Source organism: Acidiphilium cryptum JF-5 (assembly GCF_000016725.1).
GTDB lineage: Bacteria > Pseudomonadota > Alphaproteobacteria > Acetobacterales > Acetobacteraceae > Acidiphilium > Acidiphilium multivorum.
In genome coordinates this window covers 1,875,839-1,987,673 of sequence record NC_009484.1, presented here as the reverse complement: position 1 = coordinate 1,987,673, position 111,835 = coordinate 1,875,839, and the positions used below count along the sequence as shown (strand labels likewise).

The following is a 111,835-nucleotide window of genomic DNA, read 5'->3' as shown; positions in this document are numbered from 1 at the left end:
CTGACCACGATGATGACATCGGCGGCGGCGAGCGCGGCGCGGCGGCGGCGTCCGCTCGGGTCGTAATTGTCGTCGGTGGTGATTTCCTCGCCATGCACATAGGCCACACGGCGCAGCCCCGGCCAGAACCGCAGCACCCGCAGGATCCAGGCGCCGGACATCAATTCGCCGACGCAGACCGCACTGATCGGCCGCGTCGCCAGAATCGCGACGAGGCGGCCGAGCACCGCCAGCCGCAGGGCGAGGTCATAGGCGATGAAGCGCAGCCGGGCGATCGGGGGTTCATCGCCCGACTGGCGCAAAGGCGTGCGCAGCAGCATCAGCCGCGTCACGCGGAACGGGGCCTGCCGGTCATGCTCGCGCCAGCCGATCAGCGGCAGATCGTCGGCGTAATGGGTGCGGGGGGCGAGAACCTCGACCATGCCGTTCGCATGGCGGGCGAGTTCGCTGTAGACGAGCGCCGAGCCGCCGCGCACCGGCGGGAAATTGTTGGCGATCAGCAGGACGCGGCCACCGGCCATCACCGCGCCGCGGTCATCGGCTGCGGCCCGGCGGGGGCGAGCAGGCCGGGAATGGCATCGGTCCGGACGAACCGGCAACCCGTCCGGTCCGCGAGATCGGTCAGCATGGCCGACAGGTCGTCGTAGAAATGATGCAGGTCGCGCCGGCTCCGCACATAGGGGTTCCGGCCCGGCCAGATCGAGGAGCTATGGAAGCTGAGCGGGAAAATGCGCTGCTCCCGCGCGAGCAGGGCGTCGGTCAGACGCCGCGCCGCCCCCGCGCCATTGCCCTCGGGCGAGAGCGTCACGCGTTCGGCGCAGCCGAGGCGGGCCAGCGCCGCGCCAAGGATCTGCCGCCGGCGGCCCGGCTGGTTGATCCACCTGTAAGCCGCGCGGCCGAACGCCCGGCCCCAGCCGATGACCGACCGGCAGAGCGGCAATTCCAGGAGCTTCCGGTCATCGCCAAACCAGAACGGCTCGAAATCGATCGCGCTGTAATCGAGCCCGCCCTCGCCGGCCATCGAGGTTCTCGGCGCAAGGCTGGTATCGATCGAGACGCCGAGTTTGCTGATCAGCCGCGCGGTATGGGGGCCGAGGCCATAGCGGCCGGAGCGGAACACGGTTGGCGGCATCGCGAAACAGTCCACGAACTTCTCGTGGAGATTCTCCAGCTTCTGCGCCTCGATTTCAGAATCGAGATTGCTCGCGAACGACAGGTCCGAGCGCGGCTGCCCGGCGAAAGGGGGCGTGATCCAGGCGTGAAGCTGCAGGCCGAGGGCGCAATCGCCACGCTCCGCCATCCGCCGCAACTGGGTCACGATTTTCGGATTCTCGAGAACGGGGTAGGTCAGCAGCAGCGTGGGAACGGCGCCATAGGCGCGCAGGATGGGGCTCAGTTGATCGAGGTGATGCAGATAGGCCGTGTCAAACGGCGTACCCTCGACCGGCGTCAGCCAGTCGAAATCCTCTTCCGTGTCGATGATGACGGTGGCAACCGGCGTAGGCTCGCGCAGCCGCGCCGGAACCGGAGCAATAAATAGATCTGAAATCAATTCAGGCATGACAATTTAATCTTCTTATGGAATTATCTTTTTTTTAATGACACGTGGAACCTTCGATTTCAAGCGCAGCCCGTCGGGCTCCGATCACGATCCGGCCCTGACGGTGGTGGTTGAGGACGATCCGGACATCGCCGCCCTTGGCGAGGAATGGCAGGCGCTGGAGGCGCGGGCCGACGGCTCCTTCTTCACCTCATGGACCTGGATCGCCGCCCTGCTGGCCAATGGTCTCGTCCATCCGCTGGTGGTGCGCGTCGAGGCGGCCGGGCGGCTGGTGGCGATCGGGATTTTCCACCGGCGGGCGAGAGGGTTCTCGCGCTCGCTGAGCCTCACCTCGGTGGATGACCCGGAATACGATGCCCCCTATGTCGAGCATAACGGACCGCTGGTCGATCGCGACTATCCGGAGGCGTCAGGGATCTGGTGGCAGGCGATCGACCGGCTCGGCGCCAGCATCGTCTACCTGCCGGGGATCGCGCCGGAGGCGCTGCCTGGCCTGCGCCGGCTCGGCACGGTGCTGGTCGAGCGGCAGCAACCGGCCCCGCGCCGCAGCCTGGCGCCGGTGCGCGCCTGCGGCGGCGACGTCACGGCGCTGATGTCGCCCAACAGCCGAAGGCAGATCCGCCGCGCGATCCGCGCCTGCGAGCAGAGCGGTCCCCTGACGCTCGATCGGGCGACGACGCCGGACGACGCCCGTCTCGCCTTCGCCCGGATGGCGGAGTTGCATCGCGCGGGCTGGCGCCGACGCGGCCAAGCGGGGGCGATGTCACCATCGTTCTGCCGGTTTCATCTTGATGTTCTGGCCCGGGGTGTCGCGGCCGGTACGGCCGATCTGCTGACCGTCAGGGCAGGCGACCGGCTGATCGGCCATCTGTACAATTTCCGCTACGGCCGGACGGTCTCGGCCTATCAGAGCGGCTTCGCCTACGACACGGCTTTGCCGCACGAAAAGCCGGGACTGGTCTGCCATGCGCTGGCAATCCGGCATTATGCCGAACAAGGCCTGGAGATTTACGATTTCCTCGCCGGGGCGGCACGCTACAAGACCAGCTTCGCCGACCATGCGCGGGATCTGGTCTGGCTTCGGCTCGCGATCGGCCATGCGCCGCTGGCATTGATGATCCGGGCGCGGGCGAGGGTGGCGGCGTATCGGGATCGCCGGGATATTTGAAAGAAGATCCTGTCCGGAGAATTTCCACGTCACGCATTCTGATTCCCTAGAAAGCCAATAATCCATTGGAATCATTGAGTGCGTCGTTGTCGTCGCGCGCGCGCGGCATGAACGACCGCGGCGATGCCTTCGGCAGGCCGATGGCTTGGCCCGCTCTATGTCCCGGCTTCGCTCGACATCGCGAGGCCCAGCCGCCGCATCAGCCTGGGGTTTCCGGGCGAGACGACGTCGGCGAGCGTATAGCGGTCGAACACGCCAAGAAACGCGTCCCGCGCCTCATTCATCACGGCCTGAAGATCGCAGCACCCGCCGATCGCGCAGCGCCCGCCCTCCTGGCAGGGGACCAGCGCCAGGCCCGGTTCCATCGCCCGGATGACCTCGCCAAGCCCGATATTCGCAGCCGGCCGGGCAAGGCGCATCCCGCCATGCCGGCCGCGGATCGTCTCGACCAGGCCGGCCTGGCCAAGGGCATGCACGACCTTGGTCAGGTGATGATCCGAAATGTCGTACGAAGCGGCGATTTCGGCGATCGACGCCTGGCGTTCCGGCCGCAGGGCGAGGAAGATCAGCGTGCGCAGACCGTAATCGGTGAACATCGTGAGATGCATCTGTCCTCACTATCGCCACGGCCGGTCCGGATCAACGCAGCTGGACCTGCTCGGCGAGGATCTGCGCCTCCGGCACGCCATGCCAACGTGCCGTCGTCACCACCGCCTCGACCAGCTTCGGCGGACCGCAGACATAGATGTCCGGCGGCGTGGCGGCGTTGGAAAGCCATGAATCGAGGGCCTCGGCGGAGGTGCCCGTAAATCCGCTCCAGTCTCCCTCGGGATGCCAGATCGCGGTGGTGACGGTGAGGCAGGGCAGTTGCGCGGCCAATGCCGCAATCTCGTCGGTCGCGAACAGTTCGGCCTCGCGGTTGGCGCCGAAGATCAGGTGGGTTTCCTGCATGTCCTGGAATTCGGCGAGGTGCCGCAGCATCGAGAGCAGTGGTGCAAGGCCGCAGCCGCCGCCCACCAGGCAGCGCGGTCGGGGGCTGGTGTCGTCCAGCACGAAACGGCCGAGCGGGCCGCGCAGCGAGAGCGCATCGCCCGGCTTCGCCTCGGTTCCGAGCCAGGTCGAAAAGGCGCCACCCGGTACCAGCCGGATCAGGAATTCCACCCGCCCGTCCCAGTTCGGCAGGTTGGCCAGCGAATAGGCCCGGCGGATATCGGTGCCGGGGATCGCCACTTCCATGTACTGGCCGGGCACGAAATCCGCGGCCTGCCCGAGTTCGGCATCGGGGCGCAGGCGCAGGGCGAGCGAAACGGCGCTCGCGCCCGCCGGCGCGATCCGCTCGATCACCGCCTCGCGGGTCGGCGCGCGATGCCGCAGGATCGCCGACTCGGCATAAGGCAACGCAACCGTCATGTCGGAGGTCGGGCGGCACTGGCAGAGCAGCACGTCGCGGGTGATCGTCTCGCCAGGCTGCCCGCCGGCATCGTGGTCGCCGCTGGCGATTTCGGCGCGGCACAGGCCGCAGCTGCCTTCATGGCACATCGAGGGCAGGAACAGCCCGGCGGCCTCGGCGGCGGCGAGCACGGTTTCGCCCGGCGGGCAGGCGACGTCGAGACTCACGCCGTCGCGCGTGAGAAGGGTGATGTCGTTCATCGTTCGGTTCCTGGGGTCGATCCCTGGTTCGGATGCGGGGGCCGGGGCGGCGCGTGGCCGTCCCGGCTTGTGGTCGTCAGGCCGCCGCCTTCGGCGCGAGTGCGTCGGCAATGTCGGCCTCGGCCGAGGTGATCGGCCGCACCCCGAAGCGGTTCACCAGAATGTCGAGCAGCGCCGGCGTCAGGAAGCCCGGCAGCGTCGGCCCGAGGCGGACATTGCGCACCCCGAGGGCGAGCAGCGTGAGGAACACCGCCGCCGCCTTCTGCTCGAACCACGAGACCACGAGCGACAGCGGCAGGTCGTTCACCCCGCATTCGAAGGCGCCGGCCAGCGCCTGGGCGATCACCAGCGCGGAATAGGCGTCGTTGCACTGGCCGATATCGAGCATACGCGGCAACCCGCCGATCGTGCCGAATTCATGCGTGTTGAAGCGATACTTGCCGCAGCCGAGCGTCAGCACCACGGTGTCGTCCGGCGCCTGTTCGGCGAACTCGGTGTAGTAGTTGCGCCCGGGCGCGGCACCGTCGCAGCCGCCGATCAGGAAGAAATGGCGGATCGCGCCGGCCTTCACCGCGCCGATCACCTGCTCCGCCGCCCCCAGCACGGCCTCGCGCCCGAACCCGGTGGTGACCGTCCTTTCCGGCTCGGTGCGGGTAAAGCCCGGCAGCGCCTTCGCCGCCTGCACCACCGGCGAGAAATCGCCATCGGCGATATGCCGCAGCCCCGGCCAGCCCACCGGCCCGGCGGTGAAGATGCGGTTGCGGTAAAGCGGCTGCGGCTCGATCAGGCAGTTCGAGGTCATCACGATCGGGCCGGGGAAGGCGGCGAACTCGGTCTGCTGGTTCTGCCAGGCGGTGCCGTAATTGCCGGCGAGATGCGAATAGGCGTGCAGCTTCGGATAGCCGTGCGCCGGCAGCATCTCGCCATGGGTATAGACGTTGATGCCGGTATCCTTCGTCGCCTCCAGGATCGCGTGCAGGTCGCGCAGGTCATGGCCGGAGACCAGGATCGCCTTGCCCTCGACCGGCGTGATCCGCACCGGCGTCGGCGTCGGCGCGCCATAGGTGCCGGTATTCGCGGCGTCGAGCGCCTCCATCACGGTGAAATTGACGCGGCCCAGCGCCAGCGCCTCTTCCAGCATCAGTTCGAGATCGACCGGATCGCCGGCCAGCAGGTCGAGCACCCGCGCCACCCCGTCGGCGATCGCCTCGCGGGTCTCGCCCAGCACCTCGGCATGGTGCGCGTAGGCGGCAACGCCCTTGAGGCCATAGAGCAGCAGGGCGCGCATGCCGATCACGTCCTCGCCGACCGCCTCGGCGCCGGCGCGCACGCTGGCGACATTCGCCTGCGCCAGCAGGCCCACCAGCGAATCCGCGGGAATGAACGCGGCGGCGCCACCCAGCGCCTCCGGGGTCTGCCCCGCCTCGCTCGCCGCCTCCGCATAGGCGTCGCGGAGCCGGTCGCGCAGCCGCGCCGCCGTGGCAATCATTTCAACGAAGCGGGCCCGGTTGAAATTCACATTGGTGAGCGTGGTGAACAGCGCATAGAGAATGAAGCTGTCCGCCTCGGCGTCCCGGCGGCCGAGTGCCTGCAGCCGCGTCACATACTGGCCGATGCCCTTGAGCTGATGGATCAGCACGTCCTGCAGGTCCGCGGTCGCCTCGTCCTTGCCGCACACGCCTTTCGGCCCGCCGCAACCCGCTGCTCCCGTCTCGGAGCGCATCGTCTGTTCACACTGAAAGCAAAACATGAATCTGAAATCCCTTCGCTGGTGATCCTCCCGCGCGGGGCCGTCGGGCCGGCGTCAAAAGGCGTATCCGAAATGCCTGTTAAAAAACGTATCCGCCTTGATCTGGATCATGCGGCCGGAAAATCATGTCGCCCGCATCACGCGGGCGCAAAATTATGTCGTGCGCTTGCGGAACAGCCAGGCCGCGAGGCCGAGATTGACCGCGCCGATCGCCGCCATCGGCCAGAACTGGCCGGCGAGCGTGCCGAACCCCGCCCCTTGGAGAAACGCGCCGCGCACGATCACCAGCATGTAGCGCAGCGGGTTGACCAGCGTGATCCGCTCCACCCAGAGCGGCATGTTGGCGATCGGTGTCGCGAAGCCCGACAGGATCACCGAGGGCACCATGAACAGGAACGCGCCGAGCAGCGCCTGCTGCTGTGTGGCCGACACCGCCGAAATCGCGAGCCCCACCCCGGTCACGGCGGTGACGAACAGCAGCAGCCCGACATAGAGAGCCACGATGTTCCCGCGCAGCGGCACGTGGAACCAGAACACCGCCGCGAGAATGATCACCGTGGCCTCGACCATGCCGATCAGCAGCCCCGGCACGCTCTTGCCGATCAGGATGTCGAGCTGTGTCAGCGGCGTCACCAGCAGCTGGTCGAAGGTTCCCGCCTCGCGCTCGCGCGCCACCGAAAGCCCGATCACCACGAGGGTCACCACCTGGGTGAGCAGTGCGACGATGCCCGGCACCACGAACCATTGCGAGCGCAGCGCCGGATTGTAGCGCGCCCGCATCACGAGATGCGCCGGCGGCCCGCGCCCGCCCCGCGCCGCCCGCCAGTCATCGCCGAAGCGGGTGAGGATCGTGTTCGCATATCCCACGATGATCAGCGCGGTGTTGGAATTCCGCCCGTCCACGATCACCTGCACGGGCGCCGCCCGCCCGCTCAGCAGGTCGCGCGTGAAGTGCCGGCCGATCACCAGCACCATCTGCACCGCGCGGGAATCGATCAGCGCGTCGATCCGGTGGTCGCTGTGCAGCGTGTCCGCCAGTTCGAAGGTGGGCGCGCCGAGAAACCGCGCGACCAGTTCCCGCGAGGCCTGGCTGCCATCCTGGTTGTAGATCGCGACCGGCACGCGGTTGAGGTCGAAGGTCGCGGCATAGCCGAACACCATCAGCTGGATCAGCGGCGCGGCGAACAGCACCACGCGGCCCCTGCGGTCGCGCAGGATCGCCTGCAGCTCCTTGATGATGAGGGCGATGATGCGCGCCATCCCGCCTAGTCCAGCCGCTTGCGCGCCAGCGCCCGCGCCAGCCCGAGAAAGATCGCCGCGAGCACGACGAGCGCTGCCGCGTTCGGCAGGATGACGGCCCAGACATCGCCCGCCAGGAATACGGATTGCAAAATCGCAACGAAATATCGCGCTGCCACCACATGCGAGATCGCCTGGACGAAGCCGGGCGTGCTGTGCAGGTCGAACACGAAGCCCGAGAGGATGAAGGCCGGCAGGAAGGTGGTGATCAGCGCGATCTGCCCGGCGACGAACTGGTTGCGCGCCACCGTCGAGATCACCAGCCCCATGCCGAGCGTGGCCAGCATGAACAGCGCGGCGCAGGCGCTGAGCACCACGATCGAGCCGTGCAGGGGCACGCCGAAGAGAAACACCGCGATCGCGACCGAGCCGAGCATCCCGCCCATTCCGAGCACGAAATAGGGCACGAGCTTCGCGATCAGGATTTCGCGCAACGCCACCGGCGTCACCATCAGCGCCTCCATCGTCCCGCGTTCCCATTCGCGGGCGATGACGAGGGCCGTCAGCAGCGCGCCGGTCAGCGTCATGATCAGCGCGATCAGGCCGGGGATCAGATAATGCCGGCTGTTGACCGAGGGGTTGAACCGCACGCGCGGGCGGACATCGAGCGGCAGCGGATCGCGCACCCCCTGCCGCGCCGCCTCCGCCGCGACCCATCCGGCCCACACCTGCTGGACATAGCCCTCGACCAGCCGCGCGGTATTGGCATCGACGCCATCGATGATGACGCCGATCGGCGCGCCGGCCGACCCGCGCGCCTGCCGGCCGAAATCGGCCCGCAGCCAGACGATCCCGTCCACCTTCCGCGCCGCCATCGCCCGTTCGGCCGCCTGGCCGGTCAGGTAGCGGTGCGGTTCGAAATAGCGCGAGCGGTCGAACCCGGCGGCGAAGCTCGCGGCGAGCGCCCCCGGCTGCTCCACCACGATGCCGAGCGGCACCCGCCGCGCATCGAGCGTCACGCCATAGCCGAACAGCCAGAGCAGGATGGCCGGCAGCAGGAAGGCGATGGCGAGCGCGGACGGGTCGCGCAGGATCTGCAGCGCCTCCTTGCGCATCAGCCCCCGCACCCGCCGCAGCGCCGCGCCGTTCATGCCGCCTTCCCCTCGGCCGCGCCGATCACGGCGATGAACGCGTCCTCCATCGTCGGGTCGGGCCGGGCCGCGTCCGCCGCCGCGGCGCGGATCGAGGCCGGCGTGCCCTCGGCGAGAATGCGCCCCTGCGCCATGATCACCAGCCGGTCGCAATACTCGGCCTCTTCCATGAAATGGGTCGTGACCAGCACCGTCACCCCGGCCTCCGCCAGCGCGCTGATCCGCCGCCAGAAATCCCGCCGCGCCAGCGGGTCCACACCCGAGGTCGGCTCGTCGAGAAACAGGATGTCCGGCTCGTGCATCAGTGACGCGGCGAGGGCGAGGCGCTGCTTGTAGCCGAGCGGCAGGTCGCGCGCGGCGGCCCCGCGCATCGCCTCCAGCCCGAATTCCGCCAGCGCCCAGCCGATCCGCGCCGCCCGCCGCCCGCCGCGCAGCCCGTAGGCGCTGGCGAAGAAGGTCAGGTTCTGCGCCACGGTAAGGTCGCCATAGAGCGAGAATTTCTGCGCCATGTAGCCGATCCGCCCGCGCGCCGCCGCCGCCGCGCGCCGCAGATCGTAGCCGGCGACGTCGAGCCGCCCCTCGCTCGGCGGCAGCAGGCCGCACAACATGCGGAACGTGGTCGATTTTCCCGCCCCGTTCGCGCCGAGCAGGCCAAAGATCTCGCCGCGGCGCACCTCGAAACTCACGGCATCGACGGCGGTGAAATCGCCGAACCGCCGCGTCAGCCGCTCCACCGCGATGACGGTCTTCGCCGCCTCGGCCGCCGGCATCGGCGGGGCAGGGGAGGGGGCCGCAGGCGTTGCCGCCCCGCCGCGCAGGCGGAGCAGTTCGTCGACGAACCCGTCCTCGAAGCGCGGCGCCGCCGGCAGCGCCTCGATCCCCGGCGGTCCGCCCCAGGGCGCCGCATCGCTCACCACCCGCACGAAACGTCCCTCGATGACGGTGTCGATCACCCCCGGTGCTGTGGCGAGGGTCGCCTGCAGCCGCCGTCGTTCGCCCTCGGGTGCGGCGACGCGAAAGGTCCGTCCCGCCATCGGCGCGGTGAACTGCGCCGGCGGGCCGTGCGCCAGCAGCCGCCCCTCGTGCAGGAGCAACACAGCGCGGCAGCGCGCCGCCTCGTCGAGATAGGCGGTACTGAACAGCACCGTCACCCCCTCATGCGTGGTCAGCCGGTCGATGATCTCCCACAATTCCCGGCGCGACACCGGATCGACGCCGACGGTCGGCTCGTCGAGCAGCAGCAGCCGTGGCGGATGCACGAGCGTGCAGGCCAGGCCGAGCTTCTGCTTCATCCCGCCCGAAAGCCGCCCGGCCCGCCGCGCGGTGAAGGGGGCGAGGCCGGTCATCGTCATCAGCTCGGCATAGCGTGCGGGCCGTTCCGCCACGGCAACGCCCTGCAAATCGGCGTAGAGGTCGAGATTTTCGCGGACCGTCAGATCCTCGTAGAGCCCGAAGCGCTGCGGCATGTAGCCGATCCGCCCCTGCACCGCGAGCGGATCGCGCCGCACATCGATGCCGAGCACCTCGATCGCGCCGCGATCCGGGCGCAACAGCCCGGCGATCAGCCGCATCAGCGTGGTCTTGCCCGCGCCGTCGGCGCCGATCAGGCCGGTCACCCCGCCATGCGGCACCACGGCGCTGACCTCGTCCACCGCCGCAATCTCCCGCCCGCCGCCGCTGAACCGCCGGCAGACCCGGTCGAGGCGCAAGGCCGGCGTGTCACTGTCCGCCATCATGGTCCGGCGAGCAGCCGGTCGCCCCGGTTGCCGGCGCGGCCTTGTCGATCCGCACCGTCGCCGGCATGCCGAGCCGCAACTGCCCGCGCGGATCGCAGACATAGACCCGTATCCGGTAGACCAGCGCGGTGCGCAGTTCCGGGCTTTCGATGGTTCGCGGGGTGAATTCGGCGGTGGGCGAAATGTACCCGATCCAGCCGCGATACCGCGTGCCGGGAAAACTGTCGGTACTCACCGAGGCCGTCATGCCGGGCCGCAGCCGGCCGAGTTCCGCCTCCGGCACATAGGCGCGCACCCAGAGCGGGGAGGGGAGGGCGATGGTGAACACGGGTGTGGCCGGCGAGGCCATGTCGCCCGGCTCCAGGATCCGGTCCTCGATCACGCCGTCCGCCGGGGCATGCAGCTTCGTCTCGTCAAGGTTGCGCCGGGCGAGGGCGACGGCTGCGGCGGCTTCCCGCCATGCCGCGCGCGCGGCGGCGATGTCCTCGGCACGCGGCCCCTTCACCGCGAGAAGATAGGCCTGCCGCGCGGCCTGATACTGGTCCCGTGCCGCGCGGAAGGCGGCCCGCGCGTTGTCCCGGTCCTGAAGGCTCGCGGCGCTCTTCCGGCTCAGCGATTCAAGGCGGCGATACACCCTGCCATCGTTGTCGGCCTGCGCCTTCAGGGCGTCCATCGTGGCCTTCGCCTGGGCGATCTCCTCGGGGCGGGAGCCGGCCAGCATCCGCGCGAGCGTCGCCTTCCGGTTCGCCATGGCGGCCTCGGCCTGCGCGAGCGCCGCCGCATAGCTGGTGTCGTCCAGCGTGGCGAGCAGTTCGCCCCGCCGCACCCGCGCGCCTTCCTGGACCGCGATCCGCGTGATCCGCCCGCTCACCTCGAAGGCGGGCATCGTCTCGCGGATATCGACATTGCCGTAGAATGTCATCGCGTCGCTCTTCCGCCCGTCGCCGAGGCGGAGGAGCGCGCCACTGCCCGCGGCGGCAAGCAGCATCACCGCCACGAGAACGAGGCGGACCGGTCGGGACGGCAATTTCGGCAAGTCGCGGCTCCTCGCGATGTGCGATGCTTGTAACGCCGCGATACTGGACGCCGCCCCGCCCCGCCGCATTGATCGGGATCAACGCCGCCGGCCCCACGAACGGCGAAGGCGGATGCGACATCGCCGCATCCGCCTTCCGTTACCCTGCCCGGCCGAAGCCGGTGCGAAGGGTCAGGGCATCAGTTGCCCAGGAACGGGGTGAAGCCGGGGGAGGTCGTCACCGGCGTCTGCGTGCCGGCCGGCGAACCCACGGTCGCGCTGTTGCCGAACGTCACGGCGCTGTTGCTGTGCGCCGCTTCCGTGGCGATCGGCTGGCTCTGCAGCGGAATCTGCCCGGCCATCGCCGTGCCCGCCGTCATCACCGTGAAACCCGCAAGCGCCGCCATGATCTTGATCGTCTTCGTCATTGCACTTCTCCGTGTCGCGGAAGGCTCTTCGGCCGTTCCGTCGGTTTCCGCCGGCAGGGAGCAGCCGGCTTACGGAGATGCAGATGGGTCCTTGTGGCGGTTCGATGAACATGCCCTGTCTCAATATCATTCATGTGCAGAATGTATCGGTGCGGGGCTTGCGGCCGCTCAGGGAGCGATGAACCGTCCGCGCGCCGCGCCCAGCCGCTCGCCGATATGCCGGGCCACCTCGCTCACCCGCCTTGTCTTGTGCGTGTCGGGGTGGGCGATCAGCCAGTAGCTCCGGGTAAAGCGCAGGTCAGGCACGAGGCGGCGCAGCTCGGGAAACCCGATGGCCGCGTAATCGTGCAGGATGCCGATTCCATGCCCCGCCCGCACCGCCTCCATCTGGCCGACCACGCTGCCGCATTCGAAATGCCGCCGCATGATCCGCCCCAGCGTCGCCGCGTAGTCGAGCGCGCGGCTATAGGCGAGCTCCTCGACATGGGTGACGAACAGATGCCCGGCGAGATCCTCCTGCCGCCGGATCGGCCCGTGCCGGTCGAGATAGGACGCGGCGGCATAGACGCTCAACGTATAGTCGGTGAGCTTGCGCACCACGAGCCGCCCCTGTTTCGGCCGCTCCAGCGTGATGACGAGATCGGCCTCCCGCCGTGACAGCGAGAAGGTGCGCGGCAGCGGCACGAGCTGGATGGTCAGTTCTGGGTGCCGCGCCGCCAGCGCGCCGAGTTCGCGGGCAAGGAAATAGTTCCCGAGCCCATCCGGCGCGCCGACGCGCACCACCCCGGCCACCGCTTCCGCCGTGCCGGCCAGTGCCGTGCCGACGCGCAGGAAATCCGATTCCGCCCGCTCGGCGGCGAGCAGCAGCGCCTCGCCCGCCCCGGTCAGCGTGCAGCCGCCGGTATGCCGCTCGAACAGCTTCGCGCCCAGTTCCTCTTCCAGCGCCGAAAGCTGCCGCCCCACCGTCGCGTGGTTGAGCCGGAGCTGCCGCGCCGCGCCGAGAATCTGGCCGTGCCGCGCCACGGCGAGAAAAATCCGGATCCGGTCCCAGTTCATCGGGTCAGACGTTATTTCACGCACATCGATGCCGCAATCCTGCGCGTTGATACGCGGAATTCGAAGTGCCAAAGCCGGGTCTGCCATGCAACCAGGCGGAGGAAGTTTTTCCATGTCCACCGAGATCCAGCATTTCATCGACGGTCGTCTCGTCCCCGGCGGCAGCGGCCGCACGGCGCCGGTCTTCAATCCCGCGACCGGCGAGGTCTCCGGCCAGGTGCCGCTTGCCGCGGACAGCGAAGTGGCCGCCGCGGTCGAGGTCGCGCGCCGCGCCTTCCCCGCCTGGTCCGAAACCACGCCGCTGCGCCGCGCGCGCATCCTCAACCGCTTCCTGCACATCCTCGAGGAGCGGATCGACGATCTCGCCGCGGTGATCTCCGCCGAGCACGGCAAGGTGATCTCGGATGCGAAGGGCGAGGTGCAGCGCGGCATCGAGGTGGTCGAGTTCGCCACCGCCGCCCCGCTGCTGCTCAAGGGCGAGGTCACCGAGAATGTCGGCACCAGGATCGACAGCCACTCCGTCCGCCAGCCGCTCGGCGTCGTCGCCGGCATCACCCCGTTCAACTTCCCGGCGATGGTGCCGATGTGGATGTTCCCCGTCGCCCTCGCCTGCGGCAACTGCTTCATCCTCAAGCCCTCCGAGCGCGACCCCTCGGCCGCCCTGCTGCTCGCGCAATGGCTGAAGGACGCCGGCCTGCCGGATGGCGTGTTCAACGTCGTCCATGGCGACAAGACCGCGGTGGACGCGCTGCTCGCCCATCCCGACATTTCCGCCGTCAGCTTCGTCGGCTCGACGCCGATCGCCCGCTACATCTATGAAACCGCCGCCCGCCACGGCAAGCGCGCCCAGGCGCTGGGCGGCGCGAAAAACCACATGATCATCATGCCCGACGCCGACATGGACCAGGCGGTCGATGCGCTGATGGGTGCCGCCTATGGCTCCGCCGGCGAGCGCTGCATGGCGATCTCGGTCGCCGTCCCGGTCGGTGAGGCAACCGCCAACGCGCTGGTCGAGCGCCTCGCCCCCCGCGTGCGCGACCTGCGCATCGGCCCGGGCACCGACCCCGAGGCCGAGATGGGCCCGCTCGTCACCCGCCAGCATCTCGACAAGGTGCGCGGTTATATCGACGAGGGCATCGCCGCCGGCGCCGAGCTGGTCGTCGATGGCCGCGATTTCCGCCGCCAGGGCTACGAGAACGGCTTCTTCATCGGCGGCACGCTGTTCGACCGCGTCACCCCGGAGATGAAGATCTACCGCGAGGAAATCTTCGGCCCGGTGCTCTCGGTGGTCCGCGCCGGCAGCTTCGACGAGGCGGCGGGGATGATCAACGCCCACGAATTCGGCAACGGCACCTCGATCTTCACCCGCGACGGCGATTCGGCCCGCGAATTCGCCCATCGCATCCAGGTCGGCATGGTCGGCATCAACGTGCCCATTCCGGTGCCGATGGCGTTCCACTCCTTCGGCGGCTGGAAGGCCTCGCTGTTCGGCGACCACCACATGCACGGGCCGGAAGGCGTGCGCTTCTACACCAAGCTCAAGACGATCACGACCCGCTGGCCCACCGGCATCCGCGCCGGCGCCGAATTCGTGATGCCGACGATGAAGTAATGCAGGCTCCCGCCTGACGAAGTGGCGCCGCCCCCGGCGTGACGCAGAACGGCCCGGATCACCGATCCGGGCCGTTTTCATTGCGGCCATCCCGATCCTTGTCAGCCCCCGCTCAGGGCGCGGGCGCCGCGCCGAGTTCGTATTCGACCTCCGCCGTATAGGCCGGATGGTCGTCGCTCAGGTGCGAGCTGAACAGCGTCATGTGCCCCACCTCGATCGGCGGCGAGCGGTAGAGATTGTGGCTCTGGACGAATTCGGCGAAGCGCGGTCCCACCGGCAGATCCATCCGTGCCAGCGTCACGTGCGGCGCGTAGCGGCGGCGTTCCGGCGGCAGGCCGATCCGCCGCAGCGCGGTCTCGATCTTCGATTGCAGGTGCAGCAGCGCCGGATTGCGGTCCACCCCGATCCACAGCGAGGTCACCCGGCCGCCCTTCTCGAACCAGCCCGCCCCGGCCAGGGTAAGCGGAAACCCCGGCGCGCGGATCGCGGCGAGCGCGTGATCGATCTCCTCGGCCTGGAGCCGGCTGGCCTCGCCGATGAAGCGCAGCGTCACGTGCATGTTCTGCGCCGGCACCCAGCGCGCGCCTTGCAGGTTGAAGGCGAAGCCCGCCAGGGTCTGCCGGATCTCCCAAGGCAGATCGAGGGCGATGAAAAGGCGCATCGGTTTGCCCTCCTCTCGGCGCCCATCGTGGGCGGCGCCGTGCGGCGGGTCAAGATCAGGCGTGCGCCGCGGCGCGGACCTCCCGGTTCGCGTTCAGCCCGAGCATCAGTCCGATATTCTGCACCGCCGCGCCCGAGGCGCCCTTGCCCAGGTTGTCGAGCCTTGCCACCAGCACCGCCTGGCTTTCGGCCTCGTTTTCGAACACGAACAGCTCCATCAGGTCCGAACCTTCGGCCGCCGCCGCCTCCAGCCGCTGCTCGCAGGGCGTCTTGCGGACCACCACCTGCCCGCCGCCGTCATACCGGTCCATCAGCGCCGAGCCGATCTCGCGCGCGGTCGGCCGGCCGGGCAGGGTGTCGAGATGCAGCGGAATCGAGACCAGCATGCCCTGGCGGAAATGCCCGACCGAAGGGACGAAGATCGGCCGCCGCGCCAGCCCGGCATGGGCGACGATCTCCGGCAGGTGCTTGTGGTTGAGCGACAGCGCGTAGAGCTCGAAGGGCGGGCCACCGGCGCTCTCGTGATCGGCGATCATCGCCTTGCCGCCCCCCGAATATCCCGACACCGCGTTGATCGCGACCGGATGATCCTCCGGCAGCAATCCGGCATCGACCAGCGGCCGCAGCAGGGCGATGGCGCCGGTGGCGTAGCAGCCCGGATTGGCGACGCGCGGCGCCGCGGCGATGGCGGCCGCCTGTCCCGGCGCCAGTTCGGCGAACCCGTAGGTCCAGCCGGGCGCGGTCCGGTGCGCCGTGCTGGCGTCCAGCAGGCGCGGGGCGGCGCTGCCCATTCCCTCCACCATGGCGGCGGCCTCGCGCGCGGCCGCATCCGGCAGGCAGAGCACCACGAGGTCCACGGATTCCATCATCGCGCGGCGCGCGGAAGGGTCCTTGCGCATCGCCGGGTCGAGGCTGCGCAACGCCACGCCGGGCATCCGCCGCAGCCGCTCCACTATCTGCAGGCCGGTCGTTCCGGCCTCGCCGTCGATGAACACGCTCCTGGTCATGGCGCAAGCTCCTTGTCGCGTCATGCTGGCACCAAACGCGCCCCTGTGCTAGGCGGGCCATCAGTCAAATGGAGCCACCACCAATGTCCGAAACGCAGATCGCGCCGCTCACGCTCAACATCCAGTACACGAAGGACCTGTCCTTCGAGGTTCCCGGTGCGCCGGCGATCTATACGCTCCTCCGCCAGGCTCCGACCGTGAACATCAACCTCGACGTTCAGGTCCAGCGCCTGCAGGACGACGCCCATGTCTACGAGGTGACGCTGACCACCCGCGCGGAAGCGACCCATCCGGCCCCGGCCGAAAGCGGCAACGGCGCCGAGGGCGGCAAGGACCTCACCGTGTTCATCGCCGACCTGTCCTATGCCGGCGTGTTCACCCTGACCGGCATTCCGGACAACCAGATCGAGCCCGTGCTGCTCGTCGAATGCCCGCGCCTGCTGTTCCCCTTCGCCCGCAACATCCTCGCCGATGTCACCCGCGATGGCGGCTTCCCGCCGGTGATGCTCGGCCCGGTGGATTTCGTCGGCCTCTGGCAGGCCCGCCGCGCCCAGGACGACGGCGAGACGATCGCCAACGCCTGATCCGCAGCGGCGCCGCCGCGCGCGGCGCCGCCCGCTGACGCCTTTCCAGGAACGACCTGCCGATGCGCTACGTCTCCACCCGCGGTGCGGCCCCGTCCCGTGAATTCGACGATGTCCTGCTGGCCGGGCTGGCCGAGGATGGCGGGCTGTTCGTGCCCGAGACCTGGCCGGTCTTCTCGCCGGCGGAATGGCGCGCGCTGCGCGGCCTGCCCTATGCCGAGCTCGCCGCCCGCGTCATGGCCCCGTTCATGACCGGCGGCGCCATCGGCTTCGACGATCTGCAAGCCATCACCCGCGCGTCCTATCGCGGGTTCGACCATGCGGCGGTCGTCCCGCTGGTCCAGCTCGAACCCTCGCTCTTCGTGCTGGAACTGTTCCACGGCCCGACCCTCGCCTTCAAGGATCTCGCCCTCCAGGTCGCCGGCCGCCTGTTCGACCATGTCCTGTCCGCCCGCGACGAGCGGGTGACGATCGTGGGCGCCACCTCGGGCGATACCGGCTCCGCCGCGATCGAGGCCTGCCGCGACCGCCTGCGGGTCGACATCGCCATCCTCCACCCCGAAGGCCGCACCTCCGAGGTCCAGCGCCGGCAGATGACCACGGTCAAGGCCCGCAACGTCCTCAACATCGCCCTCTCCGGCACGTTCGACGACTGCCAGGACCTGGTGAAGGCGATGTTCGCCGATGCGCCCTTCCGCACCGAGCTGCGCCTGTCGGCGGTCAACTCGATCAACTGGGCGCGCATCGCCGGCCAGATCCCCTATTTCGCCGCCGCCGCCCTCGCCCTCGGCGCGCCGGACCGCCCGGTCGCCGTCGCGGTGCCGACCGGCAATTTCGGCAACATCCTCGCCGCCTGGGCGGCGCGGCAGATGGGCCTGCCGATCGAGCGCTTCATCGTCGGCAGCAACGCGAACGACATCCTCGCCCGCTTCCTCGCCGCCAACGACATGCGCACCGCCGGCGTGGTCGAAACCGTCTCCCCCTCGATGGACATCCAGGTCAGCTCGAATTTCGAGCGCCTCCTGTTCGAGGCGCTGGGCAGGGATGCGCCGGAGACCGCCCACACCATGGTCGATTTCCGCGCCAGCGGCACGATGAAGGTCTCCCGCGAGGTCTGGCAGTCGGTCCGGCGCGACTTCGCCGGCCTCGCCCTCGACGATGCGGCGACCCTTGCCGAAATCGCCCGCATCCGCGCCGAGTCAGGCTACATCGCCGACCCGCATACCGCGATCGGCATCGCCGCCGCCCGCGCCGCCGCCCCGGTCGGCGTGCCGGTCATCGCCGCGGCGACCGCGCATCCCGCCAAGTTCCCGGCGGCGATGCATCGCGCGATCGGCATTCGCCCGGGGCTGCCGCCGCGGCTCGACGACCTATATGACCGTCAGGAACATTTCGTACGCGCGGGCAACAGCCTCGGCGAGGTCGAGACCCTGGTCCGCCATTTCGCGCACAGGAACGATGCATGAGTGACACAGTGCAGGTGACGAAACTCGACTCCGGCCTGACCATCCTGACCGAACGGATGGACCGGGTGGAGACCGTCTCCTTCGGCGCCTATGCCGGCGTCGGCACCCGCCACGAGACGGCGGCGGAAAACGGCGTCTCGCATTTCCTCGAACACATGGCCTTCAAGGGCACCGAGCGCCGGAGTGCCGCCGCCATCGCCGAGGCGATCGAGGATGTCGGCGGCCACATCAACGCCTACACCTCGCGCGAGCAGACCGCCTATTACGTCAAGCTGCTGAAGGAGGATCTCTCCCTCGGCATCGACATCATCGGCGACATCCTCTGCCATTCCACCTTCGATCCGGCGGAATTCGAGCGCGAGCGCGGCGTCATCCTGCAAGAGATCGGCCAGGCGAACGACACGCCGGACGATATCGTGTTCGACCATTTCCAGCTCGCCGCCTATCCCGACCAGCCGATGGGCTGGCCCACCCTCGGCACCGAGGAGATCATCCGCGCCATCGGGCCGGACGCGCTGCGCCGCTACATGAAGGCGCATTACACGCCGGAGAACCTCGTCATCGCCGCTTCCGGCAATCTCGAACACGCCCGCGTGGTCGATCTCGTGGCGAAGCACTTCGCCGACCTGCCGGCCGCGACGCGCGCCGAGCCGCTGCCGGCCGATTATGCCGGCGGCGAATACCGCGAGCTGCGCGATCTCGACCAGGCGCATCTCGTCCTCGGCTTCCCCGCCGTCGGCTACGCCGATCCCGATTTCCACGCCGCGATGCTGCTCTCCACTTTGCTCGGCGGCGGCATGTCCTCGCGCCTGTTCCAGGAAATCCGCGAGAAGCGCGGCCTCGTCTACTCGATCTACAGCTTCGCCCTGCCGGCGCGCGATGCCGGGCTGTTCGGCATCTATGCCGGCACCGGCGAGGCCGAGGCGGCCGAACTCGTCCCCGTCACCCTCGGCGAGCTGGCCAAGGTTCGCCAGAGCGTCTCCGAGGCCGAACTCCGCCGCGCCCGCGCCCAGGTCAAGGCCGGGCTGCTGATGTCGCTGGAAAGCACCGGCAGCCGCTGCGAGCAGATCGCCCGCCAGTGGCAGATCTTCGGCCGCATCGTGCCGACCGCCGAAACCGTCGCGAAGATCGACGCCGTGACGGTGGACGACATCACCAACGTCGCCACCCGCATCTTCCGCGCCAAGCCCACCCTTGCCGCGATCGGCCCGGTCGGCCGCGTGCCGCAGATGCCGAAAATCATCGAGAGGCTGGCGGCGTGAACCGGCTCGACCTGCTCGACGCCCTGCTCGACGCCGCGAAGCGCGCCGGCGCGGAGTCCGCCGATGCGCTGATGGGCTCCGGCACCTCGCTCTCCGTCGGCCGCCGGCTCGGCAAGGTCGAGGAGATCGAGCGCTCCGAAAGCGACACGGTCGGCCTGCGCGTCTTCGTGGGAAGCCGCAGCGCCATCGTCTCCTCCGGCGCGATCGACCCCGCAGGCTTCGCCCGCCTCGCCGAACAGGCGGTGGCGATGGCCCGCGTCGTCCCCGAGGATCGCTTCTCCACCATCCCCGACGCGCCGACCCCGCCCGATTCCGCCCCGCTCGACATGGACGATCCGGCCGAGCCCGGCGTCGAGGCGCTGCTCGCCCGCGCTGCCGCCGCGGAAGAGGCGGCCCTCGCGGTCAAGGGCATCACCAATTCCGAGGGCGCCGGCGCCTCCTGGTCGCGCAGCCACATCGCGCTGGCCACCTCGCGCGGCTTCGCCGGCGCCTATTCCCGCTCCAGTCACGGCGTCTCCGTCTCGCCCATCGCCGGCGAAGGGGTGGGGATGCAGCGCGACTATGAATATTCCGCCGCCGTCCACGGCGCCGACCTCGCCGACCCCGCCGGCCTCGGCCGCGCCGCCGCCGAGCGCGCGGTCAGCCGGCTCGACCCGCGCCGCCCGGCCACCGCGAAACTCCCGGTGGTCTACCACCCCCGCGTCGCCGGCTCGCTGCTCGGCCATTTCGCCGGCGCCATCAACGGCGCCGCCATCGCCCGCGGCACCAGCTTCCTCAAGGATGCGATGGGTCAGGCGATCTTCGCGCCCGGCATCTCCATCATCGACGATCCGCTGCGCCGCCGCGGCCTGCGCTCGCGCAGCTTCGACGGCGAGGGCCAGACCGTCTCCCGCCGCGCCCTGATCGAGGATGGCCGGCTGACCACCTGGCTGCTCGATTCCCGCAGCGCCGCCCAGCTCGGCCTCGCCACCACCGGCCACGCCGCCCGCGGCACCTCCGGCCCGCCATCCCCGGCGCCGAGCAATCTCTACATGCAGCCCGGCGCGCTCTCGCCCGAGGCGCTGATCGCCGATATCGGCCTCGGCCTCTACGTCATCGAGCTGATCGGCATGGGCGTGAACGGCATCACCGGCGATTATTCGCGCGGCGCCGCCGGCTTCATGATCCGCGACGGCCAGCTCGCCGAGCCGGTCGCCGAGGTCACCGTCGCCGGCAATCTGCGCGAGATGTTCCTCCACCTCACCCCGGCGAACGACCTCGAATTCCGCCGCGGCACCGACGCGCCGACGCTGCGGATCGAGGGCATGACGATGGCCGGAGCCTGAGCCGAGGGCTCAGGACGGCCGGAGCCTGAGCCGGGAGGCCCAGAACGGCCGGAGCCTGAGCCGAGGGCTCAAGATGGCGGGCGGCTGAGCGAGCCTCAGCCCTCCGGCGTCAGCCCCTTCAGCACCGCGCTCATCGCCCCGGCCAGCTCCGTCGGCAGCAGGATCGTCGCCCCCCGGTCCTTGTTCATCTCGTAAACCAGGTTCATCTGCCGGATCTTCAGCGCCATCGGGTTGGCTTCATACACCTCCCCGGCATGGACGATCTGCTCGGCGATCGCCACTTCCGAACTCGCCAGCGTCACCCGCGCCTGCTTCTCCTTCTCCGCCTGCGCGTTGCGGCTCATCGCGTCGTTCAGCTCGGCCGGAATCCGCACGTCGCGGATCTCCACCGCGATCCCGCCGATCCCCCAATCCTGCGACTTCGCGGCGATCGCGGCGCGGATCTTCGCATCCATCGCCTCGCGATTGCCGAGAATCTCGCCCAACCCCATCCCGCTGATGATCTCGCGCAGCGAGGTCTGCGCCACCTGGCCGATCATCGCGCGATAATCGGTCAGCTCGGTCGCCACCCGCCGCACATCCTCCACCTTCCAGAACAGCACCGAATCCACCGCGACCGAAACGCCATCCAGCGTCAGCGTGTTCTCCGCGCTGATGATCGTGCTCTGCTTGCGGGTATCGACCAGCACATAGACCGTCTCGATGACAGGGATGATGAAGAACACGCCCGGCCCGCGAATGCCGGCGAAGCGGCCGAGCCGCAGCACCACGGCGCGCTCCCACTCGTTCGCCGTCCTGAGCGTCAGCCCGCAGACGATGCCGAGCAGCGCCACCACGGCGCCGGGAAAGGCGAGGCGCAGCGGCACGGCGATGAGAACGCCAAGGACGATCAGGATCACGGCGATGGTCGCGGCGGAACGGTTCATCCGGCGTCTCCCTGCGCCGCCCCGCCACCGCCCGGCGCGGTGGCCGTCACGCGGCCGAAACTGCTCCGCCGATCATGCGATGCGGGCGAGGGCGGCGTCCAGCCTCGCCATCTCCGCCTCGGCCGCTTCCAGCCGCTCGCGGTTCTCGGCGATCACCTCTTCCGGCGCGCGGCGGACGAAATCCTCGTTGCCGAGCTTGCCGCGCAGCTTGCCGGCCTCGGCCTCGGCCTTGGCCCGCGTCGTCGCCAGCCGCTTGCGCTCGGCGGCGAGGTCGATGATGCCGGCGAGCGGCAGCACCAGCGTCGCCTCGTCGAGAATCGCCTGCGCCGCGCCCTGCGGCATCTCGCCCTCCAGCGGGGCGAGGGTCGCCACCCGGGCGAGCCGGCCGATCTCCTCGCGCCAGCGTGCCGCCCGCGCCAGGGTTTCCGGCGCCGCGTCGCGGATCAGCAGGTCGATCCGCGTTGCCGCCGGCACGTTCATCTCGCTGCGCACGGCGCGGATTTCCGAAATCGCGCGGATCGCCCACGACACCTCGTCGCGCGCCGCGGCCGCCTCGCGCACCGCCTCCGGCGCCGGCCAGGCGGCGCGGATCAGCGAGCCCGGCGCGCCATAGCCGAACTCGTCCCACAGCGCCTCGGTGACGAACGGGATCACCGGATGCAGCAGCCGCAGCAGCAGGCCCAGCACATGCGCCGCCACCGCCCGCAGCTCGCGCGCGGCGTCGTCCTCGCCGGCCAGCCCCGGCTTCGCCAGCTCGAGGAACCAGTCGCAGAAATCGCCCCAGGTGAAGCGGTAGCAGGCCTGCGCATAATCGGCGAGGCGGAACCCCTCCAGCGCCTCGGTCGCCTCCAGCACGGCGCGGTTCGCCGCATCCAGAATCCAGCGCGAGAGCGGCAGCGCCGCCGTCTCCGGCCGGAACGCCGGGTCGGGCCGGCACTGGTTCATCTCGCAGAACCGTGCCGCGTTCCACAGCTTGGTGACGAAGCTGCGGTTCGCCTCCACCATGTTCGGCCCGAGCTTGATGTTCCGCCCGGCCCCGCTCTGCGCGATCACCGTATAGCGCAGCGCGTCCGCCCCGAACTGGTCGATCAGCGCCAGCGGATCGATCACGTTGCCCTTGGTCTTGCTCATCTTCTGGCCGCGCTCGTCGCGCACCAGCCCGTTGATCATGACGGTGCGGAACGGCACGTCGCCCATCGCATACATCCCCATCATGATCATCCGGGCGACCCAGAAGAAAATGATGTCGAACCCGGTCACCAGCACATCGCCCGGATAGTAGCGGTCCAGCTCCGGCGTGTTCTCCGGCCAGCCGAGGGTGGAGAACGGCCAGAGGGCGGAGGAAAACCAGGTGTCGAGCACGTCGTCGTCCTGCCGCAGCGCGACGGTATGGCCGAAATGCTCCGCCGCCTCCGCAAGGGCCGCCTCCTCGGTCTCGGCGACGAACACGGTCCCGTCCGGCGCATACCAGGCGGGAATCCGGTGCCCCCACCAGAGCTGGCGCGAGATGCACCAGGGCTCGATGTTGCGCATCCAGGCGAAATACGTGTTTTCCCACGATTTCGGCACGAACTGCACGCGCCCGTCCTCCACCGCCTCGATCGCCGGCCCCGCCAGCACTTCGGCGTTGCAGAACCACTGCTCGGTCAGCAGCGGTTCGATCACCGCGTTCGAGCGGTCGGCATGCGGCACCGCGTGCACATGCGGCTCGATCTTTTCCAGCGCGCCGATGTCTTCCAGATGCGCCACGATCCGCCGCCGCGCCTCGAACCGGTCGAGCCCGTCGAGACTGTCGAGAAATGCCGCATCCGGCGGCGCGCTCTCCGCGCGGATCTCGGCCAGGGTGATCCGCGCCTCGCGGTCCAGCACCGAGGGCATCGCCAGCCCATGCCGCTGGCCGACGCCGAAATCGTTGAAATCATGCGCCGGGGTGATCTTCACCGCGCCCGATCCCTTTTCCGGGTCGGAATGCTCGTCGGCGACGATCGGAATCCGCCGCCCGGTGATCGGCAGGATCACGGTGCGGCCGACCAGGTCGGCATAGCGCCCGTCGGTCGGGTGCACCGCCACGGCGGTATCGCCGAGCATCGTCTCCGGCCGCGTCGTCGCCACCGTGATGGTCTGCCCGGTCCCCTCGACCGGGTAGCGCAGGTGCCAGAGATTCCCCTTCACCTCGCGCATCTCGACCTCGAGGTCGGAAATCGCCGAGCGGAACACCGGGTCCCAGTTCACCAGCCGCTTGGCGCGGTAGATCAGCCCGTCATTGAACAGCCGGACGAAGATGGTCCGCACCGCCTTCGACAGGCCCTCGTCCATGGTGAAGCGCTCGCGCGACCAGTCCGGCGAGGCGCCGAGCCGGCGCAACTGGCGGGTGATGTTGCCGCCCTGCTCGGCCTTCCAGGTCCACACCCGGTCGAGAAAGGCGTCGCGGCCGATCTCCTGGCGCGACGTTCCCTCGCGCTGGAGTTCCCGCTCCACCATCAGCTGGGTGGCGATGCCGGCATGGTCGGTCCCCGGCTGCCACAGCGCGTCCCGCCCGTTCATCCGGTGATGGCGGATCAGCACGTCCTGCAGCGTCATCGTCAGCGCATGGCCGACATGCAGGCTCCCCGTCACGTTGGGCGGCGGGATCATGATGGTGAAGGGCGTCGCCGCGCGCGACGGGTCGGCGGCAAAGGCCCCCGCCTGTTCCCAGAGACCGTAGAGCCGCGACTCGAACGCGGCCGGATCGAAATTCTTGTCCAGCATGGAGCCTCTATGCGCGAAACCCGGGAGAGACGGAAGGCCGCGGCCTGATGTCCCGTATCTGAAATCCGTCGGATTTCAGATTCACGGCGGACACTGGAAAAATCAATATTTCAGCGCGCAGCCCCTGAAATTCCCCCGCGAAGTTCAGGAGCAGCGGCCTAGCGGCCCTCCTCGCCGATCAGCCGCTCGATCTCGGCGCGGACGATCCGCTCCACGAGATTGGGCAGATGGGCGTCGAGCCAGGCCTTCAGCAGCGGGCGCACTTCCGAGCGGACGACGTCCTCGATCGTGAGGTCGCCGCGGCCGAGCGAAAGTCCCCGATCCGCCGAAACCGTGCGGCGCAGCGAGTCGATATGGCTCGCGGCGCGCTCCGCGGCCTCGGCGCTGACCAGGCGTTCCGGATTCTGCAGCGACATCGCGGCGGCATCGACCGTCTGTCCGGTGGCCATGCCCGGCGGCGTCGCCGGCGACAGCGCCGGCGCCGAGGCGACGGCGCCCGGCTGCTCGAACTCGGCCGCGCCGCCGGCCTTCCCAGGGCCGCGCCCCTCGGCCACGATCATCGACGGATCGAGATCGAGCACGGGTTTCCCCGCCTCCTCGGGCACGTCTGGCGCCGGCATGGCGACGGCATCGTCATCTTTCAGGATGCGGCGGATGGAGGAAAGGATTTCGTCCATCGAGGGTTCGGCCGCGGGGTCCGTTGGCGTTCCGCTCATGGGTGTGTGTCCTCGGGCTGGATATGCAGTTCGGTCGGGCCGCTTGGCGCCATTTTGGGCCGGGCGAGAAGGGTGCCGTCCGGGGCGATGCCGGCGTTGCGGAACGCGACGTCGCCATTGCCGAACAGGGCGTCCTTCACGGTGTCGTAGTATTTGAGGTCGTCGTAATGCGTCACCGGCAGGGCGAGATCGGTCGCCGTCAGCCGGCCGATCGCGGCGGCGATCGCATAGGACTGCTCGACCTCGTTGGCGATGTTCTGGATCTGCGTGGTCTGCGCGTTGAACAGGAGCTGCTGCGCGTTCAGCACGTCGAGCGTGTCGCGCGTGCCGACGATTTCCTGCCGCTCGGTGCCGTCGAGCGCGATCGCGTCGGCCTTGATCTGCGCGCGGGTGCTGACGATCGCCGCCTTCGAGGCCTTCAGCCCCTCCCATGCCTGGGTCGCCTGCTGCACCGCCGTCCGCTGGGCGTCGATCACCGCCGAATAGGCATACTGCACATTGTCCCGCGCCTGCCGGATCGCGGCATATTCCTTGCCGCCCTGGTAGAGCGGGATGGTCAGGTTGGCGAGGATCTGCCCGCCGGTGGAGCGCGAATGCGGCCCGCCGGGGTTCGACTCGTCGAAGGCCGAGGCCGAGAGGGAGAGCTGCGGCCCGAGCCCGGCCACCGCGGCATCGACCGAATCCTTCTTCGACGCCATGGTGAACAGCGCCGCCACCACGTCGGGATTGTTGCGCAGCGCGGCATGGGCGAGGGGGGTCTTGCCCCGCACCGGCAGTTCGAGCGGCTGCGGCGGCACCAGTGTCCGCGCCGGATAGGAGCCGACAAGCTGGCGGAAGCTCTCGTCGGCGATATGCAGGTTGCCCTTCGCCACCGCGACCTGTTCCTGCGCCCCGGCGAGCGAGGCCTCGGCCTGCGCCACCGAGGTTTCGGTGATCTCGCCGACATTGAACTGGTCCTTCACTGCGCGCAGCTGCTGGGCGAGGACGTTCTCGTTGTTGATGTCGAGATCGAGCAGGTGACGGTCGGTGATGACGGTCACGTAGGCATTGACCACCTTGGCGAAGACGGTCTGCTCGGTCGCGAGCAGCTGCGCCCTGGCGGCGTAGACGCTGTTCTTCGCCTCATGCAGCTTGGCGGCGGTCAGCCCGCCATCGAAGATCGACTGGTTGACGGTGATCTGCCCGGTCGCGTCGTTGCGCGCCGCGGTCAGGCTGTTGCGCGTCAGGGTTGGCGTGCCGGTGAACGGATTGGTGGTGTTGAACGCGGATTCCGTGGTCTCGTCGACGCGCCCGGCCGACCCCTGGATCGTGACGGTGGGCCGCCAGCCGGAAAGCGCCGCCGGCACGTTCTCGTCGGTGGCGCGCAGCGTCGCCCGCTGTTCCTGCAGGGTCGGATTGTTCGAATAGGCTTCCGCCAGCGCCGCGGTCAGGGTCGAGGGCCTTGCGTCGCCGGCCCGCGCCGCCGGCGCCGCCAGCAGCGCCGCCATCGGCAGCGCGGCCCAGAGCGCGGCCCGACGCCGCCATCCCGGTTTCGCTCGCAATGCCTGCAAATGCCGTGTCTCCTGAAAAGAGGACATGAAACCTATCATTTCTTTATGATCAAAAACTGAATGCCGCCTTACGCTGGAACGATGCTAACAACGGCGCGTTCCGGTCGGCAAGCGTCCGGTGCGCGAAGGCGCCGCCCACCGCCTCGGCAACCACCAGCCGGCCGATGCCGTCATCGTTCAGGATGGTGACGAGCCGGCCCCCCGGCGCCAGTTGCGCCGCGAAGGCCGCCGGCAGCATGTCCACCGCGCCCTCGATCACGATGACGTCGAACGGCGCCTGCGCCGGCGCCCCGGCCGCAAGCGGCCCGGCCACCAGCCTCACATCCGCCGCCTCCGCCGCCAGCGCTTCCGCCGCCATGGCGCGCAGCGCCTCGTCTTCCTCGAGAGCCACCACCGCCGCGCCGCCGGAGGCGAGCACCGCGGCGCCGTAGCCGGTGTTGGCCCCCACCACCAGCACCCGCGTGCCCGGATGCGTGGCGGCGGCTTGCGCCAGACGCGCGATCGTCAGCGGCGCCGGCATGAACCGGCCATGGCCGAGCGGCAGGTCGGCATCGGAATAGGCGCGGCCCGTCTGCGCCGGCGGGCAGAACCGCTCGCGCCGGATCGTCCGCATCGCGGTGATGACCCGGTCATCCGCGATATTGTTGGGCCGGATCTGGCCGTCCACCATCAGGGTGCGGGCGTCGCGGAAATACCGTTCATTGTCCGACATCGGGGATCCTCTACGCTGGGGCCGCCCCTCTATAGGACGCGGGGCGCGATCGGGCAAAGCCATCCTCCGCCGCGGGGCTTGACCGGAACCCGGCCCGGCCCGATAAGCCGCACTCAGTCGCGCGCCGGTCCGGTGGCAGAGTGGCTATGCAGAGGACTGCAAATCCTTGGATGTGGGTTCGATTCCCGCCCGGACCTCCAGCAGCGCGCGCCTCCGCGCTGCCAGGCTCAAGCAGCGCGCTATTCCGCGCTGCCAGACTGCGCCAACGCGCGGTTTCGTGCTGCCGGATCTCGCCTCGCGCAAGCGACTCCTCCGTCCCGATTGCCCGCCGCCCGGCTTGCTCCTAGTCTCTCCGTAACGACCGGCCAACGGAAGCGAGGGAGCGGAAAACATGTCCAGCGAATACCAGGCGCGCTACGATTCTTGGCATCGGGCCCCCGAGGCCTACTGGGACGAGGCCGCCCGCCGGATCGACTGGATCACCCCCTATGAAAAGGTTTTTGATCCCGCCCAGGGGCCGTTCGGCCGCTGGTTTCCGGGCGGCACGCTGAACACCGCCGCCAACTGCCTCGACCGTCACATCGCCGCCGGCGCCGGCGAGCGCATCGCCCTGATCTGGGACAGCGCGATGGAAGGCCGCATCGCCCGCTACACCTACCGCGCCCTGCGCGACCGGGTGGCGAAACTCGCCGGCGCGCTCGCCGCCCGCGGTGTCGCGAAGGGCGACCGCGTGGTGATCTACATGCCGATGGTCCCCGAAGCGGCGATCGCGATGCTGGCCTGCGCGCGGCTCGGCGCCATTCATTCCGTCGTCTTCGGCGGGTTCGCCGCCCCCGAGCTGGCCAGCCGCATCGATTCCGCCGAGCCGAAACTCGTCATCGCCGCCTCCTGCGGCCTCGAACCCGGCCGCGTCGTGCCCTACAAGCCGATCCTCGACGCCGCCCTGGAGCGCGCCGCCCACAAGCCGCGCGCCTGCCTGATCTTCCAGCGCGAGGCCCTGCGCGCCGATCTCGTCCCCGGCCGCGACGAGGATTATCTCGACGCCGAGGCCGCCGCCGCCCCGCACGATCCCGTCCCCGTCGCCGCGACCGACCCGCTCTATGTGCTCTACACCTCCGGCACCACCGGCCGGCCCAAGGGCATCGTCCGCGACAATGGCGGCCACGCCGTCGCCCTCGCCGCCACCATCCCGTTGATGTACGACGTCCATCCCGGCCCCGGCAGCGCGAGCGAGGTGATGTGGACCGCCTCGGATGTCGGCTGGGTCGTCGGCCACACCTATATCGTCTATGCCCCGCTGCTCGCCGGCGTCACCACCGTGATGTACGAGGGCAAGCCCGTCGGCACGCCGGATGCCGGCGCCTTCTGGCGCGTCTGCGCCCAGCACGGGGTCAAAACCCTGTTCACCGCCCCCACCGCCCTGCGCGCGATCAAGCAGCAGGACCCCGAGGGCGCGCTCACCCGCCAGCACGATCTCTCGAAACTCGAAGCCCTGTTCCTCGCCGGCGAGCGCTGCGACCCGCCGACCGCCGAATGGATCGCCGCCCTGCTCGGCAGGCCGGTGATCGACAACTGGTGGCAGACCGAAACCGGCTGGCCGATCTCCGCCCGCTTCCGTGGCCTCGGCCTCACCGCGTTCAAGCCCGGCTCCGGCGGCCGCCCCTGTCCCGGCTACGAGGTCCGGGCGCTCAACCCCGAGGGCGGGCTGATGCCCTCCGGCGAGGTTGGCGCCCTCGCCATCCGCCTGCCGCTGCCCCCCGGCTGCGCCCCCACCCTCTGGCACGACGACGAGGGCTACCGCCGCGCCTATCTCGAAACCTTCCCCGGCTGGTATCGCACCGGCGATGCCGGCATGGTCGATGAGGATGGCGACATCTGGGTGATGGGCCGCACCGACGACATCATCAACGTCGCCGGCCACCGCCTCTCGACCGGCGCGATGGAAGAGGTTCTCGCCGCCCACCCCGATGTCGCCGAATGCGCCGTGATCGGCCGGCACGACGCGGTGAAGGGCGAGGTGCCGCTCGGCCTCGTCGTGCTGAAATCCGGCGTCGCCCGGGCGGATGCCGAAATCGCCGCCGAGCTCGTCGCCCTGGTGCGCGAGCGCATCGGCCCGGTCGCCGCGTTCAAGGACGCGCTGGTGGTCCAGCGCCTGCCCAAGACCCGCTCCGGCAAGATCCTCCGCGCCACGATGAAGCAGATGGCGAACGGCGCGCAGCCGGTCATCCCGCCGACGATCGAGGACGCCGCCGTGCTCGACCAGATCGCCCCGCTGCTCTCGCCCTGATTTTTGCCCCGGCCCGCCGCCGGGGTCAGACTCCTGCTCCTTCCCGCGGCCAGGGTCAGACTTCTGCCCCGGCCCGTCGCCAGCGTCAGAATTTATCCTTGGCGGCGCGCAGCCGGGCGAATTCCTCGGCCGAGGCGGCGCGGAGAAACGGGTTGGCCGCCAGCTCGTCGGCGAGCCGCACCGGCAGCGTCGGCGCGCCCGCCGCGCGCAGCCGCTCCGCCTCCGCCGCCCGCGCCGCCAGCGCCGCGTTGTCCGGGTCGACATGGCGGGCGAACCGCGCGTTCGACAGCGTATATTCATGCCCGCACAGCATCAGCGTCTCGGGGTCGAGCGCCGCCAGCGCCTGCAGACTGGCATGGAACTGCGCCGGCGTGCCCTCGAACATCCGCCCGCAGCCGAGGCTGAACAGCGTATCGCCGCAGGCCGCCGCCGCATCGCCGAACAGGTAGGTGACATGCCCGACCGTATGCCCCGGCGTCGCGATCATCCGCACGGCTTCTCCGCCAAGATCGATCGTCTGCCCCGGCGCCAGCGCCGCATCCAGCCTCGGCAGCCGCGCCGCATCCGCCGCATTGCCGGCGATGCGCGCGCCGAACCGGGCCGCGAGGTCCACCGCCCCGGCGATGTGGTCGTCGTGATGATGCGTCAGCAGCACCCAGTCCAGCCGCCCGCCCGCCGCCTCGACGGCCTCGATCGCCGCCGCCGCGTCCGCCGGGTCGACGAAGGCGCTCGCCCCGCCATGCGCCACCAGCCAGGCGTAATTGTCAGCGAGCATCGGCACACGCGTGATCGTGAAGCCGCGATGGGAAATCGCCATGATCCGTCCTTCTCACATGCTATAGGTGGAGGGATGCGTCTCGATGCGCCCTCGATCGCCGATTTCTACGCCACGCCGCGCGGCGCCGCCACCGCGCGGCTGATTCGCGCCCGGCTGCGGGAGTTCTGGCCCGAGGCGCGCGGCTGCGAGGTGCTCGGCCTCGGCTATCCCGGCCCCTATCTGCGGCTCTGGCGGGATCAGGCGGCGCGCTGCATCGCCGCCGTGCCGGCGCAGATCGGCGCCGCCCCCTGGCCCGTCTCCCGCCCCGGCCTCAGCGTGCTGGTCGAGGAGGATGCCTTGCCCTTCGCCGATGTCAGCGTCGACCGGCTGCTGCTGATCCACGGTCTCGAACACGCCGAAACCGCCCGCCGCCTGCTGCGCGAGGCCTGGCGGGTGCTGCGCCCCGAGGGGCGGATGATCGTGGTCGTGCCCAACCGCGCCTCGCCCTGGGCCTATCTCGAACGCACGCCCTTCGGCCACGGCCAGCCCTATTCGCCCTCCCAGCTCGGCCGCATGCTGGCCGACTCGCTGTTCCGGGTCGAGCGGCGCGACGCCGCCCTGTTCCTCCCCCCGCTCGGCGGCCGCGCCATCCTCCGCGCCGCCCCGCTGGTCGAGCGCGCCGGCCGGCGCATCGCCGCCCAGGCCGGCGGCATCATCCTCACCGAGGCGACGAAGGACGTCGCCGGCGTCATCCCGCTGCGCGCGGGCCGCCGGCGCCGCCTCGTCCTCGCCGAGCGCTGACGGGGGAGCTCACCCCTTCGCGTGCAGCTTCCGGTGTTCGAGGTGCCGCTTCGCATAGGCGCGGAACATCGCGTCCACCTTCTTCTGCTGCGTGGCGTCCAGCTTCGTGTAGAGCGTCTGGAACGCGGCGGTCAGCTTGTTCATGTTGTCCGCCTGCTTCGCCTGGATCGCGGCGAAGGACTCCATGTTCTGCACCGCGTTCATCGTGGCGAGATGCGCGGCCCGGCTCTGGTAGAGGGCGGCGATCGAGGTCGCGTTGTCGCGCGAGACCTGGGCGAAGCCATGCCAGGCCGCCTGCTCGGCCTTGGTGATGCCGAGTTTCGTCTTCAGCGCCGCCAGCCGGTGATCGACATGCTTGAGCACGGGCGAATGCGGGGTGGCCGCCGTCGTGGTCTTGGTCTCGGGGGTTGCGGCGCGCGCATGGGGCAGGGCGAGGGCGGCGATCGAGGCGCCGGCCATGGTCGCGGCCAGCAAGGCGGCGGGGGCGTGGGCGCGGAGGGAGCGAATCGGCTTCATGTCGGAACTCCGGTTGGTTGAACCGCTCCGCCTTAGCCTGCGTTTCATGACGCGATGCTGGCGCCGCCGTGTCGGAATCATGGCCTACGCCGAATTCATCCGCGGTTTTGCCCTGCGTCAGCCCCCCTTGTCCTTTGCCCCGATCGGGACGATGTTGTGCCGAAAGGACCGCACAGGTCCGGTTTGAAATACGGAGTGTCTTCCATGTTCATCGAAACCGATGTCACCCCCAATCCGGCCACGCTGAAATTCCTCCCCGGCCGCGAGGTGCTCGGCCAGGGCTCGGCCGATTTCGACTCCGCCGATGCCGCCGCCGCGAGCCCGCTGGCCGAGGCGCTGTTCGCGCTGCCGGGCGTCGTCCGCGTCTTCCTCGGCGCCGATTTCGTCTCCGTCACCCGCGATGACGGTACCGAATGGACCTCCCTCAAGCCGCAGGTGCTCGGCGCGATCATGGAGCATTATCTCTCCGGCCGCCCGGTCATGGCCGGCGCCCAGGCCGAGGTGGACGAGGACGTCGATCCGGCCGACCGCGAGATTGCCGACCAGATCAAGGAACTGCTCGACATGCGGGTCCGCCCGGCGGTCGCCGGCGATGGCGGCGACATCGTCTTCCGCGGCTTCCGCGACGGTATCGTCTCGCTGCACATGCAGGGGGCCTGCTCCGGCTGCCCGTCCTCGACGGCGACGCTCAAGATGGGTATCGAGAACCTGCTCAAGCATTACGTGCCCGAAGTGAAATCGGTCCGGCAGGTGATGGCCTGAGCCGGCGATCCCCGCCGTCCCCCAGCTGAACGGAGAGTCCGCATGACGCTCGATGACGGCGCGCTCGACGCGCTGTTCCGCACCGCCCGCACCAAATCCGCCTGGACGGCCGACCCGGTGCCGGACGAAACCCTTCACCAGCTCTACGACCTGCTGAAGAACGGCCCCACCTCGGCCAACTGCTCGCCCGCGCGCTTCCTCTTCCTGCGCAGCGCGGAATCGCGCGAGCGGCTGAAACCCGCCCTCAACCCCGGCAATATCGAGAAGACGATGGCCGCGCCGGTCACCGTCATCGTCGCGCACGATCCGCAATTCTACGAGAACCTGCCGAAGCTTTTCCCGCACGCCGATGCCCGCGCCTGGTTCGCCGGCAACCCCGACCTCGCCGAGGAAACCGCCTTCCGCAACGGCACGCTGCAAGGTGCCTATCTCATCATGGCCGCGCGTGCCCTCGGGCTCGATTGCGGGCCGATGTCCGGTTTCGACAAGGCGAAGGTCGACCAGATTTTCCTTTCCGAACAGGGATGGCGTTCGAATTTCCTCGTCAATCTCGGCCATGGCCAGAAAGACGACCCGTTCCCCCGCGCCCCGCGCCTCGAATTCGACGAAGCCTGCGTCCTGCTCTGAGATGGCGCCGCCCGCCGCGCGCCTGCTGGTGCTCGATGCCGCGCTGAAGCGCGCCCATGTCGGCGTGATCGCGGGCGAACAGGTTCTCGCCGCCCGCGAGGGCGCGCCCGAGACCGGCCTTGCCGATTTGCTGCCGGTCTGGGCGGCGGACTGCCTCGCCGAGGCGGGACAGCCCGCCGCCGGCCTCGACGGCGTCGCCGTCACCATCGGCCCCGGCAGCTTCACCGGCCTGCGCGCTTCCCTGGCCCTTGGGCAGGGGATCAGCCTCGCCGCCGGCATTCCGGTCCACGGCGTCACCGTGGGCGAGGCGATGGCGGCGATGCTGCCCGATCTTGCCCGAAAGCTCTGGGTCGTCACCGCGGCGCGGCGTGGCCGCGTCTTCCTGGAACGCGACGGTGTGGCCGCCGCCTTCGACGACGCCGATCTGCCCTCGCCGGACGGTCCGGTCGCCCTCGCCGGCGACCGCGCCGCCGAGGCCGCCGCCCGTCTCGCCGCGCGCGGTCACGACGTCCTGCTGACCGGCCTGCGCGCCTGCGCCATCGGCGGCATCGCCACCGCCCTGCGCCGGCGCCTCGCCGCCGGGCTGGCGCCGCGTCCGGCCCAGCCGCTCTATGTCGACCCGCCCGAGGCGCGCCTGCCCGCCGGCGGCCTGCGTCCGCCCCCGCGCCCGTGAACGGCTCCGGCCCGGCGCCCGTCAACCGGGTCCACGCCGAAGCCCTGGCCGCCCTCCACGAAGCCGCCTTTCCGGACGACCCGTGGCCAGGCTCCGCCTTCGCCGCGCTGCTCGACAATCCGACGACCTTCGGCTTTCTCGACCCCGCCGGCGGTCTCGTCATCGCCCGCGCCGTCGCCGGCGAGGCCGAAATCCTCACCATCGGCGTCGCCCCGCCGGCCCGCCGCCGCGGCCTTGCCCGCGCGCTGCTCACCGCCGCCCTCGCTGCGGCGCGGGCGCGCGGGGCCGAAACCGTGTTCCTCGAGGTCGAGGCCGATAACGCCGCGGCCATCGCCCTCTACCGCGCCGCCGGCTTCATCGCCGCCGGCCGCCGGCGCGATTACTATGGCGCCGGGCGCGATGCCCTTCTGTTCAGTCTTCGGCTTTCCGGATCACCAGAATAGCGCTGCCATCCGGCAGATCGACCATGTCGAGCAGGTCGTGGCCCTGGTCGGACGCCGCGCGGGGAACGTTCGCCCGCGGCTCCGCGCCGCGCAGCCGGACCAGCAAAACCTCGCCCGCCGCCATCGAATCGAGCGCGAGTCGCGTGCGCACGTAAGTCATCGGACAGGTTTCGGCAGTAATGTCGATTGCCCTGTCATGGGCGGGGAGTTCCATGATTTTCGTGTCCTGCATTACCGTTTCCTAATCATGCACAAAAAATGGAACAGTTGTTACCCGAATTACCTGCTCCTTTCGGACGATTTTTTGCGGCAAATTCTTGCAATTCATCCGGAAATGTTCCAAATCAGCCGGAAGTTCAACATTGTTTTTGACTTCATAAAAGGACAAATCATGCCGGAGAGCCAGGATAACCAGCAACTCCTTCAACTGACGGCGCAGATCGTGTCGGCGCATGTATCGCACAATTCGGTTTCCGCCGAAATGCTGCCGGCGCTCATCCGGGATGTCTATCAGAGCCTCAGCGGCACCGAGCAGCCAGTCGAGGAACCGCCGCCGCCGCTGGAACCGGCTGTCAATCCGAAGAAGTCAGTCTTCAACGACTACATTATCTGTCTCGAAGACGGAAAGAAGCTCAAGATGCTTCGCCGTCATCTGAAGTCGGCCTATAACCTGACGCCTGAACAGTATCGTGAACGCTGGGGCCTTGCGAACGACTATCCGATGGTCGCGCCCGCCTATGCGAAGCAGCGCTCCAACCTTGCCAAGAAGATCGGTCTCGGCACCAAGCCCGCGAGCCAGGCGCCCGCTTCCGGCTCGCCCCGGAGCAAGAAGGGCGACTGACCGCCGCCCTGCTTCCGGTTCTCCGGACGAAATCGACCCGGCGGCACTGTCCGCCGGGTTTTTTTGTCTCCGTGAACCGTCGCTCTGATTGTCAATATGATAAGGCATGGCATCCGATCCTTCAGGGTCGGAAAGCGCTGGATGCGGGGACGATGGTTGCGTTTTGATCCGCCGTGCTCCAATGATGTTCGCAAGCGAAAGCCGGCCGGCCGGCATCGCGCCTGAAACAGGGGGAAGCGCGTGTCGGACAATTCCGCATCCATCAGCCGGCGGGCCGAAATCGTCGCCCTGGTCGGCTCGAACGGATTTCAGACCATCGAGGCGCTGGCCCGCCATTTCGACGTGACGGTGCAGACCATCCGCCGGGATCTCAATGCCCTCGCGGCGGACGGCAAGCTCAGCCGCTATCGCGGCGGCGCCGGCCTGCCGTCCAGCGTCGAGAACATGGAATACCAGCGCCGCCGCGTCGTGCATCTCGAGGCGAAGCAGCGCATCGCCGACATGGTGGCGGCGGACATTCCCGAACACGCCTCGCTCTTCATCAATATCGGTTCGACAACGGAGCAGGTGGCCCGCGCCCTGCTCGGCCATCACGACCTTTCGGTGATTACCAACAACCTCAACGTCGCGCGGATCATGAGCGAGGACACCGATTTCCGCGTCATCGTCGCCGGCGGCATGGTGCGCAACCGCGATGGCGGCATCACCGGCCAGGCCACCCGCGACATGTTCGACCGGTTCCGCGTCGATATCGGCATCATCGGCGTCTCCGGCATCGATGCCGACGGCGCGCTCTACGATTTCGACATGGACGAGGTGATCTGTTCGCAGGCGATCATCCGCAATGCCCGCCGTGTCGTGCTGGTGACCGACCATTCGAAATTCGGCCGTCCGGCGATGGTGCGGATCGGCACGCTCGCGCAGGTTTCCGCCCTCTATACCGACCAGCCGCCGCCGCCGCCGATCGCCGCGCTGATCGGTACGCTCGGAATCGAACTTCATGTCGCCGATTCGGGGCCGGCTTCCGGCGCCCCATGAAAAACGCCCGGTCCCTCGCGGGGCCGGGCGTTGCGGACTGCGTCGCGATCAGGGGCTCAGTCGGCGGCCAGCGCCATGTGCTTGCGGGCGATCTCGCCGCTGACATAGGCCTCCACCGCCTGGCCGATCGCGTCGGCATGGTTGGCGAACACGTGATCGGCGCCCTCCAGCACGCGGTAATCGACGGCGACACCCTTCTGCGTGTTCAGCTTGTCCACCAGCTTGCGCACCGAAATCTCGGGCACCAGCTCGTCGGCGTCGCCGTGGATCATCAGGCCGCCGCAAGGGCAGGGGGCGAGGAAGCCGAAATCGTAATGCGCCGCCGGCGGAGCGACGCTGATCCAGCCCGACACTTCCGGCCGGCGCATCAGCAGCTGCATGCCGACGAAGGCGCCGAAGGAATAGCCGGAAATCCACAGCCCGCCATGTCCCGGGTTCAGCGCCTGCATCCAGTCGAGCGCGGCGGCGGCGTCGTTGATCTCGCCCATCCCGCCGTCATAACTGCCCTGGCTGCGGCCGACGCCGCGGAAATTGAACCGCATCACCGAGAAGCCGAGGCGCTGGAACACCTGATACATCGTGTAGGTGATGCGGTTGTTCATCGTCCCGCCATGCAGCGGGTGCGGGTGCAGCACGAGGGCAAGCGGCGCGCCGCGGTCCTTGGCGTGATGATAGCGTCCTTCAAGTCGGCCGTCCGGCCCGGCAAACATAACTTCAGGCATGGTCTTGTCTGGTCTTTCTCACTCGATCGTCAGGTCATCCGATATCGGGGATGGGCGGATATCGAAGGTTCCGGTCAACGCGGCCCCCCGGCCGCTCGGCGAACCCGTTCAGGTGCCGCCGGATCCGGGAAATCGGACTAGGCTACCACTATATATAGGCATAATCCGCGCATTATTGACCGGTCCGGTCTGCATACCTACTCTCCTGAACGTGACAATCATTGTCTCTCGTAAGGATGAACCGTGTGATTCGCGTCTGGCCCGTTCAATGCGGCAGTCCAAAGAGCCAGCGGAGGGCCGTGCCGTTCCGCCGTGTTCGCCGGGCCGGGCCCTTGCCAAAAATGTTTCTCCCTGTGCTTTCAATCCGGCTCCGCAGCGCCACATCTCGCCGGAGGCATCCACAATTAGTGGATAGGATTGAAATTTTCCACGGAAATGTCGCATGAGCCGCATGTTTTTGCGTGAGACCATCCGGGCCTACCGCCAGCGCGACCCCGCTGCCCGTTCGGATCTCGAGGTCCTGCTGTGCTATCCGGGCCTGCATGCCGTCCTGCTGCACCGCGTCGCGCACTGGTTCTGGCAGCGCCGGCTGCGCCTGGCCGGGCGGTTCATCTCCCATCTCGCCCGCATGGCGACCGGCATCGAGATCCATCCGGGGGCAACGATCGGCCGCCGCTGCATGATCGATCACGGCATGGGCGTGGTCATCGGCGAAACCGCGGTAGTGGGCGACGATGTCTATCTCTACCATCAGGTCACGCTCGGCGGCACGTCGAGCGAGCGCGGCAAGCGCCATCCCTCGGTTGCGAACAACGTCATCATCGGCGCCGGCGCCAAGGTGCTGGGCAACATCCTGATCGGCGAGAACGCCCGCATCGGCGCCAACGCCGTGGTGGTGGCCGACGTGCCGGCGAACACCACGGTGGTCGGCATCCCCGCCCGCCCGGTCGAGCGCGGCTCGGCGACCCGCCCACCCAAGCCCCGCTTCGACCCCTACGGCACGCCCTGCGACCCCTGCCTCGACCCGCTGCTGGGCGAGATCGAGCGGCTGCGCACCGAACTGACCGACCTCGAGGCCCGCATGGCCCGCGCCGAACGGCGCGAAACGGAGCATGCCGAACGGCGCGAAACGGAACATGCCGAGCGGCGCGAACCGGATCGTGCCGGGCCGCGCGAAACCGACCATGACGAGCCCGTTGCCCGGGGCTGAGCCGGGCCTCTACCTCGACGCCAACGCGACCGAGGCGCTGCGCCCCGAAGCCCGCGAGGCGGTGCTCGCCGCCTTCGATCTCGTCGGCAATCCGGCCTCCGTCCACGCCGATGGCAGGGCCGCGCGCAAGCTGCTCGAATCCGCCCGCGCCGCCCTTGCCGCACGCCTCGGCGCCCGGCCGGAAGACGTCGTCTTCTGCGCGGGCGCGACCGAGGCGAACGCGATGGCGATCCACGGCCTCGCGGGCGGCGGCGCCATCGTGATCGGCGCCACCGAGCACGATGCCGTGCGCGCCGCCGCCCCCGCCGCCCTCATCGCCCCGGTCGATGCCGCCGGCCGGCTCGACCAGGCCGGCTTCGCCGCCCTGCTGGCCGCGCACCGCCCGGCACTCGCCTGCGTCATGGCGGCGAACAACGAAACTGGCGTGCTGAACGACATCGCCGCCATCGCCGCCCTCTGCGCCGCGCAGGGCACGCGCCTGCATGTCGATGCCGTGCAGGCCGCCGGCCGCGTCGCCGATCCCGATTATCTCGCCCAGGGGGCGTCCAGCGTCGCGATCTCCGCGCACAAGCTCGGCGGCCCGAAAGGGGTGGGCGCCCTGCTGCTCGCGCCCGAGGCCGCGTCCGCCTTCGCGCCGCTGATCCGCGGCGGCGGGCAGGAGCGCGGCCGCCGCGGCGGCACGCACAACCTGCCCGGCATCGCCGGCTTCGCCGCCGCCCTCGACGCCGCCCACGCAACCACATGCCCCGATCCGCGCCTCGCCGCCCTGCGCGATGCGATCGAGGCCGGCGCGCGCGACTGCGGCGCCCGCATCGCCGGCGCCGGGGCCCCGCGTTTGCCGAACACGGCCTGCCTCGTCCTGCCCGGCCTTGCCGCCGAAGCCCAGGTCATCGCGCTCGATCTCGACGGCATCCGCGTTTCCGCCGGCTCGGCCTGCTCCTCCGGCAAGGTCGCCAGCAGCCACGTTCTCGCCGCCATGGGCCTCGGCGATCTCGCCGGCAACGCCATCCGCGTCTCGTTGCCCTGGAACGCGCCGGACGACGCGCCCGCCCGTTTCCTCGCCGCATATCGGCGTCTTGCCGCCCGCGCCTTGCGCAAATCCGCGCATGTCTCTACCTCGGCAGCGTGAACGGCGGCGGAACGGCGCGCGCCTTCCACCACGCAACGGTTTCAAGGGTTTCAAATGCCGAACATGACTTTCATCGAGCGCGACGGCACGCGCCGGACGGTGGACGCGCCGTCCGGCCTGTCGGTGCTCGAAATCGCCCACAAGCACGGGATCGACATCGAGGGCGCCTGCGAGGGTTCGCTCGCCTGCTCGACCTGCCATGTCATCGTCGATCCCGACTGGTTCGCGAAGCTCGCCGCCGCCTCGGAAGACGAGGAGGACATGCTCGACCTCGCCTTCGGCCTGGAAAAGACCTCCCGCCTCGGCTGCCAGATCGTGATGTCCCCGGCGCTGGACGGGCTCGTCGTGAAGCTGCCCGCCGGCGTGCGGAACGCGCAGAACGGCTGAGATCGTGCGCGTCGTCGTCGCCATGTCCGGCGGGGTGGACAGTTCGGTCGTCGCCGGGCTGATGCACGAGGCCGGGCACGAGGTGATCGGCGTCACCCTCCAGCTCTACGATCACGGCGCGGCCACCGGCCGCAAGGGGGCCTGCTGCGCCGGGCAGGACATCCACGACGCCCGCAACGTCGCCGACCGTCTCGGCATCGCCCATTACGTGATCGACGCCGAGGCCGCCTTCCGCGCCGCGGTGATCGGCGATTTCGCCGAATCCTACGCCGAGGGCCGCACCCCCGTGCCCTGCGTGCGCTGCAACCAGCACCTCAAGTTCGGCGACCTGCTCGGCCTCGCCCGCGATCTCGGCGCCGAGGCGCTGGCCACCGGCCACTATGTCCGCCGCGAGGACGGGCCGGAGGGAGCGGAGCTTCACCGCGCGGTCGATGCACGGCGCGACCAGTCCTGGTTCCTCTTCGCCACCACGCGCGACCAGCTCGCATTCTCCCGCTTCCCCCTCGGCACCATGCCGGACAAGGACGCCGTCCGCGCCGAGGCCGCGCGGATGAACCTGCCCGTCGCCGAAAAGCCGGACAGCCAGGACATCTGCTTCGTCCCCTCCGGCACCTATGCCGACATCGTCGCGAAGCTCCGCCCCGATGCCGCCGCCCCCGGCGAGATCGTCACCGAGGACGGCGCCGTGCTCGACCGTCACCAGGGCATCGCCCGCTACACGGTGGGCCAGGCCAAGCGCCTCGGCGCCGCCTCCGGCCATGTCGTCACCCGGATCGACGCCGCCCGCCGCCGCATCGTCGTCGGCCCCCGCGGCGCCGGCGGTCGCGAGGTGCGGATCGCCGAGCCGAACTGGCTGATCGATCCGCCCGCCGCCCCGTTCCGCGCCAGCGTCAAGCTCCGCGCCGGCGAGACGCCGCACCCCGCCGAGATCGACATCGCCCGCAACCTCGTCACCCTCGACACCCCCGCTCTCGCCGCCCCCGGCCAGGCCTGCGTCGTCTATCGCGAGTCCCGCGTTCTGGGAGGCGGTTTCATTTTATGAATTCATTCGCATCATAAGATAACATAACGTTAAATTCGCGTCGGCTGAAGCATTAAAAAAATTGAATCTCTTGTTGTCGTTGCTTATCATCGCGTCAGAATATTTCAAATTTCAGACATATTTGAACGCGGGAGAGCGGCATGTCCGATGTGACAATACCTTCTGGTGATACGCTGATTCTCAATGCATCGCTGACCAGCAACTTTTCATTTCCAACGACGGGGTCGGCCCCGACCGATCTCGTCATCGAGCCGTCCGCCCTTTCCGTAACCCTCGTGGGGATCACGACGGCCGTCACCGCGATCGAACTGGGCGGCAACATCCAGCATTTCGGACCGAACGACACGATCGTCCTGGCCGATGCCACGACCGACTTCTCCAATTTCGACACCTCGCCCTCGGCGCCGAGCGATGTCATGACGTTCCAAAATATCGCCAGCCTCGCCGTGAGCCAGGATTTCAGGATTTACGCCTCGGATGGTCTGATCATCACCGACAGTCCCCTCATCAACCTCGAGTACGGACCGACACTGAATACGTCACTCGCGCCGTTCATCAACGCGATCGAGCAGTCCATGTTCGGCAGCATCCCTTCCACCGGCACGCTGACCATCTCGGTCGGCCTTAGCGATTTCGGCGACTCCTCGGCCGAACCCGGCCCTCCGTCCGAGTCCGGCGGATACGCCTTCACCATCACCACGGGCAGCGACATCAACCCCTGCTTCGCCGCCGGCACGCAGATCCGCACCCCGGCCGGCGAGACCCCGGTCGAATCCTTGCGGGCCGGCGATGCCGTCCTCACCGCCACCGGCGCCGAACGCCGCGTGGTCTGGATCGGCCGCCGCACGCTCGACCTCAGCCGCCATCCGCGCCCCGAACTGGTCCGCCCGGTCCGCATCGCCGCCGGCGCGCTGGCCGATGGCGTCCCCGCGCGCGACCTCGTGGTCTCGCCCGACCACGCCCTGTTCCTCGACGGCGTGCTGGTCCAGGCGAAGGATCTGGTCGACGGCACCATGATCGCACCCGACCGCCGAATTTCCCGCGTCACCTATTTCCATGTCGAGCTCGACCGGCACGACATCCTGCTGGCCGAGGGCGCGCCGGCGGAAAGCTTCCTCGATACCGGCCATCGCGGCCTGTTCGAGAACGCCGGCGAACCGATCACCCTGCACCCCGACCTGATGCAGGCCCGGCGCGAGGCCGAAGGCTGCGCCCCGCTGGTCACCGGCGGCGACGCCCTGGCCGCGATCCGCGCCCGCCTCGCCGCGCGCCGCGCCGCGCAGGGCTTCGCCCTGGTCCGCGTCCGCCCCGCGCTCCGCCATGGCGACCTGATCATCGAGGCCAGCGAGGAGAAGCCCGGCACGTTCCGCTTCGCCCTGCCCGCGAACGCGACCGAATTCGAACTCCTCGCCGGCACCTTCGTCCCCGCCGAGGTCGACCCGGTCTCCACCGACCGCCGCCGCCTCGGCCTGTCGGTTGCCGGCCTCGCGCTGGACGGCGCGGCGCTCGACCTCGAAACCGCGATCCCAGCACCCGGCCGCCTGCCGCGCGCGGGCGGCGATGCCGGAGTCTGGACAAGCGGCAACGCCGGCATCCGCCTGCCCCGCGCCGGCGCCGAACTGGTGCTGACGCTGACCGCCCAAGCCCTGTTCTGGACCGCGCCGGCCGCCATGCGGCGCGCCAGCGCCTGATCTCCGCCGGCCCACCGGCCGCGCCCTGTGATGGTGGCGGGTGTGTGATGCACCCGCCACAAGCGTTTTTTTATCCCATGCCGGGCGCTTCCGATTGGTTTCGGCGCCCCGGCGAGCTATATCTCCGCCTGCGGCATCCGTTTGCGGGCTCTCCGAACGGGCGGGGCCGAACATGCGGCAGCGGGTTCCGGCCCGATGCCATGACCCGATGCACCCACGCCATGGCAACCGCCATGCCCGGCAAGAAAAAAAGGACTCCAGACGTGGCCAACGAAAAATCGCAGAACGTGCAGGATGTCTTCCTCAATCACGTTCGCAAGAGCAAGACCCCGGTCACCGTGTTCCTGGTGAACGGCGTGAAGCTCCAGGGTGTGATCACCTGGTTCGACAATTTCTCCGTCCTCCTCCGCCGCGACGGGCACACCCAGCTCGTCTACAAGCACGCGATCTCGACCGTGATGCCCGGCGCGCCGATCCAGCTCTTCGACGCGACCAAGGCCGAGGGCGCCGCGCCGGCGGGCGGCTCCACGCTCAGCCTCGGCCGCGCCGGCGACCCCGACCGCGACGCCGGGTAGGCCGGGTTGAGCATACCCACCCAGGCCGCGCCCACCCGCGCCGCCGTCCTGCTGCCTTGGGAACATGGCGGGCGCAACGGCCCGCGCGAGGCCGAGGCCCGCCTCGCCGAGGCGATCGGACTCACCGCCTCGATCGGCCTCGTCATCGCCCATGACGAAATCGTGCAGATCCGCGCGCACCGCCCCGCCACCCTGTTCGGCGAGGGCCAGGTGCGGCGGATCGGCGAGTCCATCGCCGAGGCCGAGATCGGCGTCGCGGTGGTCGATTCCACGCTCAGCCCGGTGCAACAGCGCAATCTCGAACGCGCCTGGAAGTGCAAGGTCATCGACCGCACCGGCCTGATCCTCGACATTTTCGGCGAGCGCGCCCGCACCGCCGAGGGCGTGTTGCAGGTCGAACTCGCGCATCTCGCCTACCAGCGTTCCCGTCTCGTCCGCTCCTGGACCCATCTGGAGCGCCAGCGCGGCGGCTTCGGCTTCCTCGGTGGCCCCGGCGAAACCCAGATCGAGGCGGACCGCCGCCTGATCACCGACCGCATCGCCCGCCTCCGCCGCGAGCTCGACGAGGTCCGCCGCACCCGCGCCCTGCACCGCGCCGCGCGCAACCGCGTGCCCTATCCGGTCGTCGCCCTGGTCGGCTACACCAATGCCGGCAAATCCACGCTGTTCAACGCGCTCACCGGGGCCACCGTCCACGCGCAGGACCAGCTTTTCGCCACCCTCGACCCGACGATGCGCCTCATCGTCCTGCCCTCCGGCCGCCAGGCCATCCTGTCGGACACGGTGGGCTTCATCTCCGACCTGCCGACCGAACTCGTCGCCGCCTTCCGCGCCACCCTCGAAGAGGTCGCCGCCGCCGACATCATCCTCCATGTCCGCGACTGCGCCCACCCCGACAGCGCCGCCCAGCGCGCCGACGTCGTCTCCGTGCTCGACGGCATGGCCCGCTCGGGCATGATCGACGAGGGCTGGTCGTCCCGCTGCATCGAGGTGATGAACAAGATCGACCTGCTCGATCCCGCCGCGCGCGACCTGCCGGGCGCTTCCGCCATCGCCGTCTCGGCGCTGTCCGGCGAGAATCTCGACACGCTGCGCGCCACGATCGATGCCCGGCTCGCCGGCGCCATGCAGGTCGCGACCTACTGGCTCGCGCCGGCCGACGGCGCCGGCCTCGCCTGGCTCTACCGCCATGGCGAGGTGATCTCCCGCGCGGATGGCGAGGACGCCATCGCCATCGAGGTCCGGCTCCGCCCCGAGGACCGCGCCCGTTTCGAGCGCGATCACGAAGCCGCGCTGCACGCCCCGGTCCCCTGACCCACCGCCACGGATTCCAGCCCATGATGCCTGACAGAACCGACCTTTCCGCCATCGCGGCGCTGCTGCGCGACGTCGCGCGCACGATCGTGATGCCCCGCTTCGGCCATATCGGCCCGGCCGACCTGCGCACCAAGTCCGGCCCGCTCGACCCCGTCACGGTGGCCGACGAGGCGGCCGAGCGCGCCCTCACCGAAGGCCTGCGCGCCCTGTTCCCCGATGTCGCGGTGATCGGCGAGGAATCCGTCGCCGCCGATCCCGCCCTGCTCGGCGCGGTCGCCGGCCCCGGTCCCGTCTTCGTCATCGACCCGATCGATGGCACCCAGAACTACGCCGCCGGCCTGCCGCTGTTCGGCCTGATGATCGCCCTGGTCGAGGACAATCGAACCATCGCCGGGCTGATCCACGACCCGCTGCGCGACGACACCATGCTCGCCACAAGCGGCGGCGGCGCCTTCCTGCTCCGCGGCGCGTCCGATTCAGCCGAATGGCTGCCCCTGCGCGTCGCCGCCCCGGCGCCGCTTGCGCAGATGATCGCCTCGGTCTCCTGGCAATACATGGCGCGGGCCGAAAAATCCCGCGTGCTCGGCAGTCTCGCCGCCCTCGGGCAGACGCCCAACCTGCGCTGCGCCGCCGCCACCTACCGCGCCATGGCCTCCGGCCATATGCACGCCTCGGTCTCCCGCCGCACTTTGCCGTGGGACCACGCCGCCGGCACGCTGATCGTCGAGGAAGCCGGCGGCCATGTCCGCCGGCCGGATGGCGAGGCCTGGCGCCCGGCCGACATCGATGGCGGCCTCATCGCCGCCACCGACCGCGACACCTGGCACCGCCTGCGCGACGCGCTCTACGGCTAGAGCACGTTCCGATCCGAACGGATCGGAGGATGCCCTAGCCCTCCCGCTTCACCGCCTGCCAGAGCGCTTCCATCTCGGCGAGCCCGGCCGCCTCCGGCGTCGTCCCGGCGGCGGCGAGCCTCGCCTCCACCGCGCGGAACCGGCGCTCGAACTTCGCATTCGCCCGCGCCAGCGCCTGCTCGCCATCGCAGCCGAGCTTGCGGGCGAGATTGACCATCACGAAGAACATGTCCCCCAGCTCGTCCTCGATCCGCGCCGGATCCGCCCCCGCCAGCTCGGCGCGCAGCTCCGCCGTCTCCTCGTCGAGCTTGTCGAGCACCGAATCCGCATCCGGCCAGTCGAAGCCGACCCGCGCCGCCCGCGCCGCCAGTTTCCGCGCCCGCATCAGCGCCGGCAGCGTCGAGGCGATGCCATCCAGCACGCCGCTCTCCGCCCGTGCCGCCCGCTCGCGCGCCTTGTCCGCCTCCCAGGCCCGGGTCTGCGCCGCCTGGTCCCGCGCCGCGGCCTCGCCGAACACATGCGGATGCCGGCGGATCATCTTCTCGGCGATCCCGGCGGCCACCTCCTCGAAGCCGAACCACCCGCGCTCCTCGGCCATCCGCGCGTGATAGACCACCTGGAACAGCAGGTCGCCCAGCTCGTCGCGCAGCGCGTCCGCATCGCCTTTTCCGATCGCGTCCGCAACCTCATAGGCCTCCTCGACCGTATAGGGAGCGATGGTGGCGAAATCCTGCTCGCGATCCCACGGGCACCCGGTCTCGGGATGCCGAAGCGCTGCCATGACGGCGAGGAGGCGGTCGATCGGTCTGTCGGTCATGCGGTCCCGAAGCTGTGAAGGGTGGTCCCGCGCGGGTCACGGCGGGTTGATGAATGGCCTGCGCGCACCAGAGTAATCTATCGCCCGAGGAGAACAACCATGCACGTCATCCGCAAACCGGACTGGTCCCTGCCCGAAACGGAGGCGACCCCGCCGCATCTGGCGCTCGACCGCCGCGCCGCCCTTGCCACGCTGGGCGGCGCCATGCTCGGCTTCGGCCAGATCGGCGCCGCCCTCGCCGACACCAACGCCAACGCGAACGCCAAACCGGGCGACCGCATCTCCGACTACCCGCCCTCCGCCGCGCGTTTCGACCCCGAGCGCAGCCTCACCCCGCGCCACAATGTCGAGACCTACAACAATTTCTACGAATTCGGCCTGAACAAGGACATCTGGCGCAAGGCCCAGAAACTGCCCACCGAACCCTGGACCATCCGCATCGACGGCATGGTGGAAAAGCCCTTCACCATCTCCTTCGGCGACCTGATGAAGAAGGTCAGCACCGAAACCCGCATCTACCGCCATCGCTGCGTCGAGGCCTGGTCCCTCGTCGTCCCCTGGGAAGGCTTTCCGCTCGCCGATCTGGTGAAACTGGCCAAGCCGCTCTCGGGCGCGAAATATCTCCGCTTCACCACGCTGTCCGACCCGAAGGTGATGCCCGGCCTGTCGATCCCGTTCTTCCCCTGGCCCTATCACGAGGGCCTGACCATGGCGGAGGCGACGAACGAACTCGCCTTCGTCGGCACCGGCATGTACGGCGCGAAGATGCCCAGGCAGGATGGCGCGCCGATCCGCGTCGTGCTGCCCTGGAAATACGGCTTCAAATCGGCGAAATCCCTCGTCCGCATCGAGTTCGTCAAGGAGCAGCCGGTTACCTTCTGGGAAAAGACCAGCCCGGACATGTACGGCTTCTGGGCCAATGTGAACCCGAAATACCCCACCCTCCGCTGGAGCCAGGCGCGCGAGCGCGTCATCGGCACCGGCGAGGTGGTGCCGACGCAAATCTACAACGGCTACGGCAAATGGGTGGCCCCGCTCTATGCCGGCATGAAGCAGGACAAGAAACTGTTCATGTGACGACCAGCAGCCGGCGGGCGATGCCGATCACCCGCCGCGCCTCGCTCCACAATTCGTAGCGGTCGAACTCCGCCGCCCTGACCCAGGCGATGTCGGTCACGTCATCGCCCGCCACCGCCTCGCCGCCCTGATACAGCCCGGCGAAATCGAGGATGGTGTAGTGAAACTCGATCCGCTGCGCCGCGTCGCGATGGATCGAGTCCACATGCGCGGCCAGCACCAGCGCGCCGGCCTCGAGCCCGGTCTCCTCGCGCAGTTCCCGCCGCGCCGCCGCCTCCGCCGTCTCGCCGAGCTCCTGCGCCCCGCCCGGCAGGCTCCAGGCGCCGAGTGCGGGCTTGCGGCCGCGGCGGATCAGCAGCACCTCGTCGCCGCGCAGCAGCACCACCCCGATGCCGACGCGCGGCGCCGCCGGATAGGCCCGGCTCATCCCGCCACCAGCGCGCGGATCGCGCGGTCCTGCTCGAACAGGTGCAGCAGCACCCGCGCCGCCCGGCCGCGCGGGCTTTCCAGGTGCGGGTCGGTGTCGAGCAGCAGGGTCGCGTCCTTCTGCGCCATCGGAATCAGGTCCTCGTCGCGCTCGGCGTCCGCCAGCCGGTAGCCGGGCAGGCCGGACTGTTTCGCCCCCAATATGTCACCGCCGCCGCGCAGCCGGAAATCCTCGTCGGCGATGCGGAACCCGTCCTCCGTCTCCCGCAGGATCGCGAGCCGGCGCCGCGCCGCCTGGCTCAGCTCGTCGCCGTGCAGCAGCAGGCAGAAACTCGCCGCCGCCCCGCGCCCGACCCGCCCGCGCAGCTGGTGCAGCTGCGCCAGCCCGAACCGGTCCGCCCGCTCGATCACCATCACGTTCGCCTCCGGCACGTCCACCCCCACCTCGATCACCGTGGTCGAGACCAGGATGTCCGCCTCGCCGCGGGCGAAGCGCTCCAGCGCCGCCGCCCGGATCTCGATCGGCTGCCGCCCGTGCGCCAGCACCACCCGCTCGCCGAACCGCTCTGCGAGTGCGGCGAACCGCGCCTCGGCGGCCGCGATGTCCACCGCCTCGCTCTCGGCCACCAGCGGACACACCCAATACACCCGCCCGCCCCGGCGGATCATCCGCGCCACCGCGGCGACGATCTCCTCCATCCGCCCCGCCGGGTGCAGCGTGGTGCGGATTGGCTTGCGTCCGGCGGGCTTCGCCAGAATCCGGCTCACACTCATCTCTCCCCAGTGCGAGAGCAACAGCGTGCGCGGAATCGGCGTCGCCGTCATCACCAGCATGTCCGTCGCACTTCCCTTGGCGCCGAGGGCGAAACGCTGCTCGACGCCGAACCGGTGCTGCTCGTCGATCACCGCGAGGCCGAGATCGTGGAACGCGACACTCTTCTGGAAGATCGCATGGGTGCCGACCACGATCGGGATCGCCCCATCCGCGAGGCCGGCCAGCACAAGCCGCCGCTCGGCCGCCCGCAGCGAGCCGGTCAGCAGCGCCACCGGCACCGGGCAGAGTTTTTCGAGCGTCGCCAGATGCTGGCGGGCGAGCAATTCGGTGGGGGCGAGCAGGGCGGCCTGTGCGCCGGCCTCGACCACGCGCAGCATCGCCAGCGTCGCCACCAGCGTCTTCCCCGCGCCGACATCGCCCTGCAACAGCCGCAGCATCCGGTGCGGCGCGGCGAGATCGGCGTCAATTTCGGCCAGTGCCGCCGCCTGCGCATCGGTCGGCGCGAAGCCGAACCGCGCCAGCGCGGCGGCCCGCAGCCTTCCATCGCCGGCAAAGGCGCGCCCCGGCCGCCGCCGCCGCCGCGCGCGGATCAGCGCGAAGGCCAGCTGCCGCGCCAGCAATTCGTCATAGGCGAGCCGCCGTGCCGGGCGGTCGTCCGGCATCGATTCGGGCGCGTGCAGCGTCCGCAGCGCGGCGGTAAAGCCCGGCCAGCGCCGCTTTTGCAGCACCGAGGGCAACTGCCATTCCGGCAGCTCCGGCAGCCGGGCGAGGGCGCCGTCCACCGCCCGCGCCATCACCCGTGCCGTGAGTCCCGCCGTCAGCCCCCGCACCGGCTCGATCGCCGGCAGGCTCGCCGCCTGCGCCGCCGGCAGCACGTAATCGGGGTGGGGCAGGGTAGGGCGGTCGGCGAAGCGCTCGATCTTGCCCGACAGCAGCAGTTTCGCGCCCACCGGAAACTGGCCGAGCCGCCCGGGGTGGAACAGCACCACCTCGCCGAAGCCGCTGGCGTCGCGAATCACCACCCGGTGCGGCTGCCCGCGCCGCGCCGGCGCCTCGTGCCGCACCACCTCGACCATCACCGTCGCGACCGATCCCGGTTCCGCCTCCGCCAGCGTCGACTGCCGCGAGCGGTCGATGAAATGCAGCGGCAGGTGGAACAGCAGGTCGCCCACGCTCGGCCCGCCCACCGCGCGCGCGATCAGCGCCGCGAGTTTCGGGCCGATGCCCGGCAGGCTGGCAAGCTCGGCCCGGAACGGCGCCAGCGACTCGGAGATGTTGGTGGTCACGGGCTGACAGTGGCGGAGCACTCGACTATATCGCAAGCCATCATGACCGAAGTATCGTCCGAGGCGCTCATCCAGCGCCGCCGCCGGCTGCTCTACCGCGCGACCCATCGCGGCACCTACGAGAACGACCTGATGATCGGCGGCTTCGCCCGCAAATACATCGACGGGATGGACGATGAGGCGCTCGACGCGCTGGAGGCGGTGATGGAACACCCCGATGCCGAGCTGGCCGACTGGCTGACCGGCCGCAAGCCGGTCCCGGCCGAGGCGGAGTCGGACATGCTCCGCCGCATCCGCGACGAGGCGGCGGAGATCGCCCAGGGCGAGTTCGGCGCCAAGCGCGGGCGATGAGCCTGCTCACCGTCTACGGCGCGCCGGAAGGGTTCGACGCCGACCTGATCGCCCGCCGCGCCGCCGAGGCGGGCACGGTGCTGCACATCGCGCGCGACGATGCCCGCCTCGCCCGGCTGGAGGACGCGCTCGCCTTCTTCGCCCCCGCCGCCGAGATCATCCGCTTCCCCGCCTGGGACTGCCTGCCCTACGACCGCGTCTCGCCCAACCCGGCGATCGTGGCCGACCGCGTCGCCGCCCTGGCCCGGCTGCTGGAACCGGCGAAGGGCACCCGCATCGTGCTGACCACGGTGAACGCCGCGGTCCAGCGCACCCCGCCGCGCGCGCGCTTCGCCGATGCCAGCCGCACCATCGCCCCCGGCGGCGCCGCCCCGCCGGACGATCTCGCCCGCTTCCTCGAACAGCGCGGCTATCACCGCGTCGGCACCGTCATGGAGCCGGGCGACTTCGCCGTGCGCGGCGGCATTTTCGATGTCTGGCCCTCCGGCGAGCCGGCGCCGGCCCGCATCGACCTGTTCGGCGACACGGTGGACACGCTCCGCCGCTTCGATCCCGGCACCCAGCGCAGCGGCGAGGCGCTGCCCTCGCTCACCTTCCGCCCCGCCTCCGAACTCCCGCTCGACGCCGACTCGATCAGCCGCTTCCGCACCGGCTTCCGCGAGCTGTTCGGCGCCGAGGCGCTGACCGACCCGCTCTACGAATCGGTCTCCGAGGGCCGCCGCCATCCCGGCATGGAGCATTTCGCGCCGCTCTTCTGCGCGACGATGGAAACCGTGTTCGACTATGCGCCCGGTGCCGCCATCAGCCTCGACCACCAGGCCGAGGAGGCCGCCGCCGCCCGCTTCGAGATGATCGCCGATCACTACGAGGCCCGCTCCGCCCCGCCCCGCGCCGGCGAGGCGCCGTACCGGCCGGTCGCGCCCGCGCGCCTCTATCTCGACCGCGCCGGCCTCGATGCGCTGCTCCGCGCCCGCGGGGCAACCGTGTTCTCGCCCTTCTCCCGGCCCGAGGGCGCCGAGGGCGTGGAAGCCGGCGGCCGCCCCGGCGCCATCCTCGCCTCCGCCCAGGGCATCGCCTCGGTCTATGAGGAATTCCGCCTGCTCGCCGCCCGCTGGCGCGAGGCCGGGCGCCGCGTCGTCCTCGCCGCCTGGTCCGCCGGCTCGCGCGACCGTCTCGCCGCCCTGCTGCGCGACCACGGCATGCGCTCGATCCCGATCGACAACGCCGCCGAGGCCCGCATCGCCCAGGGCGACGCCGTGCTGCTCGCCGTCCTCGGTCTCGAACGCGGCTATGTCGCCGACGATCTCGCCATCGTCGCCGAGCAGGACCTGCTCGGCCAGCGCATCGCCCGCCCGCCGCGCCGCCGCCAGCGCGCCGACCAGTTCATCGCCGACGCTACCGAAATCGCCGAGGGCGATCTCGTCGTGCATCAGGATCACGGCATCGGCCGCTATGACGGGCTGGTGACGCTGAGCGTCGAGGGCGCGCCGCATGACTGCCTGCGCATCCTCTATGATGGCGACCAGAAGCTCTTCCTGCCGGTCGAGAACATCGACATGCTCTCCCGCTTCGGCAGCGAGACCGCCGGCGTCGGGCTCGACCGCCTGGGCGGCGCCTCCTGGCAGGCGCGCAAGGCCAAGGCCCGCAACCGCATCCGCGACATGGCGGCCGGCCTCATCCGCATCGCCGCCGAGCGCAAGCTGCACGACGCCGCGATCCTCGCCGCCGATGACGGCGCCTTCGCCGAATTCTGCGCCCGCTTCCCCTACACCGAAACCGAGGACCAGGCTCGCGCCATCGCCGACGTGATGGAAGATCTCGCCGCCGGCAAGCCGATGGACCGGCTGGTCTGCGGCGATGTCGGCTTCGGCAAGACCGAGGTCGCGCTCCGCGCCGCCTTCATCGCCGCGATGTCCGGCGCCCAGGTCGCCGTGGTGGTGCCGACCACGCTGCTCGCCCGCCAGCACTACCGCCTGTTCTCCGAGCGCTTCGCCGGCCTGCCCATCCGCGTCGAGCAGCTCTCCCGCCTCGTCTCCGCCAAGGATACCGCGAAGGTGAAGGCCGGCCTCGCCGACGGCACGGTGAACATCGTCGTCGGCACCCATGCGCTGCTGTCGAAAACGATCGCCTTCGCCGACCTCGCGCTGCTGATCGTCGACGAGGAGCAGCATTTCGGCGTCGCCCACAAGGAACGGCTGAAGCAGCTCAAGGCGGACATCCACGTCCTCACCCTGACCGCGACGCCGATCCCCCGCACCCTCCAGCTCGCGCTGACCGGCGTGCGCGACCTCTCGCTGATCACCACCCCGCCGGTCGACCGTCTCGCCGTGCGCACCTTCATCATGCCGTGGGACAAGCTGGTGATCCGCGAGGCCATCGCCCGCGAGCGCTTCCGCGGCGGGCAGATCTTCTGCGTCGTCCCGCATATCGAGGATATCGACCGGATGCGCGAGCGCCTGGCCGAGATCGCGCCGGACCTGCGCACCGCCACCGCCCATGGCCGCCTGCCGCCGACCGAGATCGAGCGGGTGATGACCGAGTTCAGCGAAGGCAAGCACGACGTCCTGCTCGCCACCAACATCGTCGAATCCGGGCTCGACATGCCGGCGGTGAACACGATCCTGATCTGGCGCGCCGATCTCTTCGGCCTCGGCCAGCTCTACCAGCTGCGCGGCCGCGTCGGCCGCGGCAAGCAGCGCGGCTACGCCTATCTCACCTGGCCCGCCTCGCACACGCTCGCCGCCTCCTCGCAGAAGCGCCTCGAAGTGATGCAGACGCTCGACACGCTCGGCGCCGGCTTCACCCTCGCCTCGCACGATCTCGACCTGCGCGGCGCCGGCAACCTGCTGGGCGACGAACAGTCCGGCCATATCCGCGAGGTCGGCATCGAGCTCTACCAGCAGATGCTGGAGGATGCGGTGGCCGAACTGCGCGCGGCCGGCGGCAGCGAATCGCGCGAGGCCGCGCGGGACTGGACGCCGAATATCAGCCTCGGCCTGCCCGTCCTCATCCCCGAAGCCTATGTGGCCGACCTGCCGGTCCGCCTCGGCCTCTACCGCCGCATCGGCGGACTCGCGACCGATGCCGAGAGCGAGGCGCTCGCCGCCGAGCTGGTCGACCGTTTCGGCCCGATGCCCGAGGAGGTGGAAAACCTCCTCGCCACGGTGGCGCTGAAGCGCGCCTGCCGCGCCGTCGGCGTCGAGAAGCTGGAGGCCGGGCCGAAGGGCATGGTCGTCGCCTTCCGCGGCAACGCATTCGCCAATCCCGGCGGCCTCGTCGCCTGGCTCGCCACCCGCGCCGGCCTGCTCCGCCTGCGCCCGGACCACAAGCTGGTCATGGTCCGCGAGATGGACGTGAAGGCCCGCCTCGCCGCGGCCCGCGACATAATATCGAACCTGCAACGCATTATCGACCAGTCGAAGGCGGCATGAATCGAATTCGTAACTAAACGAATCGAAACTTGCCTCATCCTGCCGGGTCCTCATCTTCTCGTGAGGAAGGCGGCCGCTCCTCGGCCGCCCAGCCCACGTCCGCCCCGCGGCCGTGACGCTCGCGGCCGCTCCCCGGCCGTCCAGTACAGGAGGTCATGCCCATGACAGACCGAACCCTTTTCCGCGCCAGCGCCGTTGCCCTGATCGCCGCCGCGATGGCGGGCGCGCCGGCTTTGGCGGCGACCGGCAGCCCCGCCGCCGCCGCGCCCGCGCCCACCACCGGGTCGATGTCCGCGGCGCCGTCCGCATCGCCGCAAACCATCGCCAGGGCCGGCAAGGCCCTGCACCAGGTGCTCGAGATCAACCACAGCTACGGCGCGAAGCTCGCCCACACGACCGATCCCGCCGGCAAGCAGCGCCTGATCGCCTCGGCCAAGGACAAGGCCACCACCGCCATCACCGCGCAGGGCCTCACCGTGCGGCAATACGACCAGGTGCTGGCCGAGGCCCGGCAGAACCCGGCCCTGCGCGCCCGGCTCTTCGCCGCCGCCGGCCTGCCGGCGCAGAAATGATCACATGACCGCTTCGAGGATCACCGCCGTCCCATAGGCGGTGACCTCGTTCATCGCCTGGCCCTGGCCGGCGTCGAACTCCCCGGAATCGAACCGCATCCCGATCACCGCATTGGCGCCGAGCGAGGCGGCATGCGCCTTCAGCGCCGCGATCGCCTCGTCCCGCGTCTGGTTGACCATGGCGATGTAGCCCTCCTGCGAACCGCCGAAAATCGCGCGGATGCCGCCGAGCATGTTGCCCACGATGGTCCGGCTGCGGATCGAGGTGCCATAGACCGGGCCGACCACCCGGGCGATCCTGGCATTGGCCACCTCGTTGACGGTGACGACGAGAATTTCGTTCATGGCCTGGGTCCGTTCCTGCCTGTCCAACCGCGCGTTCATATCATTGACCGGGCGCGGCCGCATCGGCTTTATGATTTTGTCATGGATCTGGTTCCCCCGCGCCCCGAACAAGACGCCGCCGCCTGCGCCGACGGGGAGCTGCCCCCCTGCGTCCTCACCCGTCCGCCGCGCCAGTCCGCCCCGGTCGTGGTCGCCTCGCCGCATTCCGGCCGCGCCTACGCGCCGGATTTCCTCGCCCTCTCCCGGCTCGACGCCCGCGCCCTGCGCAAGAGCGAGGACGGCTTCGTCGACGAGCTGTGCGCCGGCGCCCCCGGCCTCGGCCTGCCGCTGCTCGCCGCCCGCTTCCCCCGCGCCTGGTGCGACGTCAACCGCGAGCCCTGGGAACTCGACCCCGCGATGTTCGAGGACGCCCTGCCGCCCTATGTGAACGCCACCAGCCCCCGCGTCGCCGCCGGCCTTGGCACCATCGCCCGCGTCGTCGCCTCCGGCGAGCCGATCTACCGCCGCAAGCTCCGCTTCGCCGAGGCGCAGGCGCGGATCGAGGCCTGCTGGCGCCCCTATCACGCCGCCCTGGCCGGGCTCATCGCCGAAACCCGCGCCGCCTTCGGCGCCTGCCTCCTGCTCGACATCCATTCGATGCCGCGCCCGCCCGGCCTGCCGCACGGCCACGGGCCGGACATCGTGGTGGGCGACCTGCACGGCGCCTCCTGCGCCCGCCCGGTCGTGCAGCTGGTCGAGCAGGCCCTGCGCGGCGAGGGCTTCGCGATCCGCCGCAACGATCCCTATGCCGGCGGCTACGTCACCCGCCACTACGGCCGCCCGCGCGAGCACGTCCATGTCGTGCAGATCGAGATCGCCCGCGCCCTCTACATGGACGAGGCGACGATGCTCCGCCTGCCCGGCTTCGCCGCGCTGCAGGCGAGCCTCACCCGCATCCTCGCGCGGGTCGCCGCCGCCGTGCCGGCGCTGGTCTGACCATGGCGCCTCCCGATCGCGAACCCGCCGCGCGGGTGCCGCTCTACGCCCGGGTGAAGGAGGCGATCGTCGAGCGCATCGCCAGCGGCCAGATCGGCCCCGGCGGCCGCCTGCCCTCCGAGCACGAGCTGATGGCCGAATTCGGCGTCTCGCGGATGACGGCGCATCGCGCCCTGCGCGAACTCTCCGCCGCCGGCCTCGTCGCTCGCGTGCAGGGCAGGGGCAGCTTCGCCGCGCCGCCGCGCCCGCGCCTCGAATGGCTCGAAATCCGCGACATCTCCGATGAGATCGTCGCCTCCGGCCACCGCCACCGCGTCCGCGTCCTCGCCCAGGAAGCCACCCGCGCCCGCGCCGACCAGGCGCTCGCCTTCGGCCTGCGCCCCGGCGCGCGCATCTTCCACGCCACCCTGCTGCATTACGAGGACGACGTGCCGGTGCAGATCGAGGACCGGCTGGTCTCGCCCCGCTTCGCCCCGGATTTCCTCGAACAGGATTTCACGAAGGAGACCGTCGCCGCCTATCTCCTCCGCCTCGGCCCGGCGACCGAGACCGAGCACGTCGTCTACGCGACCACGCCCTCGCCCGAGATCCGCGCGCTGCTCGAGATCGGGCGCGACGAGGAGCAGGCCTGCCTCGTCGTCCTCCGCCGCACCTGGAGCGGCGGGCTTCCCGCCACCCAGACCGAGTTCATCCACCCCGGCGCCCGCTACGCGCTCGGCACCCGCTCCTCGATGGGCGACCGGCCGGACGGCCCGGCCGCCCCCTGAAGCTCAGCCGGTGATCCCCGGCAGGTTCAGCCCGTTCTCCCGCGCGCAGTCGATGGCGATGTCGTAGCCGGCATCGGCATGGCGCATCACCCCGGTCGCCGGGTCGTTCCACAGCACCCGCTCCAGCCGCTTCGCCGCCGCCTCGGTGCCGTCGGCGACGATCACCATCCCCGCATGCTGCGAATACCCCATCCCGACCCCGCCGCCGTGATGCAGCGAGACCCAGGTCGCCCCCGAGGCGCAGTTGAGCAGCGCGTTGAGCAGCGGCCAGTCCGACACCGCGTCCGACCCGTCGCGCATCGCCTCGGTCTCGCGGTTGGGGCTGGCGACCGAGCCGGAATCGAGATGGTCCCGCCCGATCACCACCGGCGCCGACAGCTCGCCCCGCGCCACCATCTCGTTGAACGCGAGGCCGAGCCGGTGCCGCTGCCCGAGCCCCACCCAGCAGATCCGCGCCGGCAGGCCCTGGAAGGCGATCCACTCGCGCGCCATGTCGAGCCAGTGATGCAGATGCGGATCGTCGGGGATCAGCTCCTTCACCTTCGCGTCCGTCCGGTAGATGTCCTCGGGGTCGCCCGACAGCGCCGCCCAGCGGAACGGCCCGATCCCCCGGCAGAACAGCGGCCGGATATAGGCCGGCACGAAGCCCGGAAAGTCGAACGCGTCGGCCACCCCCATCTCCTGCGCCATGGCGCGGATGTTGTTGCCGTAGTCGAGCACCGGAATCCCCATCCGCCAGAAATCGAGCATCGCCCGCACCTGCCCGGCCATCGACCGCTTCGCCGCCAGCGCCACCGCCTCGGGGTCGCGCTCGCGCATCGCCGCCCAGTGCTCCAGCGTCCATCCCGCCGGCAGGTAGCCGTTCACCGGATCATGCGCCGAGGTCTGGTCGGTCACGATATCCGGGCGGATGCCGCGGCGGACGAGTTCGGGAAACACCTCCGCGGCATTGCCGAGCAGCCCGATCGAGACCGGTTTTCCGTCGCGCTTCGCCGCCTCCAGCATCGCCAGCGCCTCGTCGAGCGTGTCGGCCCGGCGGTCGAGATAGCGCGTGCGCAGCCGCATCTCGATGCGCGAGGGCGTGCACTCCACCGCGATCATCGAGGCCCCGGCCATCGTCGCCGCCAGCGGCTGCGCCCCGCCCATGCCGCCGAGCCCGCCGGTCAGGATCCACCGCCCGGCGAGATCGCCGCCGTAATGCTGCCGCCCGGCCTCGACGAAGGTCTCATACGTGCCCTGCACGATGCCCTGCGAGCCGATATAGATCCACGACCCCGCCGTCATCTGGCCGTACATCATCAGGCCCTTGCGATCGAGTTCGTGGAAATGCTGCCAGTTCGCCCAGTTCGGCACCAGGTTGGAATTGGCGATCAGCACGCGCGGCGCGTCCGCATGGGTGCGGAACACGCCGACCGGCTTGCCCGACTGCACCAGCAGCGTCTCCTCCGGCCCGAGGTCGCGCAGCGCGCCGAGAATGCGGTCGAAACTCTCCCAGTCCCGCGCCGCCCGGCCGATCCCACCATAGACGACGAGTTCCTCCGGCCGCTCCGCGACATCGGGGTCGAGGTTGTTCATCAGCATCCTGAGCGGCGCCTCGGTCAGCCAGGACCGGGCGCTGAGATCGCTGCCATGCGGCGCGCGGATCGTCCGCGCATTGTCGAGACGACGATTCATCCTGTTCATTCCTTCGAGTTCGCGAAATCGACGCAGTCGCGCAAAATCTGTTCCAGCACGGAGCGCAGCGTCGCCGCCCGTGCCGGATCGTACGGCGCCGGCCAGTTCGCCGCACTGGGCGCTGACGGCTCCTCCATGTAGCCGCGGCAGGCGAGTTCCATCTGCACCGCATGCACGCCTTCGGCCGGCGCGCCGTGATGGCGCGTGATCCAGCCGCCGACAAACCGCCCGTTAGAAACGTGGCTGAACCCCGCCTCGGCGCAACGTCCGGCGATCCGTGCCGCAAGTCGCGGATCGGCCGCCCGCCCGCGATCGGTGCCGATATTGCAGACCGGCAGCTCGCCCTCGAACAGTCGCGGAATCACCGAGCGGATCGAGTGGCAGTCATACAGCACGACCCGCCCGTGCAGCGCCCGCAGCCGCGCGATCTCGCCTGCGATAACATCGTGATAGGGATCGTGATACGCCTGCCGGCGCCTTGCGATTTCCGCCTCGTCCGGCTCCCGCCCGTCGCGATAGAGCGGCGCGCCGTCGAAATCCGTGGTCGGGCATAGCCCCGTCGTCGCCTGGCCCGGATAGAGCGAGGCGCCGGACGGATCGCGGTTGACGTCGATCACGCTGCGCGAGATCCGCGTGCGGATCACCGTCGCATCGAGCCCGGGCGCGAAATCGTAGAGCCGGTCGATCCACCAGTCCGCATCCCGCAGCGCCTGCCAGGACGAGACGAAATCCCCCGCCAGCGCCTCGGGAATTTCGGTCCCCGTATGCGGAATGCTGACCAGCAGCGGTGCGGCACCCCGCCGCAGCTCGATGAACGGGGCAGGGGAGGGGGCGCTCACGCGTCGAGCTCCGGCAGCGCGTCGCATCCCGCCGCCCGCTCGGCGGCGCCGCTCTCGATCAGCGCCCGCGCCCGCGCGATGTCCGGCGCCATCAGCCGGTCCTCGCCGAGCACCGGCACGCTCTCCCGCAGCACCGCGTGCATCCGCCCGAGCGGCGCGCTGGTCGCGAGCGGGGCGAGCAGGTCGATCCCCTGCGCCGCCATCAGATACTCGATCGCCAGGACATGCGAGAGATTGTCCGCCATCCTCAGCAGCCGCATCGCCCCGTGCGTCGCCATCGAGACATGGTCCTCCTGGTTGGCCGAGGTCGGGATGGAATCCACGCTGGCCGGATGCGCCAGCATCCGGTTCTCCGCGACCAGCGCCGCCGCGGTCACCTGCGGAATCATGTAGCCCGAGTTCAGCCCCGGCGCGCGGGTCAGGAAGGCCGGCAGCCCCGAATGCGCGGGATCGACCAGCAACGCGATCCGCCGCTCCGCCAGCGACCCCGCCTCGGCGATCGCCAGCGCGATCTGGTCGGCGGCGAAGGCGACGTATTCGGCGTGGAAATTGCCGCCCGAAATCACCTCGCCGGTCTCGGCGAACACCAGCGGATTGTCCGACACGCCATTGGCCTCGGTCGCCAGCGTCCGCCCCGCCTGGCCGAGCAGGTCGAACACCGCGCCCATCACCTGCGGCTGGCAGCGCAGCGAATACGGGTCCTGCACGCGCGGATCGCCGATCCGGTGCGAGTCGCGAATCCCGCTTCCCGCCAGCAGCGTCCGCAGCGCCGCCGCCACCGCCATCTGCCCCGCATGTCCGCGCAGCGCGTGGATGCGCGGATCGAACGGCGCGTCCGACCCCCGCGCCGCATCCGTCGTCAGCGCCCCGGTCAGCAGCGCCGCGCGGCACAGGCGCTCGGCGCGGAACAGCCCGGTCAGCGCGATCGCGGTCGAAACCTGCGTGCCGTTCAGCAGCGCCAGCCCCTCCTTCGGGCCGAGCACCAGCGGCGCCATCCCCGCCCGGCCGAGCGCCGCCGCGGCATCCTCCCGCCCCGCCGCGCCCAGCACCTCGCCGATGCCGAGCAGCGCGCAGGTCATGTGCGCGAGCGGCGCGAGATCGCCGGAGGCGCCGACCGAGCCCTGCGCCGGAATCACCGGCAGGATGTCATGATCGAGCAAGCCCTGCAGCGCCTCGATCGTCTCCCACCGCACGCCCGAGGCCCCGCGCGCCAGGCTCGCGAGCTTCAGCGCGATCACCATCCGCACGATCGGCGCCGGCAGCGCCTCGCCCACCCCCGCCGCGTGCGACAGCACGAGATTGCGCTGCAAGGTGGCGAGATCCGCCGGCTCGATCCGCGTCGAGGCGAGGCGCCCGAACCCGGTATTGATGCCGTAAACCGCCTCGTCCCTCTCCAGGATCGCGGCGACGCATCCCGCCGCCGCCTCCACCGCCGCGCGGCATCCCGCATCCAGCCGCGCCGCGTCCCCCTCCTGCACCGCCCGCCAGTCGGCGAGCCGCATCGTCCCCGGTGAAATGATCACGCATCAACTCCTTTCAGAACGCGCCGCTCCAGCGGCGCCGGCCCAACCCAGGCGAGAACCTGGTCGAGGCTGTCCACACTCCAGATCGCGAGGTCGCACGACCGCCCTGCGTCGATCGCGCCGCATTCGCCGCCGAGCCCGAGCGCATCGGCGGCATGGCGGGTGATGCCGAGCCAGGCTTCCTCGAAAGAAAGGCCGAAGAACACGCAGGCCATCTGCGCCGAAAGCCGCAGCGAGGCGATCGGCGAGGTGCCCGGATTGCAGTCGGTCGCCACCGCCATCCGGCATCCCGCCGCGCGCATCGCCGCGACATCCGGCCGCTTCGCCTCGCGCAGCACGTAATAGGCGCCGGGCAGCAGCACCGCGACGCTGCCCGCCCGCGCCATCGCCGCGATTCCCTCGGCCGAGGCATATTCCAGATGATCGGCCGACAGCGCGCCGAACCGCGCCGCCAGCGCCGCCCCGCCGCCCTCGGCGCGCTGGTCGGCGTGCAGCTTCACCGCCAGCCCCGCCGCCCGCGCCGCGGCGAACACCGCCGCAACCTCCCCGGCGCCGAAGGCGATCTCCTCGCAGAACGCATCGACCGCATCCGCCAGCCCCGCCTCGGCGATCGCCGGAATCATCCGCCGGCACACGAGATCGAGATAGGCGGCCCGGTCCATCTCCGGCGGCATCGTGTGGGCGCCGAGATAGGTGGCGGCGACGCGGAACCGCCCCGCCCGGCCGATCGCGCGCGCCGCGCGCAGCATCGCGAGTTCCGTCGCCTCGTCGAGCCCGTAGCCCGACTTGATCTCGACCGTCGTCACCCCCTCCGCCGCCCAGGCAGCCAGCCGCGCCTCGGCGCCCGCCCGCATCGCCGCCTCGTCCAGCGCCCTCGTCGCCCGCATCGTCGCGCGGATGCCGCCGCCTTCGCGGGCGATGCTCTCATAGCTCTCGCCGGCGAGCCGCCGCGCGAACTCGCCCGAGCGGTCGCCGCCGAAAATCAGGTGGGTGTGGCAATCGACCAGCCCCGGCGTGATCCAGCGCCCGGCGCAGTCGATTGTCTCCGCCGCTTCCAGCGACGGCATCTCCGCCTCCGGCCCGGCCCAGACGATCCGTCCGTCCCGGCTCGCCACCGCGCCGCCCTCGACCACCCCGAGCCCGGGGCGGTCCGGCGCGCAGGTCGCCAGTCGCGCATTCCGCCACAGCCGGTCGCATCGCATGATACCCTCCTGACAACGCCGAACAAAATGTATATACAACTAGCCGAACGACGATGGCAACCCATTCCCGAAAGGACCGACCATGCGGCGACTCTGGCTCGAACAGGCTTTTCTCCCCGAAGGATGGGCATCCGGCGTCGCGCTCGACATCGACGGGTCCGGCCGCATCGCCGGCCTCGCCGCGAATGCCCCGCCGGCCGATCGCGAAACCGTCCCCGGCTGCGTGCTGCCCGGCCTGCCCAACCTGCACAGCCACGGCTTCCAGCGGGCGATGTCCGCGCTCGCCCAGCGCCGCCGCGCCGCCGCCGAGGATTTCTGGTCCTGGCGCGGCGTGATGTACCGCACCGCCCTCGCGCTGCCGCCGGACGACATCGCCGCCGTCACCGCCATGGCCTTCATGGAAATGCTCGAGCGCGGCTTCACCGCGGTCGCCGAATTCCATTACCTGCACAACGATTCCGCCGGCGCCCCCTATGCCGATCCCGCCGAGCTCGCCACGCGGGTGATCGAGGCGGCGGCGCAAACCGGCATCGGCCTCACCCTGCTGCCGGTGCTCTACAGCGCCGCAGGCCCCAACCGCCCGCCCGAGCCGGGCCAGCGCCGCTTCATCACCGATCTCGACGGGTTTCTGCGCCTGCACGCGGCCACGGCGGAACGGCTGCGCGCCCTGCCGGGCGCCGTGCTCGGCGCCGCGCCGCACTCGCTGCGCGCCGCCCGCGCCGCCGATGTCGCCGCCCTGTCCGGCCTGCTTCCCGAAGGCCCGCTCCACATCCACGCCGCCGAGCAGACCGGCGAGGTCGCCGAGGTCGAGGCCGCGCTCGGCGCCCGCCCGGTCGAATTCCTGCTCCGCGAGGCGGGGGTCGACGCCCGCTGGTGCCTGATCCACGCCACCCACATGGCGGCCGAGGAAACCGCCGGCCTCGCCCGCGCCGGCGCCGTCGCCGGCCTCTGCCCGATCACCGAGGCCGATCTCGGCGACGGCATCTTCAATGGAAACACCTTCATCGATGCCGGCGGGCGTTTCGGCGTCGGCACCGATTCGAATGTCGCGATCGAGGCCCCCGCCGAGCTGCGCCAGCTCGAATGGAGCCAGCGCCTGCGCGACCGTCGCCGCCTCGTCCTCGCCGACCCGGCGCGCGACGGCGGTTCGACCGGCGCCGCCCTCTACCGTGCGGCCCTCGCCGGCGGCGCGCAGGCCCTGGCCCAGCCCATCGGCGCCATCGCCCCCGGCTGCCGCGCCGATCTCGTCTCGCTCCGCCGCGCCGGCACCGACCTCGCCGCGCTCTCCGCCGAAACCCGGCTCGATCACTACATCTTCGCCGGCGGCGCGCGGCTGGTCGACCGTGTCTACGTCGCCGGGCGCTGCCTTGTGCGCGAAGGCCGGCACGATGCCCGCGCCGCCATCGAATCCCGCTTCGCCGCGGCCCTCCGCCGCCTGGAGGACGCGCTCTGAACTTGTATGTACAATCTCAGCCCGGCTGGCCGCCATCCTCGCGGATCAGCGCCAGCCGGCGATAGAGCGTGTTGCGGCTGATCCCGAGCCGCCGCGCCGCCCGGCTCATGTTGCCGCCCGCCGCCTCGATCGCCTGCAGGATCAGCTGGTCCGCCCCCTCCCGCAGCGAGGCCGCCGGCACGGCTGGCGCTGGCGCCACCGCCGCCACCGGCGCGTCCGCCTTCGCCGGCCGGGCGCCGCCGCGCAGTTCCTCGGCGATATCGTCCGGCAGGTGCTCCCAGCCGATCTCCGTCTCGTCCGCCTCGCACATCGACAGGCCGATCCGCAGCACATTGGCGAGCTGGCGGATATTGCCCGGCCAGTCATGCGCCCGGAACGCCGCCATCAGCCCGGGGGCGACGCCGCGTACCGTCTCCCCCGCCGCATCGAGCCGCAGGATGCGCTCGACCAGCGCATCGAGGTCGGTGCGCCGGCGCAGCGGCGGCAGGGCGACGCCGAGCCCGTTGATCCGGTAGAACAGGTCGGCGCGGAACCGCCCCTCGGCCACCGCCCGGCGCAGGTCGCAGTTGGTCGCGCAGATCAGCGCGAAATCCACCGGCGCCGGCCGCCCGCCGAGCGGGGTCACCACCCGCTCCTCCAGCACCCGCAGCAGCCGGGTCTGCATCGCCAGCGGCATGTCGCCGATCTCGTCGAGGAACAGCACGCCGTCCGCCGCCTCGCGGATGCGCCCCGGCGCGCCCTCGCGCCGCGCCCCGGTAAAGGCGCCGGGCGCGTAGCCGAACAGCTCCGCCTCGATCATCGTCTCCGGCAGCGCCGCGCAGTTGACGGCGACGAACGGCCCGCCCCGCCGCGGCCCCGCGGCGTGGATCGCCCGCGCCATCACGTCCTTGCCCACCCCGGTCTCGCCATGGATCAGGATCGGGATCGCCCGCCCCAGCGCCCGCCGCACCTGGCCGATCGCCCGCGCCACCAGCGGATCGCCGGTCTCCAGCGCCGCCAGCGCGTCGGTCGGCCAGATCGTCCTCGGCCGCGCCGGCCGCGCCGCCCGCGGCATGTCGACGCGCAGGAACACCCGTCCGCCGCCCGGCGGCCGCAGCTCCAGCGGCTCGCCGCCGCCGCGCCGCTCGCGCGCCAGCAGCGCCTCCACCGTCTCCTCGAACACCTCCACCGCCGACACCTGGCCAAGATCCTCGCGCCGCAGGCCGAGCATCTGCATCGCCGCCCCGTTCGCCCCGCGCAGCGTGCCGTCCGCCCCGAACGCCACCACCCCCTCGGCCAGCGTCCCCACCCCCTGGCGCGAGGCATGGAAGCGCAGCTTCACGTCACGCAGATGTGACATCTCGAACATCCGGTTCTCGATCATCTGCGCCGCCGCCCGCACCAGGCCGAACGTGTGCGGATGATACACCCGCTGGTCGCAGGAAATGTCGATCACGCCGAGCAGCTCGCCGGTCGAGGCGGTGAGGGGGGCGGCGGCGCAGGCGAGGAAATTGTTCCGCTCCAGGAAATGCTCCGCGCCGTGGACGACGACCGGCGCCGCCTCGATCAGCGCGGTGCCGACGGCGTTGGTCCCGCGGTCCGTCTCCGCCCAGCTCGCCCCCGGCTGCAGCGCCACCCGCGCCGCCCGCCCGCTGAAGCCGGGATCGCCCACCGCGTCGAGCAGGAAGCCGTTGCAGTCCGACAGCAGCACGATGCAGCCGGAATCGCGGATCTGCCCGTAGAGATATTCGATGATCGGCCGCGCCCGCAGCGCGAGGTCGGAAACCCGCTCCTGTGCCGCGCGCAGCTCGGCGCCGCAGAGATGCGGGGCCTCTCCCGCCGCGCGGTCGGGCGCGAGCCCGGCGCTGACGCAGCGCTGCCACGACCGCGCGAGCAGCGGGCTCGGCGCCGCCCCTGGCAGCCCGGCGGAGAGCCGCTCCTTGCCGGCCCGCAACCGCGCGGACCTGTCGTCGTGATGTGTGGAAAGATGGTCCATGGGCGTAGTCCGTCCTGCGTTTCCTCGATCGTCGCGGCGCGCTCCTGCTGGCGGCCGTCGTCATGTTTGCCTGACACTATGCCCCGTCGTCCCGCCATGCAACGGAACAATGCGAAACGTCCCGTTTTGGGACAGTGTCCCCGATCGGGACGTCCCGCCTGTCCCGCGCCCGGCGCGCCCGGCACGCCGGCGGGCGGATTCGGCCGCGTCCCGGCCTTGGCACGGCGCTTGCAGTCCTCCCTGGCGAAGCAACCAGCGCGGCCCGGAACGTCGGGCCGCAGGACGGAGGAAGACCAATGCCCGACGGCGCCATTCGCCCCTCGCCCGGAACCGCACCCGGCGGATTCACCTTCAAGCCCCGCTACGACAATTTCATCGGCGGCCGCTTCGTCGCCCCGGCCGAGGGCCGCTACTTCGCCAACGTCACCCCGGTGACCGGCCACGCCTTCACCGAGGTCGCCCGGTCGAGCGAGGTCGATATCGAGCACGCGCTCGACGCCGCCCACGCCGCCGCCGAGTCCTGGGGCCGCACCGCCCCGGCCGAGCGCGCCCTGATGCTCAACCGCATCGCCGACCGGATGGAGGAAAACCTCGCCCTCCTCGCCTATGTCGAGACGGTCGACAACGGCAAGCCGATCCGCGAGACCACCGCGGCCGACATTCCGCTCGCCATCGACCACTTCCGCTATTTCGCGAGTTGCATCCGCGCCCAGGAAGGCACGCTCTCGGAAATCGACCACAACACCGTGGCCTACCACTTCCACGAGCCGCTCGGCGTCGTCGGCCAGATCATCCCCTGGAACTTCCCGATCCTGATGGCGGCCTGGAAGCTCGCCCCGGCGCTGGCGGCGGGCAACTGCGTCGTCCTCAAGCCGGCCGAGCAGACCCCGGTCAGCATCCTCGTCCTCGCCGAGCTGATCGCCGACCTGCTGCCGCCCGGCGTGCTCAACATCGTCAACGGCTTCGGCCTCGAGGCCGGCAAGCCGCTCGCCTCCTCCAGCCGCATCGCCAAGATCGCCTTCACCGGCGAGACCACGACCGGCCGGCTGATCATGCAATATGCCAGCCACAACCTGATCCCGGTCACGCTGGAGCTCGGCGGCAAGTCGCCCAACATCTTCTTCGCCGACGTCGCCGCCGAGGATGACGATTTCCTCGACAAGGCGCTGGAAGGCTTCGCGATGTTCGCGCTCAATCAGGGCGAGGTCTGCACCTGCCCGTCGCGCGCGCTGATCCATGAAAGCCTCTACGACCGCTTCATGGAGCGCGCCGTCCCCCGCGTGCAGGCGATCCGCCAGGACAGCCCGCTGGATGCGGCGACGATGGTCGGCGCCCAGGCCTCCAGCGAGCAGGTCGAGAAGATCCTCTCCTATCTCGACATCGGCCGCCAGGAAGGAGCGGAAGTGCTCACCGGCGGCGGCCGCGCCGCGCTCGGCGGCGAGCTCGCGGACGGGTTCTACGTCCAGCCCACCATCTTCCGCGGCCACAACCGGATGCGGATCTTCCAGGAGGAAATCTTCGGCCCCGTCGTCTCGGTGACGACCTTCAAGGACGAGGCCGAGGCGCTCGCCATCGCCAACGACACGCTCTACGGCCTCGGCGCCGGTGTCTGGACGCGCGATGCCAACCGCGCCTACCGCTTCGGCCGCGGCATCAAGGCCGGCCGCGTCTGGACCAACTGTTATCACCTCTACCCGGCGCACGCGGCGTTCGGCGGCTACAAGCAGTCCGGCATCGGCCGCGAGACGCACCGGATGATGCTCGACCACTACCAGCAGACCAAGAACATGCTGGTTAGCTACGACCCGAAGAAGCTCGGCTTCTTCTGACCATGACGGGTCCGGGTTCCATCCCGCGCGTGACCGCGACGCCATCGGCCCTCGCGCTGATCGCCGAGCTGACGGCGCGTCACGGCCCGGTCCTGTTCCACCAGTCGGGCGGCTGCTGCGACGGTTCGGCGCCGATGTGCTACCCGCAGGCGGATTTCGTCGTTTCCCCTGACGATATCTGCCTCGGCGTCATCGGCGGCGCGCCGTTCCACATCAGCGCGTCGCAGTTCGAGTACTGGCGTCACACCCAGCTCGTCATCGACGTCGTCGAGGGGATCGGCGGCATGTTCTCGCTCGACAACGGCACCGGGCTGCGCTTTCATGTGCGCTCGCGGCTGTTCTCTGGAGAGGAAGCCGCGATGCTCGCCGCCGCCCGGGCTCCCCTAACCTGACGGCGCACCAAACCGCCGCTCTTTGATCCTGACAACACCAGAAACCTCTTAGGGAGATCTTCATGAAGTCCAGATTTGCCAGAACCGGAACCGCGCTGATCGGCGCCCTCGCCGGCACGCTGCTCGCCGCCGGCGCCGCCTCGGCCCAGCCCGCCTACCCGAGCGTTACCCAGGCCCGGCTCGACAACGCCGCCGCCTCGAAGGGCTGGCTGATGTTCAACCGCAGCTACGCCGGCGACGATTACGCGCCGTTTGCGCAGATCAACACGAAGAACGTCGCCTCGCTGAAACCCGCGTGGTCGTCTGCGAAAATCGACATCCCCAACGGCTTCGAGGGCACGCCGATCGTCAATGGCGACTACATGTTCGCCACCACTCCGCTCGACCATCTCATCGCCTTCAACGCGAAGACCGGCCAGAAACTCTGGGAATACGACTACGACCTGCCGAAGACCGCGCTGAAGACGGTCTGCTGCGACGTGAACAACCGCGGCGTCGCCGTCTACGGCAACGAAGTGTTCATGGGCACGCTGGACAATCACGTCCTCGCCTTAGATGCGACGACCGGCAAGGTGCTGTGGAACGTCGCGCTCGAGAAGCCGGGCATCGGCTACTCGATCTCCGAGGCCCCGATGATCGTCGACGGCAAGGTGATCATCGGCTCCGGCGGCGGCGAATACGGCGCCCGCGGCTTCATCGTCGGGCTCGACGCGCAGACCGGCAAGCTGCTCTGGAAGACCTACACGATTCCCTCGCCGAGCGAGCCCGGCGGCAAGACCTGGCCGGCCGGCGCCTACAAGCACGGCGGCGGCAGCCCGTGGATGACCGGCACCTACGATCCGAAGACCAAGCAGCTCTTCTGGGGTGTGGGCAATCCGGGCCCGTGGCTCGCCTCGATGCGCCCGGGCAACAACCTGTATTCGGACAGCGTCATCGCGATCGATCCCAATACCGGCGCCATCAAGTGGCACTACCAGTACACCCGCAACGACACCTGGGACTATGACGGCGTGAACACCGCCCAGCTCGCCGACATCACCTACAAGGGCAAGCCCTACCACGCCCTGGTCGAGGCCAACCGCAACGGCTATTTCTACGCGATCAACCGCGAGACCGGGAAGCTGATCTACGCCGTGCCCTTCGTGCACGACACCTCGATCATCGGGATCAAGGACGGCCAGGCCGTCAACAACATGAAGCTGCGCCCCGCGCTCGACAAGCAGATCTTCACCTGCCCGAGCTTCCTCGGCGGCAAGAACTGGTGGCCCGGCGCGGTCGATCCCGCGACCAACATGGCCTATGTGCCGACGCTGCACGCCTGCATGACGATGAAGGGCGTTCCGGTCAGCTACGCCGCGGGCCTGCCCTATCTCGGCGAAACCTTCGAGATGAAGCCGGACCCCGCCTCGCCGCACCACATGGGCTCGATCCAGGCGATCGATCTGTCCACCGGCAAGCAGGTCTGGCAGCACCGCACGAAGGAGCCGTGGGACGGCGGCGCGATGGCGACCTCCGGCGGCCTCGTCTTCTCCGGCACGGCGGACGGCCATCTCTACGCCTTCGACGCCAAGACCGGAAAGATCCTGTGGAAGAGCCCCTATCTCGGCTCCGGCATCATCGCCAACCCGATGTCCTACGAGATCGACGGCAAGCAGTATGTCGCGGTCTGGTCGGGCTGGGGCGGCGTGTGGCCGCTGTGGTCGGGCAAGCTCGGCGCCTCGCTCGCCAAGGCGCCGCGCGGCGGCCAGCTCCATGTCTTCGCGCTCAATGGCTGAGCGCAGGCACCCCCGGCCGCTTCGGCGGCCGGGCCTTCTCCGCGCCGCGCTGGCCGGCATCGTGCTGGCGGCGTGCGGCATCGCCTCCGCCCGCGCCGCCGGCCCCACGGTCTGCATCGACCGCGCCAACCCGATGCAGCGTGTCGATCGCGCGCTCACCGCCGCCATCGGCCGGCTCGACGGCGTCGCCCCGCGCATCGTCAGCATCGACACGCGTGACGGCACCGATGCGCTGAATGCGAAGAAGCCGCGCTTCTTCAGCATGCTTGCCCGCCAGCGCTGCGACCTCGTGATGGGCTTCCCGGTCGAGACCGGCGATCCGGCGCTGCCGCCCGGCGTCGCCGCGACGCATCCCTATGTGAAGACCGGCTTCGTCATCGCCGGCGAAGCGCCGCCGCCCGCCTTCTCGCGCCTCGCCCCGGGCACGCAGGTTGGCGTCGTCTATCTCACCGTGCCGACGACCTATTTCGGCGCGGGGCCCGGCGCGCGCCTCGCCGAGCACCAGTATTCCACGCCCGCGCACGTGCTCGCCGCCCTCAAGCGGCACGAGATCGCCTATGCCCTGCTCTGGCAGCCGCTGCTCGAACAGGCCCTGGCGCGGGACGGAATGCACCTCCATCAGCGCGCGCTCCGCCAGCCGCACGCCAACTGGTCGGTCGTCGCCCTCTACGCGCCGACCGCCTCCGGCCGCGCCGCGGCCCGCCGCTTCGATGCGGCGCTCGCCCATCTCGCGAAGGACGGAACCCTTGCCCGTCTCGTCGCCCCCTACCATACCCCGTGACTCGCGGCGGGCAGGCTCGCCCGCCGGTTCACCCGCTGAAAGGATACCCCTGATGCTCCGACGCCTCTCCCGCACCCTGCGCCGCCCGGATGCGCGCCTGCTCGCCGGTCTCGCCGCGGCGGGTTTCTGCACCGCGATCGCCGCCGCCGCCCCGCTTCCCGCCCTCTACACCAAGGCCCAGGCCAAGGCCGGGCACGAGGCCTTCGAGACCCATTGCTCGATGTGCCACGGCAAGAACCTGCAGGGCATCAGCGGCCCCGCCCTGGTCGGCCAGGGCTTCGCCAGCGCCTCGAACAACTACACCGTCGCCGCGATCTTCGACGAGCTGTCGCAGCAGATGCCGGCCGGCGCCCCCGGCAGCCTGCCGCACAAGGACTATGCCGACATCATGGCCTTCATCCTGAGCAAGAACGGCTACCCCGCCGGCAAGACGGCGCTGACCTATTCCGCCGCCCAGTCCTCGACCGCGAAACTGGTCTCCCAGGTGAAATGACTCGGGCCGCAAGCCGGCGGCCGGCCCTGCGCCGGCCGTCGGCGCGGCATCCCTTCATTTCTCGAAAATAACGACAAATCCCATAGAGCGTTACAGTCCGTCGCGTTATTTCGATATTTCGAGACTTACATGCATCGGTCTCCCGGACGGTCACCTTGTATTACAATTCTTAATCCCGGCAATATCATTTCCGATTTATTTATTGTCCGAATAGATGGCGGAAATGAACCGCCGACATTCGTCATTTTGCAATATTTCCGGGAAGACTCGAAATGCAGCAGAATAATACCGAAAAAGGGTCGGTCGCGACGCCGTTCGTGCCCTTTCTGGCGCGATCGCTGGAGCGTCCGCGCCTCCCTTATTCATCATCGCCCGTCCGCGCCGCCGCGGTCGAGGCGGCGGTGCCGGGGCGCACCCGGATCGGCCTCGTCGATTCCTCGCGGCTGACGCGCGAATGCCTCGCCAGCGCCCTCGTCGCCCAGGGCGCCGATTTCGCGGTCCGCAGCTTCGTCACCGCCGAGGACTGCATCGATGCGGCCGGCGAGGGGTTCGATCTCCTGCTCTGCCACGCGCATGAGGACGGGCCGGCGGCGAAGGCCGTCCTCGCCGACATCGCCGCCCTGCGCGAGGCCTTTCCCGGCCTGCCGATCGTCGTCCTGCACGATGCCGCCGAGACGCCCGACACCGGCTTCGTCCGCCTCCTGTTCCAGGAAGGCGCGCAGGGCTTCGTCCCGACCCGCATGGTCGGCATCCCGCTCGCCGTCGCCGCCATCCGCTTCGTCCAGGCGGGCGGCCGGTTCGCCCCGGTCGATCTCCTGCTCGACGACCGTCCGCCGCCCCCCTCCGGCTTCGCGCCGGGCGACGATTTCCTGACGCCGCGCCAGAAGCTCGTCTTCGCCCATCTGCGCCAGGGCAAGGCGAACAAGATCATCGCCTACGAGCTGGGCGTCAGCGAAAGCACGGTGAAGGTCCACATCAAGAACATCATGCGCAAGATCGGCGCCACCAACCGCACCCAGGCGGTCTACAAGGCGCAGTCTGCGCTGCTGCGCGCCTTCGCGCCGGATGCGGGCTGAGGCCGCGCGTCCGGTTCAGTCGGGCAGGTCGAGATCGCCCTCGACGATCCTGGTCCCGCCGCAGACGAAGCCGCCGCTCGCGGTCACCGAGGGCGTGCCAGGCGCGTAGCTGGCCTGGCCCGCCCCATAGGGCGTCCGGTTGGCGATGGTCGGCGGCGCCGGCGAAAATCCGGCCTCGCACTGGCGCGACAGCGCGGTGATCGACAGGCCGCTCGCCGTCACGAAGGCGGGGCTGAACGCGTAACCGTCGCGGAACTCGGCGCCGCTCGCGCCGATGGCGCCGGAACTGTCCGTGTTCGCCATCATCACCGCGTAGATCGACGCGACCCCCATGCTGGTCTCAAGGATCATCCGCCCGTCGGTGTCCGGGGCGACGCTGAGCGGCCCGGATGGCCCCGTGATCCCGCCGGTCCCGCAGGCATAGATCGGCGCCGTCCACTGCCCCGCGGCACCCGGCCCCGCGGCCGGCGCCTGGCAGAACGCCTTGCCGATCCCGCTCGACTGCATCGTCACCGCGACCGGGGGGATGCTGAGGTCGATCGTGTTGCCGGTCATGCCGGTCAGTTCGGCCAGCGCCCAGAGTGTCGCGAGAACGATGGCGGATGCCGCCGGAATGCCCAGCGAATCCGGCGAATTCCGCAGCTTGCGGCCCACCTGCACGACAACCAGCTGTCCCAGCGCCCGCCATGACAGGATCGTCGGATCGCCAATGCTCACGCGGTCACCGGAGTGTATGATTTCCGAGGCCATTGCCGAAATTTAACACTGGATTTACCTCGGGAACAACCAAAAACTTCGTGACATCGCCGGCGCCACCCGCATTGCGTGCAGGATGTTGCGGCGTCACATGATGTCCGGCGGCCAACTGCCTGACGGGCATGGCTTCCGCCGCCCGCATCCGCGACGCGGCGGCGACGGACCGCGCCGGATGGGCAGGGGATGAACCGGAAACCGAGCAAGATGCTCACGAACGCGTGAAATCTGCGTGTCGGAAAATTTTACACACCACCCCGTTCATGCCAACGGTTCGCTAATAAACAATTGAAAAATAATGATAATATTTTCTGGCATCGTTTTTGCTTATGCCTTTGCCAGAGAGCTAGCATGCAATTCCGAGAGAGGGCTATCGTCATGAATTTGAAGACCCGGCTTTTCCCAGCGGTGCGAACCGCCGCGATCGCCCTGGCCGGCCTGATCGCCACCGCCACCGCCGCCCAGGCCGGCGCGATCGCGAACCCGATCAGCCAGCTCAGCGCGACCTATTATTCAGTGCCGAACGGTATCGCCGATTTTGGCAATGACCCCATCAAGGCCATACCGAACGACGTCAAGTCCACCCTTGGCCCTGACGGTCTGCCGGTCAACAACGCCAACTACCAGAACGTGAATGGCGCCGGCGAACTGCAATGGTGGCAGAGCCAGTACGAGACCGGCACCGGAACCGTCACGTTGCCGATCAATAACCCTTCCAATTACTTCCCGCCGAACGGCACCGGCCTCAATGATTCGACGCACTTCCTGACCGCGATCTTCCGTGGGACGTTCACGATCGCCAGCGCCGAGAAGCTCAGCTTCACCATGGCGGCCGATGACGATGCCTACCTGTTCATCGACAACAAGCTCGTCGCCGATATCGGCGGCATCCAGGCGCTGTCTCCGCTGAACTACTCATCGGCCATGCTGGGAGCCGGGATGCATACGCTCACCCTCTTCTATGCCGACCGGCATACCGTCCAGGCAGGCCTGACGCTCGCCTTGAACACCCAGGGCGTCACGATCACCGCCGTGCCGGAACCCGGCTCGCTCGCCCTTCTCGGCACCGGCCTGCTCGGCATCGGCCTGGTGGCGCGCCGCCGTCGCCGCCGCGGCTGAACCGCCCGCCGCACGACCGCGTCATGCCTCGCGGCGCCTCCGGGCGGCGCGAGGCTCCTGTCCGACCCGCATCCCGCCCGGCGCGAGACGCCCTGTCCGGTCCCCCGGATCGGATCAGAGCATCTGCCCGCCATCGACGACGATGTTCTGCCCCGTCACCCAGCGCGCCGCCGGCGAGCCGAGGAACATCGCCACCTCGGCGATTTCCTCCGCGGTGCCGAACCGCCCGAACGGAATCGAGGCGAGGGTCGCCTCGTAGAGTTTCGGATTGGTCTCCTTGCGCTGCTCCCACAGCCCGCCGGGAAACGCGATCGAGCCGGGCGAGATCGCATTCACCCGGATCCGCTTCGGCGCCAGCGTCGCCGCCTGCGACATCGTGTAGTTGATCACCGCGGCCTTCACCGCCGCGTAGGGCAGGCTGCGGGTCGAGGCGCGCAGGCCGGAAATCGAGGCGATGTTGACGATCGCGGCCCCCTCGGCGGCCTCCAGGAAGGGCAGGGCGGCATGGCTCGCCCGCACCACCGCCATCACGTCCACCCCGATCGAGGCGGCCCATCCCGCCTCGTCATCGGTCATCCCGAAGCCCGAGGCATTGTTCACGAGAATGTCGATGCCGCCCAGCGAAGCGGCCGCCTCCGGCACGAAACGGGCGATCTGTTCCGCCTCGGCAAGGTCGCAGGGGGCGGCGAACACGCGCCCGCCATGCCCGGCGATCTCGCGCCGCGCCACCTCCAGCGCTTCGGCGCCGCGCGCGCAGATCGCGACCGCGGCCCCCTCGGCGGCAAACCCCATCGCGATGGCGAGGCCGATTCCCCGGCTGCCGCCCATCACCACGACCTTCCTGCCCGCAAACCGCATCGCCCGCTCCTCGCCTTGATGTTGTGGCAGGGCCGGGGCAAACGCGCCCCGGCCCGCCGGTTCAGGCCGCCTTCTGCTTCGCGGCCGTCGGATAGTCGGTATAGCCCTCGGCGCCGCCCTGGTAGAAGGTCGACATGTCGGGCGGGTTCAGCGCCAGCCCGTCGCGGAACCGCTCCACCAGGTCCGGGTTCGCGATATAGAGCTGTCCGAACGCCACCGCGTCCACCTCGCCCGCCTCGATCGCCGCCTCGGCGGTCTCGCGGGTGAACTTCTCGTTGGCGATATACACGCCGCCGAACGCCGCCTTCAGCTGCGGCCCGATCCAGTCCGCCGCCTTGTGCTCGCGCGCCGCGATGAAGGCGATCTTCCGCTTGCCGAGTTCGGTGGCGACATGGGTGAACAGCGCCAGCTTGTCGGAATCGCCCATCGTGTGCGCATCGCCGCGCGGGGCGAGATGCACGCCCACCCGGTCGGCACCCCAGACGCCGATGGCCGCGTCCGTCACCTCCAGCAGCAGCCGCGCGCGGTTCGCGATCGAACCGCCATACTGGTCGGTCCGCTTGTTGGTCGAATCCTGCAGGAACTGGTCGAGCAGGTAGCCGTTCGCGCCATGGATCTCGACGCCGTCGAACCCGGCCGCCTTGGCGTTCCGCGCCGCGGCCCGGTAGGCCTCGATCACGCCCGGAATCTCCTCGGTCTCCAGCGCGCGCGGCGTCACGAAGGGCCGCTCCGGCCGCACCAGGCTCACATGCCCGCCGGCCGCGATCGCGCTCGGCGCCACCGGCAGTTCGCCGTTGAGGAAGATCGGGTCGGAAATCCGCCCGACATGCCAGAGCTGGGCGAGGATGATGCCGCCCTCGCGATGCACCGCCTCGGTGACGATGCGCCAGCCCGCCACCTGCTCCTCGGACCACAGGCCCGGCGTCGCGGCATAGCCGACGCCCATCGGCGTCACCGAGGTCGCCTCGGAGAGGATCATCCCGGCGCCGGCGCGCTGGGCGTAATACTGCGCCATCAGCGCGTTGGGCAGGCGCGCCTCGCCGGCCCGCGCGCGGGTCAGCGGCGCCATGACGATGCGGTTGCGCAGGGTGAAGGCGCCGGCCCGCAGGGGTTCGAACAGTTTCGACATTGATCAGCCTTTCCGGTTGATGCTGCGAATTCAGGGAGTGGGTTCGGGCCGATCGAGGGATTTCGCGAGTCCCCTGATCAGCGCGTCGATCGCGCCGTCATTGCGCCGGTAGAACACGAAGGTTCCGACCCGCCTGGTCTCGACCAGCCCCGCCGCGTGAAGGGCGGCGAGATGGGCCGAGATGCTCGATTGCGACAGCGGGCAGCTCCGCTCGATCGCCCCCGCGCACACGCCGAAGGAGAGCGGGTGCTCCTGCCCGGCGAAATGCCGTTCGGGTTCGGCGAGCTTGGCGAGAATCGCGCGCCGCACCGGATGCACCAGGGCCTTCAGCCCCTCGTCCAGATCCGGTGCGTGGTCATGATCGGCATCGATCGTCATGCGACGATAAATGGATCGGGTTCACCCGATATGAAGATCGGGGATTTGCGAACTTGCGCAGGGCAGGGATGCGCGCCGGCAGCCCGGCGCGCATCGCGGGCATCAGCCCCGCTGGTCGATCGAGACGTAGTCGCGCCGCGGCGCCCCGGTATAGAGCTGGCGCGGCCGGCCGATCCGCTGCGACGGGTCGGCGATCATTTCCATCCACTGGCTGATCCAGCCGGTGGTGCGCGCCAGGGCGAAGAGCGGGGTGAACATCGTGGTCGGGAAGCCCATCGCCTTGAGGATGATGCCCGAATAGAAATCGACGTTCGGATACAGCTTGCGCGAGACGAAATAATCGTCGTCCAGCGCGATCTTTTCAAGCTCCATCGCCAGTTCCAGCAGCGGCTCGTGCTTGATGCCGAGCTCGCCCAGCACCTCGTGGCAGGTCTGCTGCATGATCTTCGCGCGCGGGTCGAAGTTCTTGTACACCCGGTGGCCGAAGCCCATCAGCTTGGTGTGGCTGTTCTTGTCCTTCACCTCGGCGATGAAGGCCGGGATGTTGTCCTTGTGCCCGATCTCGCCGAGCATCTTCAGCACCGCCTCGTTGGCGCCGCCATGCGCCGGCCCCCAGAGCGCGGCGATGCCGGCGGCGATGCAGGCGAAGGGGTTGGCCCCGGTCGAGCCGGCGAGCCGCACGGTCGAGGTCGAGGCGTTCTGCTCATGATCGGCGTGCAGGATCAGGATGCGGTCCATCGCCCGCTCCAGGATCGGGTTCTTCCGGTACGGCTCCGGCGGCACCGCGTTGATCATGTAGAGGAAGTTCTCCGCATAGGAGAGATCGTTGCGCGGATACATGAAGGGCTGGCCGGTGGAGTATTTGTGGGCCCAGGCGGTGATGGTCGGGATCTTGGCGATCAGCCGGAACGCGCTGATCTCGCGCTCCCGCGCGTCGTTCACGTTCACGCTTTCCGGATAGAAGGCCGAGAGCGCGCCGACCACGCCGCACAGCACCGCCATCGGGTGGGCGTCGCGCCGGAACCCGTCGAAGAAGCGGCGCACCTGCTCGTGCAGCATCGTGTGCATGGTCACGCCGCGGTTGAACGACTCGAACTCCGCGGCCGTCGGCAGCTCGCCGTAGAGCAGCAGGTGCGCGACCTCGAGAAAGGTCGATTTCTCGGCGAGCTGGTCGATCGGGTAGCCGCGATACAGCAGCACCCCCTCATCGCCGTCGATATAGGTGATCTTGCTCTCGCAGGAGGCGGTCTCGCCATAGCCGGGGTCGAAGGTGAAGATCCCGGTCTGCGCCTGGAGCTTGCGGATATCGGCGACCTGCGGGCCGAGCGTGCCGTTCAGGAGCGGGAGTTCGGCCGTCTTGTTGCTGCCGGGTATCGTGAGCGTCGCGTGCGTCGCGCGCGCGCCTTCGGTCGTGCTGCTCATGGTCAAGATTCCTCTAATGTCCGGTCGAACCGTCCTGATCCGCGCCCTAGTCAGGGGCTGAGACTAATCGGTCTGAGTTCCCATTCTGTAAATCCTTCCGGGACAATCGCGCAACCTTCGCGCCTGCAACATGACACTCATGTTCAGCCGGGAGGAGGCGGATCGATCACCCGCTGCAGCCGCGCGCCAGCCGGCCGCAGGTCCCGCCAGGGGGTGAGAACGAGGAATTCCGCCGCCCGCATGGTCGGGAATCCCTCCTCCAGCCGCGCATGCGCCGCGTCGCGCGCCTGCGCGCCCGAGGCCAGCATCAGCGCCAGCTCGTGCAGCCCCGGATTATGGCCGACCAGCATCACGCTCAGCATCGTCTCGCGCAGCTCGCGCAGGATTTCCAGCAGCCGCGCCGCCGGCGCCATGTAGAGCGTCTCCATCACCTCGATGTTCGGCGTCCGGTCCTCCCAGAACGCCACGCCCTCCAGCGTCTCGCGCGTCCGCCGCGCCGAGGAGACCAGCACCACGTCCGGCTCGATCGCGAGGCCGCGCAGCCGGTTGCGCATCCGCCGCGCCGCCTCGCGCCCGGCCGGGCTGAGCGCGCGATCGTGATCGGCCTGGTCGTCGCGGGCCCGTTCGGCCTTGGCGTGGCGCATGAGAATGAGCTGGTGCATGAATCTCTTTCGCGGCAGGGGTTGGCGGGGGCGTTTATGCGCGGCTCCGCCCTCGCGATCCAGAGCGCGTGCCCTATTTATTGCATCGGAGCGTTGCGCGGCCGGCGTCGCGGCATCCATTCGCCGCCCGTTGCCCGTAACCGCAGGGAAACCGTGAAGGAGGAACGATGACCGACGCCCCCATCGGCCGTCGCGGCGTCCTCGCCGCGGCGGCAGCCCTGGCGTTGCCCGTCCCGCGGGACGACCGCCTGGCATTCGACATCTACCGCAACGGCAGCCATGTCGGCCGGCAGAGCCTGCGCTTCATCCGCGCGGGCGACCATCTCCGGGTGGAGAACCACGCCGCCCTCAAGGTCGGGCTGATCGGCATCCCGCTCTTCACCTACCGCGCCCATATCGTCGAGCACTGGCAGAACGGGGCCTTCCGCGCCGCGACCAGCGAGATCGACGACAACGGCCGCAAGATCCGTCTCAGCGTCGAGCGGACGGCGTCCGGCGTCGTCATCGCCGGCAACCGCATCGCCCGCTACACCGCCCCGCGCGACGCCCTGCCGCTCACCTACTGGAACAAGGCGATGCTGAACGGCCCGATGATCAACATGCAGACCGGCCATACCGACCGGCCGACCATCACCCGCCAGGGCTGGTTCCACCTGCCCGCCATGCCCTCCGGCACCGTCACCGCGGCGCGCTACCAGCTCACCGGCCCGATCCGTCTCGCGGTCTTCTACAACCAGGCCGACACCTGGTCCGGCCTCGACTTCCATCACGAGGGTCACGTTACCTACCGCCCGATCCTCGGCTGATGCCCGGTCACCTGCGCGTCATCCTGGGCGACCAGCTCTCGCCCGCCATCGCCGCCCTCGCGGGCCTCGACCCCGGCGCCGACACGGTGCTGATGGCCGAGGTGATGGGCGAGTGCACCTATGTCCCCCACCATCCGCAGAAGATCGCGCTCGTCCTCGCGGCGATGCGCCACTTCGCCAGGGCCCTGCGCGCCCGCGGCGTCGCGGTCCGCTACGTCGCGCTCGACGATCCGGCCAATACCGGCACGCTCGCCGGCGAGGTCGCCCGCGCCTGCGCCGCGCTGAAGCCGGACGCCATCATCGCCACCGAACCCGGCGAATACCGGGTGCTCGAGGCCATGCGCGGCTGGGCCGAGCAGACCGGCATCCCCTGCGAGATCCGCGACGACACGCGCTTCCTCTGCTCCCGCGCCGATTTCGCCGCCTGGGCCGGATCGAAAAAACAGCTCCGTATGGAGTTCTTCTACCGCGAGATGCGCCGCCGCCACCGCATCCTGATGGAGGGCGACGACCCGGTCGGCGGCAAATGGAACTACGACCCCGAGAACCGCAAATCCCTGCCCGCCGGGCTCGCGCCCCCCGAAGCGAAGCGCTTCCCGCCCACGGCCGAAACCCGCGAGGTGCTCGCCCTCGTCGCCGCCCGCTTCGCCGATCATTACGGCAGCCTCGATGCGTTCGACTGGCCGGTCACCGCGCGCGATGCCGAGGCGGGCTTCGCCGATTTCCTCGCCCGCCGTCTCCCCGGCTTCGGCGACTGGCAGGACGCGATGGCGGCGGACCGGGATTTCATGTTCCACTCGCTGGTCTCCGTCCCGCTCAATCTCGGCCTGCTCGACCCGCTCGATCTCTGCCGCCGCGCCGAGGCCGAATACGAGGCCGGCCGCGCCCCGCTCAACGCCGTCGAGGGCTTCATCCGCCAGATCCTCGGCTGGCGCGAATTCATCCGCGGCATCTACTGGCGGCACATGCCCGGCTACGCGACGCTGAACGCCCTCGGCGCCGACCTTCCGCTGCCGGACTTCTACTGGACCGGCGCCACCGACATGCGCTGCATGGCCCAGGCGATCGGGCAGACGCTGCGCCGCGCCTACGCCCATCACATCCAGCGCCTGATGGTCACCGGCAATTTCGCCCTCCTCGCCGGCATCGCGCCGGATGCGGTCGACCGCTGGTATCTCGCCGTCTACGCCGATGCCTATGAATGGGTGGAAATGCCCAACACCCGCGGCATGGCGCTGCACGCCGATGGCGGCTTCGTCGGCTCGAAACCCTATGCCGCCTCCGGCGCCTATATCGCCCGCATGAGCGATTACTGCGCCGGCTGCCATTACGACGTGAAGGACGCGGCCGGCCCGCGCGCCTGCCCCTTCAACGCGCTCTACTGGGATTTCATCGCCCGCCACGCGGATCGCTTCGCCGCCAATCCGCGCATGGCGATGCCGGTGCGAACGTGGCACAAGATGGCGGAACCGAAGCGCCGCGCCCTGCGCGACCGCGCCGCCGAGCTGCGCCGCCGCCTGCAACACGGAGACAGAATATGAAACCCGTCACCAGCGCCGACGGCATCGTCTGGATCACCGGCGCCTCCAGCGGCATCGGCCGCGCCCTGGCCGAGGCGCATGTGGCGCAGGGCTGGCGCGTCGCCATCACCGCCCGGCGCGAGGCCGAGCTTCGCGCCCTCGCCGAAACCCATCCGAGCCGCATCATCGTCGCGCCGGCCGACGTGACCGATCCCGACTCGGTGCGCGAGGCGGTGAACACCATCACCCGCGACGGCCCGATCGCCCGCGCCATCCTCAACGCCGGCACCTATGAGCGCGACACCGCCGAAACCTTCACCGCCGATCGCCTGCGCCGCCAGGTCGAGCTGAACCTGCTCGGCACCGCGCGCGGGCTCGAACTGGTGATGCCGGCGATGATCGCCCGCAAGCGCGGCCAGATCGCGCTGATGTCCTCGCTCGCCGGCCTCGCCGGCCTGCCCGGCTCGGTCTCCTATTCGGCGACCAAGGCGGCGCTGATCGCCACCGCCGAAGCCCTGAAATTCGATCTCGACCGCCACGGCGTCGCGATCTCGGCGATCTGCCCCGGTTTCGTGAAATCGCCGCTCACCGCGAACAACCGCTTCCCGATGCCCTTCCTGATGGAAACCGACGCCGCCGCCCGCGCCATCCTGCGCGGGCTCGATGCCGGGCGGTTCCTGATCGCCTTCCCCGAAGGCCTGGCCCGCCCGCTGCGCATCCTGCGCCTGCTGCCCCATGCCGCCTTCTTCCCGCTCGTCGCCCGCTTCACCGGGTCGCGCACGCCGGGCAGGGCGGAGCCGGACCCGGAGAGCTAGTTCCCCATCGGGAAATCGAGCCCGGTGCTGCCGAACCCGCCCGCCTCGCGCGCGGTCCGGTCGAGATCGTCGGTCTCCTGCCACACCAGCCGCGACACCGGTGCCAGCACCGCCTGGGCGATCCGCATCCCCCGCGTCACCTCGAACGCCTCGGTCCCGGCATTGAGCACGATCACCTGGATCTCGCCGCGATAATCGCTGTCGATCGTCCCCGGACTGTTCGGAATCACGATCCCATGCTTGAGCGCGAGGCCCGAGCGCGGGCGGACCTGCAACTCGAAATCCGGCGGCAGCGCGATGGCGAGCCCGGTCGGCACCAGCGCCCGCGCCCCCGGCGCGATCACCACCGGCGCATCGACCGCCGCCAGCAGATCGAGCCCCGCCGATCCGGCGGTGGCATAGTCGGGCAGGGGCAGGCCGGCGCCATGCGCCAGCCGCTTCACGGCAACTGCAATCGTCATTGGAAAATCCCTGAAATCCTCTCCGCCAGCCGGTCGGCCACCGCGTCCTTCCCGGCGCGCGGCCAGGGCTCGGCGCCCGCTTCGGTGATCAGCACGACCTCGTTCTCGGCGCCACCCATGATGCCGGTTCCCGCGCCGACATCGTTGGCCACGATCCAGTCGCACCCCTTGCGCGCCCGCTTCGCCGTCGCCTGCGCGACAAGGTCGCCCGTCTCCGCCGCGAACCCGACGACAAGGCGCGGCCGCCGTCCCTCAAGCCGCGAGACTTCCGCGAGAATGTCGGGGTTTTCCACCAGCGCCAGCGCCGGCGGCGCGCCGGTCTTCTTGATCTTCCGCCCCTGCGCCTCGACCCGCCAGTCCGCGACCGCGGCGCAGAACACCGCGGCATCGGCGGGCAGGGCGGCAAGCACCGCCGCGCGCATCTCCAGCGCGGTTTCGACCCGCACGACCGCCACGCCGGCCGGATCGGCCAGCGCCACCGGCCCCGAGACCAGCGTCACCCGCGCCCCGCGCCGCGCCAGCGCCGCGGCGATCGCGTGGCCCTGCCTGCCCGAACTGCGATTGGCGATGTAGCGCACCGGGTCGATCGGCTCATGCGTCGGCCCGCTGGTCACCACCACATGCCGCCCGGCCAGAATCCGCTCGCCATCGAGCCGCGCGACGATCGCCTCCAGAATCGCCGCCGGCTCCGCCAGCCGCCCCGGCCCGAACTCGCCGCAGGCCATCGGCCCCTCCTCGGGCCCGACCACCGAAACCCCGCGCCGAAGCAGCGTCTCCAGATTCGCCACCGTCGCAGGATGCGTCCACATCCGCACGTTCATCGCCGGTGCGACCAGCACCTCCTTGTCGGTCGCGAGCAGCAGCGTGGTCGCCAGATCGTCCGCCATCCCCGCCGCCATCTTCGCCAGCAGATCCGCCGAGGCCGGCGCCACCACCACGAGATCCGCGCTGCGCGAGAGCTGGATATGCCCCATCTCGCTCTCGCCGGTCAGCGAGAAGAGGTCGGTATGCACCCGGTCCTCGCACAGCGCCTGCACCGAAAGCGGGGTGACGAATTTCTCTCCCCCGGCGGTGATCACCGCGCGCACCGCGCCGCCCTCCTTGCGGATCAGCCGGATCAGCTCCAGCGCCTTGTAGGCCGCGATCCCCCCGCCAATGACGAGCAGCACCCGCCGCCCGGCGAGGCGTGCGCTCACAGCCGCCATCCCGAATGGATCGCCGCGATCCCGCCGCTCAGGTTCCGGTATGAAACCCGCTCGAATCCCGCCCGCCGCATCATCCCCGCCAGCGTCTCCTGGTCGGGGAACATGCGGATGCTCTCGGCGAGATACTGATAGCTCTCGCGGTCCTGCGCGACCCGCGCGCCGATCGCCGGCAGCGCCACGAACGACCACTTTTCGTAAAGCGGCTGCGCCGCCGCCACCTGCAAGCGCGAGAACTCCAGGCAGAAGAACCGCCCGCCCGGCTTCAGCACCCGCCGCGCCTCGGCCAGCACCCGGTCCTTGTCGGTGCAGTTGCGCAGCCCGAACGCGATCGACACCCGATCGACGCACGAATCCCGCAGCGGCAGCGCCTCGGCATCCGCCACCGCGAAGCCGATCCCCTCGATCCGCGCCTGCTCCTCCGCCCGTCCGCGTCCGACGCGCAGCATCGCCTCGTTGATGTCGGTCATCAGCACCGGCCCGCCGCCGGCGGCGAGCCAGCGCAGCGAAATATCCCCGGTCCCGCCCGCGAGGTCGAGCAGCGTGCGGTGCGGCCGCGGGTCCATCATCGCGACGAATTCCCGCTTCCACAGCCGGTGCACGCCGAGCGACATCAGGTCGTTCATGATGTCGTAGCGCCCGGCGACGCTGTCGAACACCTCCCGCACCTTGTGCCGCTTCTCGCCGCGCGGCACGGTGGAAAACCCGAAATCGACGGTCTCGCTGCTGGTATCGGCCATGGGCTCAGGCTATAGCCGCAAACGCACCATGCCGGAACTCCCCGAAGTCGAAACCGTGATGCGCGGCCTCGCCGCCAAGCTCGAAGGCCGCCGCCTCGCCCGGGTCGTCCTCGCCCGGCCCGACCTGCGCTGGCCGATCCCCGAGGGCTTCGTGCAGTTCCTCTCCGGCGCCCGCGTCGAGGGTTTCCGCCGCCGCGGCAAATACATGTTCATGCGGCTCGACCGCGCGCTGTCGGTGCTGATCCATCTCGGCATGTCCGGCCGGATGACGATCGATTCCGCCCCGCTGCCGCACCAGCACCTGACCCTCGAAACCGACGACGGCGCCGTGATCGGCTTCGTCGATCCCCGCCGCTTCGGCGCGCTCGACCTCGTCGCGACCGCGGCGGAGGACTCCCACCGCCTGATCGCCGGCCTCGGCCCCGAACCGCTCGACGATGCCTTTTCGCCCGCCACTCTTGCGTCCGCCCTCGAAGGCAAGAAAACCCCGATCAAGGCGGCGCTGCTCGACCAGTCGGTCGTCGCCGGCCTCGGCAACATCTATGTCAGCGAGGCCCTGTTCCGCGCCGGCATCCTCCCGCACCGCCTCGCCGGCACGATCGGGCGGGGCAGGGCAGGGCGCCTGGTGCCGGCGATCAAGGCCACGCTCACGGACGCCATCGCCGCCGGCGGCTCCTCGCTGCGCGACTACGTCCAGCCCTCCGGCGAACTCGGCTATTTCCAGCACGCCTGGAAAGTCTACGACCGCGCCGGCCAGCCCTGCGAACGCTGCCCCGGCCCGGCCGCCTGCGCCGGCATCAGCCGCACCGTCCAGTCCGGCCGCGCCACCTATTTCTGCGCCCGCACCCAGAAATAGCCCGCGCCGGGCAACCGCCGGCCCGGCCTCAGGCCGCGTGCGCCGCCGCGACGAAGTCCCGGATCAGCGGAACCGATTTCTCCCCCGGCGCGCTCTCCACCCCGGAGGACACATCCACCGCCGCCGCCCCGCTCGCGCGCACCGCCGCGGCCACGTTCGCCGGCGTCAGCCCGCCCGCCAGCAGCCACGGGGCGGGGGCCCGCCAGCCCTGCATCACCGCCCAGTCGAACGCGGTGGCATTGCCGCCCGGCCGGTCCGCGCCCCGCGGCGGCTTCGATTCGATCAGGAACCCGTCCAGCCCCTCATCGTCGCGCGGCAGATCGGCGGCGGAAGCAACCCCCACCGCCCGCCACACTTTCGCGCCGAACCGCGCCCGCATCGCCCGGCAGGCTTCCGCGCCGGCATAGATCTGCAGAAATTCGAGGTCCTGCACCTTCAGCACCGCCTCGATCGCCGCCGGTTCGGGGTCGACGAACAGCCCCACCCTCGGCACCCGCGCATCCGCGCCGATCGCCTTCAGCGCCTCGATCGTGACGAATCGCGGCGAGCGCGGAAAGAACACGAACCCGACCCAGTCCGCCCCGGCATCGGTCGCCGCCAGCCAGGTCTCGCGTGTGCGCAGCCCGCAGATCTTGGCCCGCGCCATCAGCCGATCGACGCGGCGATGGAAGCTGCTGCCGCCGCCGGATTGGCGGCGGTGGTGATCGGCCGGCCGACCACGATATAACTCGCCCCCGCCGCGATCGCCGCTTCCGGCGTCGCCACCCGCGCCTGGTCGCCATGATCGGCGCCCGCGGGCCTTATTCCCGGCACCACCAGCACCGGATCGGCGCCGAACGCGTCGCGCAGCACCGAAATCTCGTTGGCGCTGCACACCAGCCCGTCCGCCCCGGCGGCGAGCGCCAGCTTCGCCAGCCGCAGCACCTGCTGGCGCGGTCCGCCGGCCACCCCGGTCTCCGCCAGCGCGCCGGCCGAAAGGCTGGTCAGCACCGTCACCGCCAGCAGCACCGGCCGCGCCGCGCCCGCCGCCTCGGCCGCTTCCCGCGCCGCCGCGATCATGGCGCTGCCGCCCGCCGCGTGCACCGTCAGCATCGCCGGCCGCAACGGCAGCAGCGCGCGCACCGCCCCGGCCACCGTGTTCGGAATGTCGTGCAGCTTGAGATCGAGAAACACGTCGTGCCCGGCGGCGGCGTCCAGCAGCGCCGGCCCGTTGGCGCAGAACGCCTCCAGCCCCAGCTTCACCAGCCCGCAATGCGGCCCCACCGCGCCCGCCAGCCGCCGCGCCTCATCGAGCGAAGGCGTGTCGATCGCGGCGATCAGCCGCCGTGCGCCATGTCGTGCCGCGCCCATCTCAGACGGCCGGCGGCAGGCTGATCGTCTCGTCCGCCGGCGCTTGCGGTGCCGGCGGCTGCGCCCGCAGCGCCGCGAGTTGCCGCTCGGCCCGCTTCGCCCGCCGCAGCGCCCGCAGCCGGTGCGGCACATGGATCAGCATGCCCAGCAGCATGCCCAGCCCGAAGGCGATCAGCACGATCGCGCCGAGCACCGCCGAGCCCAGCGTGCCGAACGGAAAGAACGAAACCGCCACCGGCGCGCGGTTCGACAGGAGAAAAATCACCAGCGCCAGAATAACCAGCGCCCCGAAAATGAGCCGGACGGTCTTCAGCGGTCTACTCCTCGTCGTCCTCGTCGTCGTCCCCGGCGCCATCGGCCCCGCCGTCGAGCGGTTTCATGCCCGCGTTGACCATCTCGCGCAATTCGCGCCCGGCGCGGAAGAAGGGCACGGTCTTCTCGTCCACCTTCACCGTCTCGCCGGTCCTGGGGTTGCGCCCCGCCCGCGCCTGGCGCTGCTTCACCGAGAACGCGCCGAAGCCGCGCAATTCCACCCGCCCGCCCGCGGCGAGGGTGGCGGTCATCTCGTCGAACATCGCGGTGACGATCCGCTCCACATCCGCCAGCGTCAGGTGGGGATGGTCAGCCGCCAGCGCCGCGATCAGTTCAGATCTTGTCATGAGCCCGCCTCCCGTTTGCGTTACGGTGCCAGACGCGCCCGGTCCGGTCAATCCGCGCCTTGCCTAGAATGTTGAAAACGGCGGAAATTTCCGCCTCAGCCGAGATGCAGCGCGGCCTGCGTGCCCTCGATGATGAACTGCGCCGCCAGCGCCGCGACCAGGATGCCCAGCACCCGCCCGACCACGCTGGCCCCGGTCGCCCCCATCAGCCGCGCGAGCCGCCGCGCGCCCAGCATCGAAACCAGGGTGGCCGCGATCATCGCCGCCAGCGCCAGCGCGTTGGCGAGCACCGCCCCCGGCTGCCCGCCCGCCTTGGCGTGCAGCAGCACCATCGTGGTCATCCCGCCCGGCCCGGCGATCAGCGGAATCGCCAGCGGAAACACGCTGATATCCTCGGTCGACTCGCTCGCCGCACTGCGCTCCTCGCTGCTCGCCCGCAGCTCGCCCTTCGCCGTCACCATGTCCTTGGCCGAGAGGAACAGCAGCGCCCCGCCGGCGATCTGCAAGGCCGGAATCCCGATCCCGAGCAGCCGCAGCAGCTTTTCCCCCGCGAGGCCGAACACCAGCAGCACGAGGAAGCTGATCGCCGAGGCCCGCTTGGCGATCGTCCGCCGCTTCGCCGCGTCGTCATGCGTGGTGAGCGCCGCGAAGATGATCGCGGTGCCGACCGGATCGATGATGACGAACAGCGCCACCGCGGCATAGAGGAAATCGGCGATGAACGCGTTCAGCACCGCCCCGCCTCCGCCGCGTCGAGATCGGCCTGCGTGTTGATGTTGACGAACGGGTCGCGCTCATCCGCGAACGCCACCGCGCGCATCCCGATCTCCGCCGCGAAGCCCGACACCCGATACGGTCCTGGCCCGTCGAGGAAGCGCTCCAGCGCGTCCGCCGCCGCCACCGGCCAGAGTGCGACGAGATGATGCGTCCGCCCGTGCGAGGCCGCCACCGCGGGTGCCGCGCCAAGCCGGGCCGCAAGGTCGCGCGGCGCGAAGGGCGTGTCCACCGGCAGGCTCAGCAGCGTCTCGCCGCCTGAAGCCGCCGCCCAGCGCATCCCGGCGAGCACCCCGGCCAGCGGCCCCTTGCCGCGATGCCGCCCGTCCTCCAGCACCGGAATCCCGAACCGCGCGAAACGCGCCGGATCGCCCGCCGCGCTGAGTGCCACGGCGCCGACCTGTCCCGAAACCGTTGCGATGGCGTGATCGAGCATCGTCCGTCCGTGCAGGATCAGCAGCGCCTTGTCCACCCCGCCGAGCCGCCGTCCGGCGCCGCCGGCCAGGATCACCGCCCGGAGATGAGAACCCGATGGATCTGCCATGAGGGAATTGCGAGGGGCAAAAAGATGGGGCGAACGATGGGGCTCGAACCCACGACATCCAGGACCACAACCTGGCGCTCTACCAGCTGAGCTACGTCCGCCGACGGACGGGGGTTTAGGCCGATCGACGCGGTCTCGTCAATCGGCCTTCCCGGATAATCAGGCGGCCTTCTTGCCGATCAGCCCGCGCTTGACGATCGTCTCGGCGATCTGCACCGCGTTCAGCGCCGCGCCCTTGCGCAGATTGTCCGAAACGCACCAGAAGCCGAGCCCGTGCGGCACCGTGGGATCGACCCGCAGCCGCGACACATAGACGGCATCCTCGCCCTGGCATTCCAGCGGGGTGACGTAGCCGCCATCCTCGCGCTCGTCGAACAGCGTCACGCCCGGGGCCGCGCGCAGCGCCGCCCTTGCCGCCTCCAGCGGGGCCGGGTTGGCGAACTCGACATGCACCGCCTCGCCATGGCCGATGAACACCGGCACCCGCACGCAGGTCGCGAACACCGCGATATCGGGGTCGAGGATCTTGCGGGTCTCGACCGTCATCTTCCACTCTTCCTTGGTCGCCCCGTCCTTCATGAACACGTCGATATGCGGGATCACGTTGAAGGCGATCGGCTTGGTGAAGACTTCCGGCTTCGTCGTCTCGTGGACATAGGTGGCCTTGGTCGCGCGCTCCAGCTCGTCCATGCCCTCCTTGCCCGCGCCGGAGACCGACTGGTAGGTCGCGACCGACACGCGGCGGATGCCGAATTTCTCGTGCAGCGGCTTCAGCGCCACCACCATCTGGATCGTCGAGCAGTTCGGATTGGCGATGATCCGCCGCCAGTCCGGCTTCGCCATGAAGGCTTCCAGCGCGTGGGTGTTCACCTCCGGCACCACCAGCGGCACGTCCGGCTCCATGCGGAAATGGCTGGTATTGTCGATCACGATGCACCCCGCCTCGGCCGCGCGCGGCGCGTGCACCGCCGAGATCGAGGCGCCCGGCGAGAACAGGCCGAAATCCACCCCGCGGAAATCGAAGGTCTCCAGGTTCTTCACGGTGAGGATCGCCTCGTCGCCGAAGCTCACCTGCTGTCCCGCCGAGCGCGGGGAGGCGAGGGCGATCACCTCGGAGGCGGGAAAGTTCCGCTCCGCGAGCGTCTTGAGCATCTCGCGCCCGACCGCCCCGGTGGCCCCGACAACTGCAACTTTATACGCCATCTGCCTTCATCCTCATCCAATTCAGCTGCACGAGCTAGCGTCCCGCCCGGCAAGGTGCAAGGGAAATGCCCGCACCTCACAACGGAACGGCGCGAAATTCCTCGCGGTGGATCGCCGTGCGCAGCATCCGGTCGCCGCCGATCATGCCGCGATACATGCCCGACGAATTGAACGGCATCACCGGGTCGCCGGCGGCGCCGAGCGCGATCAGCCCGCCATCGCCGCCGCGCGGCGCGAGCTCGGCGATCACGTCCGCCGCCGCCTTCGCCAGGCTCTCGCCCTTGTAGCGCAGCCGCGCCGCGATGTCGGCGGCGGCGGTGTAGCGGATGAACACCTCGCCCGTCCCGGTGCAGCTCACCGCGCAGGTCTCGTCATCGGCGAAGGTGCCGGCGCCGAACACCGGCGTGTCGCCCACCCGTCCGGCGCGCTTGGCGGTGATCCCGCCGGTCGAGGTCGCCGCGGCGAGATGCCCGTGCGCGTCCCGCGCCACCGCCCCCACCGTGCCGTGCCGGTCGGCGTCCGAGCGCGTGTCCGGCGCGCCCGAGGCCCGGCGCGCCAGCTCCATCTCCAGCGCCGCCCGCCGGTTCGGCGTCTCGAAATAGGCCTCGGTCTCGAATTCCAGCCCCGCCGCCCGCGCCACCGCCAGCGCGCCGTCGCCGATCATCAACACATGCGGCGTCGTCTCCATCACCGCCCGGGCCGCCAGCACCGGGTTCACCGGCCCGCAGATCCCGGCCACCGCCCCGGCCGCGCGATCCGCCCCGTTCATGATCGCGGCGTCCATCTCCAGCGTGCCGGCATCGGTCAGCACCGCCCCGCGCCCGGCATTGAACAGCGGATCGTCCTCCAGCATCACCACCGCCGCCGCCACCGCGTCCAGCGCCGAGCCGCCCTCGCTCAGCACGTCCCAGCCCGCGCGCAGCGCCCGCCGCAGCCCCTCGTGCCGCGCCTCCGCCATCTCCGGCGTCATGTCCGCCGCCCGCATCGTGCCCGCCCCGCCATGGATCGCGATCGAGATGCTCATTTCGTCTCCTTATTGCCGTAAGCGTCAGTTCTCGCCATACTCGGCGCACCGGCGCACACTAGTCGCCCGGAACGCAGGGAGGAACAGGAATGGCGGCAGAGCTGATCGTGGAAAGCGTCGGAGCGGTGCGGGTGCTGAAGCTCAACCGGCCCGACCGTCTGAACGCGCTGAACGAGGCGGTGCACGAGGCGCTCGCCGCCGCCTTCGCCGCCATCGAGGCGGACGATTCGGTCCGCGCCGCGCTGCTGACCGGCGAGGGCAGGGGGTTCTGCGCCGGCGCCGATCTCAACCAGTCCCTCGGCGGCGGCCCGCGCGATCTCGGCGCCTCGATCGACCGGCACTACAATCCGCTGGTCCGCCGCATGCGCGCCCTGCCGAAGCCGATCGTCGCCGCGGTCAACGGCGTCGCCGCCGGCGCGGGCGCCAATCTCGCCCTCGCGGCGGATATCGTGCTCGCCTGCGAGTCGGCGAATTTCACCCAGGCCTTCATCCGCATCGGCCTGATCCCGGATGCCGGCGGCACCCATTTCCTCCCCCGCGCGGTGGGCGATGCCCGCGCCCGCGGCCTCGCCATGCTGGGCGAGACCATCACCGCCCGCCAGGCCGCCGACTGGGGCCTGATCTGGCGCTGCCTGCCCGACGAGGGCTTCCTCGCCGCCGCCCTCGCGGTCGCGGCCGATCTCGCCTCCCGCCCGACCCAGGCGCTCGCCGCGATGAAGGCGGCCTTCAACGCCGCCGGCGCCAACGGGCTCGACGCCCAGCTCGATCTCGAGCGCGACCTGCAACGCCGCATGGGCCGCACGCCGGACTTCGCCGAGGGTGTCGCCGCCTTCCGCGAGAAGCGCCCGGCGAACTTTACCGGCGCGCCGCCAGCGCGAGACTGAGCGCGATCGCCCCGAGCCCCGCGAACAGCGCGCGGGGCCCGGCGCCCGCGTGCAGCAGCGCGGTCAGGATCAGGCTCGCCGCGACCATCCCGGCGGCGGAGAGAATGTTCGTCCCCGCCACCGCCCGGGCCCGCGCCTCCGCCGGCGCCCAGGCCTGCACCGCGGCGAAGCTCGGCACCGCGATCACCCCGCCGCCGAGGGCGACGACGAACAGCAGCGCCAGCGTCACCCCGAACCGGTCGGCCGCCGCCAGCGCCCCCAGCGCCAGCGCCGCGATGCCGACCGCGACCGTCCCGCCCCATGCCGGCGCCAGCGCGATCCGCCCGCGCAGCCGCGAAGCCGCGAGAAAACTCCCCGCGCCGATGCCGAGCGAGAACACCGTCAGCCCCAGCGTCACCGCGCCCGGCCCGCGCCCCAGCGTCGTCCGCGTCAGCACCGGCAGCAGCGTCATGCAGGTGATCCCGGCGAACCAGAACCAGGCGTTGACCAGCGCCGCCCGCCACAGCGGCGCCGCGCCGCGCAGCGTGCGCAGCAGATCCGCCGAGGCCGCCACCGGGCTCGCCGAGAGTTTCAGCCCCGGCCGCGCCGCCCCCGGCCGGGGAATCAGCGCCGCGGCGCCGAAGGCGAGCAGGGCGAACCCCATCACCACGGCGCCGAGCAGCCAGGGCTCCCGCGCGCCGAGCAGCCCGCCCAGCGCCGTCCCCGCCAGGATCGCGAGGAAGGTCGCGAAATCCACCATCGCATTGGCGAGCGGCAGCCGCGCCGTCTCCAGCAGGTCCGGCAGCAGCCCGTATTTCACCGGCCCGAACAGCGCCGCCAGCACCCCGAAGGCGAGCAGGGCCGCGAACAGCACCGGCACCGAGCCGGCGAGAAACCCCGCCACCGCCAGCCCCGCCGCCCCGATCTCGACCCCCTTGACCACGGTCGCGACCCGCGCCTTGTCGAACCGGTCCGCCAGCTCGCCGGCAATCCCCGAACACAGCAGGAACGGCAGGATGAACACCCCGCCCGCCAGCGCCACCAGCGCCGGGCCGTCCTTCGCGCGGTAGAGGATCAGCACCACCAGCGCGGTCTTGAGGAAATTGTCGTTGAAGGCGGCGAAGGCCTGGCACCAGAACAGCGGCGCGAAGCGCCGGTCCAGCAGCAGCGCGCCTGGGGTCGCGCCCGAAGGCGCGCCGGATGTCGCGCCCGAAGGCGTGCGGGCGTTCGCGCTCAGGCTTCGTCCGGCGTCTTGAGGTCGAGGCTGAGCGCGTGCAGCCCGGTCTCGAACTCGGCCTTCAGCGCCTCGTTCACCGCCCGCTGCCGCGCCACCCGGTTCATCCCCCGGAACGCCTCGGCCACCATCTTCAGCCGGTAATGCGTCTCGCCCGCCTCCGGCGCGTGTCCCGGCCCGGTCATCCGGCCGATATGGCTGGCGTGTTTCGCGCTGTCGTCCTTCAGCTCGAGCAGGCCGGGCGCGAAGCGTTCCGCGAGGATCGCGCGGATTCTGTCGGATCGTGATGTCATGGGTGGATTGTGCGCCGCCGCCCCCCGGTTGCCAAGACGCCGGCAAAGGGCAAATTAGGGAACATGACGAGACTATGCCCATGACCCGGACCACCCGCCGCGTGCGCGCCTTCGCGCCCGACCCGGATGCCCCGGGCCGCGCCTGCGACATGCCCGACTGCGACAAGCAAGGCGAATACCGCGCCCCCCGCTCGCGCGAGCACCTGCGCGACTGGCACTGGTTCTGCCTCGAGCATGTCCGCGCCTACAATGCCGGCTGGGACTACTACAAGGGCATGAGCCCCGGCGAGATCGAGGCGCATCTGCGCGCCGACACCGCCTGGCAGCGCCCCACCTGGCCGCTCGGTCGCGCCGGCGCCGTCGGCGAGGCGGTCGAGGCCGAGCTCGCCGCCTTTTCCGGCCTCGGCCGCGCCCGCCGTCCCGAGCCCGAGCGCGCCCCGCCCGAGCTGCGCGAGGCGCTGGACGTGCTCGGCCTCGCCTGGCCGGTCACCCGCGAGGCGGTGCGCGCCCGCTACAAGGAGCTGGCCAAGCGCCACCACCCGGACGCCAATGGCGGCGACCGCAGCGCCGAGGAACGGCTGAAGACGATCAACCTCGCCTACGCGACGCTGCGCGCCCGCCTGCCGGCCGCCGAGGGTCAGCCCCGCGCCGCCGCCGGCGCCTGATCCCTTGCGCGCCGCGCCATGCCGAGTACTCTGACGACAAGAGACCTGAGGATGATGGATCGATGAACAATCTCGCTGCAATCGCCGAAACCCGCGGCACGCCGACCTCGGCGATCAACCTGCCGGACCGCACCGTCTCGGCGCGCGAGGTCTTCGGCATCGAGTGCGGCTTCGAGATCCCCGCCTTCTCCGAGCGCACCGAGCACGTCCCCGAGATCGACGCGACCTACCGCTTCGACCCGGAGACGACCATCGCCATCCTCGCCGGCTTCGCCCTCAACCGCCGGGTGATGATCCAGGGCTATCACGGCACCGGCAAGTCGACGCATATCGAGCAGGTCGCCGCCCGCCTCAACTGGCCCTGCATCCGCGTCAATCTCGACAGCCACATCTCCCGCATCGACCTCGTCGGCAAGGACGCGATCGTGCTGAAGGACGGCAAGCAGGTCACCGAATTCCGCGAGGGCCTGCTGCCCTGGGCGCTGCAGCACCCCTGCGCGCTGGTGTTCGACGAATACGACGCCGGCCGGCCGGACGTGATGTTCGTCATCCAGCGCGTGCTGGAGGTCGAGGGCAAGCTCACCCTGCTCGACCAGAACCGCGTCATCCGCCCGCACCCGGCCTTCCGCCTCTTCGCCACCGCCAACACGGTCGGCCTCGGCGACACCACCGGCCTCTATCACGGCACCCAGCAGATCAACCAGGGCCAGATGGACCGCTGGAACATCGTCGCCACGCTGAACTACCTGCCGCACGGCCAGGAAGTCTCCATCGTCATGGCCAAGCTCGGCATCACCGAGGCGGACGCGGCGGAGAAGAAGCGGATCGAGAGCATGGTCGCCCTGGCCGATCTCACCCGCGCCGGCTTCATCAACGGCGACATCTCCACCGTGATGTCCCCGCGCACCGTCATCACCTGGGCCGAGAACGCCCGCATCTTCAACGATGTCGGCTTTGCCTTCCGCCTCACTTTCCTCAACAAGTGCGACGAGGCCGAGCGCGCCACCGTGGCCGAATACTACCAGCGCTGCTTCAACGCGGAGGTTGAAACCGGCGTGCATCCCCGCCGCGGCGCCTGATGCCGGCCGAACCCTCCCGCAGCGAGGAATTCAAGCGCGCCACCGCCGGCGCCGTCCGCGCCATCGCCGGGTCGGACGAGGTGCAGGTCGCCTACCAGCCGGGGGCGGCGGGCCTCGCCGGCAAGCGCGCCCGCCTGCCGGCGCCGACGCGCGCCCTGCCGCCGGCCGAGGTCGCCAGGCTGCGCGGCATCGCCGATGCGATGGCGCTGCGCCTGCGCCATCACGACGACGCCATCCACGCCGCCCGCGCCCCCGTCGCCCGCGACGCCCGCGATGCCTACGACGCGCTGGAACAGGCCCGCGTCGAGATCGTCGGCGCCGCCCACATGCAGGGTGTCGCCGCCAATCTCCAGCGCAAGCTGAACGAGGACGCCGAGGCCGAGGGGCTCGACCGGATGAGCCGCGCCGAGCAGCTCTCCACCGCCCAGGCGCTCGGCCTGCTCGCCCGCGAGCGCATGGACCCGGCCTCGATCCCCGCCGCCGCCCGCCACATCCTCGATCTCTGGCGCGAGACCCTGACCGGCGATGCCGACCGGGCGCTGGACGATCTCGCCGCCGAGCGCGCCGACCAGGACGCCTTCGCCCGCGCCGCCCGCCGCCTGCTCGCGGTGATGGACCTCGCCGAGGCCGAAGCCGAGTCCGAGGAAGGCGAGGACAGCGAGGAACAGGGCGAGCAGGGCGAACAGTCCCTCTCGCAGGACAATTCCGGCGAGGGCGAGACCCAGACCCGCGAGGACGACCAGGACCTGCTTTCCGAGGCCCCCGACTCCCTCGAATCCGAAGCCTCCGACGCCGAGGCCGACGAGGAGACCGACGACGATTCCGCCGCCGCGCCGGACGAGGCGCCCGCCGGCCCGCAGCAGCGCCGCAAGCCGGTGGAAGATGAAACCGGTGCCGCCTACCACGCCTATACCCGCGCCTTCGACGAGGAAATCGGCGCCGAGCAGCTCTGCGATCCCGAGGAACTCGCCCGCCTGCGCCAGCAGCTCGACCAGCAGCTCCAGCATCTCCACGGCGTGGTCTCCAAGCTCGCCAACCGGCTGCAGCGCCGCCTGCTCGCCCAGCAGCAGCGCGCCTGGGATTTCGACCTGGAGGAAGGCCTGCTCGATGTCGGCCGCCTCGCCCGCGTCGTCGCCGACCCGCTGCTGCCGCTCTCCTTCAAGCGCGAGCGCGAGATGGAATTCCGCGACACGGTGGTGACCCTGCTGATCGACAATTCCGGCTCGATGCGCGGCCGGCCGATCTCGGTCGCCGCCATGTGCAGCGACATCCTGGCCCGCACGCTGGAGCGCTGCGCGGTGAAGGTGGAAATCCTCGGCTTCACCACCCGCGCCTGGAAGGGCGGGCAGAGCCGCGAGAAATGGGTGGCGGACGGCAAGCCGCGCAATCCCGGCCGGCTGAACGACCTCCGCCACATCGTCTACAAGGGGGCGGACGAACCCTGGCGCCGCGCCCGCCGCAATCTCGGCCTGATGCTGCGCGAGGGGCTGCTCAAGGAAAACATCGACGGCGAGGCCCTGGCCTGGGCCTATCGCCGCCTCTGCGCCCGGCCCGAGCACCGCCGCATCCTGATGGTCATCTCCGATGGCGCGCCGGTCGACGATTCCACCCTCTCGGTCAACCAGGGCAGCTATCTCGAACGCCATCTGCGCGACGTGATCCGCGACATCGAAAGCCGCGACTTCGTCGAGCTGGTCGCCATCGGCATCGGCCACGACGTCACGCGCTACTACCGCCGCGCCGTCACCCTGGTCGATGCCGAGGAACTCGGCGGCACGATGATGAAGAAACTCGCCGAACTCTTCGACCAGGACGCCGCCGAAAGCTGGGCCCGCGCCGCCGCCCTCCGCGCCCCGCTGGTCGCCTGAGGGCAGCGCCCGCGCCTCAATCCGCCGAGGTGAGCCGGAACTCGATCCGCCGGTTCTGCGCGAGGTCCTGCGGCGTATTGCCCGTGGCGATCGGGTGATCCGCGCCGAACCCGGCCGCCACCACCCGGTTCTTCGGCACCCCGTCCGCGATCAGCAGGTGCAGCACCGAAAGCGCGCGCGCCGCCGAGAGGTCGAAATTGTCCTTGTACGGCCCGCCGGTGATCGCCTCCTTGTCGGCATAGCCGGTGACGCTCAGCACCCAGTTGATCTTGTCCGGAATCTTCGGCGCGATCGCCTCGATCGCCTGCGCCACCTTCGCGATCTCCGCCTTGCCCTTGGCCGAGAGCCGTGCCGAGTCGGAGGGGAACAGCACCGCGCTCTCGAACACGAAGCGGTCGCCCACCACCTTGATGTCCTTCTGGTCCGCCAGCGCCTTGCGCAGCACGCCGAAGAACTCGCTGCGATACTGCTCCAGCGACTGCACCTTGCGCGCCAGCGCCTCGTTCAGCCGCTGGCCGAGATCGGCGATCTGCACGTGCTCTTCCTGGTCCTTCTTCTGCGCCGCATCGAGCGCTGCGGCGATCGTCGCGAGCTGCAGCCGCAGCGCCGCGATCTGCTGGTTGAGCAGGCTGACCGTCTGCAGCTCCTGCGCGTTCAGCTTCACCTGGCCGGCGAGTTTCCCGCCCGCCGCCGTCACGGCGGCGCCGAGCGTCGCGGTCTTCGCCGTGAGCGCCGCGTTCGCCGCCATCAGCGCGGCCTCGCGCGTCTTCGCCGCCTTCATCAGCGAGGCCATGCTGGCGAGTTCGTCCTGCAGCGAGGCGGTCTTCGATTTCTGCAGCGCCAGCACGTGCGAGAGCTGGGCGATCTCGCTGCGCAGCGCGGTGATCGTCTTGTTCCGCCCCGACAGCGCCACCGACAGGAACGCCTCCGCCAGCACGAAGACGAGCAGCACGAAGATCGTCACCATCAGCAGGGTCGACAGCGCGTCGACATAGCCCGGCCAGATCTCCAGCCCGTTGTTGCGGCCGCGGATCGTGCGTGCCATGGCTCAGCCCTTCGCCTCGTCGAACCGCGCGGCGACGGTCCGGGTCAGCACGTTGAGGTCGTGGCGCAGATCGGCGAGCCCCTGCACCCGCCCCTGTTCCGCCTCGGCGATCATCCGCGCGATCAGCAGTTCGATGTTGCGCAGATGCGCCCGCGCGATCTCGCTGCCGTTGCGCTCGTCGCTGCGTTCGGCGAGGCGGGTGAGGGCGGCCAGCCCTTCGCCCACCCGCAGCATCACCCGCTGCGAGTTCTGGATCGATTCCGCCAGCACGTTCATCCGCTCGCTCATCTCCGCGATCGTCCGCGTGGCGTCGTGCCGGCTCTCCTCGCTGCGCGCCAGCAGCCGTTGCAGCGCCTCGACATTCTCGGTGTTCTGCTCCAGCAGCGCCTGCGCATAGGCCGGCAGCCCGCCCTCGCCATCCGCGGCCACCGCCCCCGAGGACACCCGCGTCAGCCCGGCGAGCCACTCCTCCAGCTCATTGAAGAAGCGCGTCATCGCCTGTCCCGCCGTCAGGTCGAGGAAGCCGAGGATCAGCGCGCCCGAAAGCCCGAACATCGAGGAGGAGAACGCCGTGCCCATCCCCGCCAGCGGCCCGGCGAGCCCGGCCTTGAGCTGGGCGAACATCCCGTTCACGTCCCCGCCCGCGAGGTTCATCGCCGCGATCACCGCGGCCACCGCGTGCACCGTCTTCAGCAGCCCCCAGAACGTCCCGAGCAGGCCGAGGAAGATCATCACCCCGGTCACGTAGCGCGAGGTCTCGCGGCTTTCGTCGAGCCGGCTGGCGATGCCATCCAGCATGGTCCGCATGCTCGCGACCGACAGCGTCACCCGCCGCCCGTCCTCGTGCCGCCCGCCGAACATCCGCGCCATCGGCAGCAGCAGCCGCGGTTTCGGCCCATGCTCGATCGAGGCGCGCGAGCGCTGGAACCGCTCCACCCAGTCCACTTCCGGGCTCAGCCGCATCACCTGCCGCAGGTTCCAGAAGATGCCGAACACCTCCACCACCGCGATCACCGAGTTCACCACCGGGTTGGCGAGGAAGAACTTCTCCAGCGTCGGCGCGAGGAAGGCGGCCAGCCCGTAGACCAGGACCAGGAACACCAGCATGCGGATCAGGTAGCTGTTCGGTCGGGTCATCGGGGCTCCTGCCTCAGGGAAGGGTGCTCAGCGTCACGCGGTCGTCCGGCGCGCCCGGCGGATTGCCGAGCGCCTGCACGATGATCCGCTCTGCCGGAATCCCGGCCTTCAGCAGCATGTGGCGCACCGCCATCCCCCGCCGCAGCGCCAGCCGCCGCGCGATGGAGGGATCGTCGGCCACCCCCGGCGCGGTCGCGCGCACCAGGAAGCGCAGCCCGCGCGGCCGGGGCGCGGCGAGAAACCGCTTCACCGCCGCCTCGCCCCGCGGTCCCGGCGCCGCGCTGGTGCCGGGCATCACGATGGCGACGGGCGCGGGCGGCTTCGGCGCTGCCGGCTGCGGTTTGGGTGCCGGCTTCGGCGCCGGATGGGGCAGGGCGGGCCGCGCCGCGGCGATCACCGGCGCGGGGGGCGGCGGCAGCGGCAGGCGCGACACGGCGCGATGCGGCGCCGGCCGCCGGACGATCGCCGGCTTCGGCACCGCCCGCCGGTCGGGCGCCGGCGTCGCGGGCTTCGCCGCCGGCGCGGGCCCGCCGAGCTGCCGCAGCGCCTGCGGGTTGACGACAACCTGCGCCGGCGCCGGATGAATGAGGATGAACGCGGCCGCCATGCACGCCGCGAGGAAGCCGCAATGTCGCATCGCGTGCGACACTAGCGCATGTCTCCCATGCCGCTCAATGGCGGCCCGGATCAGGTTTTCGCGGTCTCCAGCGCCGAGCCCACCAGCTCGCGCAGCCGCGGGTGGATATGCGGGTTGCCGGCGACGATGTCGCCGCTCAGCGCATCGCCCCCATCCGGCGCGGTGGCGTAGCCGCCCGCCTCGCGCACCATCAGCGCGCCGGCGGCGACATCCCACAGATGGGTGCCGAGTTCCCAGTAGCCGTCATACCGCCCCGCCGCCGTCCAGGCGAGGTCGAGCGAGGCCGAGCCCATCCGCCGCACGCCCGCCGTCTCCGGCATCAGCGCGCCGAGCACGCGGGCGAAGGCGAGGCGGTTGCGCGGCGCGGTCCGGGCGAAGGGAATCCCCGTCGCGAACAGCGCGCTCGACCAGTCCCGCCGCGACGACACCCGCAGCCGCCGGTCGTTGAGATAGGCGCCCGCGCCCTTTTCGGCCCAGAACAGCTCGTCGAGCGCCGGCGCCATCACCATGCCGGCGACGATCTCGCTGCCGCCCTCCGGCAGCCGCTTCTCCAGCGCGATCGAGATCGCCCAGTTCGGAATCGCGTGCAGGAAATTGGTCGTCCCGTCGAGCGGATCGACGATCCACCGCCACGCCCAGTTCTCCGAGCCATGCGCCCCGCTTTCCTCCATCAGGAAGGCGTAGCCGGGCCGGGCGCGCTCCAGCTCCTCGCGGATCGTCTGCTCGGCGCGCATGTCCGCCTGGCTGACGAAGTCGGACGGCCCCTTCACCGAGACCTGGAGATGTTCGACCTCGTTGAAATCGCGGACCAGCCGTCGCGCGGCCTTCTGGGCCGCGGCGACCATGATGGTCATGTGCGCGGAACGGCGGGGGGTCATGGCTCGATACTCCGGAAAACGGTCCGGCGCGGCGCCCGTGCGCCGCGCCCGGCCTCAGCCCTTGGCCCGCTCGACGTAGGTCGAATCCTCGGTGCGGACGACGATGCGCTCGCCCGCCTCGATGAAGGGCGGCACCATCACCTTCACCCCGTTCGACAGCTTCGCCGGCTTGTAGGAGGAGGAGGCGGTCTGCCCCTTCACCACCGGATCGGCCTCGACGATCTCCAGCGTCACCGTCGCCGGCAGGTGGATGCCCACCGGGTCGCCCTCCACCAGGTCGACGATCACCGCCATGTTGTCCTGCAGGAACGGCGCCTGATCGCCGAGCAGCTCGGCCGGCACCAGGAACTGCTCGAAGGTCTCGCCGTCCATCAGCACCAGGTTGTCGCCGTCGGTGTAGGAATAGGTGTAGTCGCGGTTGTCCGTCATCAGCCGCTCGACCGTGTCGGCGGTGCGCCAGCGCTCGTTGGTCTTGTTCCCGGTCTTGAGGTCGCGCATCTCCACCTGGATGAACGCGCCCCCCTTGCCCGGGGTGATGATCTGCTGCTTGAGCACCGTCCAGCGGCGACCGTCATGCTCGATCACCTGGCCGGCGCGGATCAGATTCGCCTGCTGCTTCATGAATTCACACTCGAACTGCGATAAGGATGCGGCGGCTTAACGCGATGCGCGGCTTTCGGCAAGTTTGCGCTCCGCCGCCACCAGGGCCGCGAGCACGATGCCGAGCCCCTCGCGATGCCACCGCTGCACCGATTTGTGGTCCGCCCCCAGCACGCCGCCGAGCCTGCGCCAGGGAAACAGGTGCCGCCCGGTCAGCGGATGGGTCAGCGCCCGCGCGCCGAGAATCCGCCGCAGCACGAACCGCTCCTCGGGGATCGCGGCGAGCCAGCCGAGCGCCTCGTCCATGCGGTCGATCTCCGCACCCGAGGGGTGCGGCGGGCGGATGCGCGAGGCCTCCCAGCCATAGGCGTCGAGCGCGCTGCGCACCACCTCGTAGCGGGTGATCCTGAGGTGCGGCGAATAGCCCCGCTCCGGCAGCGCCAGCAGGCACGACCCCGCCGCCTCCAGCCTTGATGCGATCGCGCCGATCGGGTCCGCCGCCCCGCTCACCGCCGGGCAGGGGCCGATCTCCACCCGCCGTTCCACCCCCGCGGCGCCGATCCCCGAGCCGAGCACCTCGCCCGCCCGGCGCGCCCGCACCGCGCTCATCGCTCATCCTCCCGCCCGGGGGCGGCGAGGGGGACGAACGCCGTGCCCTCCAGAATCGTCCCGCGCGTCAGCAGCCCCCAGGAGCGCGGATGCCCGGCCGGCAGCGGCGGGCGGTTCGGATCGTCCTCCGGCGGCGGCTTCGGCCGCGCCGCCTGGCTCGGCCCGCCGGCGGCGCAGAGCCGCCGCCCGCGCTCGATGATCGTGTTGCGCGACAGGCCGAGCACGGCGGCAATCGCCGCCCAGGTCGCCCCGTCCACCCGCATGCGGCGGATCGTCTCGTCGGCGGCGTCGGTCCAGATGCGGCGTTCGGGCATCGCTCATCTCCTCGTTGATGAGCGGATTGTTAGTTCAGCCGGTTAGTGATGTCAATAAAACTAACAACAAGAATCGCGCGGCCGCAACCGGGCCTGTCGGCGGATCGCCAGCATCACCAAGCCGATCGATCAGTCAATCATCTGAAAGAATTGAAGTTATCCGCCGTCCCGCGCCGCGGCTTCGCCCGCGGCAGGAGCGAAAAAAAATCGCGCCCGCAGCAGCACATCGCCCGCGACCGCCGCCCGCACCGCCGCCTCGCCGTTAGTATCGCCGACAATCACCACATCGCCCGACCCGTCCTCGGTGCCCCGCGCCCGGTCGAGAAACAGCCGCGTCAGCGCCGCCGCCACCGCGCCGCGCGGCACGCAGCACGAACACCCGATCCCATGCCCGAACCGCCGCACCTCCTCCGCCCGGAACCCGCCCACGACCCGCGCGCCGGAAGGCGGCGCGAACCCCTCCTGCACCAGCACCGCATCCCCCGGCGCCACCGCCCCGCCAAACCTGATTCCGATCCGCATTTTTGCTCCTTCTTCTTGCTCCGGCCGGCGCCGCGAAATCCCCGCCCCGCTAAATCCCACCGTGGCGCGACGTGGCAATCGGCCGCCGCCGCCGCAAGCCCGGCCGCCTTGCCAGCAACACGGGCCGGACGATACGTTGCCGCTGCCGTGTTGTCCGCAGGAGTTCGCCTCATCGCCCGCCCGCCCGTCTTCCCGTCCGGCCGGATCTGACCGGTGCTGGTCCCGCTCGCGCCGCCCCTGCTCGCCGCCGCCGCCCTCGCCGCCTTCGCCGCCGGCTTCGTCAAGGGCTTCGCCGGTTTCGGCTTCGCCGTCGTCTTCACGCCGCTGCTCTCGCTGATCTCCGACGATCCGCGCCATGTCGTGTTCGCCGCCCTCGTGCTCGGCACGCTGATGAGCCTCGGCGTGATCGCCGAACTCCGCCACGCCATCACCCGGGACCGCGCGCTGCCCGTCCTTCTCGGCACCGCGCTCGGCACGCCGGCGGGCATCGCGCTGCTCGGCCTGGTCGCCCGCCCGGCGCTGAAATTCGTCATTGCCGGGCTTGCGGTCGGCGTCACCATCCTCCGCCTCGCCCGCGTGCGGGTCCGGCTCGGCGGCGGCGCCGGCCCGCTCGCCGCCGGCGCCCTGCTCGGCGGCCTGCTGAACGGCTGCACCAGCATGGGCGGGCCGGTCCCGGCCATGGTCGTCGCCTGGCAGGGCCGCGCCGTCGCCGACAGCCGCGCCATCCTCGTGATGTTCAATCTGCTGAGCTACGTCCTCGCGATCGCCGTCGCCCTCGCCGGCGGCATCGCCCGCCCGCACTGGCTGCTCTCCGGCCTCTGGCTCGCCCCGGCCGCCGCCCTCGGCACCTTCGCCGGCATCCGCGCCGTGCGCCGCATCCCGCCTTCCGTCTTCGGGCATGTCATCACCGCGGTCGTCGGCCTCGCCGGCCTCGCCGGCCTGGCCTCGGCGCTGCGGCTCTATCTGTCGATCGGGTAGGGCACCGCATCCGCTCCGGGCGGATCGGCGACCGCCCCACCGCCGCGCCGGCCCGGCGCCGCCGTCACCACCAGCCCGGCGATCACCAGCGCCGCCCCCGCCCATCCCGCCGGCTTCAGCCGCTCGCCGACGACGAGCACCGCCAGCACCGCCGCCACCACCGGCTCGACCAGCGTGATCGTCGTCGCCACACTCACCGGAATCCGCGCGAGCCCGACGCCGAAGCAGAGATAGCCGAGAAACATCGGCACCCCCGCCATGTAGATCCCCACCGCCGCATTGCCCCAGGAGTCGAGAAAGGCGCCGCCGGTCGCCGCCAGCACCGGCATCAGCAGCGCGCCGCCGATCCCGAACGTCGCCCCCATCGCCACCGCCGGGCGGATGCCGCGCAGCATCATCCCCCGCGCGGTCCAGGCGTAGAGCGCATAGGTCAGCCCGCCGACGAGGCCGAGCCCGATCCCGAGGACGCTTCCATCGCCCGCTTCCGCCCCCGGTTCCGAAAAGGCGAGCAGCGCCATGCCGGCAATCCCCGGCAGCGCCCCGGCGACCCAGCGCCCGCTCAGCCGGGTGCCGGCGAGCACGCGCTCGATCAGCGCCGAGAAGATCGGCGCCGAGCCGAGCGTCACCACCGTTCCCACCGCCACACCGGAGAGCCGCATCGAGCTGTAGAAGGCGAGGGGGTAGAGCGCGACCGCGACACCGCCCGCCGCCAGCAGCCCGCCATGCCGCGCCAGCGCCGGCAGGTCGCGCAGGATGCGCGGGGCGGCGAGCAGCGCCTGCAACAGCCCGCCGATCCCCATCGCCGCCGCGCCGATCGCCAGCGGCCCGACCGCGGGCGCGAACGTCGCCGCCGTGCCGGTCGTGCCCCAGACCAGCGAGGCGAACAGCACCGCCGCCACCCCGGTCGCGAACCGCCCGTCGCGCGCGCCCTCGTCGTCGCGCAAGCGCGCCCCCTCATCGCCACCCACCGTCATCCATATCCCTCCGCCGCCGCCGGTATACGCCCCGGCCCGCCCCGATCAATGCAGCCCGCCGCCGCCCCGCATTGGAAATGTGGCGCGCATCCTATATTCCCACCACCATGAGCAGACCCTCCCTCCTCGAAGCCCTCCGCCACCGCGTCCTCCTCTGCGACGGCGGCATGGGATCGCGCGTCCAGGCCCTCACCCTCGATACCGAGCGCGATTTCTGGGGCAAGGAAAACTGCACCGAGGTATTGAACCTCTCCCGCCCCGACCTCGTGCGCGAGATCCATCGCGGCTACTACGAAGCCGGCGCCGACATGGTGGAGACCAACAGCTTCGGCGGCTCGCCCATCACCCTCGCCGAGTTCGAGCTCGGCGACCGCGCCCGCGAGATCAACCGCGTCGCCGCCGAACTCGCCCGCGAGGCCGCCGAAACCTTCGCCGACGGGCGCGACCGCTACGTGATCGGCAGCGTCGGCCCCGGCACCAAGCTGCCCACCCTCGGCAACATCGAATACGACCCGCTGGAAGCCGGCCTCGCCGAGCAGTGCCGCGGCCTGATCGAGGGCGGGGTCGACGCCATCCTGATCGAAACCTGCCAGGACACGCTGCAGATCAAGGCCGCCGTCAACGGCGCCAGGATCGCCCGCGCCGAGCAGAAACGCGACACGCCGATCTTCGTCCAGGTCACCGTCGAGACCACCGGCACCCTGCTCGTCGGGCCGGACATCGCCGCCGCCGCCACCGTGATCCAGGCGCTCGACGTGCCGCTGATCGGCCTGAACTGCGCCACCGGCCCGCAGGAAATGGCCGAGCACGTGCGCTACCTCGCGCAGAACTGGCCCGGCCTCATCTCGGTGCAGCCCAATGCCGGCCTGCCCGAGCTGGTCGATGGCAAGACCCATTACCCGCTCACGCCGGACGAACTCGCCACCTGGCTCGAACGCTTCATCCGCGAGGACGGCATCAACCTCATCGGCGGCTGCTGCGGCACCTCCACCCCGCATATCGCCGCCCTCGACGCCATGCTCCGCCGCCTCGGCGAAGTCCGCCCCGCGCCCGTCCCGCGCAAGCCGGTCTGGATCCCCTCGGTCGCCAGCCTCTACGGCTCCACCCCGCTGCGCCAGGAGAACGCCTATTTCTCCATCGGCGAGCGCTGCAACGCCAACGGCTCGAAGAAATGGCGCGAGCTGCAGGAGCGGCACGACTGGGACGGCTGCATCGCCATGGGCCGCGAACAGGTCGCCGAGGCCTCCAACGCGCTCGACATCTGCACCGCCTTCGTCGGCCGCGACGAACTCGGCGAAATGTCCGAAATCATCACCCGCTTCACCTCGTCGGTGAACGCCCCGCTGGTGATCGACTCCACCGAAACCCCCGTCATCGAGGCCGCCCTCAAGCTCCACGGCGGCAAGCCCATCATCAACTCGATCAATTTCGAGGATGGCGAACACATCGCCGAGGAGCGCATGCTCCTCGCCCGCAAGTTCGGCGCCGCCGTCATCGCCCTCACCATCGACGAGACCGGCATGGCCAAGGAGCCGGCGCAGAAGCTCGAAATCGCCACCCGCCTGGTCGATTTCGCCTGCCGCAAGCACGGCCTCCCGCAATCCGACCTGCTGATCGACCCGCTCACCTTCACCATCGCCACCGGCAACGAGGACGACCGCAAGCTCGGCCTCTGGACCCTCGAAGGCATCAGGCTGATCCGCGATGCCTTCCCCGACATCCAGATCATCCTCGGCCTGTCCAACATCTCCTTCGGCCTCAACCCCGCCGCCCGCGCGGTGCTGAACTCCGTCTTCCTCGACCACGCGGTGAAGGCCGGCATGACCGGCGCCATCGTCCACGTCTCCAAGATCCGCCCCCTGCACCTCATCCCGCTCGAGGAAGTGCAGGTCATGGAAGACCTCATCTTCGACCGCCGCCGCGAGGACTACGACCCCCTCCAGCGCGTCCTCGAAATGTTCGCCGACCGCAAGGCCGCCGACGCGGTGAAGAAGGCCAGGGCCGACACCGTCGAGGGCCGCCTGCGCGACCGCATCGTCGATGGCGACCGCAAGGGCCTCGCCGACGATCTCGACGAGGCGATGAAAACCCACGCCCCGCTCGACATCATCAACAACCTCCTGCTCGACGGCATGAAAACCGTGGGCGAGCTCTTCGGCGCCGGCAAGATGCAGCTCCCCTTCGTCCTGCAATCCGCCGAAACCATGAAGGCCGCCGTCGCCTACCTCGAACCCTACATGGAGCGCGTCGAGGGCCAGCAGAAAGGCACCATCGTCCTCGCCACCGTGAAGGGCGACGTGCACGACATCGGCAAGAACCTCGTCGACATCATCCTCACCAACAACGGCTACCGCGTCGTCAATCTCGGCATCAAGGTCCCCCTGGCCGACATGGTCGCCGCCGCCAGGGAACACCGCGCCCACGCCATCGGCATGTCCGGCCTCCTCGTCAAATCCACCGTCGTCATGCGCGAAAATCTCGAGGAAATGTCCCGCCAGGGGCTCGACATTCCCGTCCTCCTCGGCGGCGCCGCCCTCACCCGCAACTATGTCGAGGAAGACTGCGTCGCCGCCTACGCCTCCGGCCGCGTCGCCTACGCGCGCGACGCCTTCGACGGCCTCCATCTGATGGACCGCGTCACCGGCAACGGCTTCGACGATTACCTCGCCGCCCTCCAGTCCAAGCGCCGCGGCAAGGCCCGCAACACCAAACGCACCCTCGGCCAGGCCGACGCCCGCGGCTTTGCTCCGGTCGACATCTCCGCCGCCCAGGCCCGCCGCCGCCGCCTCACCCGCGAAACCCCGGTCCCCACCCCGCCCTTCTGGGGCGCAAGGATCATCGAGGCCCCGCAGAAAGCCCTCGTCCCCTACATCAACGAACGCTCCCTCTTCCAGTTCCAGTGGGGCTTCCGCAAGCAGGGCAAGTCATTGGAAGACTTCATGGGCTGGGCCCGTCAGGAACTCCGCCCCGTCATGAAGCGCATGCTCGACCTCTGCGCCGCCGACTCCATCCTCAAGCCCCAGGCCATCTACGGCTACTGGAAAGCCGCCGGCCAGGGCAACGACCTCATCCTCTTCGCCGAGGACGGCGCCACCGAACTCGCCCGCTTCACCCTCCCGCGCCAGCCCCGCGACGACGGTGACTGCATCGCCGACTTCTTCCGCGACGTGGACGACGCCGAGCGCGACGTCATCGGCCTGCAAGTCGTCACCATGGGAGCAAAAGCCTCCGAAACCGCCCGCGCCTGGTTCGAGGAAAACCGCTACCAGGACTACCTCTACCTCCACGGCCTCTCCGTCGAAATGGCCGAGGCGATGGCCGAATACACCCACAAACGCATCCGCGCCGAACTCGGCTTCGCCGCCGAGGACGACCGCGACATGGAAAAAATGCTCGCCCAGTCCTACCGCGGCTCACGCTACTCCTTCGGCTACCCCGCCTGCCCGAACCTCGAGGACCAAATTCTTCTCCTCCGCCTCCTCGACGCCGAACGCATCGGCGTGTCGCTCTCGGACGAACACCAGCTCCACCCCGAACAATCCACCAGCGCCATCGTCGTCCTCAACCCGCACGCGAAGTATTTCTCCGTGTGAGGGGAGGGGACGGGAAGGGGAACAAAAGAGCTTCTTTTTGAAAAAAGAAGCAAAAACTTTTGCTCCTTTTGACGTGTGGATTACTCGTCGCGCTTGGCAAGCCCCGACACCACGGCGACGAGGATCAGGCCGGCCATCCAGCCGAACAGCGTCTCGAACCACACCGCGAACTGTGCAATCCGCCCGCCCCAAGTCCCCGTCTCCGGCCGCCACGTCCCCTCCTGCCCCAGATTGCCCACCGGCAGCAGCACGTTCAGCGAATAGGCCAGCGGATAGAACTGCGGATACTCAAGCCTTATTGCCTTGCAATCCGTCCACCGAACATGCGCCGGCAACCCGCACCTTTCGCCATACCGTGAAAACAATGCCTGTGTGGACGGCACGAAAGCGCCATCCCATCGCGCCGCGGCGAAATAGCCACCACCAAAGACTAGCCAGACAACCGTGGCAATCATCAACAGCCTGAGCGGCCGGTATCCATACCCGACCAGCGCGCCATACCCGATATGCAGCAGCCGCGCCGTCTTTCCATAAACCGAACCGCCGACCGCACGCAGCGCCTGACCCACCGAAATCTCGGGCACCTGCCCGATCAGCCCGCACTCCCGCTTGCGCTGTTCGAAAGCAATCCCGACTTCCCGCGCCGCCTCGTAATGCCCCATCTCCCGCAGCACCTTGCGAAGCTGCTGCCAGGGCTGCGGCCGGAATTCCGCTCCTTTGCCATCTTTGCCACTATCGGCCTCGGATTGCTTGTCGAGCCAGCCAATTCGCATCTTTGCGTCAGTCGGCGCTTCTCCACTGATCGTGTTGTAAACAAAACCGTCGAGCATGACCCCTTTTGCCCACGTTTTTGAGTCGTCGACGAGGCGGGAGACCGTCGCGCTGCTCAGATCGATCATCCCCGCCTCGATCGTAATTTTGTCAATTAACAATGCACCATCGACGTGGGCTCCCTGCATGACGATGGCTTTTTGATTGTCCTTGGTTTCATCTTGCTTGCCCCGAAATGTCCCCCTGCGACAAACGAGATTTCCCCCGATTTTTGCTCCGAGCAGCCGCACCTCGCCGGTCGCCTTGAATGTATCGTTCATGAACACATCGCCCGCGACATCGATTCGATCGGCGCTTAGGGCCTTTTGATTCTTGTTGTTGAACGTACCGCCGGAGCACGCGAAATCGCCGCCAATTTTCGCTCCGAGCAGCCGCACGTCGCCGGTCGCCTTGAATGTATCGTCCATGAACACATCGCCCGCGACAACGATTCCATCGGCGCTAATTGCATCGCCATCCTCATTCCGGAACGTACCGCCGGAACACTCGAAATTACAGCCGATTTTCGCCCCGAGCAGCCTTACTTCACCAGCCGTGACAAACTTGCTTGTCAAAAACAGTGAGCTGTCGCAGGTCAGACGATCACCTAGCAAACCCGGTATCTTGCTGCCGCTCAAAGTGAGCGAACCCCTGATCCGCGAATCACGGAAAACCGGCGCGGCCTCAAATGCGGACTCAACCAGATAAAGCCCACCCTTGGTCTCCACCCCGTCCAGATCGAACGCGCCCTCGACCCACGCGCCCTGAAGCTGCACACCTGTCTCATGCACGGGCGCGTCCTCGTCCCCGCCTAGCGCCAGAAACCGGATGAACGCGCCGCGCACCTTGTTGGCGTCGTTGACACTCTCCGGCCGCACGTTGCCGAAATCCGCCACATCTCCCGCCGCCGCACAGGCCAGCAATTTTCGCTCCGCCGTGCTGAGTTCCCCAAACTCCACCAGCGTGCGTCCTTTTGGTCGCTTCGCGCCCTGAGCATCCGTCATCTTGGCCCACCCGTTAACAACCGGTTCCGACTATCGCACCCAAACGAAATCGAAATAAAGCCCCGAAGCGGAATCGCGCCACCGTGCCCGCGCCGTATGGTCGCCCGCTTAGCCCTCGGGACCGGCACCGCCCCTCGCGCCGATCGCACGCTCCGGACCCGCATCCATCCTCGGGCAGCCGGCCAGCAGGGCTCAGTCGGCGTTCGGGCCCTCGGGATCGCCGTTTAAGGCCACCGCCAATGCTTCGGCAACTCCCCAATCCCCGCCATCCATGACGGCGCTTCCGCCATCTGGATCGCCTCGGTCGGGGGCAGAATCTCGGGGTCGTCGAACGTGCCCGTCTGCACGTCCACGCTCCCCGGAAACAGTTTTTTGCTCCGGTAGAACAGCCCTGCGCCGCATCTCGGGCAGAACGAGCGCTCCACGTCGCCGGAGGAGCGATAGACCGCGACCTCGCCGCTGACCCGGAGCAAACCCTCGTCCACCACCGCCCAGCCCACCACCGGCGCCCCCGCGCAGCGCCGGCAATCGGCGCAGAAACACAGCGAATGCCGCCGGGGCCGCCCGCCGATCGCATACCGCACCGCCCCGCAATGGCACCCGCCCGCAATCTCCATCGCCTCCATCGAACCACCCTCCGGCGTCGTCACCCCGCAACCCTAACCCGCCCGCCGCCCGACCCGAAGCGGAATCGCGCCACCATGTCCGCGCCGTATGGCAGGCGGCGAAAAAACACGGACTGGCGCAAGAACCTGTTAAGAAAACCGGCATAGACCCGCAACAAACAAGAACAGACCAAGTCAACACGGAGTCCGATACATGACGATTGGCAATATGCGTCAAATTTTAGATAATTCTCGAACATTCGACGCACTTGGGGACTCCTTCGGCATCATCAGCTTTGCCCCCGACGGTACGATTACTGATGCCAACGACAATTTTCTTCAGTTGATGGGCTACCGCATCGGCGAAATCGCCGGCCGCCATCACCGCATCTTTCTCTCCGCCGAGGAACGCGATGCCGCCGCCTACGGCGAGTTCTGGCAGCGCCTGCGCGGCGGCGCCTTCTGCTCCGGCGAGTTCCGCCGCATCGCCAAGTCCGGCGGCGATGTCTGGCTCCGCGCCTCCTACGTCCCCGTCCGCAACCGCGCCGGCAAGGTCGCGAAGGTGGTCAAGGTCGCCCTCGACATCACCGCCGAGAAACGGGCCGCCGCCGAAAACCAGAGCATCCTCAACGCCATCGAGCGCTCCCAGGCCGTCATCAAGTTCGCGCTCGACGGCACCATCCTCGAAGCCAATGACAATTTCCTCCACCTCATGGGCTACGCGCGCGACGAGGTCGTGGGCCGCCAGCACAGCCTCTTCGCGATCGATGGCTACGCCGCCAGCCGCGAATACCAGGCCTTCTGGGAGCGCCTGCGCCAGGGCGAATTCCTCTCCGCCGAGTTCGAGCGCGTCGCCAAGGGCGGCCGCCACGTCTGGCTCCAGGCCACCTACAACCCGGTCTACGACGCCGAGGGCAAGGTCACGAAGGTCGTCAAGTTCGCGGTCGACCTCACCGAACGCATGGCCGAGGTGAACGTCGTCGGCGACGCCCTCGAACGCGTCTCCGAAGGCGATCTCACCGCCTCCGTCGACCGCCAGCTGATCCCCTCGCTCGACAAGCTCCGCATCGACTTCAACACCGCCGCCAGCCGCCTCGCCGAAAGCGTCAACGGCGTCCGCCAGAGCACCGACGAAATCAATCTCGGCGTCGCCGAAATCGCCGAAGCCGCCGAGGATCTCGCCCGCCGCACCGAACAGCAGGCCTCCACCCTGGAGGAAACCTCCTCCGTGCTCGACAGCGTCACCACCGGCATCCGCCGCACCGCCGACAACGCCTCCAAGGCCGCCAGCGCCGTCGACGCCACCAACAACGCCGCGCGCAAGTCCCACGCCATCGTCGGCGAGGCCGTGGTCGCCATGAACCGCATCGAAACCTCCGCCCGCGAAATCGACCAGATCATCGGCCTGATCGACGAAATGGCCTTCCAGACCAACCTCCTCGCCCTCAACGCCGGGGTCGAGGCCGCCCGCGCCGGCGATGCCGGGCGCGGCTTCGCCGTCGTCGCCTCCGAGGTCCGCGCCCTCGCGCACCGCTCCGCCGATGCCGCCAAATCCATCAAGCTGCTCATCGCCCGCTCCTCCGAACAGGTCGGCAACGGCGTCCGCCTCGTCGGCGAAACCGGCACGGCACTGGATACCATCCTCGGCCACGTCACCGACCTGCACGGCCTCGTCGGCGAAATCGCCACCGCCGCCGCCGAACAGGCCGGCAGCCTCGCCGAAATCAACGCCGCCACCGGCCAGATGAACCAGGCCGTCCAGCAGAACGCCGCCATGGTCGAACAGACCTCCGCCGCCACCCACTCCCTGCGCGAGGAAATCAGCCGCCTCGCCGGCCGCGTCTCCGGCTTCCGCACCGCCCACGCCGCACCCGCCTACGCGGCACCCGCCCACGCGGCACCTGCCCACGCGGCACCGACAGCATCCGCCCCCATCGCCCCGGCCCGCACCCCGCCGCGCCGCGCGCGCCGCGTCGCCGAACCCGCCTGACCCGACAGGCCCGATCCCGCCCGGCCGGGGCCGGGGGCAGGGCAGGGCGGGGGGAGCAAGGCGGAGCGGAGCAAAAACGCTTGCCCATCCCCCGGCCTTCATGGTCCATACTGGTCCATGACCGCGTGCAGCCCCGCAACCCCGGCCGAGCGTCTCGCCCGCATCCTTGACGGGTTGTATTGCGTCGTCGCGGCCGAGGGCCTCGCCCGCGGCCTCGCCGGGCCGTTCATCATCCTCGTCTGCGCCCGCCTGCGGTTTTTCGCGGCCCGCTTCGCCGCCCATCTCGCATCCCGCCCGCGTCCGCGCCGCGTCGCGCCGTCCACGCCCCGCCCCCGCGCGCGTAAAACCCTGCCGCGCCGCTACGCCTGGCTGCTGAACCTCCTGCCCGGCGCGGCCGCCGCCCGCGCCCAGCTCCGCGCGCTCCTCGCCGAACCCGACATGCGGGCGGCCATCGAATCCCGCCCGGCCACCGGCCGCGCCCTGCGCCCGCTCTGCCACACGCTCGGCATTCCGTTGCCGCCGGCGCTCCACCGCCCGCGCCGCCCGAGGCCCCGACCGCCGGCGGCCGAACCCGCACCGCCCCAAAACGAAAACGGCGGCGCGAACCTCGCACCGCCGTCTCCAGGCATTTTCGCCCGCCCCGCGTCACCGCGCGGCGGAGCGGATCAAGATATCAGCCGCCCGCCGCCGCCGCGACCTCCGCCGCGAAGTCGGTGGCTTCCTTCTCGATTCCCTCGCCGAGGGTGAACCGCACGAAACGGGTCAGGGTCGCCCCGGCGCTCTGGACGATCTTCTGCACCTTGCTTTCGCCGTCGTGCACCCAGGTCTGCTCCAGCAGCACCACGTCCTCGTAGAACTTCTTCACCCGGCCCTCGACCATCTTCTCGATGATCGCTTCCGGCTTGCCGGAGGCGCGCGCCTGCTCGGCCAGCACCGCCTTCTCGCGCTCCAGCGCCGACGGATCGACATCGGCGATGCTCAGCGCATCCGGCCGCGTCGCCGCGACATGCATGCCGATCTGCCGCCCCAGCGTG

The 111,835-nt window shown here is 70.0% G+C and carries 110 protein-coding genes and 2 tRNA genes (2 of these 112 cut by a window edge); 49 read left to right on the top strand and 63 right to left on the bottom strand.

Features of this window, described 5'->3' with window-relative positions:
- Positions 1–521, bottom strand: partial view of a glycosyltransferase family 4 protein gene (locus tag ACRY_RS11460; protein ID WP_011942502.1) — the 5' end (the start) only. 709 nt of this gene lie to the left of the window's left edge; only the first 521 of its 1,230 coding nucleotides appear in the window; it begins with the start codon at positions 519–521; the stop codon falls past the left edge of the window.
- Positions 521–1,561 carry a polysaccharide deacetylase family protein gene (locus tag ACRY_RS11455; RefSeq protein WP_011942501.1) on the bottom strand — a complete coding sequence of 347 codons (1,041 nt, stop codon included), beginning with the start codon at positions 1,559–1,561 and terminating at the stop codon, positions 521–523. Before ACRY_RS11455 ends, ACRY_RS11460 begins: the two co-directional genes overlap by 1 nt.
- Before the next feature lie 37 nt (positions 1,562–1,598).
- Between ACRY_RS11455 and ACRY_RS11450 the strand changes: the two genes are divergently transcribed.
- Positions 1,599–2,729, top strand: a complete 1,131-nt coding sequence (locus ACRY_RS11450) for a GNAT family N-acetyltransferase (protein WP_011942500.1) — start codon at positions 1,599–1,601, stop codon at positions 2,727–2,729.
- Positions 2,730–2,884: 155 nt separating this feature from the next.
- Here the strand turns inward: ACRY_RS11450 and ACRY_RS11445 are convergent, their stop codons facing one another.
- The 9 genes from ACRY_RS11445 to ACRY_RS11405 all read right to left on the bottom strand — a co-directional run bounded on the left by ACRY_RS11445 (position 2,885) and on the right by ACRY_RS11405 (position 12,754).
- The gene (locus tag ACRY_RS11445) at positions 2,885–3,337 is read right to left on the bottom strand and encodes an RrF2 family transcriptional regulator (protein ID WP_011942499.1); all 453 of its coding nucleotides are present in this window, start codon (positions 3,335–3,337) and stop codon (positions 2,885–2,887) included.
- Positions 3,338–3,368: 31 nt separating this feature from the next.
- Positions 3,369–4,379 (bottom strand): FAD-binding oxidoreductase, encoded by a 1,011-nt coding sequence (locus tag ACRY_RS11440; RefSeq protein WP_011942498.1) that lies wholly within the window; start codon positions 4,377–4,379, stop codon positions 3,369–3,371.
- A gap of 76 nt (positions 4,380–4,455) precedes the next feature.
- Positions 4,456–6,129: a hydroxylamine reductase gene (gene hcp / locus ACRY_RS11435; RefSeq protein ID WP_011942497.1), complete on the bottom strand. Its 1,674-nt coding sequence runs from the start codon at positions 6,127–6,129 to the stop codon at positions 4,456–4,458.
- 153 nt (positions 6,130–6,282) lie between these two features.
- A complete protein-coding gene (locus ACRY_RS11430) occupies positions 6,283–7,389 on the bottom strand; it encodes an ABC transporter permease (protein ID WP_007423920.1) in 1,107 nt (368 codons plus the stop codon).
- Between the two features lie 5 nt (positions 7,390–7,394).
- On the bottom strand, positions 7,395–8,519 hold the full coding sequence (locus ACRY_RS11425; RefSeq protein WP_007423919.1) for an ABC transporter permease: 1,125 nt from the start codon (positions 8,517–8,519) through the stop codon (positions 7,395–7,397).
- Positions 8,516–10,255, bottom strand: coding sequence for an ATP-binding cassette domain-containing protein (locus ACRY_RS11420; RefSeq protein WP_155856368.1), 1,740 nt, complete (start codon positions 10,253–10,255; stop codon positions 8,516–8,518). The genes ACRY_RS11425 and ACRY_RS11420 overlap by 4 nt, the downstream gene beginning before the upstream one ends.
- Positions 10,239–11,291 carry an efflux RND transporter periplasmic adaptor subunit gene (locus ACRY_RS11415; RefSeq protein WP_011942495.1) on the bottom strand — a complete coding sequence of 351 codons (1,053 nt, stop codon included), beginning with the start codon at positions 11,289–11,291 and terminating at the stop codon, positions 10,239–10,241. Before ACRY_RS11415 ends, ACRY_RS11420 begins: the two co-directional genes overlap by 17 nt.
- A 179-nt stretch (positions 11,292–11,470) precedes the next feature.
- Positions 11,471–11,698 (bottom strand): hypothetical protein, encoded by a 228-nt coding sequence (locus ACRY_RS11410; protein ID WP_035188480.1) that lies wholly within the window; start codon positions 11,696–11,698, stop codon positions 11,471–11,473.
- A gap of 168 nt (positions 11,699–11,866) precedes the next feature.
- Complete coding sequence (locus tag ACRY_RS11405) at positions 11,867–12,754, bottom strand: LysR family transcriptional regulator (protein WP_011942493.1); 888 nt, start codon at positions 12,752–12,754, stop codon at positions 11,867–11,869.
- 112 nt (positions 12,755–12,866) lie between these two features.
- Here ACRY_RS11405 and ACRY_RS11400 point away from each other — a divergent pair, with 112 nt between their 5' ends.
- Positions 12,867–14,366 (top strand): CoA-acylating methylmalonate-semialdehyde dehydrogenase, encoded by a 1,500-nt coding sequence (locus ACRY_RS11400; protein ID WP_007422187.1) that lies wholly within the window; start codon positions 12,867–12,869, stop codon positions 14,364–14,366.
- 112 nt (positions 14,367–14,478) lie between these two features.
- On the opposite strand, the gene thpR is transcribed toward ACRY_RS11400, so the two are convergent.
- On the bottom strand, positions 14,479–15,027 hold the full coding sequence (thpR, locus tag ACRY_RS11395; protein ID WP_011942491.1) for an RNA 2',3'-cyclic phosphodiesterase: 549 nt from the start codon (positions 15,025–15,027) through the stop codon (positions 14,479–14,481).
- A 55-nt stretch (positions 15,028–15,082) separates the two neighbouring features.
- Complete coding sequence (gene argC / locus ACRY_RS11390; RefSeq protein WP_011942490.1) at positions 15,083–16,033, bottom strand: N-acetyl-gamma-glutamyl-phosphate reductase; 951 nt, start codon at positions 16,031–16,033, stop codon at positions 15,083–15,085.
- 83 nt (positions 16,034–16,116) lie between these two features.
- Here argC and secB point away from each other — a divergent pair, with 83 nt between their 5' ends.
- The 4 genes from secB (at position 16,117) to ACRY_RS11370 (ending at position 20,670) form a co-directional block, all read left to right on the top strand.
- Positions 16,117–16,617, top strand: coding sequence for a protein-export chaperone SecB (gene secB / locus ACRY_RS11385; protein ID WP_007422190.1), 501 nt, complete (start codon positions 16,117–16,119; stop codon positions 16,615–16,617).
- Positions 16,618–16,679: 62 nt separating this feature from the next.
- A complete protein-coding gene (gene thrC, locus ACRY_RS11380) occupies positions 16,680–18,083 on the top strand; it encodes a threonine synthase (RefSeq protein ID WP_011942489.1) in 1,404 nt (467 codons plus the stop codon).
- Positions 18,080–19,345 carry a M16 family metallopeptidase gene (locus ACRY_RS11375; RefSeq protein ID WP_011942488.1) on the top strand — a complete coding sequence of 422 codons (1,266 nt, stop codon included), beginning with the start codon at positions 18,080–18,082 and terminating at the stop codon, positions 19,343–19,345. The genes thrC and ACRY_RS11375 overlap by 4 nt, the downstream gene beginning before the upstream one ends.
- Positions 19,342–20,670: a TldD/PmbA family protein gene (locus ACRY_RS11370; RefSeq protein ID WP_011942487.1), complete on the top strand. Its 1,329-nt coding sequence runs from the start codon at positions 19,342–19,344 to the stop codon at positions 20,668–20,670. The genes ACRY_RS11375 and ACRY_RS11370 overlap by 4 nt, the downstream gene beginning before the upstream one ends.
- Before the next feature lie 95 nt (positions 20,671–20,765).
- Here ACRY_RS11370 and ACRY_RS11365 read toward each other — a convergent pair whose 3' ends face one another.
- The 5 genes from ACRY_RS11365 to ACRY_RS11345 all read right to left on the bottom strand — a co-directional run bounded on the left by ACRY_RS11365 (position 20,766) and on the right by ACRY_RS11345 (position 27,322).
- A complete protein-coding gene (locus ACRY_RS11365) occupies positions 20,766–21,596 on the bottom strand; it encodes a slipin family protein (protein ID WP_011942486.1) in 831 nt (276 codons plus the stop codon).
- 72 nt (positions 21,597–21,668) lie between these two features.
- Positions 21,669–24,344, bottom strand: coding sequence for a valine--tRNA ligase (locus tag ACRY_RS11360; protein ID WP_011942485.1), 2,676 nt, complete (start codon positions 24,342–24,344; stop codon positions 21,669–21,671).
- Positions 24,345–24,502: 158 nt separating this feature from the next.
- Positions 24,503–25,060, bottom strand: a complete 558-nt coding sequence (locus tag ACRY_RS11355; protein WP_011942484.1) for a DUF2497 domain-containing protein — start codon at positions 25,058–25,060, stop codon at positions 24,503–24,505.
- Positions 25,057–26,637, bottom strand: a complete 1,581-nt coding sequence (locus ACRY_RS11350; protein WP_050751115.1) for a TolC family outer membrane protein — start codon at positions 26,635–26,637, stop codon at positions 25,057–25,059. The genes ACRY_RS11355 and ACRY_RS11350 overlap by 4 nt, the downstream gene beginning before the upstream one ends.
- Before the next feature lie 22 nt (positions 26,638–26,659).
- A complete protein-coding gene (locus ACRY_RS11345) occupies positions 26,660–27,322 on the bottom strand; it encodes a protein-L-isoaspartate O-methyltransferase family protein (RefSeq protein ID WP_011942482.1) in 663 nt (220 codons plus the stop codon).
- 126 nt (positions 27,323–27,448) lie between these two features.
- On the opposite strand from ACRY_RS11345, the gene ACRY_RS11340 reads away from it, so the two are divergent.
- Together ACRY_RS11340 and ACRY_RS11335 are read left to right on the top strand one after the other, a co-directional pair.
- Positions 27,449–27,522 (top strand) — tRNA-Cys (locus ACRY_RS11340).
- Between the two features lie 191 nt (positions 27,523–27,713).
- Positions 27,714–29,609: an AMP-binding protein gene (locus ACRY_RS11335; RefSeq protein WP_011942481.1), complete on the top strand. Its 1,896-nt coding sequence runs from the start codon at positions 27,714–27,716 to the stop codon at positions 29,607–29,609.
- Between the two features lie 85 nt (positions 29,610–29,694).
- Here the strand turns inward: ACRY_RS11335 and gloB are convergent, their stop codons facing one another.
- Entirely contained in the window at positions 29,695–30,426 is a 732-nt protein-coding gene (gloB, locus tag ACRY_RS11330; RefSeq protein WP_011942480.1) for a hydroxyacylglutathione hydrolase, read from the bottom strand.
- A 33-nt stretch (positions 30,427–30,459) separates the two neighbouring features.
- Between gloB and ACRY_RS11325 the strand changes: the two genes are divergently transcribed.
- Positions 30,460–31,167, top strand: a complete 708-nt coding sequence (locus ACRY_RS11325) for a class I SAM-dependent methyltransferase (RefSeq protein WP_007423331.1) — start codon at positions 30,460–30,462, stop codon at positions 31,165–31,167.
- A gap of 9 nt (positions 31,168–31,176) precedes the next feature.
- Here the strand turns inward: ACRY_RS11325 and ACRY_RS11320 are convergent, their stop codons facing one another.
- Positions 31,177–31,683, bottom strand: a complete 507-nt coding sequence (locus ACRY_RS11320) for a Spy/CpxP family protein refolding chaperone (RefSeq protein WP_011942479.1) — start codon at positions 31,681–31,683, stop codon at positions 31,177–31,179.
- Between the two features lie 204 nt (positions 31,684–31,887).
- Here ACRY_RS11320 and ACRY_RS11315 point away from each other — a divergent pair, with 204 nt between their 5' ends.
- From ACRY_RS11315 to ACRY_RS11300, 4 genes are read left to right on the top strand one after another with little or no spacing between them, the layout of a single operon-like run.
- Entirely contained in the window at positions 31,888–32,445 is a 558-nt protein-coding gene (locus ACRY_RS11315) for a NifU family protein (protein ID WP_007423329.1), read from the top strand.
- A 42-nt stretch (positions 32,446–32,487) separates the two neighbouring features.
- Positions 32,488–33,072 carry a malonic semialdehyde reductase gene (locus ACRY_RS11310; RefSeq protein WP_007423328.1) on the top strand — a complete coding sequence of 195 codons (585 nt, stop codon included), beginning with the start codon at positions 32,488–32,490 and terminating at the stop codon, positions 33,070–33,072.
- 1 nt (position 33,073) lies between these two features.
- The gene (gene tsaB, locus ACRY_RS11305; protein ID WP_011942478.1) at positions 33,074–33,745 is read left to right on the top strand and encodes a tRNA (adenosine(37)-N6)-threonylcarbamoyltransferase complex dimerization subunit type 1 TsaB; all 672 of its coding nucleotides are present in this window, start codon (positions 33,074–33,076) and stop codon (positions 33,743–33,745) included.
- The gene (locus ACRY_RS11300) at positions 33,742–34,188 is read left to right on the top strand and encodes a GNAT family N-acetyltransferase (protein ID WP_011942477.1); all 447 of its coding nucleotides are present in this window, start codon (positions 33,742–33,744) and stop codon (positions 34,186–34,188) included. The genes tsaB and ACRY_RS11300 overlap by 4 nt, the downstream gene beginning before the upstream one ends.
- Here ACRY_RS11300 and ACRY_RS11295 read toward each other — a convergent pair.
- Positions 34,157–34,420 carry a sulfurtransferase TusA family protein gene (locus ACRY_RS11295; RefSeq protein ID WP_007422902.1) on the bottom strand — a complete coding sequence of 88 codons (264 nt, stop codon included), beginning with the start codon at positions 34,418–34,420 and terminating at the stop codon, positions 34,157–34,159. The genes ACRY_RS11300 and ACRY_RS11295 overlap by 32 nt on opposite strands.
- A gap of 159 nt (positions 34,421–34,579) precedes the next feature.
- On the opposite strand from ACRY_RS11295, the gene ACRY_RS11290 reads away from it, so the two are divergent.
- Positions 34,580–35,029, top strand: a complete 450-nt coding sequence (locus ACRY_RS11290; protein WP_011942476.1) for a MucR family transcriptional regulator — start codon at positions 34,580–34,582, stop codon at positions 35,027–35,029.
- Positions 35,030–35,269: 240 nt separating this feature from the next.
- Entirely contained in the window at positions 35,270–36,067 is a 798-nt protein-coding gene (locus ACRY_RS11285; protein WP_007422904.1) for a DeoR/GlpR family DNA-binding transcription regulator, read from the top strand.
- 56 nt (positions 36,068–36,123) lie between these two features.
- On the opposite strand, the gene ACRY_RS11280 is transcribed toward ACRY_RS11285, so the two are convergent.
- Positions 36,124–36,789: an alpha/beta hydrolase gene (locus ACRY_RS11280; protein WP_011942475.1), complete on the bottom strand. Its 666-nt coding sequence runs from the start codon at positions 36,787–36,789 to the stop codon at positions 36,124–36,126.
- A gap of 442 nt (positions 36,790–37,231) precedes the next feature.
- On the opposite strand from ACRY_RS11280, the gene cysE reads away from it, so the two are divergent.
- The 8 genes from cysE to ACRY_RS11240 all read left to right on the top strand — a co-directional run bounded on the left by cysE (position 37,232) and on the right by ACRY_RS11240 (position 44,994).
- A complete protein-coding gene (gene cysE, locus ACRY_RS11275) occupies positions 37,232–37,999 on the top strand; it encodes a serine O-acetyltransferase (protein ID WP_007422906.1) in 768 nt (255 codons plus the stop codon).
- Positions 37,974–39,128: a cysteine desulfurase family protein gene (locus tag ACRY_RS11270; protein WP_050751147.1), complete on the top strand. Its 1,155-nt coding sequence runs from the start codon at positions 37,974–37,976 to the stop codon at positions 39,126–39,128. The genes cysE and ACRY_RS11270 overlap by 26 nt, the downstream gene beginning before the upstream one ends.
- Before the next feature lie 54 nt (positions 39,129–39,182).
- Positions 39,183–39,515 carry a ferredoxin family 2Fe-2S iron-sulfur cluster binding protein gene (locus ACRY_RS11265; protein ID WP_007423728.1) on the top strand — a complete coding sequence of 111 codons (333 nt, stop codon included), beginning with the start codon at positions 39,183–39,185 and terminating at the stop codon, positions 39,513–39,515.
- A 4-nt stretch (positions 39,516–39,519) separates the two neighbouring features.
- Complete coding sequence (gene mnmA, locus ACRY_RS11260) at positions 39,520–40,557, top strand: tRNA 2-thiouridine(34) synthase MnmA (RefSeq protein ID WP_011942473.1); 1,038 nt, start codon at positions 39,520–39,522, stop codon at positions 40,555–40,557.
- A gap of 140 nt (positions 40,558–40,697) precedes the next feature.
- Complete coding sequence (locus ACRY_RS18130; protein WP_011942472.1) at positions 40,698–42,248, top strand: Hint domain-containing protein; 1,551 nt, start codon at positions 40,698–40,700, stop codon at positions 42,246–42,248.
- A gap of 263 nt (positions 42,249–42,511) precedes the next feature.
- Positions 42,512–42,823 (top strand): RNA chaperone Hfq, encoded by a 312-nt coding sequence (hfq, locus tag ACRY_RS11250; RefSeq protein WP_007423553.1) that lies wholly within the window; start codon positions 42,512–42,514, stop codon positions 42,821–42,823.
- A 6-nt stretch (positions 42,824–42,829) separates the two neighbouring features.
- Positions 42,830–44,137: a GTPase HflX gene (gene hflX / locus ACRY_RS11245; RefSeq protein ID WP_007423554.1), complete on the top strand. Its 1,308-nt coding sequence runs from the start codon at positions 42,830–42,832 to the stop codon at positions 44,135–44,137.
- A 23-nt stretch (positions 44,138–44,160) separates the two neighbouring features.
- On the top strand, positions 44,161–44,994 hold the full coding sequence (locus tag ACRY_RS11240) for an inositol monophosphatase family protein (RefSeq protein ID WP_007423555.1): 834 nt from the start codon (positions 44,161–44,163) through the stop codon (positions 44,992–44,994).
- A 34-nt stretch (positions 44,995–45,028) separates the two neighbouring features.
- Here ACRY_RS11240 and mazG read toward each other — a convergent pair whose 3' ends face one another.
- The gene (gene mazG / locus ACRY_RS11235; protein ID WP_011942470.1) at positions 45,029–45,811 is read right to left on the bottom strand and encodes a nucleoside triphosphate pyrophosphohydrolase; all 783 of its coding nucleotides are present in this window, start codon (positions 45,809–45,811) and stop codon (positions 45,029–45,031) included.
- Between the two features lie 99 nt (positions 45,812–45,910).
- Here mazG and msrP point away from each other — a divergent pair, with 99 nt between their 5' ends.
- Positions 45,911–46,888 (top strand): protein-methionine-sulfoxide reductase catalytic subunit MsrP, encoded by a 978-nt coding sequence (msrP, locus tag ACRY_RS11230; protein WP_011942469.1) that lies wholly within the window; start codon positions 45,911–45,913, stop codon positions 46,886–46,888.
- On the opposite strand, the gene ACRY_RS11225 is transcribed toward msrP, so the two are convergent.
- Both ACRY_RS11225 and recG read right to left on the bottom strand, forming a co-directional pair.
- Entirely contained in the window at positions 46,881–47,315 is a 435-nt protein-coding gene (locus ACRY_RS11225) for an NUDIX hydrolase (RefSeq protein ID WP_011942468.1), read from the bottom strand. The two genes, msrP and ACRY_RS11225, sit on opposite strands and share 8 nt — an antisense overlap.
- Complete coding sequence (gene recG, locus ACRY_RS11220) at positions 47,312–49,375, bottom strand: ATP-dependent DNA helicase RecG (protein WP_155856367.1); 2,064 nt, start codon at positions 49,373–49,375, stop codon at positions 47,312–47,314. The genes ACRY_RS11225 and recG overlap by 4 nt, the downstream gene beginning before the upstream one ends.
- A 42-nt stretch (positions 49,376–49,417) precedes the next feature.
- Between recG and ACRY_RS11215 the strand changes: the two genes are divergently transcribed.
- The 3 genes from ACRY_RS11215 (at position 49,418) to ACRY_RS11205 (ending at position 53,729) form a co-directional block, all read left to right on the top strand.
- Positions 49,418–49,726, top strand: a complete 309-nt coding sequence (locus tag ACRY_RS11215; RefSeq protein ID WP_013640192.1) for a succinate dehydrogenase assembly factor 2 — start codon at positions 49,418–49,420, stop codon at positions 49,724–49,726.
- On the top strand, positions 49,723–53,157 hold the full coding sequence (gene mfd / locus ACRY_RS11210) for a transcription-repair coupling factor (protein WP_007422886.1): 3,435 nt from the start codon (positions 49,723–49,725) through the stop codon (positions 53,155–53,157). Before ACRY_RS11215 ends, mfd begins: the two co-directional genes overlap by 4 nt.
- 161 nt (positions 53,158–53,318) lie before the next feature.
- Positions 53,319–53,729 (top strand): DUF4168 domain-containing protein, encoded by a 411-nt coding sequence (locus ACRY_RS11205; protein WP_011942466.1) that lies wholly within the window; start codon positions 53,319–53,321, stop codon positions 53,727–53,729.
- Here ACRY_RS11205 and ACRY_RS11200 read toward each other — a convergent pair whose 3' ends face one another.
- A complete protein-coding gene (locus ACRY_RS11200) occupies positions 53,730–54,074 on the bottom strand; it encodes a YbjQ family protein (RefSeq protein ID WP_011942465.1) in 345 nt (114 codons plus the stop codon).
- 81 nt (positions 54,075–54,155) lie between these two features.
- Between ACRY_RS11200 and ACRY_RS11195 the strand changes: the two genes are divergently transcribed.
- Both ACRY_RS11195 and hutC read left to right on the top strand, forming a co-directional pair.
- Positions 54,156–55,049: an N-formylglutamate amidohydrolase gene (locus ACRY_RS11195; protein ID WP_011942464.1), complete on the top strand. Its 894-nt coding sequence runs from the start codon at positions 54,156–54,158 to the stop codon at positions 55,047–55,049.
- Positions 55,050–55,051: 2 nt separating this feature from the next.
- The gene (gene hutC, locus ACRY_RS11190) at positions 55,052–55,816 is read left to right on the top strand and encodes a histidine utilization repressor (RefSeq protein WP_007422586.1); all 765 of its coding nucleotides are present in this window, start codon (positions 55,052–55,054) and stop codon (positions 55,814–55,816) included.
- Positions 55,817–55,819: 3 nt separating this feature from the next.
- Here the strand turns inward: hutC and hutU are convergent, their stop codons facing one another.
- From hutU to hutI, 4 genes are read right to left on the bottom strand one after another with little or no spacing between them, the layout of a single operon-like run.
- Positions 55,820–57,490: a urocanate hydratase gene (gene hutU, locus ACRY_RS11185; RefSeq protein WP_011942463.1), complete on the bottom strand. Its 1,671-nt coding sequence runs from the start codon at positions 57,488–57,490 to the stop codon at positions 55,820–55,822.
- Between the two features lie 5 nt (positions 57,491–57,495).
- Positions 57,496–58,329 (bottom strand): N-formylglutamate deformylase, encoded by an 834-nt coding sequence (gene hutG, locus ACRY_RS11180; RefSeq protein WP_011942462.1) that lies wholly within the window; start codon positions 58,327–58,329, stop codon positions 57,496–57,498.
- Positions 58,326–59,852: a histidine ammonia-lyase gene (hutH, locus tag ACRY_RS11175; RefSeq protein ID WP_007422583.1), complete on the bottom strand. Its 1,527-nt coding sequence runs from the start codon at positions 59,850–59,852 to the stop codon at positions 58,326–58,328. The genes hutG and hutH overlap by 4 nt, the downstream gene beginning before the upstream one ends.
- The gene (gene hutI, locus ACRY_RS11170) at positions 59,849–61,054 is read right to left on the bottom strand and encodes an imidazolonepropionase (RefSeq protein WP_011942461.1); all 1,206 of its coding nucleotides are present in this window, start codon (positions 61,052–61,054) and stop codon (positions 59,849–59,851) included. The genes hutH and hutI overlap by 4 nt, the downstream gene beginning before the upstream one ends.
- 82 nt (positions 61,055–61,136) lie before the next feature.
- Here hutI and ACRY_RS11165 point away from each other — a divergent pair, with 82 nt between their 5' ends.
- Positions 61,137–62,507 carry a formimidoylglutamate deiminase gene (locus ACRY_RS11165; protein WP_011942460.1) on the top strand — a complete coding sequence of 457 codons (1,371 nt, stop codon included), beginning with the start codon at positions 61,137–61,139 and terminating at the stop codon, positions 62,505–62,507.
- Between the two features lie 16 nt (positions 62,508–62,523).
- On the opposite strand, the gene ACRY_RS11160 is transcribed toward ACRY_RS11165, so the two are convergent.
- The gene (locus ACRY_RS11160; RefSeq protein WP_011942459.1) at positions 62,524–64,482 is read right to left on the bottom strand and encodes a sigma-54-dependent Fis family transcriptional regulator; all 1,959 of its coding nucleotides are present in this window, start codon (positions 64,480–64,482) and stop codon (positions 62,524–62,526) included.
- Positions 64,483–64,778: 296 nt separating this feature from the next.
- Between ACRY_RS11160 and adh the strand changes: the two genes are divergently transcribed.
- The 6 genes from adh (at position 64,779) to ACRY_RS20425 (ending at position 70,828) form a co-directional block, all read left to right on the top strand.
- Positions 64,779–66,311 (top strand): aldehyde dehydrogenase, encoded by a 1,533-nt coding sequence (gene adh / locus ACRY_RS11155; protein WP_011942458.1) that lies wholly within the window; start codon positions 64,779–64,781, stop codon positions 66,309–66,311.
- Between the two features lie 2 nt (positions 66,312–66,313).
- A complete protein-coding gene (locus ACRY_RS11150; protein ID WP_043509159.1) occupies positions 66,314–66,703 on the top strand; it encodes a DUF779 domain-containing protein in 390 nt (129 codons plus the stop codon).
- Between the two features lie 62 nt (positions 66,704–66,765).
- Positions 66,766–68,478 carry a methanol/ethanol family PQQ-dependent dehydrogenase gene (locus ACRY_RS11145; protein WP_011942456.1) on the top strand — a complete coding sequence of 571 codons (1,713 nt, stop codon included), beginning with the start codon at positions 66,766–66,768 and terminating at the stop codon, positions 68,476–68,478.
- Positions 68,471–69,259, top strand: coding sequence for a transporter substrate-binding domain-containing protein (locus ACRY_RS11140; RefSeq protein WP_011942455.1), 789 nt, complete (start codon positions 68,471–68,473; stop codon positions 69,257–69,259). Before ACRY_RS11145 ends, ACRY_RS11140 begins: the two co-directional genes overlap by 8 nt.
- A 52-nt stretch (positions 69,260–69,311) precedes the next feature.
- On the top strand, positions 69,312–69,752 hold the full coding sequence (locus ACRY_RS11135) for a c-type cytochrome (protein ID WP_011942454.1): 441 nt from the start codon (positions 69,312–69,314) through the stop codon (positions 69,750–69,752).
- 272 nt (positions 69,753–70,024) lie between these two features.
- On the top strand, positions 70,025–70,828 hold the full coding sequence (locus tag ACRY_RS20425; protein ID WP_011942453.1) for a helix-turn-helix transcriptional regulator: 804 nt from the start codon (positions 70,025–70,027) through the stop codon (positions 70,826–70,828).
- Positions 70,829–70,843: 15 nt separating this feature from the next.
- On the opposite strand, the gene ACRY_RS11125 is transcribed toward ACRY_RS20425, so the two are convergent.
- Positions 70,844–71,545: a hypothetical protein gene (locus tag ACRY_RS11125; protein ID WP_007423116.1), complete on the bottom strand. Its 702-nt coding sequence runs from the start codon at positions 71,543–71,545 to the stop codon at positions 70,844–70,846.
- A 414-nt stretch (positions 71,546–71,959) separates the two neighbouring features.
- Here ACRY_RS11125 and ACRY_RS20245 point away from each other — a divergent pair, with 414 nt between their 5' ends.
- The gene (locus ACRY_RS20245) at positions 71,960–72,700 is read left to right on the top strand and encodes a PEP-CTERM sorting domain-containing protein (protein WP_011942451.1); all 741 of its coding nucleotides are present in this window, start codon (positions 71,960–71,962) and stop codon (positions 72,698–72,700) included.
- A 114-nt stretch (positions 72,701–72,814) separates the two neighbouring features.
- On the opposite strand, the gene ACRY_RS11115 is transcribed toward ACRY_RS20245, so the two are convergent.
- The 5 genes from ACRY_RS11115 to ACRY_RS11095 all read right to left on the bottom strand — a co-directional run bounded on the left by ACRY_RS11115 (position 72,815) and on the right by ACRY_RS11095 (position 77,149).
- Positions 72,815–73,558 (bottom strand): SDR family NAD(P)-dependent oxidoreductase, encoded by a 744-nt coding sequence (locus tag ACRY_RS11115; protein WP_011942450.1) that lies wholly within the window; start codon positions 73,556–73,558, stop codon positions 72,815–72,817.
- 61 nt (positions 73,559–73,619) lie between these two features.
- A complete protein-coding gene (locus ACRY_RS11110) occupies positions 73,620–74,687 on the bottom strand; it encodes an alkene reductase (RefSeq protein WP_011942449.1) in 1,068 nt (355 codons plus the stop codon).
- Between the two features lie 30 nt (positions 74,688–74,717).
- Complete coding sequence (locus ACRY_RS11105) at positions 74,718–75,065, bottom strand: ArsR/SmtB family transcription factor (RefSeq protein WP_007422929.1); 348 nt, start codon at positions 75,063–75,065, stop codon at positions 74,718–74,720.
- 102 nt (positions 75,066–75,167) lie between these two features.
- A complete protein-coding gene (gltA, locus tag ACRY_RS11100; protein ID WP_007422930.1) occupies positions 75,168–76,487 on the bottom strand; it encodes a citrate synthase in 1,320 nt (439 codons plus the stop codon).
- Positions 76,488–76,630: 143 nt separating this feature from the next.
- Positions 76,631–77,149: a SixA phosphatase family protein gene (locus ACRY_RS11095; protein ID WP_011942448.1), complete on the bottom strand. Its 519-nt coding sequence runs from the start codon at positions 77,147–77,149 to the stop codon at positions 76,631–76,633.
- Positions 77,150–77,316: 167 nt separating this feature from the next.
- Here ACRY_RS11095 and ACRY_RS11090 point away from each other — a divergent pair, with 167 nt between their 5' ends.
- The 3 genes from ACRY_RS11090 to ACRY_RS11080 are packed head-to-tail and all read left to right on the top strand — an operon-like array spanning position 77,317 to position 80,290.
- Positions 77,317–77,955, top strand: a complete 639-nt coding sequence (locus ACRY_RS11090) for a DUF6134 family protein (RefSeq protein WP_011942447.1) — start codon at positions 77,317–77,319, stop codon at positions 77,953–77,955.
- Complete coding sequence (locus ACRY_RS11085; protein ID WP_011942446.1) at positions 77,955–79,496, top strand: cryptochrome/photolyase family protein; 1,542 nt, start codon at positions 77,955–77,957, stop codon at positions 79,494–79,496. Before ACRY_RS11090 ends, ACRY_RS11085 begins: the two co-directional genes overlap by 1 nt.
- Positions 79,493–80,290, top strand: a complete 798-nt coding sequence (locus tag ACRY_RS11080; protein ID WP_007423663.1) for an SDR family NAD(P)-dependent oxidoreductase — start codon at positions 79,493–79,495, stop codon at positions 80,288–80,290. Before ACRY_RS11085 ends, ACRY_RS11080 begins: the two co-directional genes overlap by 4 nt.
- Here ACRY_RS11080 and dut read toward each other — a convergent pair.
- From dut to ACRY_RS11065, 3 genes are read right to left on the bottom strand one after another with little or no spacing between them, the layout of a single operon-like run.
- The gene (gene dut, locus ACRY_RS11075; protein ID WP_007423662.1) at positions 80,287–80,751 is read right to left on the bottom strand and encodes a dUTP diphosphatase; all 465 of its coding nucleotides are present in this window, start codon (positions 80,749–80,751) and stop codon (positions 80,287–80,289) included. The genes ACRY_RS11080 and dut overlap by 4 nt on opposite strands.
- Positions 80,748–81,956: a bifunctional phosphopantothenoylcysteine decarboxylase/phosphopantothenate--cysteine ligase CoaBC gene (coaBC, locus tag ACRY_RS11070; protein ID WP_013640174.1), complete on the bottom strand. Its 1,209-nt coding sequence runs from the start codon at positions 81,954–81,956 to the stop codon at positions 80,748–80,750. Before coaBC ends, dut begins: the two co-directional genes overlap by 4 nt.
- Complete coding sequence (locus tag ACRY_RS11065) at positions 81,944–82,693, bottom strand: class I SAM-dependent methyltransferase (RefSeq protein ID WP_011942444.1); 750 nt, start codon at positions 82,691–82,693, stop codon at positions 81,944–81,946. Before ACRY_RS11065 ends, coaBC begins: the two co-directional genes overlap by 13 nt.
- Positions 82,694–82,721: 28 nt before the next feature.
- Here ACRY_RS11065 and mutM point away from each other — a divergent pair, with 28 nt between their 5' ends.
- Positions 82,722–83,549 carry a bifunctional DNA-formamidopyrimidine glycosylase/DNA-(apurinic or apyrimidinic site) lyase gene (gene mutM, locus ACRY_RS11060; RefSeq protein ID WP_011942443.1) on the top strand — a complete coding sequence of 276 codons (828 nt, stop codon included), beginning with the start codon at positions 82,722–82,724 and terminating at the stop codon, positions 83,547–83,549.
- A 28-nt stretch (positions 83,550–83,577) separates the two neighbouring features.
- Here the strand turns inward: mutM and ACRY_RS11055 are convergent, their stop codons facing one another.
- The 9 genes from ACRY_RS11055 to ACRY_RS11015 form a co-directional block, all read right to left on the bottom strand.
- Entirely contained in the window at positions 83,578–84,195 is a 618-nt protein-coding gene (locus ACRY_RS11055; protein WP_011942442.1) for a phosphoribosylanthranilate isomerase, read from the bottom strand.
- Positions 84,195–84,899: an orotidine-5'-phosphate decarboxylase gene (gene pyrF, locus ACRY_RS11050; protein ID WP_011942441.1), complete on the bottom strand. Its 705-nt coding sequence runs from the start codon at positions 84,897–84,899 to the stop codon at positions 84,195–84,197. The genes ACRY_RS11055 and pyrF overlap by 1 nt, the downstream gene beginning before the upstream one ends.
- 1 nt (position 84,900) lies before the next feature.
- On the bottom strand, positions 84,901–85,254 hold the full coding sequence (locus ACRY_RS18120; protein ID WP_050751112.1) for a lipopolysaccharide assembly protein LapA domain-containing protein: 354 nt from the start codon (positions 85,252–85,254) through the stop codon (positions 84,901–84,903).
- Positions 85,217–85,558, bottom strand: a complete 342-nt coding sequence (locus ACRY_RS11040; protein ID WP_007423782.1) for an integration host factor subunit beta — start codon at positions 85,556–85,558, stop codon at positions 85,217–85,219. Before ACRY_RS11040 ends, ACRY_RS18120 begins: the two co-directional genes overlap by 38 nt.
- Before the next feature lie 95 nt (positions 85,559–85,653).
- Positions 85,654–86,292 (bottom strand): MarC family protein, encoded by a 639-nt coding sequence (locus ACRY_RS11035; protein ID WP_007423783.1) that lies wholly within the window; start codon positions 86,290–86,292, stop codon positions 85,654–85,656.
- Entirely contained in the window at positions 86,286–86,876 is a 591-nt protein-coding gene (gene mobA, locus ACRY_RS11030; RefSeq protein WP_011942440.1) for a molybdenum cofactor guanylyltransferase MobA, read from the bottom strand. Before mobA ends, ACRY_RS11035 begins: the two co-directional genes overlap by 7 nt.
- 25 nt (positions 86,877–86,901) lie before the next feature.
- Positions 86,902–86,977, bottom strand: a tRNA-His gene (locus ACRY_RS11025).
- A 58-nt stretch (positions 86,978–87,035) separates the two neighbouring features.
- Positions 87,036–88,079, bottom strand: coding sequence for an aspartate-semialdehyde dehydrogenase (locus tag ACRY_RS11020; protein ID WP_011942439.1), 1,044 nt, complete (start codon positions 88,077–88,079; stop codon positions 87,036–87,038).
- A gap of 76 nt (positions 88,080–88,155) precedes the next feature.
- The gene (locus tag ACRY_RS11015; RefSeq protein WP_011942438.1) at positions 88,156–89,103 is read right to left on the bottom strand and encodes an isoaspartyl peptidase/L-asparaginase family protein; all 948 of its coding nucleotides are present in this window, start codon (positions 89,101–89,103) and stop codon (positions 88,156–88,158) included.
- 89 nt (positions 89,104–89,192) lie between these two features.
- On the opposite strand from ACRY_RS11015, the gene ACRY_RS11010 reads away from it, so the two are divergent.
- Positions 89,193–89,987, top strand: a complete 795-nt coding sequence (locus tag ACRY_RS11010) for an enoyl-CoA hydratase-related protein (RefSeq protein ID WP_011942437.1) — start codon at positions 89,193–89,195, stop codon at positions 89,985–89,987.
- Here the strand turns inward: ACRY_RS11010 and ACRY_RS11005 are convergent.
- Together ACRY_RS11005 and ACRY_RS19930 are read right to left on the bottom strand one after the other, a co-directional pair.
- The gene (locus tag ACRY_RS11005; protein ID WP_269214176.1) at positions 89,959–91,107 is read right to left on the bottom strand and encodes an MFS transporter; all 1,149 of its coding nucleotides are present in this window, start codon (positions 91,105–91,107) and stop codon (positions 89,959–89,961) included. The two genes, ACRY_RS11010 and ACRY_RS11005, sit on opposite strands and share 29 nt — an antisense overlap.
- A 92-nt stretch (positions 91,108–91,199) precedes the next feature.
- Positions 91,200–91,493 carry a BolA family protein gene (locus ACRY_RS19930; RefSeq protein ID WP_007423540.1) on the bottom strand — a complete coding sequence of 98 codons (294 nt, stop codon included), beginning with the start codon at positions 91,491–91,493 and terminating at the stop codon, positions 91,200–91,202.
- 74 nt (positions 91,494–91,567) lie between these two features.
- Here ACRY_RS19930 and ACRY_RS10995 point away from each other — a divergent pair, with 74 nt between their 5' ends.
- The 3 genes from ACRY_RS10995 (at position 91,568) to cobT (ending at position 95,105) form a co-directional block, all read left to right on the top strand.
- Positions 91,568–92,158 carry a J domain-containing protein gene (locus ACRY_RS10995; protein ID WP_013640163.1) on the top strand — a complete coding sequence of 197 codons (591 nt, stop codon included), beginning with the start codon at positions 91,568–91,570 and terminating at the stop codon, positions 92,156–92,158.
- A gap of 62 nt (positions 92,159–92,220) precedes the next feature.
- On the top strand, positions 92,221–93,237 hold the full coding sequence (gene cobS / locus ACRY_RS10990; RefSeq protein WP_007423827.1) for a cobaltochelatase subunit CobS: 1,017 nt from the start codon (positions 92,221–92,223) through the stop codon (positions 93,235–93,237).
- Positions 93,237–95,105, top strand: coding sequence for a cobaltochelatase subunit CobT (cobT, locus tag ACRY_RS10985; protein WP_011942434.1), 1,869 nt, complete (start codon positions 93,237–93,239; stop codon positions 95,103–95,105). The genes cobS and cobT overlap by 1 nt, the downstream gene beginning before the upstream one ends.
- Before the next feature lie 16 nt (positions 95,106–95,121).
- Here the strand turns inward: cobT and ACRY_RS10980 are convergent, their stop codons facing one another.
- The 8 genes from ACRY_RS10980 to ACRY_RS10945 form a co-directional block, all read right to left on the bottom strand.
- Positions 95,122–96,150, bottom strand: coding sequence for a peptidoglycan -binding protein (locus ACRY_RS10980; RefSeq protein WP_007422760.1), 1,029 nt, complete (start codon positions 96,148–96,150; stop codon positions 95,122–95,124).
- Between the two features lie 3 nt (positions 96,151–96,153).
- Positions 96,154–97,287: a hypothetical protein gene (locus tag ACRY_RS10975; RefSeq protein WP_007422761.1), complete on the bottom strand. Its 1,134-nt coding sequence runs from the start codon at positions 97,285–97,287 to the stop codon at positions 96,154–96,156.
- A 13-nt stretch (positions 97,288–97,300) separates the two neighbouring features.
- On the bottom strand, positions 97,301–97,936 hold the full coding sequence (locus ACRY_RS10970) for a hypothetical protein (protein WP_011942433.1): 636 nt from the start codon (positions 97,934–97,936) through the stop codon (positions 97,301–97,303).
- A gap of 38 nt (positions 97,937–97,974) precedes the next feature.
- Positions 97,975–98,802 (bottom strand): inositol monophosphatase family protein, encoded by an 828-nt coding sequence (locus ACRY_RS10965; protein WP_011942432.1) that lies wholly within the window; start codon positions 98,800–98,802, stop codon positions 97,975–97,977.
- Positions 98,803–98,856: 54 nt separating this feature from the next.
- Entirely contained in the window at positions 98,857–99,423 is a 567-nt protein-coding gene (gene efp / locus ACRY_RS10960) for an elongation factor P (protein ID WP_007423006.1), read from the bottom strand.
- Positions 99,424–99,459: 36 nt separating this feature from the next.
- Entirely contained in the window at positions 99,460–100,011 is a 552-nt protein-coding gene (locus ACRY_RS10955; protein WP_007423007.1) for a DUF6362 family protein, read from the bottom strand.
- Positions 100,008–100,325, bottom strand: coding sequence for a hypothetical protein (locus tag ACRY_RS10950; protein WP_007423008.1), 318 nt, complete (start codon positions 100,323–100,325; stop codon positions 100,008–100,010). Before ACRY_RS10950 ends, ACRY_RS10955 begins: the two co-directional genes overlap by 4 nt.
- Before the next feature lie 156 nt (positions 100,326–100,481).
- Entirely contained in the window at positions 100,482–100,847 is a 366-nt protein-coding gene (locus ACRY_RS10945; protein ID WP_007423009.1) for a hypothetical protein, read from the bottom strand.
- A gap of 213 nt (positions 100,848–101,060) precedes the next feature.
- On the opposite strand from ACRY_RS10945, the gene ACRY_RS10940 reads away from it, so the two are divergent.
- Positions 101,061–101,825: a sulfite exporter TauE/SafE family protein gene (locus tag ACRY_RS10940; protein WP_011942430.1), complete on the top strand. Its 765-nt coding sequence runs from the start codon at positions 101,061–101,063 to the stop codon at positions 101,823–101,825.
- Here the strand turns inward: ACRY_RS10940 and ACRY_RS10935 are convergent.
- Complete coding sequence (locus tag ACRY_RS10935) at positions 101,807–102,799, bottom strand: DMT family transporter (RefSeq protein WP_011942429.1); 993 nt, start codon at positions 102,797–102,799, stop codon at positions 101,807–101,809. The genes ACRY_RS10940 and ACRY_RS10935 overlap by 19 nt on opposite strands.
- 107 nt (positions 102,800–102,906) lie before the next feature.
- Between ACRY_RS10935 and metH the strand changes: the two genes are divergently transcribed.
- A complete protein-coding gene (metH, locus tag ACRY_RS10930; RefSeq protein WP_231295242.1) occupies positions 102,907–106,392 on the top strand; it encodes a methionine synthase in 3,486 nt (1,161 codons plus the stop codon).
- 80 nt (positions 106,393–106,472) lie between these two features.
- Here the strand turns inward: metH and ACRY_RS10925 are convergent, their stop codons facing one another.
- The gene (locus tag ACRY_RS10925; protein ID WP_011942427.1) at positions 106,473–108,206 is read right to left on the bottom strand and encodes a hypothetical protein; all 1,734 of its coding nucleotides are present in this window, start codon (positions 108,204–108,206) and stop codon (positions 106,473–106,475) included.
- A 224-nt stretch (positions 108,207–108,430) separates the two neighbouring features.
- Positions 108,431–108,832 (bottom strand): GFA family protein, encoded by a 402-nt coding sequence (locus tag ACRY_RS10920; protein ID WP_011942426.1) that lies wholly within the window; start codon positions 108,830–108,832, stop codon positions 108,431–108,433.
- Positions 108,833–109,025: 193 nt separating this feature from the next.
- Between ACRY_RS10920 and ACRY_RS10915 the strand changes: the two genes are divergently transcribed.
- Both ACRY_RS10915 and ACRY_RS19705 read left to right on the top strand, forming a co-directional pair.
- Positions 109,026–110,801, top strand: coding sequence for a PAS domain-containing methyl-accepting chemotaxis protein (locus tag ACRY_RS10915; protein ID WP_011942425.1), 1,776 nt, complete (start codon positions 109,026–109,028; stop codon positions 110,799–110,801).
- A 117-nt stretch (positions 110,802–110,918) separates the two neighbouring features.
- On the top strand, positions 110,919–111,548 hold the full coding sequence (locus ACRY_RS19705; RefSeq protein WP_155856365.1) for a hypothetical protein: 630 nt from the start codon (positions 110,919–110,921) through the stop codon (positions 111,546–111,548).
- Here ACRY_RS19705 and tsf read toward each other — a convergent pair.
- Positions 111,475–111,835 carry the end of a translation elongation factor Ts gene (tsf, locus tag ACRY_RS10910; protein ID WP_007422559.1) on the bottom strand. The gene runs 545 nt beyond the window's last position, so 361 of the gene's 906 nt are visible here — the last part of the coding sequence; its start codon lies off the right edge, out of view — the gene reads right to left on this strand; its stop codon occupies positions 111,475–111,477. The two genes, ACRY_RS19705 and tsf, sit on opposite strands and share 74 nt — an antisense overlap.

Coding starts and splice junctions, on each gene's coding strand:
- ACRY_RS11455 (WP_011942501.1), bottom strand. CDS start 1,561: ATGCCTGAATTGATTTCAGATCTATTTATTGCTCCGGTTCCGGCGCGG.
- ACRY_RS11450 (WP_011942500.1), top strand. CDS start 1,599: ATGACACGTGGAACCTTCGATTTCAAGCGCAGCCCGTCGGGCTCCGAT.
- ACRY_RS11445 (WP_011942499.1), bottom strand. CDS start 3,337: ATGCATCTCACGATGTTCACCGATTACGGTCTGCGCACGCTGATCTTC.
- ACRY_RS11440 (WP_011942498.1), bottom strand. CDS start 4,379: ATGAACGACATCACCCTTCTCACGCGCGACGGCGTGAGTCTCGACGTC.
- hcp (WP_011942497.1), bottom strand. CDS start 6,129: ATGTTTTGCTTTCAGTGTGAACAGACGATGCGCTCCGAGACGGGAGCA.
- ACRY_RS11430 (WP_007423920.1), bottom strand. CDS start 7,389: ATGGCGCGCATCATCGCCCTCATCATCAAGGAGCTGCAGGCGATCCTG.
- ACRY_RS11425 (WP_007423919.1), bottom strand. CDS start 8,519: ATGAACGGCGCGGCGCTGCGGCGGGTGCGGGGGCTGATGCGCAAGGAG.
- ACRY_RS11420 (WP_155856368.1), bottom strand. CDS start 10,255: ATGATGGCGGACAGTGACACGCCGGCCTTGCGCCTCGACCGGGTCTGC.
- ACRY_RS11410 (WP_035188480.1), bottom strand. CDS start 11,698: ATGACGAAGACGATCAAGATCATGGCGGCGCTTGCGGGTTTCACGGTG.
- ACRY_RS11405 (WP_011942493.1), bottom strand. CDS start 12,754: ATGAACTGGGACCGGATCCGGATTTTTCTCGCCGTGGCGCGGCACGGC.
- ACRY_RS11400 (WP_007422187.1), top strand. CDS start 12,867: ATGTCCACCGAGATCCAGCATTTCATCGACGGTCGTCTCGTCCCCGGC.
- thpR (WP_011942491.1), bottom strand. CDS start 15,027: ATGCGCCTTTTCATCGCCCTCGATCTGCCTTGGGAGATCCGGCAGACC.
- argC (WP_011942490.1), bottom strand. CDS start 16,033: ATGACCAGGAGCGTGTTCATCGACGGCGAGGCCGGAACGACCGGCCTG.
- secB (WP_007422190.1), top strand. CDS start 16,117: ATGTCCGAAACGCAGATCGCGCCGCTCACGCTCAACATCCAGTACACG.
- thrC (WP_011942489.1), top strand. CDS start 16,680: ATGCGCTACGTCTCCACCCGCGGTGCGGCCCCGTCCCGTGAATTCGAC.
- ACRY_RS11375 (WP_011942488.1), top strand. CDS start 18,080: ATGAGTGACACAGTGCAGGTGACGAAACTCGACTCCGGCCTGACCATC.
- ACRY_RS11365 (WP_011942486.1), bottom strand. CDS start 21,596: ATGAACCGTTCCGCCGCGACCATCGCCGTGATCCTGATCGTCCTTGGC.
- ACRY_RS11360 (WP_011942485.1), bottom strand. CDS start 24,344: ATGCTGGACAAGAATTTCGATCCGGCCGCGTTCGAGTCGCGGCTCTAC.
- ACRY_RS11355 (WP_011942484.1), bottom strand. CDS start 25,060: ATGAGCGGAACGCCAACGGACCCCGCGGCCGAACCCTCGATGGACGAA.
- ACRY_RS11350 (WP_050751115.1), bottom strand. CDS start 26,637: ATGTCCTCTTTTCAGGAGACACGGCATTTGCAGGCATTGCGAGCGAAA.
- ACRY_RS11345 (WP_011942482.1), bottom strand. CDS start 27,322: ATGTCGGACAATGAACGGTATTTCCGCGACGCCCGCACCCTGATGGTG.
- ACRY_RS11335 (WP_011942481.1), top strand. CDS start 27,714: ATGTCCAGCGAATACCAGGCGCGCTACGATTCTTGGCATCGGGCCCCC.
- gloB (WP_011942480.1), bottom strand. CDS start 30,426: ATGGCGATTTCCCATCGCGGCTTCACGATCACGCGTGTGCCGATGCTC.
- ACRY_RS11325 (WP_007423331.1), top strand. CDS start 30,460: ATGCGTCTCGATGCGCCCTCGATCGCCGATTTCTACGCCACGCCGCGC.
- ACRY_RS11320 (WP_011942479.1), bottom strand. CDS start 31,683: ATGAAGCCGATTCGCTCCCTCCGCGCCCACGCCCCCGCCGCCTTGCTG.
- ACRY_RS11315 (WP_007423329.1), top strand. CDS start 31,888: ATGTTCATCGAAACCGATGTCACCCCCAATCCGGCCACGCTGAAATTC.
- ACRY_RS11310 (WP_007423328.1), top strand. CDS start 32,488: ATGACGCTCGATGACGGCGCGCTCGACGCGCTGTTCCGCACCGCCCGC.
- tsaB (WP_011942478.1), top strand. CDS start 33,074: ATGGCGCCGCCCGCCGCGCGCCTGCTGGTGCTCGATGCCGCGCTGAAG.
- ACRY_RS11295 (WP_007422902.1), bottom strand. CDS start 34,420: ATGCAGGACACGAAAATCATGGAACTCCCCGCCCATGACAGGGCAATC.
- ACRY_RS11290 (WP_011942476.1), top strand. CDS start 34,580: ATGCCGGAGAGCCAGGATAACCAGCAACTCCTTCAACTGACGGCGCAG.
- ACRY_RS11280 (WP_011942475.1), bottom strand. CDS start 36,789: ATGCCTGAAGTTATGTTTGCCGGGCCGGACGGCCGACTTGAAGGACGC.
- cysE (WP_007422906.1), top strand. CDS start 37,232: ATGAGCCGCATGTTTTTGCGTGAGACCATCCGGGCCTACCGCCAGCGC.
- ACRY_RS11270 (WP_050751147.1), top strand. CDS start 37,974: ATGACGAGCCCGTTGCCCGGGGCTGAGCCGGGCCTCTACCTCGACGCC.
- ACRY_RS11265 (WP_007423728.1), top strand. CDS start 39,183: ATGCCGAACATGACTTTCATCGAGCGCGACGGCACGCGCCGGACGGTG.
- ACRY_RS18130 (WP_011942472.1), top strand. CDS start 40,698: ATGTCCGATGTGACAATACCTTCTGGTGATACGCTGATTCTCAATGCA.
- ACRY_RS11240 (WP_007423555.1), top strand. CDS start 44,161: ATGATGCCTGACAGAACCGACCTTTCCGCCATCGCGGCGCTGCTGCGC.
- mazG (WP_011942470.1), bottom strand. CDS start 45,811: ATGACCGACAGACCGATCGACCGCCTCCTCGCCGTCATGGCAGCGCTT.
- msrP (WP_011942469.1), top strand. CDS start 45,911: ATGCACGTCATCCGCAAACCGGACTGGTCCCTGCCCGAAACGGAGGCG.
- ACRY_RS11225 (WP_011942468.1), bottom strand. CDS start 47,315: ATGAGCCGGGCCTATCCGGCGGCGCCGCGCGTCGGCATCGGGGTGGTG.
- ACRY_RS11215 (WP_013640192.1), top strand. CDS start 49,418: ATGACCGAAGTATCGTCCGAGGCGCTCATCCAGCGCCGCCGCCGGCTG.
- mfd (WP_007422886.1), top strand. CDS start 49,723: ATGAGCCTGCTCACCGTCTACGGCGCGCCGGAAGGGTTCGACGCCGAC.
- ACRY_RS11205 (WP_011942466.1), top strand. CDS start 53,319: ATGACAGACCGAACCCTTTTCCGCGCCAGCGCCGTTGCCCTGATCGCC.
- ACRY_RS11200 (WP_011942465.1), bottom strand. CDS start 54,074: ATGAACGAAATTCTCGTCGTCACCGTCAACGAGGTGGCCAATGCCAGG.
- ACRY_RS11195 (WP_011942464.1), top strand. CDS start 54,156: ATGGATCTGGTTCCCCCGCGCCCCGAACAAGACGCCGCCGCCTGCGCC.
- hutC (WP_007422586.1), top strand. CDS start 55,052: ATGGCGCCTCCCGATCGCGAACCCGCCGCGCGGGTGCCGCTCTACGCC.
- hutU (WP_011942463.1), bottom strand. CDS start 57,490: ATGAATCGTCGTCTCGACAATGCGCGGACGATCCGCGCGCCGCATGGC.
- hutI (WP_011942461.1), bottom strand. CDS start 61,054: ATGCGATGCGACCGGCTGTGGCGGAATGCGCGACTGGCGACCTGCGCG.
- ACRY_RS11165 (WP_011942460.1), top strand. CDS start 61,137: ATGCGGCGACTCTGGCTCGAACAGGCTTTTCTCCCCGAAGGATGGGCA.
- ACRY_RS11160 (WP_011942459.1), bottom strand. CDS start 64,482: ATGGACCATCTTTCCACACATCACGACGACAGGTCCGCGCGGTTGCGG.
- adh (WP_011942458.1), top strand. CDS start 64,779: ATGCCCGACGGCGCCATTCGCCCCTCGCCCGGAACCGCACCCGGCGGA.
- ACRY_RS11150 (WP_043509159.1), top strand. CDS start 66,314: ATGACGGGTCCGGGTTCCATCCCGCGCGTGACCGCGACGCCATCGGCC.
- ACRY_RS11145 (WP_011942456.1), top strand. CDS start 66,766: ATGAAGTCCAGATTTGCCAGAACCGGAACCGCGCTGATCGGCGCCCTC.
- ACRY_RS11140 (WP_011942455.1), top strand. CDS start 68,471: ATGGCTGAGCGCAGGCACCCCCGGCCGCTTCGGCGGCCGGGCCTTCTC.
- ACRY_RS11135 (WP_011942454.1), top strand. CDS start 69,312: ATGCTCCGACGCCTCTCCCGCACCCTGCGCCGCCCGGATGCGCGCCTG.
- ACRY_RS20425 (WP_011942453.1), top strand. CDS start 70,025: ATGCAGCAGAATAATACCGAAAAAGGGTCGGTCGCGACGCCGTTCGTG.
- ACRY_RS20245 (WP_011942451.1), top strand. CDS start 71,960: ATGAATTTGAAGACCCGGCTTTTCCCAGCGGTGCGAACCGCCGCGATC.
- ACRY_RS11115 (WP_011942450.1), bottom strand. CDS start 73,558: ATGCGGTTTGCGGGCAGGAAGGTCGTGGTGATGGGCGGCAGCCGGGGA.
- ACRY_RS11110 (WP_011942449.1), bottom strand. CDS start 74,687: ATGTCGAAACTGTTCGAACCCCTGCGGGCCGGCGCCTTCACCCTGCGC.
- ACRY_RS11105 (WP_007422929.1), bottom strand. CDS start 75,065: ATGACGATCGATGCCGATCATGACCACGCACCGGATCTGGACGAGGGG.
- gltA (WP_007422930.1), bottom strand. CDS start 76,487: ATGAGCAGCACGACCGAAGGCGCGCGCGCGACGCACGCGACGCTCACG.
- ACRY_RS11095 (WP_011942448.1), bottom strand. CDS start 77,149: ATGCACCAGCTCATTCTCATGCGCCACGCCAAGGCCGAACGGGCCCGC.
- ACRY_RS11090 (WP_011942447.1), top strand. CDS start 77,317: ATGACCGACGCCCCCATCGGCCGTCGCGGCGTCCTCGCCGCGGCGGCA.
- ACRY_RS11085 (WP_011942446.1), top strand. CDS start 77,955: ATGCCCGGTCACCTGCGCGTCATCCTGGGCGACCAGCTCTCGCCCGCC.
- ACRY_RS11080 (WP_007423663.1), top strand. CDS start 79,493: ATGAAACCCGTCACCAGCGCCGACGGCATCGTCTGGATCACCGGCGCC.
- dut (WP_007423662.1), bottom strand. CDS start 80,751: ATGACGATTGCAGTTGCCGTGAAGCGGCTGGCGCATGGCGCCGGCCTG.
- coaBC (WP_013640174.1), bottom strand. CDS start 81,956: ATGGCGGCTGTGAGCGCACGCCTCGCCGGGCGGCGGGTGCTGCTCGTC.
- ACRY_RS11065 (WP_011942444.1), bottom strand. CDS start 82,693: ATGGCCGATACCAGCAGCGAGACCGTCGATTTCGGGTTTTCCACCGTG.
- mutM (WP_011942443.1), top strand. CDS start 82,722: ATGCCGGAACTCCCCGAAGTCGAAACCGTGATGCGCGGCCTCGCCGCC.
- ACRY_RS11055 (WP_011942442.1), bottom strand. CDS start 84,195: ATGGCGCGGGCCAAGATCTGCGGGCTGCGCACACGCGAGACCTGGCTG.
- pyrF (WP_011942441.1), bottom strand. CDS start 84,899: ATGGGCGCGGCACGACATGGCGCACGGCGGCTGATCGCCGCGATCGAC.
- ACRY_RS18120 (WP_050751112.1), bottom strand. CDS start 85,254: ATGGCGCCGGGGACGACGACGAGGACGACGAGGAGTAGACCGCTGAAG.
- ACRY_RS11040 (WP_007423782.1), bottom strand. CDS start 85,558: ATGACAAGATCTGAACTGATCGCGGCGCTGGCGGCTGACCATCCCCAC.
- mobA (WP_011942440.1), bottom strand. CDS start 86,876: ATGGCAGATCCATCGGGTTCTCATCTCCGGGCGGTGATCCTGGCCGGC.
- ACRY_RS11020 (WP_011942439.1), bottom strand. CDS start 88,079: ATGGCGTATAAAGTTGCAGTTGTCGGGGCCACCGGGGCGGTCGGGCGC.
- ACRY_RS11015 (WP_011942438.1), bottom strand. CDS start 89,103: ATGAGCATCTCGATCGCGATCCATGGCGGGGCGGGCACGATGCGGGCG.
- ACRY_RS11010 (WP_011942437.1), top strand. CDS start 89,193: ATGGCGGCAGAGCTGATCGTGGAAAGCGTCGGAGCGGTGCGGGTGCTG.
- ACRY_RS19930 (WP_007423540.1), bottom strand. CDS start 91,493: ATGACATCACGATCCGACAGAATCCGCGCGATCCTCGCGGAACGCTTC.
- ACRY_RS10995 (WP_013640163.1), top strand. CDS start 91,568: ATGCCCATGACCCGGACCACCCGCCGCGTGCGCGCCTTCGCGCCCGAC.
- cobS (WP_007423827.1), top strand. CDS start 92,221: ATGAACAATCTCGCTGCAATCGCCGAAACCCGCGGCACGCCGACCTCG.
- cobT (WP_011942434.1), top strand. CDS start 93,237: ATGCCGGCCGAACCCTCCCGCAGCGAGGAATTCAAGCGCGCCACCGCC.
- ACRY_RS10980 (WP_007422760.1), bottom strand. CDS start 96,150: ATGGCACGCACGATCCGCGGCCGCAACAACGGGCTGGAGATCTGGCCG.
- ACRY_RS10975 (WP_007422761.1), bottom strand. CDS start 97,287: ATGACCCGACCGAACAGCTACCTGATCCGCATGCTGGTGTTCCTGGTC.
- ACRY_RS10965 (WP_011942432.1), bottom strand. CDS start 98,802: ATGACCCCCCGCCGTTCCGCGCACATGACCATCATGGTCGCCGCGGCC.
- efp (WP_007423006.1), bottom strand. CDS start 99,423: ATGAAGCAGCAGGCGAATCTGATCCGCGCCGGCCAGGTGATCGAGCAT.
- ACRY_RS10955 (WP_007423007.1), bottom strand. CDS start 100,011: ATGAGCGCGGTGCGGGCGCGCCGGGCGGGCGAGGTGCTCGGCTCGGGG.
- ACRY_RS10950 (WP_007423008.1), bottom strand. CDS start 100,325: ATGCCCGAACGCCGCATCTGGACCGACGCCGCCGACGAGACGATCCGC.
- ACRY_RS10945 (WP_007423009.1), bottom strand. CDS start 100,847: ATGCGGATCGGAATCAGGTTTGGCGGGGCGGTGGCGCCGGGGGATGCG.
- ACRY_RS10935 (WP_011942429.1), bottom strand. CDS start 102,799: ATGACGGTGGGTGGCGATGAGGGGGCGCGCTTGCGCGACGACGAGGGC.
- metH (WP_231295242.1), top strand. CDS start 102,907: ATGAGCAGACCCTCCCTCCTCGAAGCCCTCCGCCACCGCGTCCTCCTC.
- ACRY_RS10925 (WP_011942427.1), bottom strand. CDS start 108,206: ATGACGGATGCTCAGGGCGCGAAGCGACCAAAAGGACGCACGCTGGTG.
- ACRY_RS10920 (WP_011942426.1), bottom strand. CDS start 108,832: ATGGAGGCGATGGAGATTGCGGGCGGGTGCCATTGCGGGGCGGTGCGG.
- ACRY_RS10915 (WP_011942425.1), top strand. CDS start 109,026: ATGACGATTGGCAATATGCGTCAAATTTTAGATAATTCTCGAACATTC.
- ACRY_RS19705 (WP_155856365.1), top strand. CDS start 110,919: ATGACCGCGTGCAGCCCCGCAACCCCGGCCGAGCGTCTCGCCCGCATC.